Below are 112,651 nucleotides of genomic sequence, written 5' to 3' on the forward strand. Positions count from 1 at the left end.
CAGGCGCTTGGAAATGTCGCCGGTTACGAGATCGAGGGTGATATGTTGATCCTCAGGGATGCCAGCGGCGCAACGGTCATGCGGCTGACGCGGGGCTGATCTGGATCAAGGACGCATCGCGTGTGCGGTATGTATTTCGGGCGCAACGCAACTCAGAGGACGCATCAGTCATGCTTCGCCTTGCTTTCATCCTGCATCTTTTCATCGGGTCCACCCTTGCCGGGGTTGGTGTCATCGCCGTACTGGTCGCCGGCACGAGCGCGCCGTTGCTGATCCTGACAGTGGCCGCGATCGGGTTTGTGCTGGCGTTCCCGGTCACCTGGATGGTTGCGCGCAGGCTTTATGAAGCGTGATCCAGCCAGGCCTGCACCGAGGCGATGAATTCATGCGGCTTTTCCGCATGAAGCCAGTGTCCCGCGCCGGTGATTTTGGCAAAACGTGCCTTGGGAAACAGGGCGCGGATCGTGGGGCGGTGATCGGGCAGGACATAGTCCGAGGTTGAGCCGGACAGAAACAGGGTTGGGCCGTCATAGGTTGCGTTCAGCCGGGGAAAGGCCAGGATTTTCGGCATCTCGCGTTCCAGCGTATCCAGGTTCAGGCGCCAGCGTTTTTCGGTCAGGTCAAGCGACTGGGTGAAAAAGCTGCGCAATGCCGGATCCTCCACCGTTTGGGCGAGTTGATCCATCGCCTCAGAGCGTTTGGACACGCGCGACAGATCTACGCGGCGCATCGACTGGATATGCTGGCTTTGGTCATGCGCGTAATCCACCGGTGCGATATCGGCCACGATCAGGCGATTGACCAGCTCGGGCCGTGTCAGGGCCAGAACCATGGCTGCCTTGCCCCCCATCGAATGGCCCAGCACATCCATCGGTTTGCCCTGCGCGGCGATCACCTCGGCCAGATCGGCGGCCATGTCTTCGTAGGAATGGCTGTCGAACCATGGGCTGTGGCCGTGATTGCGCTGGTCCACGGAAATCACCCGACGGCTGAGGCCGAGGCGTTTGCCGATGGCGCTCCAGTTGCGGCCCGAGCCATAAAGCCCGTGCACGATCATCAGGTCGGGGGCATCGCCGGGCGTGCCGTATTCGATAAGGTTCAACATGGCGCCGTGATAGCCCGGTCGGCGCGCCAGTTCCAGAGTGGTTGAGCCGCGTGCGCGACAGGTCTAGGGTGCCGCCATGATCGACCCCGCCGATATCGACCGCAAGATTGCCCAGTTGTTGATGCTGGCGCGCGACCACTATGGTGTGCGCGCCAAGTCATTGGATGGGGCGATGCGCAAGATCGGGCGGCGGGTGCCGTCGCATATCCATGCCCAGGCGCAGATTCTTGTGGATGCGGCGCAGATGGCGGGTCATCCCAAGTTGATGTTGCAGGCAGACGCCGCGCGCGTTCAGGCCGCGTTCGAGGCGGTTCGGGCGCAGTTCGCGGCCGAAGACCGGGCAGACCGGCGCAAGGGCGCGATCCTGGGCACGTTGGGGGCGCTGAGTTTCAACCTGATTGTGCTTGTGGTGCTGCTGATCCTGTTTTTGCGCTGGCAGGGCTTTGTATAGGGCGCCACCGCGCAGAACTTCGGCCCGTCCGGCAGATGTTTTCGGCAAAGCCGATCGCCGCCATCATGCGGTTGATCCGGTTGTTTTCCTGACGCGGTTTCGCCGGACACGTGGGCAGGCTCACGAAGTGAGCCACGCCCAACGCTTTGGGGCGCAGCTTGCTGCGGACGCAACGCGGCGGGAGCGCCCGGCAAATCGCAAACGCCGCCCCCGGGGGATCGGGGGCGGCTGTCAAGACCGCGCCATTTGCGCGGATCAGAGGTTCGGGTAAAGCGGGAAGCGGGCGCAGAGATCGGCGACCTTGGCCTTGACGGCCTGTTCGACGGCCCCGTTGCCGTCTTCGCCATTTGCCGCCAGCCCGTCGACCACTTCGACGATCATGTCGGCGATCTGGCGGAACTCTGCCGCGCCAAAGCCGCGCGTGGTGCCCGCCGGGGTGCCCAGGCGGATGCCGGATGTCACCATCGGCTTTTCCGGGTCAAACGGGATGCCGTTCTTGTTGCAGGTGATATGGGCGCGGCCCAGTGCCTTTTCGGTGGCATTGCCCTTGACGCCCTTGGGACGCAGATCCACCAGCATCACATGGGTGTCGGTGCCGCCGGTGACAATATCCAGACCGCCCTTCATCAACTGGTCGGCCAATGCCACGGCATTGGCGCGCACCTGTTTCTGATAGTCCTTGAATTCGGGTCGCAGAGCCTCGCCAAAGGCCACCGCCTTGGCGGCGATCACATGCATCAGCGGGCCGCCTTGCAGGCCGGGGAAGATGGCCGAGTTCACCTTTTTGGCGATGGCCTCGTCATTGGTGAGGATCATGCCGCCGCGCGGGCCGCGCAATGTCTTGTGGGTGGTGGTGGTGGCCACATCGGCATAAGGGAAGGGCGAGGGGTGCTCGCCCGCCGCCACGAGGCCGGCAAAATGGGCCATGTCGACCATCAGGTAGGCGCCAACCGCGTCGGCAATCTCGCGGAACCTGGCAAAATCGATCTGGCGGGGAATGGCCGAGCCACCGGCAATGATCAGTTTGGGCTGATGCTCCATGGCCAGCGCGGCCACTTCGTCATAGTCGATCAGATTGTCCTGCTTGCGCACGCCGTACTGGATGGCATTGAACCACTTGCCCGACTGGTTGGGCGCGGCGCCGTGGGTCAGGTGCCCGCCCGAGGCGAGGTTCATGCCCAGAATGGTGTCGCCGGGCTGGATCAGCGCCATGAAGGCGCCCTGGTTGGCCTGGCTGCCCGAATTCGGCTGAACATTGGCGAAGTCGCAGCCAAACAACTCCCTGGCGCGGTCGATGGCCAGTTGTTCGGCCACGTCCACATACTGGCAGCCGCCGTAATAGCGGCGTCCGGGATAGCCTTCGGCGTATTTGTTGGTCATCACCGAACCCTGCGCTTCCATCACGGCGGCGGATACGATGTTTTCGGAAGCGATCAGTTCGATCTCGTCGCGCTGACGGCCCAGTTCCCTGGTGATCGAGCTGAACAATTCGGGATCGCGGCTGGAAAGCGCCTCGGTGAAAAAGCCGGTGTCGCGCGTTTCGGTCATGGGGGTGCTCCGGTGCAGGTGGTGACGTTGGCGCAGTTCGTAGCGGAAAGCACATGCGGTTAAAAGGTCTCAAAGCGACGCAAATGCTTGTCACTGCGCCCTTGATGGTGCAGGTCATAAACATATGCCCCGATCGGAAACCTGTGTCGGGGCCGGGAAACCCGACGCGAGGCTGCCATGCCACAGAGAATCGCCTTTCTCGCCAGCGACGCCCCCGTGGCGCAAACCGCCCGCGCGGCCCTGGTCGGGCGCTATGGGAATTGCGATGTGGACAAGGCCGAGGTGATCGTGGCGCTGGGCGGCGACGGGTTCATGTTGCAGACAATGCACGCGACACAGGCGCTGGACGTGCCGGTTTATGGCATGAACCGGGGCACGGTCGGGTTCCTGATGAACCGATACAGCGAAGGCGATTTGCCCGATCGGCTGGCCGCGGCGGAGGAAGAGGTGCTGAACCCGCTGGCCATGCGCGCGACCTGCGTTGACGGCTCGGTGCATGAGGCGCTGGCGATCAACGAGGTGTCGCTGCTGCGGGCCGGGCCGCAGGCGGCAAAGTTGCGGGTGACGGTGGATGGCCGGTTGCGCATGGAAGAACTGGTCTGCGACGGCGCGTTGGTCTGTACCCCGGCGGGATCGACCGCCTATAACTACTCGGCGCATGGCCCGATCCTGCCGATCGGCTCGGATGTGCTGGCGCTGACCGCGATCGCGCCGTTTCGACCGCGCCGCTGGCGGGGCGCGCTGGTGCCGAAATCCGCGGTGGTGCGGTTCGAGATCCTGAACCCCGAAAAACGCCCCGTGATGGCCGAAGCAGACAGCCGCGCGGTGCGAAATGTGCGTTCCGTGGAAATCCGTTCGGAAATGGCGGTGCAGCATCATATCCTGTTTGACCCGGGTCATGGGCTGGAAGAGCGGCTGATCCGCGAACAGTTCGTCTAGCCGCCCGCCGTCAGTCGAGCGTGAACAGTTCGACGCGTTCGGCAACCCCGCGTAGCCGGTACTGGCCCAGCGAAACCAGCGCAGGGCGCCTGTCGAGATGCGGGCGTGCGACGTGGGCGGAGATCACCACGGGCTGATCCACCTGGGCGCACATGCCCGACAGGCGCGCGGTCGTGTTCACGGCGGGGCCGATCACGGTGAAATCAAGCCGGTTGCGCCCGCCGATATTGCCATAGGCCACTTCCCCTGCATGAAGCGCCATCGTGGCATCTGTGATCGGCAGCTTTTCGGACAGGCGCCTGGCGTTCACTTCGGCCATACCGGCACGCAGGGCCTCGACCGTGTCCAGCGCGGCGCTGCCGGCCTCGGCTTCGTCATCGTCGGTGAACACTGCCAGCAGTCCGTCGCCGATGAACTTCAGAACGTTGCCGCCGCGTTCCTCGATCCGCTCTACCACCATGCCGTAATAGTCGTTCAGCATATTGATCAGCGCATCGCTTTCCAGGGTTTCCGAGAGTCGGGTAAAGCCCGCGAGGTCGAACATCAGGATCACCGCGCCAATCCGTTCGGTGGTGCCACGCAGGATCTCGCCGCGCAAAACGCGGCGGCTGGCATCGTCGCCGAGATAGGCGCCCAGAAGGTCGCGCGCCATGCGGTAGTTCGCGTTGGACTTCAGCGCCAGACCAAGCACGGGAAGGATGGTGCGCAGGTCGTCGATATCGGTTTCTGAAAACCCGCCGGGGTGATCCGTTGTCCATGAGGCCAGCACCCCCACCGCGCTGGCCAGCGGGTCGGTCACGTCGCCGGGGCGGTTGCGCGTCTGGTCGGTGAAGCTGAGCTGCTGGGCGAAATACTCGGTCGCCCCCTGCGCCAGCATTTCCTCGAACATCGGGAATTCAAAGGGGCGCAATGCGGGCGAGATCGGGCGGCGCAGTTCGTCGGCGTCGCCCTCGACCAAAGCCTTGAGCGGGCTGTCGTCCCAGCCGGTGGTGACATCGAGATCACGGACATACTGTTCGTGCAGGAAACCGCCCTTGCGCTTCCAGCGATAGGCGACCCCGCCGACCGTTGGGTGCTGGGCGCGCATCGAAAGGTTGGCTCGCAGGATCGGAAGGCCCGCCGCAATCAGGCGTTCGCAGAAGTCTTCGGTCAGCGTATCAAACGTGGTGCCGATCACCCCGTGGTGGGTGATCCACTCGCAGATCTCGCGAATCTGATGCTTGCGACGGGGCGGTGTCATGCCGCCCCGTACAAGGCGTTTGTGTCAATCCCTGGCATAGCCAATTGTTTGCAGTGCTTCCTTGATTTCGTCAAGGATTGCCGGATCGTCGATTGTGGCCGGCATCTTGTACGGCGTGCAATCTGCGATATTCACCATGGTCCCGCGCAAGATCTTGCCCGACCGTGTCTTGGGCAGGCGGTCCACCACCACGGCCAGCTTGAACGCCGCCACCGGGCCGATCTTTTCGCGCACCAGTTTGACAACCTCTTTCACCACGTCGCCATGATCCCGATCGACCCCGGCATTCAGGCACAGGAACCCCAACGGCATCTGGCCTTTGAGCTGATCGGTCACGCCGATCACGGCGCATTCCGCCACCTCGGGATGGCTGGCGAGAACCTCTTCCATCGCGCCGGTCGACAGGCGGTGCCCGGCGACATTGATCACGTCGTCGGTGCGCGCCATGATGTAGACATAGCCGTCTTCGTCCATCATGCCCGCGTCGCCGGTTTCGTAATAGCCGGGAAAAGTGTTGAGGTAGGATTTCTTGAATCGCTCTTCGGCGTTCCAAAGGTTGGGCAGCGTGCCGGGCGGCAGCGGCAGTTTCACGGCAATGGCACCCAGCGTTCCGGGCTCAACCGGGTGTCCGGCGTCGTCCAGAATGGTCACCTCATACCCCGGCATCGGGACCGTCGGGGACCCAAGCTTGGTGGGCAGTTCCTCGATCCCAAGCGGATTCGCGGCGATGGCCCAGCCGGTTTCGGTTTGCCACCAGTGATCAACCACCGGCACCTTGAGCTGGTCCTGCGCCCAGACGATGGTATCCGGGTCCGCGCGTTCCCCGGCAAGATACACCTGCTTGAGACAGGAAAGATCATATTTTCCGACATATTCACCGGTCGGATCCTCGCGCTTTACCGCGCGGAACGCGGTCGGGGCGGTAAAGAACGACTTGACGTTATGCTCGGAAATCACCCGCCAGAAAGTGCCCGCATCCGGCGTGCCGACAGGTTTGCCCTCGAACACGATGGTGGTGTTGCCATGGATCAGCGGACCGTAACAGATATAGGAGTGGCCCACGACCCAGCCCACGTCGGACGCGGCCCAGAACACGTCGCCCGGATCGACATTGTAGATATTCTTCATGGTCCAGTTCAGCGCCACAAGCTGCCCGGCGGTGTGCCGGATCACGCCCTTGGGCTGGCCCGTGGTGCCCGACGTATAAAGGATATAGGCCGGGTGGTTGCCCTCGACCGGTACGCATTCGGCCGGCTCCACACCATACTGGAACCCATGCCAGTTGTAATCGCGCCCCTCGATCAGCTTGGCAACTTCCTGTTCGCGCTGGAAAATGACGGTGAAATCCGGCTTGTGATCGGCCAGGTCGATAGCCCCGTCCAGCAGCGGTTTGTAATGCACCACGCGGCCCGGCTCCAATCCGCAGGAGGCGGCGATGATCGCCTTGGGCCTGGCATCATTGATACGCACGGCCAGCTCGTTGGCGGCAAATCCCCCGAACACGACCGAATGAATGGCGCCCAGACGGGCACAGGCCAGCATAGCTTCCAATGCCTCGGGGATCATCGGCATGTAGATGATGACGCGGTCGCCCTTTTCCACACCCTTGGCGCGCAGCGCACCGGCCAGGTTGGCGACACGGTTGCGCAGTTCGACAAAAGAGATTTCGCGCTTGGTATGGGTAATGGGCGAGTCATAGATGATGGCGGTCTGTTCGCCGCGCCCGGCCTCGACATGACGATCCACCGCGTTCCAGCAGGTGTTGACCCTGGCATCCGCAAACCATTCAAACAGGTTGCCGCCCTTGTCAAACAGCGCCTTGCTGGGCGGCTTGTCCCAGTCGATCGCCTGCGCTGCCTGCATCCAGAACCCTTCGGGGTCGTTCTTCCAGCTTTGGTAAACGTCTTGATAGCCCATGGCATTCTCCTCCGAACTCGTTGCAAATGTGTTACGCAAGCCAACGGCTTTGCGGCAAGATACTTTGGCGACGCCGCGTCAGATTACCGCAAAATATTTGCAGGAAAAGCGGATAATAGCTTGCAAATTTTTGCAAACATGGCGATATTCGCGATTTTCTTGGGTGTGACGCGAGTTTTTGCAAAACTGCAAATTTTCCGTGTGCAAAACTTGCAGCTCAGAGGCCGCGGGATTCGCCGCCCCTTCATTTTGCCGAAAATACTCCGGGGGGTGTGGGGGGCTGGCCCCCCACTGCGACCTAGCCGTAATGCGCCACAGGCGTTCCGGCGATTGCCGCCACGTTCAGCAAGCCGCGTGCGGTGATGGACGGGCTGACGATATGGGCCTTGTTGCCCATCCCCATCAGGATCGGTCCCACCTCAAGCCCGTCCGAGCGCATCTTGAGGATATTGCGCACGCCCGAGGCCGCATCGGCATGGGCGAAGATCAGGCAGTTGGCCTCGCCCTTGAGGCGCGAACGCGGGAAGATGCGCGCGCAAAGATCCGGGTCCAGCGCGGTGTCGACATTCATCTCCCCCTCGTAGACGAAATCGCATCCCCTCTGGTTGAGCAGGGCAATCGCCTCGCGCAGGCGTTTGCCCGAGCCTTCACGATGGTTGCCGAATTGCGATTGCGAGCACAGCGCGATCCTGGGTTCCAGGCCGAAGCGCCGGATATGGCGCGCCGCGCCTTCGGTGATCCGCGCGATCTGGTCGGGGGTCGGGAGTTCCAGAACCTGGGTGTCGGCAACGAACAGCGGCCCGTCTTCCAGGATCATCAGCGACAAGGCACCATGCGGGCTGCGCCCGTCGCGGCCCAGCACCTGCGTGACATAATTCAGGTGCCAGCGGTATTCGCCAAATGTGCCACAGATCAGCGCGTCGGCATCGCCGCGCTGCACGGCCACCGCGCCAATCGCGGTGGTGTTGGTGCGCATCACGGCGCGCGCGATGTCGGGTGTCACGCCGTCCCGCTCCATCAACTCGTGATAGGTGGTCCAGTAGTCGCGATAGCGCGGGTCGTTTTCCGGGTTCACGATCTCGAAATCCCGCCCGGGCCGGACCGACAATCCGTGGCGCTCGCAGCGCACCTCGATCACCTCGGGGCGACCGATCAGGATCGGGGTCTCGGTGGTTTCTTCCAGCACGGCCTGCGCGGCGCGCAGCACGCGCTCATCTTCGCCCTCGGCAAAGACGACACGGCGGCTCGAGGCGCGGGCGGTTTCGAACAGCGGGCGCATCAACAGCGCCGACTTGAATACGGACTGGTTCAATTTCTGCTTGTAGGCGGTCAGATCGTCGATGGGGCGCGTGGCCACGCCGCTGTCCATCGCGGCCTGGGCCACGGCGGCCGACACCACACCCACAAGACGCGGATCGAACGGTTTCGGGATCAGGTAGTCGCGCCCGAAATTCAGCTGTTCGCCCTTGTAGGCGGCCGCCGCCTCTGCCGATGTGGTGGCGCGCGCCAGTTCCGCGATGCCGGACACACAGGCGATGGCCATGTCGTCATTGATCTCGGTCGCGCCCACGTCCAGCGCGCCCCGGAAGATGAACGGAAAGCACAGCACATTGTTGACTTGGTTGGGAAAGTCGCTGCGCCCGGTGGCCATGATCGCATCCGGTTTTACCGCGCGCACCGCATCGGGCATGATTTCCGGCGTGGGATTGGCCAGGGCAAAGATGATCGGGGTGTCGCTCATCCGGGCCGCCATTTCAGGCTTGAGCACGCCGGGGCCGGACAGGCCCAGGAACATATCTGCGCCGCCGATCACGTCATCCAGCGTGCGTAGCCCGGTATCCTGAGCGAATTCGGCCTTTTGCGGGTTCATGTCCTCGGTACGGCCCTTGTAGACCAGACCGTGAATGTCGCACAGCCAGACGTTTTCACGCCGGACGCCCAGTTTCAGAAGCATGTTGAGGCAAGCGATGCCCGCCGCACCGCCCCCCGTGGACACGATCTTGATGTCTTCAAAGGATTTTCCGGCCACGCGCAGCGCGTTGGTGGCCGCCGCGCCCACCACGATGGCGGTGCCGTGCTGATCGTCGTGGAACACGGGGATGCTCATGCGCTCGCGGCACAGTTTTTCCACGATGAAGCAATCCGGCGCCTTGATGTCTTCGAGGTTGATCGCGCCAAAGGTCGGCCCCATGGCGCAAACGATATCGGCCAGCTTTTCGGGGTCGGGTTCGTCCAGTTCTATATCGAAACAGTCGATATTGGCGAATTTCTTGAACAGAACCGCCTTGCCTTCCATCACCGGCTTGGAGGCCAGCGCACCAATATTGCCAAGGCCCAGCACCGCCGATCCGTTGGACACCACCGCGACAAGGTTCTGGCGCGCGGTATACAGCGCGGCATTGGCCGGGTCGTCCTTGATCTCTAGGCAGGCTTCGGCCACGCCGGGCGAATAGGCGCGCGACAGGTCGCGGCCATTGGCCAGCGGCTTGGTCGCGCGCACCTCCAGCTTGCCCGGTTTGGGATTGGCGTGATAGAAAAGCGCCGCCTGGCGCAGGGTTTCGTTGCTGTTGTCGGACATGTCAGGACTCGATTTCCAAATTTGGTTTAGCCTTAAACTAGTTTTCGCGCCGGGAAAATGGGCAATCCTGACGCAACGGCATCCTCTTGCAAATCATCCATGGGCGCTCCACAGTTTCCCGATAGCGAGGGAAGACATATGCCGGAAGCTCGGGCCGAGATACGCCTGCCGACACGGGAATTGCGCATCGATGTCCCGTACTACACCAAAACGCCGGGAATGCGCATGGATAAGATATGTCCGGTTGGCGCCCCGTTGATCATGGTGGCGTTTGGTCCAACCGGCGCGATCCGCGTTGCGCGGGGTATGGCGCCCCGTTATGGCGAACCCGAATGGCCGTGGACAGCTTGCCCGGTGCAATCAAACCTTCCGTGGAGGAAACATGAGTCTGGAAAAAGCCGCCTTTGGTGTGCGTGAAAACGCTTATGCGCCCTATTCCCAATTCAAGGTGGGCGCGGCGATCCGCGCGGCCAATGGTACCGTATTCGCGGGCTGCAATGTCGAGAATATCGCCTATCCCGAAGGCACCTGTGCCGAGGCCGGGGCGATTGCCGCCATGGTCGCGGCGGGCGAGACGCGCCTGACCGAAGTGTTCGTGGTGGCCGACAGCCCGGTGCCCGTGACGCCATGCGGCGGGTGCCGGCAGAAGCTGGCCGAGTTCGGGGCGGGCGATGTGCCGGTGACGCTGTGCAATCTTGACGGGGTGCGGCAGGAAATGACATTGGCCGACCTTTTGCCGGGCGCCTTTGGCAAGGATCATCTGGCCGAGGGCCACGGGGATCGCGACTGAGATGGATGCGCGCGCGATCATAGCAAAGCTGCGCCGGGGCGATGCGCCCGGGCGCGAGGAACTGACGTGGTTTGCCCAGGGGTTGGCCGATGGCGTGGTGAGCGATGCCCAGGCCGGGGCCTTTGCCATGGGCGTGTGCCTGCGCGGGCTGGGAGACGAAGGGCGTGTGGCGCTGACGCTGGCGATGCGCGACAGTGGCGATACGCTGACGTGGGATTTGCCGGGACCGGTATTGGACAAGCATTCCACCGGCGGCGTGGGCGATTGCGTGTCGCTGGTGCTTGCGCCCGCGCTGGCGGCCTGTGGGGCATATGTGCCGATGATCTCGGGGCGCGGGTTGGGCCATACCGGGGGCACGCTGGACAAGATGGAGGCAATCCCCGGGCTGTCGACCGGGCTGAGCGAAGACCGGTTTGCCGGGGTTGTGCGGGAAACCGGGTGCGCGATTGTCAGCGCAACGGCGGAAATCGCGCCGGCGGACAAGCGGCTTTACGCGGTGCGCGACGTGACGGGGACGGTGGAAAGCCTGGATCTGATCACCGCCTCGATCCTGTCCAAGAAACTGGCGGCTGGTCTGGAAGGTCTGGTGCTGGATGTGAAATGCGGCTCGGGCGCGTTCATGAAATCGGTGGACGACGCACGCGGGCTGGCGGGGGCGCTGGTGGAGACCGCAAACCTGGCCGGGTGCCGGACCAGCGCGGTGATTTCGGACATGAACCAGCCTTTGGCGGCGTCGCTGGGCAATGCGCTGGAAGTGGCCGAGGTGATGGACGTGCTGTGCAACGGGGCTGGCGGGCCGCTGGCGGAATTGTCGGTGTCGTTGGGGGGTGTTCTGCTGGCCGATGCAGGGCTGGCGGATGATCTGGATGACGGTATCGCGCGGATGCTGGCCGCCCTGACGGACGGGCACGCGGCAGAGCGGTTTGGCCAGATGGTGGCGGCCATGGGCGGACCAGTGCAATTCACTGAAAACTGGCAGCGGTTCCTGCCCGAGGCGATTGTGATCCGTGAGGTGCCTGCGCCCCGGTCGGGCTTTGTGACGGCAATCGATGGCGAGGCGCTGGGCCTGGCCGTGGTGGCGCTGGGCGGCGGGCGGCAGGTGGAAAGCGACGTGGTGGATCCGGCGGTGGGCTTTTCCGAAGTGGTGCGGCTGGGACAGCATGTCGAAAAGGGGCAGCCATTGCTGCGCCTTCATGCGGCGCGCGAGGACAGCGCCCAGGCTGCGGCCAGAGCGGCGCAGGCGGCGATCACGATTGGCGGCACGGCGCCTGCATTGCCGCCGCTCATTCACGAGAGGATACGCTGATGGCGCGCGCCTTTTTGGTTGTGATGGATTCGGCGGGATGTGGCGGTGCGCCGGATGCCGATCGGTTTTTCAACGGCGACCTGCCCGATACCGGAGCCAATACGCTGGGCCACATCGCGCAGGCCTGCGCCGCGGGGCAGGCCGAAGAGGGCCGCAGCGGCGCGTTGCGCCTGCCGCATATGGACGCGTTGGGGCTGGGCGCGGCGATCCGGCTGTCCTCGGGCGATGACACGCCGGGGCTGGAGGCGAAGGCGACCGGGCTGTGGGGCGCGGCGACCGAGCAGTCCAACGGCAAGGACACGCCGTCCGGTCATTGGGAGCTGGCGGGGGTGCCGGTGCCGTGGGACTGGACCTATTTTCCCAAGGCCGAGCCGTGTTTCCCGCCCGATCTTGTGGACCGGGTGTGCGCGATTGCCGGAACCGACGGTATTCTGGGAAATTGTCATGCGTCGGGAACGCTGATCATCGAGGAACTGGCCGAGGCGCATATCCGCACCGGGCGGCCAATCTGTTACACCTCGGTTGACAGCGTGTTCCAGATCGCCGCGCATGAAGACCATTTCGGGCTGGAGCGGCTTTTGCATTTGTGTCGCGAACTGGCGCCGGTACTGCACGAAATGCGTATTGGCCGGGTGATCGCGCGCCCGTTTGTGGGTGACGGCGAAACCGGGTATCTGCGCACTCCCAACCGCAAGGATTTTGCCATTGCGCCGCCTGAAAAGGTGCTGACCAACTGGGTGCAGGCGGGTGGTGGCGCGGTGCATGGCGTGGGAAAGATCGGCGATATCTTCTCGATGTCGGGCATTGACGACTGCGTCAAGGGCAGCGATGCCGACCTGATGGCGCATCTGCACGGTTTGGGGAAAACAGCAGGAGATGGCAGCCTGACCTTCGCCAATTTCGTCGAGTTCGACAGCGTCTATGGCCACCGCCGCGACGTGTCGGGCTATGCGCGCGCGCTGGAGTGGTTCGATACGGAAATCGGCAGGTTCATGGGCGAAATGCGCGCCGATGATCTGTTGATCCTGACGGCGGATCATGGCAATGACCCGACCTGGAGCGGCACCGATCATACGCGCGAACGGGTGCCTGTTCTGTGTGCCGGAGTTGGAACGGGGCAGGCGGGGATTGTCGATTTTGTCGATGTCGCGGCCAGCGTGGCCACCCATCTTGGGCTGACCCCGCCGCGCGGAAGGAGCTTTCTGTGAGCGTTTCGGACCTGCCCAAGGTCGAATTGCACCTGCATTTCGAGGGCGCCGCCCCCCCTGAATTCATTCGCCAACTGGCGTTTGAGAAAAAGATTGATCTGAGCCGGATTTTCGCGCCTGACGGCAGCTATGCGTTCGAAAACTTCGTGCATTTCCTGCAAGTCTACGAGGCCGCGACCAGCGTGTTGCAGACGCCCGAGGATTTCGCGCGCCTGACCCGCGCGGTGCTGGAGGAAAGTGCGACGAATGGCGTGGTTTATACCGAAACCTTTCTGAGCCCTGATTTCTGTGGTGGCGGCGAAGTGGCGGCGTGGCGCGAATACCTGCACGCCATCCGCGAAACCGCCGACCGGGCCGAGGCGGATCTGGGGATCGTCATGCGCGGCATCGTCACGCCGGTGCGCCATTTCGGCCCGCAACAGGCCCGGCGCACGGCGCTGTGTGCGGCGGAAACGGCGGGCGACTGGATCGTGGGCCTTGGCATGGGCGGTGATGAGGGCAAGGGCAAACAGGGCGATTTTGCCTATGCGTTTGACATGGCGCGCGAGGCGGGGCTGCGCCTGACGACCCATGCGGGCGAGTTTGGCGGGCCCGACAGCGTGCGCGACGCGATCCGCGATCTGCGCGTTGAACGGATCGGCCATGGTGTGCGCGCCATCGAAGATCCGGCGCTGGTCGAGGAGCTGGCGGCGCGCAAGATCACGCTGGAGGTGTGCCCCGGATCAAATGTGGTGCTGGGCCTGTACCCGGATATGCCCAGCCATCCGATCGCCCGGCTGCGCGATGCCGGTGTGCCGGTCACGGTGTCCACCGACGATCCACCGTTTTTCCACACCACGATGCGGCGTGAGTATGACATGCTGGCCGCGGCGTTCGGCTGGGAAGAGGATGATTTTCTGGCGCTGAACCAGACGGCTCTGGCGGCGGCATTCTGTGACGAGGATACCCGCGCGCGGGTCAAGACAAAACTGGAGAAAACCTGATGGATCACCTGACCGTCGTCGATCACCCGCTGGTACAGCACAAGCTGACATTGATGCGGCGCAAGGAAACCTCGACGGGCGAGTTTCGCCGGCTGCTGCGCGAGATCAGCCAGCTTCTGGCCTATGAGGTGACGCGCGAATTGCCCATGACCACGCGGCGGATCGAAACGCCGATGCAGGAGATGGACGCGCCCGTGCTGGACGGGCGCAAGCTGGCGCTGGTGTCGATCCTGCGCGCCGGGAACGGGTTGCTGGACGGGATGCTGGAACTGGTGCCTTCGGCGCGCGTGGGGTTTGTGGGTCTGTATCGCGACGAGGAGACACTCAAGCCGGTGCAGTATTATTTCAAGGCGCCGTCCGAGCTGAATGAACGGCTGGTGATCGCTGTTGACCCGATGCTGGCCACGGGCAATTCTTCGGCGGCCGCCATCGATCTTTTGAAGGCGCAGGGCGCCACCGACATCCGCTTTCTGTGCCTGCTGGCCGCGCCCGAAGGTGTGGCGCGCATGAAGGAGGCGCACCCGGACGTTCCCATCGTGACCGCGTCCCTGGATGAACGCCTGAACGAGAAAGGCTATATCCTGCCGGGGCTTGGCGATGCGGGCGACCGTATGTTCGGGACGAAATAGACGATTTTGTGGCAACTCTGCGGTTTACTCAAATAGGTTTGTACGTCTAGACTACCCCTACATCTTGTGGGGGCAAAATGAGAGTGACCAGAGTAATCGCGATCGGTGTGATCGCGGCGTCTTTGGGGTTGGGCGTGGTGCACGCCCAGTCCCTTAGTGCAATGGATTCTCCGGCGGAATTCCCGCCGTCGGATTACAAGGGCAAGCAATATGTCGACAGCCGGGGCTGTGTGTATATTCGCGCCGGAATCGATGGCAACACCACCTGGGTGCCGCGCGTGTCCCGTGACCGCAAGGTGATCTGCGGGTTCAAGCCGACCTTTGACGAGCCCGTGGCGGGAACGGTCAAGCCTCCCAAGCTGGACAGGAATGTGGTGACGATCGCGCCGGCCGCCACGCCGACCGAGTCGCCTGCGATCTTTGGCACGAGCAAGCCGAAAACCGCGGCGCCGGCCGCCACGGCCACGGCTGCCAAGCCGAAGGCGGCGCAACCGGCCCCCAAGACAGTGGCAAAGACCACTCCCAAGCCGAAAACAGCGACAGCCACCACCACGGCGGTGGTCGCGACCAAGCCAAAGACCGCAACGGGGCGCACGACGACATCCAGCGGTCAGCCGCTCTATACCACGCCCGTCGCCGTGCCTCCGACCGCCACGACGACGCCGAAACCAGCCGCGACGACAACCACGACCGCGCCACGCCGCACGACGACGCAACCGGCCCGTGCCGCCGGAAGCCTGTCGCCCTGTCGGGGCGGTGCCAGCACCTATAAGGGGATGAAAGTGCGCTGTGGTCCGCAAAGCGAAAGCCCGGTTACGCCCGGTTCGGGCAACCCGACGGCCGCATCGCCAAAGATGCAGTTTGACCGGCAAAGCTCGTTGCGGCGGGGAACGCCGGGGCAGATCGTGCGTGAAGGCGAGGTCAGCCCGGACACTCGTGTCTTGCCGCGTCATGTGTATGAAACGAACCTTGCCACCCTGGTCAAGACCGATGTCCCCGAGGGGTATCGCCGGGTTTTTGACGATGGCCGTCTGAATCCGCGCCGCGCCGAGATGACCTTTGCCGGAAAGGCCCAGTCTGACCAGATATGGACCCGCAAGACACCGCGCCGGCTTATCCAGCGCAAAGTGGGTGATACGGTGGTGGTGTCGTCCAAATCGTCATCCTGGGCGGCGCCGTACGAACCCGAGCCCGAGCCCGCGCCAGTTGTGTCCTCGCGATCGGGTGCGGCCGAAAAAACGTTGCGGTTGAGCGGCACGCCATATGTTCAGGTCGGCACTTATGCCGACAGCGACACGGCGCAGGCGGTGGCCAGGCAGGTGCGTGAGCTGGGCCTGCCGGTGCGGATTGGCAAGTATCAACGAGGTCAGGACGTGCGGCGTATCGTGCTGGCCGGGCCGTTCAGCGGCACGACAAGCGCCGAGGCCGCGCTGGACAAGGCGCAAGGCGCGGGATTTGCCGGAGCGTTCCTGCGATAGCCGGGTTGGTCAGCTGTCGCAAATCCCCTGAAGCGCAACCCAGTCGCCATCCCCGAGCACCGGTTTGGGGGTGGTCGTGAACGGATCGGCCTCGATCAGGGCGAGCGTGGTTTCGCCCGAGGCATCCAGCGCATAGGCATAAGGGCTGATGCGCAGTTTGGCGGTTTCGAAGGCAAGGATCAGCGCCTCGTCATCCGGGCGCTGCCGGTCGGTCAGGATCAGGTCTTCGGCATGGGCGCGCAGGATGTCTTGGCTGAGGTCGCCGGTGGTGAGCAGGCGAAAACTGGCTGAAATTCCGGCCGCTTGGAGCAATTCGCCGAGGGCATCGCCTGCGCGCAACCGCTCGGCAACGACAAAGCCGGCGGTTACGTCCGGCTCTTCGAAGTCTTCGATCGTGGCGCGATTGAGCAGGACGATCCCGCCGGGCAGGGCCGCCGCGCCCTGCACACCGCCGGGAACAACCACGAGGCGGCGTACGCCCAGCCGCCGTTCCAGCTTGCGCAGCGCCGGGCGGGCGAGAAACCCGTCGCATGGCGCTCCGGTGAGCCTTAGACTTTGGGCGAGCAACGCATCGCCGATATCCTGGCGCTTGGCCTGGGGCACCACCGAGAGCGCGTGGTTTCGCAGCGCGCCGGGCAACCAGAACAGGGCCAGCGCGGCAATCGCCAGCGCTGTCGCCCCGGCGATGGCCCAGCGCAACCGTCCGGGTTTGGGTTTGCTCCGTGCCACGGCGGCGCAGAGTTTTTCGATTGCCTGGATCATGTCGGCTTCGTCTGCGCCGATCTCCAGCGTTTCGCCGGGGTCGCCATCTGGAAAATAGATGGCCGGGCGGGTTCCGGGGTTTTGCCGGCGTACGGCGGGCAGGGACCAGTGGGCCAAGGCCCGGTCCTGCATGTCGGTGATGACCAGTGTGGCATCGCCGATCGACACGATCACGTCGCGGCGTTGTTCGTTCGGTGCGGGCCGCCAGAGGGCGGTTGCCTCGAGCCGTTGGTATTTCTGGAGTGCCGTGGTCATTGGGGGCTGCTCTGCCTCTGATTTGGGCACAGAGTACACGGGGACGGCGCGTTGGGCAACGCGCCGCGAAAGGGGGCCAGCCCCCTCCTGGCCCTTTGGGCCAGTTCACCCCCGGGATATTTCCGGCCAAAAGAAGTGCGGGGGCCGGACCTAGGGTCAGGACCCATTAATCCTGCGCCACTGGTTTAACAGATTTGCTGTCTGACTACGTACAATGCCGCAGGAATAGTGGTTCTATTTCAAGGCATTGAAAGGACGTCAGGCGGCAAATCCGTCAAATCCGTAGGACGCCAAATCCACTTCATCCCAGCGGCTTGGCACGCTTGGAAATAGAGCCACTATGTCCGGCGCGCGCCAAACCCCCGATATTTCGTGGATTTGGCGCCAGTGGTGCAGGATTAATGGGTCCTGACCCTAGAGGGATCTGGCCAGTTTGCGCAGTGCGAATTTCTGGATTTTGCCAGTCGATGTTTTAGGCAATTCCTGGAAAACCACCTGTTTCGGGGTCTTGAACCCGGCAAGGCCTTGGCGTGCGAAGGCGATGATTTCGGCCTCGTCGGCCGTGGCGCCGTCAAGCAGTTCGACGAAGGCGCACGGCACCTCGCCCCATTTTTCATCGGGTCTGGCGACCACGGCGGCAAGATTGACGGCCGGGTGGTGCATCAGCACGCCTTCCACCTCGACCGAGGATATGTTTTCGCCACCCGAGATGATGATGTCCTTGGCACGGTCTGTGATCTGGACATAGGTGTCGGGGTGCTGGATGGCGATGTCGCCCGAGTGGAAATAGCCGCCCTTGAAGGCTTCGGCGGTGGCGTCGGGATTCTTCAGGTAGCCTTTCATCACGCCATTGCCACGGATCATGATTTCCCCCTGGGTTTCGCCGTCCATCGGGATCCGGGCCATGGTTTCATCCATGACGGTGACATGTTCGTTGAAGGGCATGGCCACGCCCTGACGTGCCTTGATCGCGGCGCGTTCGCTGCCTTGCAGGCCGTCCCAGCGGGCGTGATCCCAGAGGCATTCGGTGGCGGGGCCGTAGACCTCGGTCAGGCCGTAGACCTGTGTGACGTTGAACCCCATCGGTTCGATCCTGGCCAGCGTGGCCGGGGCGGGGGGGGCGCCGGCGGTGAAGACTTGGACCGTGTGGTCAAAGGCGCGGCGTTCGCGTTCGGGCGCGTTGACCAGCATGTTGAGCACGATCGGGGCGCCGCCGAAATGGGTGACACCTCCGTCGGCGATGGCGTTGAAGATGTTGGGGGCGGTGATGTCGCGGCAGCACACGAGCGTGCCGCCGATCATGGGCATCATCCAGGTGTGGCACCAGCCGTTGCAGTGAAACAGCGGCACGATGGTGAGGTAGACCGGGTGCAGCACCATGCGCCAGCTGAGCACCTGGCCCATGGCGTTGAGATAGGCGCCGCGATGATGGTAGACCACGCCCTTGGGATGTCCCGTGGTGCCCGAGGTATAGTTCAGCGCAATGCTTTCCCATTCATCCTCGGGCAGGATCCAGGCAAATGTTGCATCGGCCCCGGCCAGCAGGGTTTCATATTCGGTGTGACGCCCGGTTGCGGGATGGCCGTGCGCCGGGTCGGCGACTTCGATGATCGCGGGAGCGGTCCCTTCCATCGTTTCGCAGGCCGCTTTGGCCAGGGGCAGGAATTCGGTATCGACAAGCAGCACCTTTGCCTCGGCGTGATCAAGAATGTAGGCCACGGTGTGCACGTCCAGCCGGGTATTGATGCTGTTGAGCACGGCGCCGCAGGCGGGTACGCCGAAATGCGCCTCGGCGGCGGCGGGGATGTTGGGCAGCAGGGTTGAGACCACATCGCCGGGTTGCACCCCGATCGCGGCCAGCGCCGAGGCCAGCCGGGTGACGCGGTCGTGGTATTCGCGATAGGTTTTGCGATGCGGGCCATGGGCCACGGCAAGGTGATCGGGAAAGACATCGCGCGCGCGGTTCAACCCGGACAGCGGTGTCAGCGGTACGTAATTGGCGGCGCATTTGCCCAGCCCGGTTTCATCTTTCATCCAGCCCATCCGACCCTCCCTTGATTCTTCTGGTACATGTCGGTTTTACGACAGACGATATGGCGGGCGGTAGCGCGTATTATTCCCCGGGGGGACAGCATGACCACATCGCAGCAGGATCATCCGATGGCGGCGGCGCTTTTGATGTTGGGCGCAATGGCGTTGATCGGGCTGATTGACAATTTCATAGCACGGATCGCCGAAAGCATCGGGCTTTGGCAATTCGTGATGCTGCGTTCGGCGCTGATGGCGCCATTCCTTGTGGTGATGGCGCGGATTGGGCTGGGGCGGTTGCGCCCTTTGCGCTGGCGCCGGGTGCTGGCGCGGGGCGTGATGCTGTCGGTATCGATGTTCCTGTATTTCGGGGCGCTGGGGCTGATGCCGATCGCCGAGGCGCTGGCCGGGCTTTTCACGTCTCCGATTTTTGTATTGTTGATCAATGCGTTGATCCAGCGGGAAAGGATCGGACCCCGGCGTATCCTGGCGGTGGCGGTGGGGTTTGTCGGTATTGTGCTGGTGTTGCAGCCCGGCGCGCGCGGAGTCAGCCTGGTGATGCTGATGCCGGTGGCCGCGGGGTTCTTCTATGCGATCAGCTCGATTGCGACGCGCAGCTGGTGCGCCGGGGAAAGCGCTTTGTCGCTATTGGGGGCGAACATGCTGTTGCTTGGGGGGCTGTCCGGGCTGGTGCAACTGGGGATTGGTGTGCTGGGGTCTGAGAACGGGACATATCTGGCGCGCGGCTGGGTTTGGCCGGTCTGGGATGTGGCGCCGTGGCTGCTGGTGCAGGCGGTGGGATCTTTGGCCGGCGTTTACGGCATCATTCGGGCCTATCAGCTTGACGTGCCGTCGAATGTTGCGGTGTTCGAATACTCGGCCCTGATCTGGGCGCCGCTGTTCGGTTTTTTGTTGTTTGGTCAGGGTGTTGGCCCCTGGCAGATCCTGGGGGTCGCGCTGATTGCATTGGCTGGAGTGATCATTGCGTTGCGCTCGCGCCCGTCTCGGAAAGCGCGATCCGGGCTCGCGCGGTGAGGCCCGCCGGGGCGATGCCGCAAAACCACCCAATTCGCGGCTAACTTGTTTCGAAGTTTACACACCTAATGAGAACGGCGGAATTGACCGCCTTTCAGTTGAGGTTTGCGATGTTTGGGGCCAAGCGTGGATCAGGGCGCCGGGATATGGTGGCGCGGCGGCGTCAAAGCCTGGATGATCCGGTGATGACCGGTGCGGGATGCGGCCTGATCGAGGGCACGCTGGTGGCCGGGCGCGCGGGCTGGGTGCCGGTAGAGACGCTGGCGCCGGGCGATGAGGTGCTGACCTTTGACAACGGTTTCCAGCCCCTGACGGCGTTGATCCGCGATGACGCATGGTGTGAGGACATGCTGTTGCCCCGGGTTCTGTGGCCGCTGGTTGTTCCGGCGGGAACGCTGGACAATCGCGAACCGTTTTGGGTGCTGCCCCATCAAGGCGTGCTGATCGAATGCGAGGACGTGACGGACGCGCATGGCGATCCTTATGCCGTCGCGCCCGGCGCGGCGCTGGAGGCGTTGCCGGGTGTCGTGCGCCAGCAACCGGGCGGCAGCGCGGCGGCATTGTTGCCGGTTTTCGCTGGGGACGAGATGGTGTTTGTCAATCATGGTGCGTTGTTGTTCTGCCCAAGCCACTGGGGCTTGCGGGAAGGCATCCTGCCACGCAATGGCGGGGCGACCAGCTATCGGATGCTGACCGTGGGCGCGGCCAGTGCATTGATAGAGGAGATGCTGGCGGACCCGGACGACAGCGCCGTTGCCTGACGAGGCGCGCCAGAAACGAAAACGCCCGGCTGCCAAGGCAACCGGGCGCATCATGTGGCGTGGTGCGCAGGGTTACGCGGCTTCAGCCCTGGGGCCGAAGCGGCCATAGAAACTCTGGCCCTTTTCGGCCATTTCGCGCAGCAGCGGCGGGCAGGCAAACCGTTCGCCAAACCTGGCGGCCAGTTCGTCGCAACGCTCGGCGGCCCAGGGTGCGCCGACGATGTCGAGCCAGCTGAACGGGCCACCCGACCACGGCATGAAGCCCCAGCCAAGGATCGCGCCCACGTCGCCTTCGCGGATGTCTTCCAGAACACCGGCCTCCAGCGCACGCACGGCTTCCAGCACCTGGGCAAAGATCAGGCGATGCTGCACTTCGGTTAGTTCGGGCTGATCGTCCAGCAACGGGAACTTGTCGTTGAAGCCCTTCCAGTATCCCAGGCGCTTGCCGGTCTCGTCATAGTCAAAGAACCCGGCCTTGGCCTTGCGGCCAAAGCGGCCCTCGTCGACCATCCAGAAGGTCACGTCATCGGCGATGGATTTCGGATAGGCATCGCCCATCGCGGCCATGGTTGCCTTGGCGATCTTGGCGCCGAGGTCCAGCGAGGTTTCATCGACCAGCTGGATCGGCCCCACCGGGAAGCCCAGAAGCTGTGCAGCGTGATCCAGCAGCGGGCGCGCCACGCCTTCACCGGCCATCATCACACCTTCGTTTATGTAGGGGATGATGCAGCGGTTGGCATAGAAGAAGCGTTCGTCATTGACGACAATCGGGGTTTTCCTGATCTGGCGCACATAGTCCAGCGCCTTGGCCACGGCGCGCGGGCCGGTTTCCTTACCTTTGATGATCTCAACCAGCGCCATCTTCTCGACCGGCGAGAAGAAGTGGATACCGATGAACTGATCCTTGCGCACGCTCGCCTCGGCCAGACCGGTGATTGGCAGGGTCGAGGTGTTGGAGGCAAAGATCGCATCCTCGGGGATGATCGCCTCGACCTTCCTGGTCATCTCGGCCTTGACGCCCGGATCTTCGAACACGGCTTCGATGATCAGGTCCACGTCCGACAGAGCGGTCAGATCCGTGGTGGCGTTGATTTTCGCCAGCATCGCGTCTTTCTGCTCGGGCGTTGCCTTCTTGCGCTTGATACCCTTGTCCATGAAGCTTTCGGAATAGGCCTTGCCCCGGTCAGCGGCGTCCTGCGTGGTGTCGATCAGGACAACATCCATGCCCGCCCTGGCCGACACCAGCGCAATGCCCGCGCCCATCATGCCAGCACCCAGAACGCCAACCTTTCTGACGGTCTGGTCCGGTACGTCGGGACGGTTGGCACCTTTTTCCAGCGCCTCCTTGTTGATGAACAGGGACTGGATCATCGCCGAGGAGGACGGGTTCATCAGAACGTTGACGAACCAGCGCGCCTCGATCTTCAGCGCCGTATCAAACGGCACCATGGCGCCTTCGTACACGGCGCTCAGCAGGGCCTTGGCGGCGGGGTAAACCCCCCATGTGTTGCCGTTGACCATGGCCGAGGCGCCCACGAAGGTCATGAAACCGGCGGGGTGATAGGGTTCGCCGCCGGGCATTTTATAGCCCTTGGCATCCCACGGCTTGACCAGATCGGCGTCTTTTGCGTTCAGCACCCAGTCTCGCGCGGCGGCAACCGGATCGTCCACCACTTCGTCGATGATGCCGGCGGCCTTGGCTTTCCCGGGATCGACCATCTTGCCCTGCAACAGGAAGGGCGAGGCAGCCATGGCGCCCATCTTGCGCACGAAACGGGTGGTGCCGCCCATGCCCGGGAAGATGCCGACCATGATTTCGGGCAGGCCGATCTTGGCCTTGGGGTTGTCGGCACAGAAAATGCGGTGGCAGGCCAGCGGCAGTTCCAGGCCGATGCCAAGCGCGGTGCCGGGCAGGGCGGCGGCAATCGGCTTGCCGCCCTTGTTGGTCTTGGGATCCATACCCGCGCGTTCGATCTTGCGCAGGAAGGTGTGGCCCTGCATCGTGAAGTCGAACAGCGCCTTCGCGGGCTCGTCACCGGCGTTTTCGCGGATCGTGCCCAGCACGTTCAGGTCCATGCCACCGGCGAAGGTATCCTTGCCGCTGGTGATCACGGCGCCCTTGATGGCGTCATTGGCCAGCACTTCGTCGATGCAGGCTTCCAGTTCGCCAAAGGCTTCCTGGCGCAGGACGTTCATCGACTTGTCAGCCACGTCCCAGGTGATGATGGCAACGCCGTCGTCGCCCACGTTCATTGTGAAATCGGTCATGTTCTCTGTCTCCCTGAAGGATGCAATTCTGTCAGGCCGCAAGGCCATGTATTAGGTCAGGCCGTCTTTCCAGAAACCGGCGGTGATCGGGTTGATGATGGCGGCATAGCGAAACCCTTGCGGTGCAACCCGCAACACCAGAGTCTGGCGCTGGGGGTCAACCGGATGGGCATCCAGTGTGATACGATGCACATCCACCGTCGCCACAAGCAGATCGGGACCGGGGCGGATCACGTCGATCACTTCCTGGTACCAGACCGGACCCGCCGCACCGTCCGAAAGACGGTTCAGCGTTTCCAGATGCGTGCGCAGCTGGTCGGCATCTTGCAGCACCTTGGTCCTGTCGCCGTAGATCAGGGAGACCGGGAAATCGTAATAGGTCTCCATCTGCGCAAAGTCGCCTCGCGCTCCGGTTCGCCGCGCGGTGTCGAGAAACGCCCGCACCTGCGCCACGACAGGCCCGATCTGATCACGTGTTTCCGGCATCTCCTGGCCCTCCGGTCTGGCTTAGACGCGTTCGATGATGGTGGCGGCCCCCATTCCAGAGGCGATACAAAGCGTCGCCAGGCCCACTTCCTTGTCCGAGCGTTCCAGCTCGTCCAGAAGGGTGCCGATGATGATCGCGCCCGTGGCCCCCAGCGGGTGGCCCATGGCGATAGAACCACCGTTGACGTTGACGAGTTCGGGGTCCACGTCGAACGCCTGTTGAAAACGCAACACGACCGAGGCGAAGGCTTCGTTGACCTCGAACAGGTCAATGTCGCCAATGGTCATGCCGCTATCGGCCAGGATCTTCTGCGTGGCCGGAACCGGACCGGTCAGCATGATCGTGGGATCGGTGCCGATCTTGCAGGTCTGGCGAATGCGGGCGCGCGGTTTCAGGCCGTATTTCTTGCCGAATTCCGCGTTGCCGACCAGCACACCCGCGGACCCGTCCACGATGCCCGAGGAGTTGCCGGCGTGGTGGATGTGATTGATCTCTTCCAGATGCGGATATTTCATCAGCGCGATCTTGTCGAAACCGGGCATGACCTTGCCCATATCCTCGAACGAGGCCTTGAGGCTGCCGAGGCTTTGCATATCGGTGCCGGGGCGCATGTATTCGTCGTGCGCCAGGACAGGCAGGCCGTTGATGTCCCGCACGGTGATGATTGACCTTGCAAAACGGTTGTCATCCCAGGCTGCCTTGGCACGGCGCTGGGATTCCACCGCCAGCGCATCGGCCTGATCACGGGTGAATCCGTATTCGGTGGCGATGATGTCCGCCGAGATGCCTTGCGGGACAAAATAGCTGTCCATGGCCACCGACGGGTCAACCGCGACCGCCGCGCCGTCCGAGCCCATGGGCACGCGGCCCATCATTTCCACGCCACCGGCGATATAGGCATCGCCCGCGCCGCCCTTGACCTGGTTCGCGGCCAGGTTCACCGCTTCCATTCCGCTTGCACAGAACCGGTTGATCGCCAGCCCCGGAATCGATTCATCCAGATCGGAGGCCATCACGGCAGTGCGCGCAAGGCAGCCACCCTGTTCCTTGACCTGGGTTACATTTCCCCAGATCACGTCCTCGACAGCATGGCCGTCAAGCCCGTTGCGTTCTTTCAGCGCGTTCAGCACATTGGCCGACAGGCGCACCGATGTGACTTCGTGCAGGGCGCCATCCTTGCGGCCTTTGCCGCGCGGGGTGCGCACGGCGTCATAGATATATGCTTCGGTCATTTGCATCTCCTTGATCAGGCGCGGTCCGCTGGGGAGCCGGGCATCAGGTCATAGGGGTGTTTCCACCCCGGCGTTTCTTGAATGTTGGTCAGCCAACGGTCGATATTGGGCCAGTCGGCGCGATTGAACCCGAAGGGTTCGTCATAGAACAGATATCCGCAGCAGGTCAGGTCGGCGTTGGTCATGCCATCGCCCACGATCCAGTCACGTCCCTGAAGATGCTTGTCCAGAATTGCATATGCGCCCTTCAGTCGTCCGAGATTGAACGCGATAACCTCTTGGGGCTGCTTGTCCTCGGGAAGGAAATTCATCAGGAACCGCGTCATACCGGCCATGGAGCTGAGTTTGTGGTTATCCCACAATTGCCAGCGCAGAATTTCGCGCGCCTCGGCCTTGTCCTTGCCGCCGAACCTGCCGGATTTTTCGGACACGTAACCCTGGATGATCGCCGATTGCGTCAAGGTGATGTTGCCATCGACAAGCACCGGGGCCTCGCCCATTTCGTTGACGGTTTCGCGGTATTCCGGGCTGCGGGTCTGGCCGGCGAAGAAATCGACCTTGACCGGCGTCCAGTCCAGTCCGCTGAGTTCAAGCGCCAATGCGGCCTTGTATGAATGGCCGGATTCCCCAAAGCAGTAGAGTTTGATCGTCATCGTTGCCTCCCTGTGGCTGATGTCGGAGCGGGGGTTTCACACCCCCGCACCCCCGTGGAGTATTTTTGGCAAAATGAAGCCATTTAGCCTTTACGCCCCATTAAGGTTGATGTGCTTCCATCTCCTGTACGGTACAGGCTGGAGAGCCGATGGCCGCGCAAGGTGAAGCTCTGCCGTCCCGCCCTGTATCCACTTGGAAACCGGGCCGGATGGCAGAGTGGACCTGTCTCTTCATTTTGCCGGAAATACTCTCGCCGAAGGCATCCAGCTCTCTCGCAAGGCGCGTCCAGTTGCGATGAATGGCTGCCTGTGATTTCAATCACCGTTTCCGTTCCTCGAGTTCCGAGTTGAAGCGGCGCAGCCGATTCCCGAGCTTTTCCGTGTCTGTCACTCCGTCGAAATTCTCGAACAGAAAAGAGAGAGCCTCGCCTTCGTCGAGACCTGCCGCCGACGCAAATTTGCGCAATCCGCGATAACCGTCCTCGGTCATGGCGATCTGAAAGCGTCGGGTCAGGCGGAAACGTTTGGGCATCGGTCCTCCGGTAACGGTATCCGGGAAGGCGGGGCACACCCCGCCACCCCCTTTAGAATGCGTTGGCCTCCAGAGCCATCACTGTGTCCGCGCCCGTCTGGATGCGCGCCAGGTGCATGGCCGTCGCCGGAAGGCGGCGGGCCATGTAATAGCGCCCGGTTGCCAGCTTGGTCTCGTAGAACGCGGCGTCAGAGGTGCCATTGTCAAGCGCGGACGTGGCGGCCCGGGCCATCTGCGCCCACATCAGGCCCAGGCAGACATGCCCGAACAGATGCATGAAGTCATACGAGCCAGACAGCGCGTTATTGGGGTTCTTCATCCCGTTTTGCATGAAATACATACCCGCTGCCTGAAGATCCTTGGAGGCGGTTTTCAGTGGTTCGACGAAGTCTTTCAGCGCCTCGTTGTCACCATTTTCCTTGCAGAATGTCTTGACCACATCGAAAAAGGCCATGACGTGCTTGCCGCCATCCTGAGCCAGCTTGCGGCCTACGAGGTCGAGCGCCTGGACGCCATTCGCGCCTTCGTAGATCATCGCGATGCGGGCGTCGCGGGTGAACTGGCTCATGCCGTGTTCTTCGATATAGCCGTGGCCGCCATAGACCTGCTGGGCCTGAACGGTCATGTCATAGCCTTCGTCGGTCAGAAAGCCCTTGATGACCGGGGTCATCAGCGAGATCAGCCCGTCGGCATCCTTGTCGCCCTTGCGATGGGCGGCGTCGATCAGCGTTGCCCCCCAAAGGATAAAGGCGCGTGCGCCTTCGGCAAAGCTCTTCTGGTCCATCAGGGAACGACGGATATCGGGATGCACGATCAAAGGATCGGCTGGCCCGTCCGGGTTTTCGGTGCCGGTTACGGCGCGGCCTTGCAGGCGGTCCCTGGCATAGGCGGCGGCGTTCTGATACGCGACTTCGGCGGCCGCCAGCCCCTGCATTCCCACGCCGATACGCGCTTCGTTCATCATGGTGAACATGGCGCGCATGCCTTTGTGTTCTTCACCCAGAAGATAGCCTTCGGCCTCGTCATAGTTCAGCACGCAGGTCGAGTTGCCGTGGATGCCCATCTTTTTCTCGATATTGCCCACCGATACGCCGTTGCGCGCGCCGATATTGCCATCGTCATCCACCTTGAACTTGGGCACGATGAACAGCGACACCCCCTTGATGCCCTCGGGGCCGCCGGGGATCTTGGCGAGCACCAGATGGACGATATTGTCGGCCATGTCGTGATCGCCCGCCGAGATAAAGATCTTCTGGCCGGAAACCTTGTAGGTGCCGTTGGCCTGCGGCTCGGCCTTGGTGCGCATCAGCCCCAGATCCGTGCCGCAATGCGGTTCGGTCAGGTTCATGGTGCCGGTCCACTCGCAGGACACCATCTTCGGCAGCCATTTGTTTTTCTGGTCTTCGGTTCCGTGCGCCAGGATGGCCGACGCGGCGCCGTGGGTCAGACCCTGGTACATGGTGAAGGCCTGGTTGGCCGAAGAGAACATCTCGCCCACGGCGGTGCCGAGTACATAGGGCATGTTCTGACCGCCATATTCTTCGGGCATGTCCAGCCCCGTCCAGCCGCCGTCCTTGACTTGCTCGAATGCCTCTTTGAAGCCGGTCGGCGTGTAGACGACACCGTTTTCCAGGCGGCAGCCTTCGCGATCGCCGATTTCGTTCAGCGGGGCCAGGACTTCGCCGGTCAGCTTGCCGGCCTCTTCCAGTACGGCATTGGTGAAATCGGCTTCCAGTTCATCATATCCGGGAATATCGGATCCCGAAATGTTCAGCACGTCGTGCAACACGAACTGCATGTCCTTGACGGGGGCGGTATAGGTGGGCATCAGGTCTCTTCCCTTGACTTGGTCTGAATTACTCGGCGGCTTTTTTCTCGTCGGTCAGCGAGGTGAGAATCTTTTCTCCCCATTTGAGTTGTTCGCGCAGATCGTCGATCGCCTCGTTCAACTCGTCCCGCTGTTCCTCCATGTCTTGCAGGCGCTGCTGGGCCACCTCGTAGGTGCGTTGCAGCTGGGTCGCTTGCTGGTCTCCCATGTCGTAGAGATCGAGAAGCTGGCGGATCTCTTCGAGCGAGAAACCGAACCGTTTGCCGCGCAGGATCAGCTTGAGCCGGGCGCGGTCGCGTTTCGTGAACAGCCGTTTCTGGCCCTCTCGAACCGGGAACAGAAGTTCCTTGGATTCGTAAAACCGCAGCGTGCGTGGCGTCACATCATAGGTGTCGCACATCTCGCGGATGGTCAGCATTGTGTCGCTCATCGTCGTGTCCTCGATCTCGTCTGTTGAAAGACAAATTGGGAGATGCCCCGAGGGTTACAATAGTGCTTGACGTTGACGTAAGTAAGACGTTGCGTCACTTTCCGGGCGGATCCCAAGGCAGCGGATCATCGCCGATTTTCGGCCGGGATACCGCCCCAGGCCCTTGAAAACCGGGGCGTATCGCAAAAGCGGCACGGCCGGGGGCATGTCCCGGGTGCAGGATCAAAGTTTCGTGACGCTGCGTATTTTTTCGTCAGCCGCGGTTCAGCTGGTGCCCGAAAGCACGCTGACGGTTTCGTCGCGCAGCTTTTTCAATTCGGCCATGGCCTCGTCAAGTTGGGTGCGCTGTTCGACCAGTTCGGCATATTGCCGGTCCGCCATTTCGACAAAGGCGCGCATCTGGGCCTCGGTGCCTTCGTTCTCGTAGATCAAAAGCCATTGGCGGATGTCTTCCAGCTTGATCCCGAATTTGCGTCCGCGCATGACCAGCGTCATGCGCGCCACTTCGCGCGGGCCGAAATACCTGGATCTGCCTTCGCGGTCAGGTTGCAGGAGTTCGATATATTCGTAGTAACGCAACGTCCTGGGCGTGACATCGAATCGCGCGCACATTTCCTTGAAAGACAGGCGAGTGTCGGACATCTGGCAGTTCTCCCTTGTCCTGAAAACTTATGTCGCATCCGCAGCAAGGGCAACCGCCCCCTTGCCCCCGAGACAATTTGGCGATCATAAATACCGTTGAACCATAGCGGAGCGGAACATGACCCCCGACAAGTCCCGGATTGCGGAGCAATTCATCAATGCGATTCCGCACTGCAAGGCGCTGAACATGAAGCTGACGCATATCGGTGACGGTGTGGCGGAGATGAAGTTGCCCTATGATCTGCGCATCGTCGGCGATCCGGAAACCGGCGTTGTGCATGGCGGCGCCGTGTCGGCGCTGATGGACACGTGTTGTGGCGCGGCGGCGATGAGCCACCCGTCTTCCCCTTCGGGCACCGCCACGATCGATCTGCGCATCGATTATATGCGCGCGGCCACACCCGGCCAAGCCATTCGCACCCGTGCCGAGTGTTATCACATCACGCGCAGCGTCGCTTTCGTGCGGGCCACCGCGCTGGACGACGATACCAACGCGCCGGTGGCCACGGCCACAGGGGCCTTTACGGTGGAGGGGTTGTGATGGCGCGCAAACGTCCCGAGCCCGTGCAGGTTGTCAAACAGCGGCGCGATGCCGCGTTGAATGCGCTGGTGCATGGCGTGCCCTACATTCAGTTCCTGGGGATCGACTTCGAAAGGCGCGGGGACGAGTTGACCGCGACATTGCCCTTTGACAACAAACTGATCGGAAACCCCATCCTGCCCGCCATCCACGGGGGTGTCACGGCGGGGTTTCTGGAAACGACGGCCGTGATCGGGCTGGCATGGTCGGTGCTGTGGGACGATATCGAGACCGGACGTGTCGACTCGGAAGAGTTGGCTGTCGGGTATCTGCCGCGTTTGCCCAAAACCATTGATTTCACGGTGGACTACCTGCGATCGGGATTGCCGCGCGATGCCTATGCGCGCGCGCGGGTGAACCGGTCGGGGCGGCGCTATGCGTCGGTGCATGTCGAGGCCTGGCAGGATCAGCGCGCCGTGCTGTTTGCCCAGGCGACGGGCCATTTCCTGATGCCCCGGCGCGACGACGGCGCGGATGGCTGAGGTCAGCGCCGTCACGCATCGCCGCGTGTTGGGCAATGCGTTGCCGATTGTTCTGTCCAATGCCACCGTGCCGATTCTGGGCGCGGTGGATACCGGGGTTGTCGGCCAGTTGGGCGAGGCCGCGCCGATAGGTGCCGTGGGTATCGGCGCGATCATCCTGTCCGCGCTTTACTGGATCTTCGGTTTTCTGCGCATGGGCACGACCGGGATGACCAGCCAGGCGCATGGCGCGGGGCTCAGAGGCGAGGTCGCGGCGCTTCTGGTGCGCGCACTGATAGTGGGATTGGCCGCCGGCATTGTGGTCATCGCGCTTCAGGCGGTGTTGTTTCGCGGTGCGTTCCTTTTGTCCCCGGCAAGCGCCGAAGTCGAGGGGATGGCGCGTGACTACCTGGCCGTTCGGGTCTGGTCCGCCCCTGCCGCTATCGGGCTGTATGGCCTGACCGGCTGGTTGATCGCGCTGGAGCGGGCCCGCGCGGTTCTGGTGGTGCAGGTCTGGATGAACGGGCTCAATATCCTGCTGGACCTGTGGTTCGTTCTGGGGCTGGGCTGGGGCGTGGAGGGCGTGGCCCTGGCCACATTCCTTGCGGAATGGAGCGGGTTTGCGCTGGCCTTGTGGTTGTGCCGCGGCGCGTTTGCACAGCCCGCCTGGCGGGACTGGCCGCGCATGTTCGACAAGCGGCGGCTGAAGCGAATGGCCGCTGTCAACGGCGATATCCTGCTGCGTTCTTTGATGTTGCAGGCCATTTTCGTGTCGTTTCTGTTCCTGGGGGCGGATTTTGGCGATGTTGCGCTGGCCGCAAACCAGGTGCTGTTGCAGTTCCTGCATATCACCGCCTATGCGCTGGACGGGTTTGCCTTTGCGGTCGAGGCGCTTGTCGGGCAGGCGCTGGGCGCGCGCGACCGGGCCGGATTGCGGCGTGCGGCGGTGCTGTCCAGCCTTTGGTCGCTGGCGTGTGTTGTAATCCTGTCGCTGGGATTTGCGCTGGCGGGCGGGGCGATCATTGATCTGATGACCACGGCGCCGGACGTGCGCCTTTCGGCGCGCGATTACCTGCCCTATATGGTTGCCGCGCCGGTGTTGGGGGTGGCCAGCTGGATGCTGGACGGGATTTTCATCGGGGCCACACAGAGCCGCGAGATGCGCAACATGATGGGCCTGTCGCTTCTGGTGTATGTGGTGGCGGTGGCTGTCCTGGTGCCTGTATTTGGCAATCACGGGCTTTGGGCGGCGTTGCTGATCAGTTTTGTCGCGCGTGGGGTGACGCTTGGCTGGCGCTATCCCCGTCTGGAGGCGCTGGCGGACAGGGCGTGAGGGGGCGCTGCCCCCGCCGCCTGCGGCGACTCCCCCGGGATATTTGGGGCCAAAAGAAGAGAGGGCGGGGGTCAGAGGATTTCGAGCACCGCGTCCGGGGGGCGTCCGATCGCGGCCTTGCCATTGGCCAGGACGATCGGGCGTTCGATCAGGATCGGGTTGTCGACCATTGCCGCAAGCAGGGTGGCCTCGTCATCGGATAGGGAGAGCCCAAGTTCGCGAAAGCGCGCGTCCTTGGGGCGCATCATCCGGATCAGCGGAACACTCAACAGGGCCTGAACTTTCTTGATCTCGTCCGCGCGGGGCGCGTCTTCGAGGTACTTGCGGATTGTCACCGCGCCTTTTTCCTGAAGCAGGGCGAGGGTTTGGCGGGACTTTGAGCAGCGCGGATTGTGCCAGATGGTGATCAAAGCCAGTCATCCCTTTTGCTGCCCACGGCCTGGGACACGTTTGCGAACCCGTCTTGCGCCAGCAGGCGATCCAGACCGGTGAGGATGTCGGTGGCCAGAGACAGGCCGCCATAGACAAGCGCCGTGTAAAGCTGCACAGCCGTTGCCCCGGCGCAGATCTTGGCATAGGCGTCCTCGGCGGAGCCGATCCCGCCAACGCCGATCAGGGGCAGGCGGGTTTCGGTCAGCTGGCTCATCCGGGCCAGCACCCTGGTTGACCTGGCAAAGAGCGGTTTGCCCGACAATCCGCCGGGCTCGTCCCGGTGCGGGCTGGCCAGCCCTTCGCGTGAAAGGGTGGTGTTGGTGGCGATGAGTCCATCGATGCCGGTTTCCAGCGCCACTTCGGCAATGTCGCCCAGTTCGGTATCGGTGAGATCGGGGGCGATTTTCAGAAAGACCGGGATTGGTTTGGCCAATGTGTTGCGCGTGTCCATCACCCCGTTGAGCAGAGCTGTCAGGGCCGATTTTCCCTGTAAGTCCCGCAGTTTTTCAGTGTTTGGTGAACTGACGTTGACCGTGGCGAAATCCAGCGAGGCGCCACAATGGGCCAGCACACGAGCAAAATCGGCGGCCCGGTCCGTGCTGTCCTTGTTGGCGCCGAGGTTCAGGCCGATCACCGCGTGGGGGGGGCGGTTTGCAAGGCGCGCGCCGATTGTCTCCATACCGTCATTGTTGAACCCGAACCGGTTGATTGCCGCGCCGTCCTGGCTCAGCCGGAACAGGCGCGGCCTGGGGTTGCCGGGCTGGGGACGCGGCGTGGCGGCGCCTGTTTCGAGGAAGCCGAAACCGGCGCGCGACAAGCCCTTGAGCGCGGTGGCGTTCTTGTCAAAGCCGGCGGCCAGGCCAACCGGGTTGGGCAGGGCGATCCCGGCCAGCGTGGTTTTGAGGCGCGCTGAGGTGATCGTGCCGGGCGCGGGGGCCAGCCCCAATTGCAGGGCCCGGATTGCCAGGCCATGCGCGGTCTCCGGATCGAGGTTGCGCAGGGCCTTCATGCCAAGGGTTTCGAGCGCCCTCATATGCCCAGCCCTGCCGGGAAGCGATGCACGCCGTCAATCAGCGGCAGGGGCTGTGCCCACTGGACGTCGGACAGGCGCAACTCTCTGTAAAGGTGCGGGAACAGCGCGCCGCCCCGCGACGGCTCCCATTTGAGCGCATCGCCCAGGGGCGCGTCGTCAAGGCCCAGCAGGAACAGATCGTCCTGGCCCGCGAAATGCCTGGCGGCGGTTTCGGCCACCTGCCCGGCGGTCGAAAGATGCACATACCCATCGGTCACATCTATCGGAGCGCCTTCGATGCGCCCCTCGGCGCGCAAAGTGGCCCATTCATGCGCCTGTAATATTTTAAAAACAGTCATAAAAGTGAAATGCATCGCGGGCGGTGCGAGGTCAAGCGGCTTAGGCTTTGACAGCCGGCCACTTTGAGGGGCACCATTTCGCAATAATAAATCAACAGAGAGGGGATTCTCATGAAAGCTCGTTTGATGACGGGTGCAGCGGCCCTGGCCGTTTCGGCGGGTATGGCTGCGGCCGACTATTCGCTGACCATTCTGCACACCAATGATTTTCACGCCCGGTTCGAACCGATTTCCAAATACGATTCGGGATGCGGAGAAGAGGACAACGCCGAGGGCAAGTGTTTCGGGGGGTCCGCTCGCCTGATGACAGCCGTGACCGAGGCGCGGGCGCGCAACGAGAACACGATTCTCGTTGATGGTGGCGACCAGTTCCAGGGCACGCTGTTTTACACCTATTACAAGGGTAAGCTGGCTGCGGAAATGATGAACAAGTTGGGCTATGACGCGATGACCGTGGGCAACCACGAATTCGACGACGGCCCCGAGGTTCTGCGCGGCTTCACGGACGCGCTGAAATTTCCGGTGCTGATGTCAAACGCGGATGTCAGCGGCGAGGGCTTGCTGAGCGATGCGATCCAAAAATCCACGGTGATCGAGAAGGGCGGCGAGAAGATCGGCCTGATCGGTCTGACGCCGCAGGATACCGATGAGCTGGCCAGCCCCGGCCCCAACGTGATCTTCACTGATCCGGTGGATGCGGTGCAGGGCGAGGTGGACAAGCTGACCGCGATGGGCGTGAACAAGATCATCGTGATCAGCCATTCAGGCTATGGTGTGGATCAGCGCGTTGCGGCGGAAACCACCGGAGTTGACGTGATCGTCGGCGGCCACTCCAACACCTTGTTGTCCAACACATCGGATCGCGCCGTCGGGCCTTATCCCACAATGGTGAACAGCACCGCGATTGTTTCGGCTTATGCCTATGGGAAATTCCTGGGCGAGCTGAACGTGACGTTCAATGACGCGGGTGACATTATCGAGGCGAAAGGCGAGCCGATCATCATGGACGGTGCGGTGGCCGAAGATGCCGACACCAAGGCGCGCGTCATGGAAGCCGCAGTGCCGCTGGAAGAAATCCGCAAGCGTGTCGTGGCCCAGACCTCCGAGGCCATCGACGGAGAGCGCGATTCGTGCCGGGCGCGGGAATGCGCCATGGGGTCTTTGATTGCTGATGCGATGCTGGACCGGGTCAAGGATCAGGGTATCCAGATCGCGCTTCAGAATGGCGGCGGAATCCGCGCCTCGATCGATGCGGGCGATGTGACCATGGGCGAAGTATTGACGGTGCTGCCGTTCCAGAACACGCTGTCCACCTTTCAGGTCACGGGGGCCACGATTGTCGAGGCGCTGGAAAACGGCGTCAGCCAGCATGAAGAGGGCGCCGGGCGATTCCCGCAGGTGGCAGGCATGTCCTTTGCCTTTGATGTCAGCCAGCCCGCTGGCAGCCGGATCAGCGACGTGATGGTGGGCGGTGCCCCCATCGTGATGGACAAGGTCTATGGCGTGGTGTCCAACAACTATGTGCGTAATGGCGGCGACGGGTACAAGATGCTTCGCGATGCGATGAACGCGTATGATTTTGGGCCTGATCTGGCCGAGGTCACGGCGGAATTCCTTGCCTCCAAGGGGGCGTTTCAGCCCTATACCGATGGGCGCATCGTCGCAAAGTGAGCGGATTGCTCTCGAAAACCGGGGCGGCTGTCAGAGAGGCGGCCGCCCTTGTTCCTGCGCGAGTTCCGGCCAGAGGGCCGGGTCCAGCGCGGAGACAAGTGGCGCCATGAGTGCGGGATGGGCGCGCCATTTGCCCAATGAGCGATCGTGCACCGGTTCGCGGACCTGTTTGATCGAAGCGGTACTGACAGCACCTTTTGTCTTGTCGGGTGCGGCCATGTCGGCCACCCAGTCCAGCCCGCAGGCCAGGGCAAGCTTTTGGCTGCTGCCCACCGGATCGGTGACAAGATCGCGGTAGGAAATGGTCAGGATGTCGCCGGGAAAGCGGCTGTGCCACAGGGCCATGTAACGGCGGTAGAGGTTGGCGGCATGGGCGATCCAGTCCATGCGCGACGTATAGCGCGTCATGTCCCCCTGAAGATGCACCTGCCACATGGAAAACGCCACTTCGCGCGGGTCGCGATCGATATTGATGAATACGGCGTGTGGGAATGCGAGGCGCAGATAGCCCATGTACATGTAATTGCCCGGCATCTTGTCGACAAATGCCGAAATTGTTTCGGGAAGGTCCGGCACGTCCCTGCCGTAGGCCAGGGCGATTTGCGCGGGGGTCAATGTGGCGCCACCGAGTATGGCGGCCATGGCGTTTTCGATCGCCCCAAGCTCGCCCAGGCCCTGCACCGCCGGATGGGCCGCGAGCATTCTTTCCACCAGCGTGGTGCCGGAGCGCGGCAGCCCCATGACGATGACCGGGCGTTTGTCCGGTGTTTTCTGCGCGGGCGGCGCGGGCGCATTTTCCGGGAACTGCGCCGCGATGGCCGCAAGCTGTGCCTCGGCGGCGGGCGGATCGTAGGGGGCGGCGCGCGCGCGCAGCGCGTTGGCACGCTCGAACGCCGCAAGCGCGGGTTCGGTGGCACCCGCCTGAAGGTGCAGACGCCCCAGCGCGTTCCGGATCAGCGCCACGGTCGCGGCTTCGCGCCGGTGAAGGCGTGCGGCGGCCTCCAGCCCGGCGATCACGTCCGCCGCCGCGCCGTCCTCGATCTCGGCCAGGCCCAGCAGGGCCGCGACGGTATCGGGCGCCTGATCGAGGATGGCGCGGTATTCGGCCCGTGCCGCCGTCAACTGGCCGGTGCGCGCCAGCATGGCGGCAAGATTCTGGCGCGCCTCGATGTTGCCGGGGGCCAGTTCGGTGGCCTTGCGAAAACTGCTCAGCGCGTCGTCGTGCCGGTGCAGTTCGTTCTGCGCGGCGCCGATATTGAGCAGGTGCTGCGGGTTTGCCGATTCGGCCCGGAAGGCGGTGCGAAAATCCTCCAGCGCCGCCGCAAAGCGGTGCTGTTCGAACTGCGCCAGTCCACGCAAGGCGCGGGCAGGCACATGCGACGGCTGTTGCGACAGCGCCTTGTCGGCGGCGGCGATCGCGTCTTCGGGACGCGACAGTTGCAACAGACAACCCGCGTGAAGATGGTGCAGTTCCGCCGAACCGGGGCTGGCCGCCAGCCATTTTTCCAGCGCGGCGCAAGCCTTTGCGGGCTTGCCAAGGGCCAGAAGCGCGGCAACCAGGTAGCGTTTGATATCCTCGTCATCCGGGGCCAGGCGTAATGCGCGGGCCAGTTGGCTGGCCGCTTCGGCGCTTTGACCACTGTCGTGAAGCGCGATGCCGTAAAGCTTGGCGATGTCCGGGTGCCCGGGATTCTTGCGGGCCAGCACCCGCGCCGGTTTCACCGCCGCCCTGGCCTGTCCGGCGCGCAGCTTGTCCACGATATTGGCGATCTGGTCCTGCATGTGACGTGCCTTGTTGCTGTGGCCCTGAATAGGTGGATGCGGGAGGGCTGCCAAGATGTCATGGGCAAATTGCATGTCGCAGCCGGCAAAACCAGCTAATGTGCTTTTCATGTGCGGTCGCTTTGCCATTACCCTGCCCAATGACGCCATGGCGCGGCTTTTCACCGCCGCGCCCGCCAATGATCTGCCCGACGGGCCGAATTACAACGTGTGCCCGACCACGCGAATCCATGTTGTTGCCGGGTCCGAAGGCGGGCGGCGGCTGGTGGGGATGCGCTGGGGGTTTGTGCCGCGCTGGTACACGTCGATGAGCGACGGCCCGTTGCTGATCAATGCCCGCGCGGAAACAATCGCACAAAAGCCTGCCTTTCGCGAGGCCTGCCGGGAACGGCGCTGCCTGATCCCGGTCAGCGGGTTCTACGAATGGACCAGGGACAGCAGCGGCGTGCGCTGGCCGTGGTATATCAAGGGGCCCGATACCCTGGCGCTGGCGGGGGTGTGGCAAAACTGGGGCCGGGGTGGGGAAAGCGTGGAAAGCTGCGCCATCGTCACCACGGCGGCCAACGCCGCCATGTCGCCTATCCATCACCGAATGCCCGTGGTTGTGGATCGCGCGGATTGGGGGCTGTGGCTGGGCGAGGAGGGGCACGGCGCGGCGCGCCTCATGCGGGCGCCCGACGAGGGGCTTTTGCGCTTTCATCCGGTGGATCGGGCGGTGAATTCCAACCGCGCCTCCGGCCCGGATCTGATTGCCCCGGTCAGCCGCGACAATCCGGAACCGTCGCAATAGACGCGCGGGATTTTCAAGAAAACCGGAATAATGCTTCAGCCCGTGACGCCACGCTTTGTGGTTGGCCCGGGCGCACGGACGCGGTTTGATGGGGCAACCCGAAGGAAAGGTGCCGCCCATGTCCACGCCCCCGTATTATGTTCCCCAGGGTGGGTTGCCGCCGCAAACGCAGCTTTTGACGGACCGGGCCATGTTCACCGAGGCCTATGCCGTGATCCCGCGCGGAACGATGAGCGATATCGTGACATCCAACCTGCCCTTGTGGGAGGGCACGCGGGCCTGGGTTCTGGCCCGGCCGCTCAGCGGTTTTGCCGAGACATTTTCGCATTACATCACCGAAGTGGCGCCCGGCGGGGGCAGCGACCGGCCAGAGCCGGACCCCCAGGCGCAGGGCGTCTTGTTCGTGGTGGAAGGGCAATGCGACCTGACCATCGCAGGCGTGGATCACAGGATGGGCGCGGGCGGCTATGCCTATCTGCCCGCCGCGTGTGACTGGCAGTTGCGCAACCGATCGGATGCGCCGGTGCGCTTTCACTGGGTGCGCAAAGCATATGAGGCCGTCCCGGGAATCGACGCGCCTGAGCCTTTTGTGACCAACGAAAACGACGTTGCCGCCCAGGCAATGCCGGGGACGGATGGCAAATGGGCCACCGCCAGGTTTGTCGATCCGGACGACATGCGCCACGACATGCATGTCAATATCGTGAATTTCGAGCCGGGCGCAGTGATCCCCTTTGCCGAGACCCATGTGATGGAACACGGGCTATACGTGCTGGAGGGCAAGGCGGTGTACCGGCTCAATCAGGATTGGGTCGAGGTCGAAGCCGGTGATTACATGTGGCTGCGTGCCTTTTGCCCGCAAGCCTGTTACGCTGGGGGGCCGGGGCGGTTCCGCTATCTGCTGTACAAGGATGTCAACCGCCACATGAAACTGCGCTGAGCCCCGCGCGGTCAGGCCGGGGCGCCCTGTGCCCGGCTCAGAGCTCCGGCGGCGTCGCGGACTAGCGCGCCAACCGTTTCCACGCGCGCAGGTGTCAGGCGCGTTGTCGGGCCGGAAACCGAGATCCCGGCCACGGCCTCGCCATGCAGGTTCAGAACCGGCGCCGCCAGACATCGCATTCCAAGGGTACGTTCCTCGTTGTCATGGGCAAAGCCGCGGGCGCGGCTTTGTGCCAGGTCGGACAGCATCGTATCGACATCGATGATGGTGTTGGCGGTGAAACGTTCGGGCGCGCGCGCCATCAGGCGGGCCACACGTTCGTTCGGAGCCACGCAAAGCAACGCCTTGCCAATCCCTGAGCTGTGCAGCGGTGACAGGGTGCCGGGGGCAAAGAAGGCGCGGATGGTTTCGTGGGTTTCGACCTGGCTGAGAAACAACACCTGATCGCCGCGCTCGATACCAAGATTGGCGGTTTCGCCGGTTTTCTCCATGAGCATCCGCATGATCGGTCTTGCGCGTTCGACCACGCTGGAGCGGCGCAGGAAGGCCGACCCAATACGGAACGCAGCGGGGCCGACATGCCATGTCTGATCGGCCGGATCTGTTTCGACAATGCCTCTCAGGCCCAGCGTGGTGAGCACGCGATAGATTGTCGCCGGACTTTGATCCAGGCCGGACGCTATCTCTGACAAGGTCTGGCCGCCCTGCGATGCCAGCGCCTCAAGAACATCCAGCGCCCGGTCAAGGGCCTGAATGCGGGTTTTGTCGCTTGAATCGTGAAACCCCTTGGGGCGGCCGCGTTGGCGGATCGGGTGGCTCATTGGTGCATCCGGGCATGAAATGAAACTGTTGCACAACTATTTTGAAAAACAGTTTTGATCAATGAAAAATACTAACTTTTTGATAAAGAACAGAAAACTTACATTTTTTGCACAGAAAAATGCTTTTTCAAAAAAATTGAGCCCAGGAATTCCCCACCCTATGGTGCCTTGGAACCATGCCATGGAGGGCGTCTCATGAGTTTTCAGAACCCGGTTTTCATCCCCGGCCCGACCAACATGCCCGAGTCCCTGCGCCGTGCCGTCGACATGCCGACGCTGGACCATCGCTCGTCGTTGTTTGCCGAGATGCTGCACCCGGCGCGGGCCGGTGTGAAGCAGGTGCTCAAGAGCCTGGACGCCGAAGTGTTCCTGTTCCCGTCTACCGGCACCGGCGGTTGGGAGATTGCGTTGACCAATACGCTGTCGCCCGGCGATACGGTGCTGGCGGCGCGCAACGGCATGTTCAGCCATCGCTGGATCGACATGTGCCAGCGCCACGGGCTGAACGTGGAGATTGTTGAAACGGAATGGGGGCAGCGTATCCCCGCCGGGCGGTTCGAAGAGATACTGACCGCGGATCGCACCCATCGGATCAGGGCGGTTCTGGCCACCCATAACGAGACCGCCACAGGCGTGAAATCCGATATAGCGGCGGTGCGCGGCGCGATGGACGCCGCCGGGCATCCGGCGTTGCTGTTCGTGGACGGGGTCAGCTCGATCGCGTCGATGGATTTCCGCATGGATGAATGGGGCGTGGATATTGCCGTGACCGGATCGCAAAAGGGGTTCATGCTGCCTGCCGGTCTGGCCATTGTCGGATTTTCGCCCAGGGCCATGGCGGCTGTCGACACGGCGCGATTGCCGCGCACGTTTTTTGACATTCGCGACATGGGCCGCAGCTATGCGGCGAACGGCTATCCCTATACGCCCGCCGTGGGATTGCTGAACGGCCTGCGCCAAAGCTGTGACATGCTGTTGGGCGAAGGGCTGGACAATGTCTTTGCCCGCCACCGCCGGATTGCCGATGGGGTGCGGGCCGCTGTCAAGGCCTGGGGGCTGGAGTTGTGCGCCGCGTCGCCGGATCTGTATTCGGACAGCGTCAGCGCCATTCGCACGCCGGACGGGTTCAATGCGACCAGCATTGTGACCCATGCCGCCGACACCTATGGCGTTGCCTTTGGCGTCGGGCTGGGCGAGGTGGCGGGCAAGGTGTTCCGTATCGGCCATCTGGGGATGCTGACCGATGTGCTGGCCCTGTCGGGCATCGCCACTGCCGAGATGTGCATGGCCGATCTGGGGCTGGATATCCGGCTGGGGTCTGGGGTTGCGGCGGCGCAGGAGGTCTATCGCGCCAGCGCGCCCGCCCTGAAGGATGCTGCGTGATGAAGGATATGACCATGGCCTTGCCGACCTATGACGACGTGCTGAAAGCGCGGGACCGCATCGCGCCACACGTCCGGCGCACGCCGGTGATGACTTCGGATTACCTGAATGACCTGACCGGGGCGCAGTTGTTCTTCAAGTGCGAGAACTTTCAGGAAGCGGGCGCATTCAAGGTGCGCGGGGCCTCGAACGCGGTGTTCGGTCTGGACGACGTGCAGGCACGCAGCGGCGTGTGCACCCATTCCTCGGGCAACCACGCGCTGTCGCTGAGCTATGCCGCCGGGCGGCGGGGTATTCCGTGCAACGTGGTGATGCCGCGCACCGCGCCCCAGGCCAAGAAGGACGCGGTGCGCCGCTATGGCGGCACGATCACCGAATGCGAGCCCTCCACCAGTTCACGCGAGGCGGTGTTTGCGCAGGTGCAGGCTGCGACGGGGGGGGATTTTGTACACCCTTACAACGATCCGCGCGTGATTGCTGGGCAGGGCACATGCTCGGCGGAGATGATGGAACAGACCGACGGGCTTGACGCCGTAATTGCGCCGATTGGCGGCGGCGGCATGATTTCGGGCACCTGTCTGACGCTCTCGACCCTGGCGCCGGAGGTGGTGGTCTATGCGGCGGAGCCGGAGCAGGCCGACGATGCCTGTCGCAGCTTCAGGGCCGGGCATATCATCGCCGACGACGCGCCGGTGACGATTGCCGATGGGCTGAAGGTGCCCTTGAAGGAAAACACCTGGCATTTCGTGTCCACCCATGTGCGCGACATCTTCACCGCCTCTGAGGAAGAGATTGTCGAGGCGATGAAGATCACATGGAAATATCTGCGGGTGGTGATGGAACCGTCCAGCGCGGTGCCGCTGGCGACCATCCTCAAGAACCGCGAGGTGTTCGCGGGCAAGCGCGTAGGCGTGATTGTCACCGGAGGCAATGTCGATCTGGATCACCTGCCCTGGATGGCGGGCTGACGCCAGGCTGACCCAAAAGGATCAAGGAAATGAAAGATATGACCAATCTGGACCAATTCGACGTGGGTTTCGACATTCCGGCCAAGCCGGGCATGGCCGAGGCCGATATACAGACCCCGGCGCTGGTGCTGGACCTGGATGCGCTGGAGCGTAACATCAGGAAGATGGGGGATTACGCCAAGGCGCATGGGATGCGCCATCGCGTGCATGGCAAGATGCACAAATCCGTGGATGTCGCCAAATTGCAGGAACGCCTGGGCGGCGCGGTGGGGGTGTGCTGTCAGAAGGTGAGCGAAGCGGAAGTTTTTGCACGTGGCGGGATCAGGGACATTCTGGTCAGCAATCAGGTGCGCGATCCGGCCAAGCTGGACCGGCTGGCGCGGATGCCCGGGCTGGGTGCGCGGGTGATTGTCTGTGTGGATGATATCGACAACGTCGCCGAATTGTCGGCGGCGGCAACCAGGCACGGCACCATGCTGGAATGCCTGGTCGAGATCGACTGTGGCGCGGGGCGTTGCGGGGTGACGACCGCGGCAGAGGTGGTGGCGATCGCCGGCGCCATAGGGCCTGCCGGGGGGCTGAAATTCACCGGCATCCAGGCCTATCAGGGCGCGATGCAGCATCTTGACAGATATGACGACCGCAAGGCGAAGCTGGATATCGCGATTGCGCAGGTCAAAGAGGCTGTGGACGCGTTGAAGGCAGAGGGGATCGGATGCGATCTGGTTTCCGGCGGCGGCACGGGATCCTATTATTTCGAAAGCAATTCAGGAGTTTACAACGAGCTGCAATGTGGCTCCTACGCCTTTATGGACGCCGATTACGGCCGCATTCTGGACAAGGATGGCAATCGCATCGACCGGGGAGAATGGGAAAACGCGTTCTTCATTCTGACCCAGGTGATGAGCCACGCGAAGGCGGACAAGGCCATCGTGGATGCCGGGCTGAAGGCGCAATCGGTGGATAGCGGGTTGCCGGTGATTTTCGGGCGCGCTGATGTCGAATATGTCAAATGTTCGGATGAACATGGCGTGGTGGCCGATCCGGGCGGGGCTTTGAAGGTGGGCGACAAGCTGCGGCTGGTGCCGGGGCACTGTGATCCGACCGCGAATGTGCATGACTGGTATGTCGGGGTTCGCAACGGCGTTGTGGAATGTGTCTGGCCGGTCTCGGCCCGCGGGCGGGCATATTGAGGATCGGATCGCAAGCGATCCGACCGGGCGGGGGTTTCACCCCCGCACCCCCAGGATATTTTCAGCCAAAAGAAGGAACGGATCATGTGGATTGTGCCGGAGCGTGAGGTCGCGGCGTTGGTGACGCGCAAGGCGGCGTTTGACGCCGTGGAGCAGGTGTTCGCGGCCATGGCAGCGGGAGAGGCGCGCAATTTTCCGGTGGTGCGCGAGGCCCTTGGCCATGAGGAGGCGCTGTATGGTTTCAAGGGCGGGTTTGACGGTGTCGGGGGGGCGCTTGGGCTGAAGGCGGGGGGATACTGGCCTCACAACATGGCGCGGCGCAGGGTGATCAACCACCAGTCGACCGTGTTTCTTTTCGATCCTGATACCGGACGGGTGCGGGCGATGGTGGGGGGAAACCTTTTGACCGCGTTGCGCACGGCGGCGGCGTCGGCCGTGTCGATCGCGCATCTGGCGCGCGGGGACGCCCGGGTTCTGGGGATGGTTGGTGCGGGGCATCAATCGGTGTTTCAGTTGCGCGCGGCGTTGGAACAGCGGGATTTTGACAGGGTGATCGGCTGGAACCTGCATCCCGGGAACCTGAAGCGCCTGGAAGTGGTGGCGCGCGAAAAAGGCGTGCCATTTGAAGCGGTTGCGCTTGAGGGGATGCGCGCGGCGGATGTAATCATCACGATCACGTCGAGTTTTGATGCGATCCTGACCCGTGATCATGTCAGCCCTGGTACGCATATCGCGGCCATGGGGACGGACACGAAGGGCAAACAGGAGCTAAGCGCGGACCTGGTGGGGGCGGCGTCTGTGTTTACGGACGAGGTGGCGCAATCGGTGTCCATCGGCGAGGCGCAGCACGCGGTTGCCTTGGGGGAACTGGAGGCCGGGAATATTGTCGAGCTGGGGGCGGTGATCAACGGGACCCATCCGGGGCGGGGGGCGGCCGAGGAGATCACGCTGTTTGATGGCACCGGTGTGGGGTTGCAGGATCTGGCCGTGGCGGGCGCGGTGGTGGCGCGCGCGATCGAAGCCGGGGTCGCGACCGAAGTGGATATCTGAGGCTTTTCAGGCTGGTGTTTCGTGGCCAAACCCGTTCAATTGGCGCAAGTATGGCGGGGGGATGACCATGTCAGATCGCACAATCCGGGTCTTCATCAACGGGTTCGGCCGAATTGGGCGCACCTTGTTGCGGATCCTGGCTCGGGGGCAGCATCCCGGTATCGAGATTGTCGGGATCAATGATATCGAGCCTTTGGAAACCTGTGCCTATCTCTTTGAATACGATAGCGTTTTCGGTGCCTATTCGGGGCAGGTGGCGGTGGCCGACGGGCGGTTGGTGATCGATGGGAGGCCGATTGCGTTCCATGATGCGCATGATCTGACGGCGCTGGATCTGGGATCGGTGGATGTGGTGCTGGAATGCACTGGCATGGCTGGTACACGGGCAATGGCCGAACGCGGGCTGTCGGCGGGGGCGCGCTCGGTCCTGATTTCGGGGCCGTCGGAGGAGGCCGATGTCACGCTGGTGATGGGGGCGAATGCGCATCTGCTGGCGGATCAGCGCATCGTGTCGAATGCCTCCTGCACGACCAACGCGCTGGCGCCGCTGTTGCGGGTGCTGGATGCGGAATACGGCCTGACCAGCGGTCATATGACGACGGTGCATTGCTATACCGGCAGCCAGCCGACGGTTGACAAGCCGCGCGGCGATTTGGCGCGCAGCCGGGCGGCGGCGCTGTCGATGGTGCCCACGACGACTTCGGCGCAGCGGCTGATAGACCGGGTTCTGCCACATCTGGCCGGGCGGGTCGAGGCGCGCGCCATTCGTGTGCCCACCGCCAGTGTTTCGGCAATTGATCTGACAATTCAGACAGTTAGGCCAACGGAGCGCGAGGTTGTGAATGCCGTTTTGCGGGCCGAGGCGGCGCGCGGCGCGCTGATCGGGTGGACCGAGACGCCGCTGGTGTCCACCGACCTTCGAGCGCGGCCTGAATCGCTGATCATAAGCGGGCGCGAGACCTCGGTTTCGGTTGGGGGGTTGTTACGGGTCTTCGGGTGGTACGATAATGAATGGGGCTTTTCCAACCGCATGTTGGACATGGCGACGTTAATGGGGCGGCGGAACGCCGTTTGAGGGGACATCGGAGAACAAGATGACGGAACAAAAAGAGGCGCAGGAAACTGCGCGCAAGGCGGCGCTGGATTATCACGAATTTCCCAAGCCCGGGAAGCTGGAGATTCGCGCCACCAAACCGATGACCACCGGGCGCGATCTGAGCCGCGCCTACAGCCCCGGCGTGGCCGAAGCCTGCCTTGAGATCGAGAAAAACCCCGCGGATGCGGCGCGTTACACGTCCAAGGGCAATCTGGTGGCGGTGATTTCCAACGGCACCGCCGTTCTGGGCCTTGGCAATATCGGCGCGCAGGCCAGCAAGCCGGTGATGGAAGGCAAGGCCGTGCTGTTCAAGAAATTCGCCGGCATCGACTGTTTCGATATCGAGGTGAACGAGCCCGATCCCGAAAAGCTGGCCGATCTGGTTTGCCGGCTGGAGCCGACATTCGGCGCCGTGAACCTTGAAGACATCAAGGCACCCGACTGTTTCCTTGTAGAGCGTATTTGTAAAGAACGGATGAATATCCCGGTCTTTCACGATGACCAGCATGGCACCGCCATCGTGGCGGCCGCGGCGGCCTATAACGCCTTGATCGTGGCCGATAAACAGGTGGACCGGATCAAGGTTGTGGCGCTGGGCGCGGGGGCGGCGGGGATCGCCTGTCTCAAGATGCTGATGACGATGGGGGTGCGGCACGAAAACATCCTGATGCTGGACAGCAAGGGCGTGGTGCACAAGCAGCGCAACGACCTGACGCCGGAGAAGGCCGAATTCGCGCAGGACACCGACAAGCGCACCACGATGGAGGCAATGGCGGGGGCAGACCTGTTCCTGGGGGTGTCCGGGCCGGGGCTGTTGACGCGGGAGATGGTTGCGCAGATGGCGGAGGACCCGATCATCTTTGCCCTGGCCAATCCCACGCCGGAAATCATGCCCGAAGAGGCCCGCGCGGCGGCGCCGGGGGCCCTGATCGCGACAGGGCGCAGCGACTATCCCAACCAGGTCAACAACGTGCTGTGTTTCCCGTTCATCTTTCGTGGCGCGCTGGATGTGGGCGCGACCGAGATCAACGACGAGATGAAGCTGGCCTGTGTCGAGGCGATTGCCTCGCTGGCGCGGGAAACGACCAGCGCCGAAGTGGGGGTGGCCTATCGCGGCGAAGAGCTGTCTTTTGGGCCCAACTATCTGATTCCCAAGCCGTTTGACCCTCGTTTGCTGCCAACGATCGCGGTGGCGGTGGCCAGGGCGGCGATGGAGAGCGGCGTGGCAACGCGCGAGTTGGATCTGTTCGAATATGAGGACAGGTTGCAGGCCCAGGTGTTCCGTTCGTCGATGATCATGCGCCCTGTCTTCGAGGCGGCCAGCCGCACAAGGCGGCGGATCATCTTTGCAGAGGGCGAGGATGAACGGGTTCTGCGTACCGCGCAGGCGATGATCGAGGAAACCGTGGATACGCCGGTTCTGATCGGGCGGCCGGAGGTTGTGGAGCATCGCCTGAAGCGGACAGGGCTGAAGATCAAGCCCGGCGTGGATTTCGATCTGGTAAACCCGGAGCAGGACGAGCGGTTCCGGGATTACTGGACCCATTACCATGTCAAGATGCGGCGGCGCGGCGTGACGCCGGAATCGGCCAAGACAATCCTGCGCACCAACACCACCGCGATTGCGGCGATTGCCGTGGATCGCGGGGACGCCGACAGCATGATCTGTGGCACGTTTGGCGAGTATCGCTGGCACCTGCGTTACGTGACAGAAGTGCTTGCAAACAAGGAGTTGCATCCGATTGCGTCCTTGTCGCTGATCCTGCTGGACAAGGGGGCGCTGTTCCTGGCCGACACACATATCCATATCGAGCCGACCTCGGAACAGGTGGCCGAAACCGTGATTGCGGCGGCGCGGCATGTGCGCCGGTTCGGGGTGGATCCCAAGATCGCCCTGTGCTCGGGCAGCCAGTTCGGCAACCTTGACAGCCATTCGGGACGCGTGATGCGCGGCGCGTTGGAATTGCTGGACCTGAACGAACTGGAATTCGAGTATGAAGGCGAGATGCACACCGATGCGGCGCTGGACCCGGACCTGCGTGACCGGCTGTTCCCGGACGGGCGCCTGACGGGCAAGGCCAATGTGCTGGTCTATTCCAATACGGATGCGGCGGGCGCGACGCGCAACGTGTTGAAATCGGTGGCGGACGGGCTGGAAGTGGGGCCGATCCTGATGGGGATGGGCAACCGGGCGCATATCGTGACGCCATCGATCACGGTGCGTGGATTGCTGAACACGGCCGCGCTGGCGGGGACGGATGTGTCGTCTTACGGCTGAGCGCGGCGAATCGGGGTTAACGTGTTGACAGGGCTGAGAAAGGCCCTGTCGGCGGCGCGTCGGTATCACGTCGGTATTGCGTGGGTGCCGGCCTGTCGAAAACCCGTGGTCAAGGCTGCGTGCGGTGCTGTTACCGGATGGACATCCGATATGTGAAAAAGACCGTGCCTGACATGCGATTCGTGCTAGCCTGCACGGGCAGCAAGGGAGAGTGGCATGACAGTGGATGTTAACGCGGCCCGGGACATGGCCCGCGCCTATACGGCGGCGTGGAATTCGGGCGATCCGGAAAACGTGGCGGGATTTTTTGCCGAGGATGGTGAAATCATCATCAATCGCGGCGATCCGTGGACCGGACGGTCAAGGATCGGCGAAATGGCGGCGGGATTTTTTGCCGACGTGCCGGATCTGAGCCTGACATGCGATGACTTCCGCCTGTCGGGCACCCATGCGGTTTTTGTCTGGACATTCACCGGACACGACGCGGGCACCAAAAATCCGCTGAATGTGCGCGGCTGGGAAGAATGGGACCTGGGCGAGGATCTGAAAGTGCGGGAATCGCGCGGATGGTTTGATGCCGAAGAGTATGCGCGGCAGGTCGAAGGCGGCTGAGGCACACGGAATGCAATCTGCATTCCGGCCCTGAAAAGCGGGCTTTTCAGAGCTGTTTCCCGTGTCGGGAAACTCCGGCCACTCAGAGCGGCCAGAAGACCAGGATGGCGGGAACCGAGACCGCCACAACGATCAGTTCCAGCGGCAGGCCCATGCGCCAGTAATCCGCGAAACGGTAGCCGCCGGGGCCCAGGATCAGGGTGTTGTTCTTGTGTCCGATGGGCGTAAGGAAGGCACAGCTTGCGGCCACGGCCACGACCATCAGGAAGGGATCGGGCGAGACATTCAGCGTTTGTGCCATCTGGATGCCCACCGGGGCGGCCACGATGGTGGTGGCGGTATTGTTGAGCAGGTCCGAAAGTGTCATGGTCACGATCATCAGCACCGTCAGCACGGCCCAGGCGGGAAATCCCTGGGTCAGCGAGACCAGACTGCCCGCGATCAGGGCGGTGCCGCCCGAGCTTTCCAGTGCGGTGCCAAGCGGGATCATCGACCCCAGCAACACCACCACCGGCCATTCGATCTGGTTGTAGATTTCCGAGATCGGCATGATCCTGGTGAGCACATAGCCGATGGCAACAAGGCCAAGCGCCACAGGCAGATAGATCAGTTCCAGCGAGGCGGCGATCACGGCGGCCAGAAACAGGCCGATGGCCAGCCATGTCTTGGAATTTGCGGTCACGACAAGGCCCCGGTCGGCCAGCGGCAGGCAGCCCAGCCAATCGGTGATGTCGGCTCCCCGCCCTTTGGGGACCAGAACAAGCAGGATATCGCCGGGCAGCACAACTGTCTTGCGGATCTGGCTGCGCACGCGCTGACCCTGACGGGAAATGCCCATCAGCACCGCGCCTTGCCGCCAGGCGAGCCCCAGCGCCTGTGCCGTCTTGCCGGCGATGCGGGCGGTTTCGGGCACGACGATTTCGATCACGTCCAGCCCGTCGCCCGCGGCCTTGAGCCGCTCTTCACGTTTTTCGTCGGAGAAGTTCAGCGCCAGGGCGGCGCGGAATTCGTCCAGCGCGTCGGGCGCGGCTTCGAGCACCAGCGCGTCGCCGTCGCGCAGGATATTGTTGCGGCCCGAGCCGTAGACGCGTTTGCCGCCGCGCAACAGGCCAAGGATGGCGACATCGCTTTCCTCGGCCTGGGGATCCAGTTCGCCCAGGCGCTGGCCGATCAGCTTGCTGTCGGCCGGGATGGTCAGTTCCGCGATATATTGCCCAAGGTCGGATACCTTCCTGCCCGCATCCTCGCGTTCGGGGATCAGGCGCCAGCCGATCAGCGCCACGAAGGCGAGGCCGGCAATTGCGGTCAGCCCGCCGACCGGGGCGAAATCGAACATGCGGAACGGGGCGCCCAGCGTATCCTCGCGGATCGCGGCGATGATGATGTTGGGGGGCGTGCCGATGGCGGTGATCATGCCGCCCAGGATGGTGGCAAAGGAAAGGGGCATCAGCGAGCGTGCCGGGCTGCGTCCGGCCTTGCGCGCGGTCTGGATATCAACCGGCATCAGCAGGGCCAGCGCGGCGACGTTGTTCATGAAGGCTGACAGCACGGCGCCGATACTTCCCATCAGCGCGATATGGCCGCCCAGACCACGGGCGCTGTCCACCAGCGTGCGGGTGATCAGGAGCACCGCGCCCGACCGCACCAGCCCGGCCGAGACCACCAGCACCAGCGCCACGATGATCGTGGCCGGGTGGCCAAAGCCGGAAAACGCGTCCTTGGTGGGCACCACGCCCAGCACCACGCCGGTCATCAGGGCGGCGAAGGCCACGAGATCATAGCGGAATTTGCCCCAGAGCAGCATCACGAAGACGCCGCCGAAGAGGCTGAACAGGATAATCTGGTCGATGGTCATGTGCGCGCCCCGGTTTTGGTTGATCCAACCGCAGGCGCAAACGGAAAGCAAGCCGCTTGCGGGTTGTGGCCTGACTGCCGTATAGAAGCGCCGACATCACGGACACGTGCAGGAATAACCGGAGGCGAAACATGGCCGGCCATAGTAAATGGGCGAATATTCAGCATCGCAAGGGGCGCCAGGACGCCGCGCGCAGCAAGCTGTTTTCGAAACTGTCGAAAGAGATCACCGTTGCAGCCAAGATGGGCGATCCCGACCCGGACAAGAACCCGCGGCTGCGCCTGGCGGTCAAGGAGGCCAAGACGCAATCGGTCCCCAAGGACGTGATCGAGCGCGCGATCAAGAAATCGACCGCCGGGGAAGGCGACGAATACGAGGAAATCCGCTATGAGGGCTATGGCCCCAATGGCGTGGCGGTGATTGTCGAGGCGATGACCGACAACCGCAACCGCACGGCTTCGACGGTGCGGTCGACCTTTTCCAAGAACGGCGGCAACCTGGGCGAGACCGGCTCGGTCGGGTTCATGTTCGAGCGCAAGGGCGAAGTGACCTATCCGGTGGAAGCCGGCGATGCGGACGCGATTTTCGAGGCGGCGATCGAGGCGGGCGCCGAGGATGTGGAAAGCAGCGAGGATGGCCATGTCATCTGGTGCGCGGATACGGATCTGAACGACGTATCCAACGCGCTGGAGGCGGCGCTGGGCGAGAGCGATTCGACCAAGCTGGTGTGGCGGCCGACCACCACGACCGAGATGGACCTGGACGGTATGCAGAAGCTGATGAAGCTGATCGACGCGCTGGAGGATGATGACGATGTGCAGCGCGTGACCACGAATTTCGAGGCCAGCGACGCGGTCATGGAACAGCTCTGAGGCGGTGCATCCGTTGGCAATGAGAGGGCGCGTCCGGGGGGCGCGCCCTTTTTCATGCGCCGCTGGGCTGGGTGGACAGTTTTCGGGCGCGCTGTTTGTCCAGCGGCAGGCCGAGGAACAGAAAGCCGGCCAGGGGGGAGCGCAGGATCAGGTTTTGCAGCAGAATTGGCCCGCCCATGCCGAACACGATCCCCACACCGACAATGCCAAGCAGGGGGATGGGTTCGCCCAGGGCGTGCCAGACCTGTGTCGCGAAGGCGGAGAAGAACACGTGGAACAGGTAGATCGCAAAGGAATATCTGCCGATGCGCGCCAGAAGGTTTGACGACGGGCGCAGCATGATCAGGCCGAAAATGGCGGAGAAGCCAAGGTAGATGGCGATCAGGCGGCGCGGCAGATCGGACAGGAGCAGGCTGCCGTCGGCGATGCGCCAGCCGATCACCAGCCCGACAATCAGCAGCGCCGCGCCCACGGGGCGGGCCTGCGGATGGGTGCGCAGACGCCGGCGCAGCGCCGGGGTCTGGTTGAGCAGATAGCCCGACATGAAGAACGGCAGAAGAAAGGCGGCGTTGGCGATCGAGAACCAGTTGACCAGCGGCAGCGGAAACAGCGCCAGCCCCCACCACAGGATGCCCAGAACGCCCAGCCCCATGGCCAGTTGCCTGTGGCCCGCGCCACCGGTCAGGCAGGCGAGCAGGGCAAAGGCCGACATGATCAGGAACGTGGCCTGAAGGAACCAGAAATGCGCATAGGAGGTGATCAGGATCATGCCCCAGGGCGTGGTTTCGTTGCCCACGCCCGAGCGTGCCAGCCAGAACAGCGTGCCCACTGTGGCCATCGGGATCAGCAGGCGGCGCGCTTTTTTGCGGACCACGGTGCGCGCGTCGGGCAGCAATCCCGTCACCTGGGCGAACACCATACCGGACACGAAGCTGAAGATCGGCATCCGCATGTCCTGGGTCGTGTGGCTGATCACGCTGACGATGTTGTCATAGGGCAGTTCCAGCCCCTGTTCGGGCGAAATGCCCACGACATGGTGCAGCACCAGCACGAAACATACGATCGCGCGGATGGTGTCGATTTCGGTGCGCATGGCGGCGGTCGTGGCTATGGCTGTGGTCATCGGGGCGCTCCGGCGCGGTCAGGGAGGTTTGCGGATGGTCTGATTGAAGAGGGTTAACCACGCAGGCGGGCGATTTACGGGCCGATCAGTGCCGATTTTGTGGCCGCGCGCACGGCGCGGGTGAGGGGGGCAAGGGCCGGGGCCAGCAGGCGCGAGGTTTGCCAGAAAAGCGCCACGTCGCGGGCGGCGTCGGGCAGCAGCGGCACCAGCCGCCCGGCGGCGATATGATCGCGTACCAGCGGTTCGGGATTCATGCCCCAGCCCAGTCCCAGCAGACAGGCCCGGACAAAGCCCTGCGACGAGGGCAGCCGGTGGCTGGGCGGGGTGGGTGCCTGACCCAGATGCGTCATCATCCAGTGATGTTGCAACCGGTCCTTGGCGTCGAAATGCAGCATCGGCGCGCGGGCGATGGCGGTGGCGGTCACGCCGTTCCCAAACCAGCGCGCCACATAGGCCGGGCTGGCGGTGGCCAGATAGCGCAGCGCCCCAAGCGGCGTGCTGTCGCAACCCGCCACCGGAGTTTCGTGGGCGGTGACGGCGGCCCCGACCTCGCCCCGGCGCAGCCAGTCGGCCGAAAAATCCTGATCATCGACAACAAGGTCAAACAGCAGGTCCGGCTGGGTGGCGGCGGCGGAAAGGAACCACGTGGCAAGGCTGTCGGCAGTCACGGCGATACGCAGCCGCGCGGGGCGGGGGGCTTCGCTGCCCAGATCGCGGGCCAGGGCCTGTTCCAGCAGCCCGACCTGATCCAGATGCGCCACCAGCCGCCGCCCGGTTTCGGTGCCGGTGCAGGGCTGGCCGCGCCGCACCAGCGGCGTGCCGACCCGCTCTTCCAGCGCCTTGATGCGCTGCGAGATCGCAGATTGCGTGACCCCCAGCGCGGCGGCGGCGGAGTCAAAGCTGCCGCTGCGCAGAATGGCGGCCAGGGCAGAGAGCTGGGCGTGGTCGAAGTGCATTAGCAAATCTAATCCGAGGTCAGGTTTCTTCATTTGTGTAAATCCATTGGTGTCTCTAGACAAGCCGCAAGGCAGAACGATGGAGAGGGCAGATGTTGGAGGCAGGGCTTGCGGGATTCGCGCTTGGGTTCTCGTTGATCATGGCGATCGGGGCGCAAAATGCCTTTGTGCTGCGGCAGGGGCTGCGCGGGGAGTATGTGCTGCCGCTGGTGCTGACCTGCGCGGTTTCGGATGCGGTGCTGATCACCGCCGGGGTGGCCGGGTTCGGCGCGCTGGTGGCGGCCAATCCATGGGCGCTGGGGTTCGTGCGCTGGGGCGGGGCGGCATTTCTGTTCGTGTATGGCGCGATGAATTTCCGGGCCGCCGTGCAGGGCGGCGGCAGGCTGGAAGACAAGGGCCGCACCGCCGGGAGCCTGCGCGGTGCGCTGACCACATGTTTGTTGCTGACCTGGGCCAATCCGCATGTCTATCTGGATACGGTTGTGCTGCTGGGCGGGATATCGGCGCAATATGAACAGGCCTGGGCCTTTGGCGTGGGGGCGGCGCTGAGCAGTTTTGCGTTCTTCTTCACGCTGGGCTTTGGCGCGCGGCTGTTGCGCCCGGTTTTCACAAGCGCGCGGGCGTGGCGGGGGCTGGACGTGGTGGTGGGCGTCACCATGTGGGCCATCGCGGCAAAGCTGATCTTTGGCACATAAGCCCGGGACAGACCCCGCATGCCGGGCCGCCCCGACAGGCGCCTGTGCGCCTTGGGCGTGGCGCCGGGATGGTTAACCTGTTCGCTATCTCGACACCGGTTGGCAAACATGGTCATGTGCACCCATGACGACAGACTCTCAGCAAAAGCCGGTCGCGGGCGTGTTCTGGATGTTGGTCACGGGCCTGTGTTTCGTGGCCGTGACCGCGCTGGTCAAGCTGGTGGGCACGCGGGTGCCTGCCGCCGAGGCGGCGTTTCTGCGCTATGCGCTGGGGCTGGTGTTCCTGTTGCCGATGATCCGCCCGATCCTGCGCGCCCGGCTGACCCGGCGCCAGCTGGGCCTGTTCGGCCTGCGCGGGCTATTGCATACGGGGGCGGTGATCCTGTGGTTCTTTGCCATGGCGCGCATCCCGCTGGCCGAGGTCACGGCGATGAATTACCTGTCGCCGGTCTATGTGACGCTGGGCGCGGCGCTGTTTCTGGGGGAAAAGCTGGCATTGCGGCGCATCCTGGCGGTGGCGATGGCGCTGGTGGGCGCGCTGATCATATTGCGCCCCGGATTTCGCGCGCTGGATCCGGGCCATGTGGCGATGTTGTTCACCGCGTTCCTGTTCGCGGGCGGCTATCTGGTGGCCAAGATACTGAGCGACGAAGTCAGCCCGGCGACGGTGGTGGGGATGCTGTCGATCACGGTGACGATCGGGCTGGCCCCGGCGGCCTGGGCGGTGTGGGTGACACCCGGCTGGTACGATCTGGCGATCCTGTTCGGCGTCGCCTGTTTCGCCACGGCGGGGCATTACGCGATGACGCTGGCCTTTGCCGCCGCGCCGGTGACGGTGACGCAGCCGGTCAGCTTTCTGCAATTGATCTGGGCGGTGCTGCTGGGCTGGGTGGCGTTCAGCGAGGCGCCCGATATCTGGGTGATCCTGGGCGGGCTGGTGATCATCGGCGCGATCAGTTTCATCACCTGGCGCGAGGCGGTGCTGAAGCGGCGCCAGATCACGCCCCTTGTGGGACAGACCAAGCTGTGAGCTTTGCGCTTTGCCGGCGGCGATGCGCGCGCTAGGCTGATCTCGTCAAGGGAGGAAAGACATGCGGCTGGCAGTATTGATTTTCGCGATTGCAATGGGATCTGGCGGCATGGCGCGGGCCGGGCTGGAGCTGTGCAATTCCAGCGGTTTCAGCCAAAGCGTTGCGGTGGGTTACAAGGACGGCGAAGACTGGGTGTCCAGAGGTTGGTGGAACCTGGACCCGGGCGAATGCAAGGAGCCGGTCAAGGGCGATCTGAAACAGCGCTATTACTATATCTTTGCCAGCGCCAGGGGGCGCGCGTTTACCCCAGAGAAGAAATACACGTTCTGCACGCAATCCGCCGCCTTCACGATCACCGGGGACACGGCGTGCAAGTCGCGCGGCTATGACATCAACAGCTTTGCACGTATCGACACGGGCAAGACCGCGAAACAGTTTTCGGTGTCGGTGGGGGCGGGCTATTTCACGCAGACCGCGCCGCCGCCCAAACCGCCGCATGTGGAAATGCAGGAGATCGCCGCCGGCATGTTGCCGATACGCCAGAATGCGCGCCCCGGACAGCTGGGCGAGCCGTTTTCGCAGACCGGCATCTTTCAGGGCTGCGAGCAGGGCGAAGAGGGGGCCTGGTGCGCCGTACATAGCGACGGATGGAAGTTCTATGCCTATTACGGTGGCGGCACGCCGGACTGGATGCTGGACAAGCTGGAGTTTTTGCCGGTGGGCACGCCGGTCGGGATTTCGGGTGACATGATCTATTTCGGGGATATCACGGTTGAGGTGGCGCTGCGCGAAGTGACGCATTTTCCCGGGCTGGACCCGTGGCAGGCGCAGCGCATCGCCATGCAGGGGATGTGGCGCAGCGCGGATGATCCCAGTTCCGAGATTTATATCGAAGGGGCGGAGTTGCAGGAGATTTACGGCGGGGAATGGATGAGCCGCCTGTTCTTGCAGATCGCACCGCGTTGCGAGGACGCGCCGGATGTCGGGCCGGTGCTGATCCAGACCGACCCGGAAAGCCGGGACAGCTATTGCTACCTGATCGAGGATGTCTCGGACGATCGGCTGGAGCTGATCTATTTTGGCAATCCCGATCCGCTGGTCTATCGCCGCTAGGGTTCTGTCCTTAGCCCTGGCTGTTGGAGCGCAGCAACAGCGCGGCCACTTCGCGCGCCTCGGCGCGGGCGCGGGCCGGTTGCAGCGGCGCGGCGGCCTGCGCGGCCTCCAGCCAGACCCCATCCATGTAGGATTGCAGGGCCACGCGCACGGTTTCGCGGCGCGCGGGGCTCAGGAGCGCGCCCAGTTCGGCGCGAAAATGCGACGTGACGCGCGCGCGGTTGATCTGATGCAGCCGCGCCAGCGTGGGCACATAGGGCGCGCTGCTCCAGAACTGGACCCAGACCGAACATTGTTCGATCGTGTATAACCGGTCGGAGAAATTGGCATCCAGCACGGCGTTCAGCCGGTCGAGCGGTGTCTGGGCGGTGGCGTAACGTTCCAGCATGGCCTGTTTCAAAAGCGTCATGAGGTGGCGCATCGTGGCCTCCATCAGCTTTTCCTTGGAGCCGAAATAATAGTTGATCGAGGCCGCCGAGGCCCCGGCCAGAGATGCGATTTCCGCCATGGTGACAACGGCATAGCCGCGTTGATGCACCGCCGAAACAGTGGCGTCGATCAGTTCGCGATGGCGGATATCCCGGATACGTGTACGGCCCATTGGCGCACTTTGGCCGGATGCGTGCGGGGGTGCAATATTCATGTTCAAATAAAAAATGAAATGGTCATTCAAAAAATTGAAATCCGGTGCTAGGCTCGCCGGATCGCCGGGGGAATCCCCCGTCCCATTTCCGCAGGAGCGCACCCCATGCAATTGCAACCCACCGCCAGCCATTTCATCGACGGCGCCTATGTCGAGGATACCGAAGGCGCCCCGATCGACATCATTTACCCGGCGACCGGCCAGGTGATCGGGCGGGTTCATGCCGCCACGCCCGCCATCGTGGATCGGGCGCTGGCCAGTGCCGAGGCGGCGCAGCGGGACTGGGCCAGGAGGACGGGGCGCGAGCGGGGGCGTATCCTGACCCGCGCGGCGGCGATCATCCGCGAACGCAATCACGAATTGTCAGTGCTGGAAACCCACGACACCGGCAAACCCTTGCAGGAGACATTGGCCGTGGATGCCACCAGCGCGGCGGATGCGCTGGAGTATTTCGGCGGGCTGGCCGCCAGCCTGACGGGCGAGCATATCGCGTTGGGCGAAGACTGGGTCTACACGGTCCGCGAACCGCTGGGCGTGTGCGTGGGCATCGGCGCGTGGAACTATCCCACGCAGATCGCCGCCTGGAAGGGCGCCCCGGCGCTGGCCTGTGGCAATGCGATGGTGTTCAAACCGTCGGAAACCACGCCGATCTGTGCGCTGAAACTGGCGGAAATCCTGGTTGAGGCGGGCTTGCCCAAAGGTGTGTACAACGTGGTGCAGGGCATGGGCGAGGTGGGCGCCGCGCTGGTGGGGGATCCGCGTGTCGCCAAAGTGTCGCTGACCGGATCGGTGCCGACCGGGCGTAAGGTATACGCGGCGGCGGCGGCGCAGATGAAGCATGTCACGATGGAGCTGGGGGGCAAATCGCCGCTGATCATCTTTGACGACGCGGATCTGGACAATGCCGTGGGCGGCGCGATCAACGGCAATTTCTATTCCTCGGGGCAGGTCTGTTCCAACGGCACGCGGGTGTTCGTGCAGAAGGGCATCAAGGAGGCGTTCCTGGCGCGGCTGGCCGAACGGCTGGGCGACGCGGTGATCGGCGATCCGCTGGACGAGGCCACCAGCTTTGGCCCGATGGTGAGCGCGGCGCAGATGAATATCGTGCTGGGCTATGTTGACAAGGGCAAGGCGGAAGGCGCGCGGCTGATCTGTGGCGGGCAACGGCTGGCGCGCGACGGGTTTTATGTTGCGCCCACGGTGTTCGCCGATGTGAGCGACGACATGACGATCGCGCGCGAAGAGATCTTTGGCCCGGTGATGTCGGTGCTGGATTTCGAGGACGAGGCCGAGGCGGTGGCGCGTGCCAACGCGACGGAGTTCGGCCTGTCGGCGGGGGTGTTTACCCGCGACCTGAGCCGGGCGCACCGGGTGATCGGGCAGATGCAGGCGGGAAGCTGTTTCATCAATTCCTACAATGACGCCCCGGTCGAGGCGCCCTTTGGCGGGGTGAAGGCCAGCGGTGTGGGCCGCGAGAATTCCAAGGAGGCCATCCAGCATTACAGCCAGGTGAAATCGGTCTATGTGCGCATGGGCGACGTGGAGGCCCCGTTTTGAGCGCGCGCATCGCCCTTTTGCCACGCGCCCACCCGCCCACCCCGCCCGCCAAAAGGGCGATGGTTTGGGAGCGCGGATAATGCAGGCGGATTATGTGATTGTCGGGGCGGGCAGCGCGGGCTGTGCGCTGGCCTATCGGCTGAGCGAGGCCGGCAAATCGGTTCTGGTGATCGAGCATGGCGGCAGCGATGCCGGGCCGCTGATCCAGATGCCGGCGGCGCTGAGCTATCCGATGAACATGTCGATGTATGACTGGGGCTATCGCACCGCGCCCGAGCCGCATCTTGGCGGGCGGCGGCTGGCCTGTCCGCGCGGCAAGGTGATCGGGGGGTCAAGCTCGATCAACGGGATGGTTTATGTGCGCGGCCATGCCGGGGATTATGACCATTGGGCGGAAAGCGGCGCGACCGGCTGGGGCTATGCCGATGTGCTGCCCTATTTCAAGCGCATGGAAAGCTGGCATGGCGGCGATAATGCCGACGGGTTTCGCGGCACGGACGGGCCGCTGCATGTCACGCGCGGACCGCGCGACAACCCGCTGCACACCGCGTTTGTCGAATCGGGGCGGCAGGCGGGCTATCCGGTGACAGAGGATTACAACGGGCGCCGGCAAGAGGGTTTCGGCGCCATGGAGATGACCGTGTGGAAGGGGCGGCGCTGGTCGGCGGCCAATGCCTATCTGAAACCGGCGCTGAAGCGCGAGAACTGCGATCTGGTCCGCGGGCTGGCCCGGCGCGTGGTGATCGAGGACGGCCGTGCCATAGGGGTGGAAATCGAGCGCGGCGGCAAGGTGCAGGTGATCGGTGCGCGCGCCGAAGTGATCCTGGCGGCCAGTTCGCTGAACTCGCCCAAGCTGTTGATGCTGTCTGGGATCGGACCGGCGGCGCATCTGGCCGAACACGGTATCGACGTGCTGGCCGACCGCCCCGGCGTGGGGCAGAACCTTCAGGATCACCTGGAGCTGTATATCCAGATGGCCAGCAAACAGCCGATCACGCTGTTCAAGTATTGGAACCTGTTCGGCAAGGCGCTGATCGGCGCGCAATGGCTGTTTGCCAAGACCGGGCTGGGGGCGTCCAACCAGTTTGAAAGCGCGGCATTCATTCGCTCGAAGCCGGGGGTGCGCTATCCGGATATCCAGTACCATTTCCTGCCTATCGCGGTGCGTTATGACGGGCAGGCCGCGGCCGAAGGGCACGGGTTCCAGGCGCATGTCGGCCCGATGCGCTCGGCGTCGCGCGGGGCGGTTTCGTTGCAATCGGGCGATCCGAAAGCCGCGCCGCATATCCTGTTCAACTATATGAGCGCAGCCGAGGATTGGGAGGATTTCCGCACCTGCATCCGCCTGACCCGCGAGATCTTTGCTCAGGACGCGTTTGCGCCCTTCGTCAAACACGAGATTCAGCCCGGCGTCGCGTTGCAATCGGATGACGATCTGGACGGGTTCATCCGCGAGCACGTGGAAAGCGCCTATCACCCCTGCGGCACCTGCCGGATGGGGCGGGCGGACGATCCGCACGCGGTGGTGGATCCCGAATGCCGCGTGATCGGCGTGGACGCGCTGCGCGTGGCCGACAGCTCGATCTTTCCGCGCATCACCAATGGCAATCTGAACGGTCCGTCGATCATGACCGGCGAAAAGGCCGCCGACCACATCCTGGGCCGCCGCCTGGCCGCATCGAACGAGACCCCCTGGTTTGCGCCGGGCTGGCAGGCGGAACAGCGCTGAAAAATGCGATTTCGCGCGCCGGTTTGATCCCTGTCAAGGCGGGGCGCGTTTTGCTGTCTGTAGGCTCTGTCCGACACGACGATAAAGGAGCGCACGACATGTCCCACACCCCCCATGAGCTGGCCGAAGAATTCCCCGAATTTGTCGAGAAAATGAGCGCGCTCAAGGTGAATGATGCGCATTTCGCCAAGCTGTTCGACGACTATCACGAATTGAACCGCAAGGTGCATCGTGCCGAAACCAACGTGGAACCGCGCGAGGAATTGTCCGAGGTGGATCTGCGCAAGCGGCGCGGCGCGCTGAAAGACGAGATCTACGCCTATCTCAAGGCGAACTGATCGACAAAGCGCCACAGGCGCGGCAAGGTGTCAGAGCGCCACAGATCGGTGTGACCGGCGCCCTGGACGCCAAGAAATTGCTTTTCTTCCGAACGGGCAGCGGCCAATACCCGCTGCCCCATTTCATAGGGAATCAGATCGTCCTGGGTGCCGTGCATGACCAGCAAGGGCAGAGTCAGGGCGGCGGCGCGGCGCAGGCTGGGCCACTGGTTGTCCAGCGACAGCGCGATCTCTTTGGTGCCCGGATAATGGTACTCGGCCAGATCGGCGATCGAGGTAAACGGCGCCTCCAGAACCAGTGCGGAAAAGCGCTGCGGCGCCGTGGCCACCAGCGCGATGCCCAAGGCGGCGCCAAGGCTTTCCCCATAGACTATGACAGGGGCCTCCATCCGGGCCAGCAGCGGCCAGAGCGCCACGGCATCGCCGATCAGGGCAGGCTCGACCGGTGTTCCGCCGCTGCCCGAGGAGCCGCGATAGGCGGGGGCGACCACCCCGTAGCCACGCGCCAGAAAGCGCCGGAATCGGCCGGCCCGCGCGGCAAGATTGCCGGCATTGCCATGAAAATACAGGATGACCGGCTGCCCGGGCCGGGGCGGCGCCGTCCAGACAATCAGGGTTTCGCCGTCCCGCTCAAGACGCTGTTCCACCACCCCGTCCAGCCCGGCCTCGGCGGGGGACTGGCGGGCCGGGTCAAACGGGTAGATGACCATCCGTTCGGCCACCCCGGACAAGGCGATCATTCCATAGGCGGTGACCACGACAATCGTAAGCAGCTTGAACAGAAGGCGCATCTTCTTTTGGCTCCAAATATCCCCGCCGGAGGCCTGAAATCTGTCTTACTCCACCTCATAGGGTAGCACGCCGCGGGTGTTCTGATTGATCGTCAAGCGGCGTTCCAGAGGCGGTACCGAGCGTTGATGACAATGGGTGCGCTCGCAAATCCGGCAAGAAATGCCTATCGGTTCAAAGGCTTGCGGGTTTGAAATGTCCATGTGATCGGCATAGACCAGCGCATCGGCATGGCGGATTTCGCAGCCCAGCGCAATCGCGTAGCGCCGCACCGGGGCACCAAAATGCCCGCCCGATTTGGACACGTCCCGCGCCAGCGAGATATAGCGCACACCATCAGGTGTTTCGGCCAGCTGACGCAGGAAACGGCCCGGGGTTTCAAAAGCGCGGTGTACGTTCCACAGGGGGCAGGCGCCGCCAAAGCGGGCGAATTGCAGGCGCGTGGCCGAATGGCGCTTGGTGATGGTTCCGGCCTGGTCGACACGCACGAAAAAGAACGGGATGCCCTTGGCGCCGGGGCGCTGCATGGTCGAAAGGCGGTGGGCAACCTGTTCGACCGAGGCGCCAAAGCGGTTGGCCAGCAGTTCCAGATCGTGGCGGGTTTCGCGCGCCGCCTGAAGAAAGCCGGTATAGGGCATCAGCGCCGCGCCGGCGAAATAGTTGGCCAGCCCGATCTTGGCAATGGCGCGGGCGGCTTCGGTCTGGAAGCGGGCAAGATCGAGCGTGGCCTCCAGCAACTTGTCGCTTTGCATCAGCGCCACCTGCAACAGCAACTGGAAGGTTTGCGTTTCCGGCTGGGCGTAGCGCGAGATTTGCAGGCGCGCCGCATCTGGATCGAACAGACGCTGGTCTTCGATATCGGTGAATTCCACCGTGATGCCCCGCGCCCGCAACGCCGCGAGGGCGGTTGCGCGGATGCCGCCCTGGTCGGGCGCGGGCGCGGCGAAATGTTCGGCGGCCCGGTCGACGGCGTCTATGTAGTTGTCACAATAGTGAAAAAAGTCGCGCACCTCGTCCCAGGGGCTGGCCTGCATCTGCACGTCCTGCCGCCCCAGCGCCTCGTCCAGCGAGGCCAGCCGTTCATGGGTCTGGCGATAGGCGCGGTGCAGTTCCAGAAAGGCGCGGGCCAGTGCGGGCGCGTTGGACGCGGTCAGGCGCAAGTCGGCCAGCGGGGCGGAGGCTTCGGCCAGGACCGGGTCGGCCAGGGCCTCGCGCATATCCGACACAAGCCGCTCGCTGTCGCCGGTGGACAGCTCGGTCACGTCCAGGCCAAATTCCTGTGCCAAAGCCAGGACCACGGTGGTCGACACCGGACGGTTGTTGTTTTCCATCTGGTTGAGATAGGGCAGCGACACGCCGAGCTTCTGGGCAAAATCCTTTTGGGTCAGCGCAAGCCGGGTGCGGATCTCGCGCAGTTTGGCACCGGCATAGAGTTTCTGGGTGGGCAAGGGGGCCTCCGGCACTGGGGTTGCGTAGCTGCAAAGATAGCTTTGCAAAGCCGCGGGGGCCAGTGGGGATTTCCGGGGGGGCTCGTCGGCCCTGCGGGCCTGCCTCGCGCCTCTCAGAGGCCAAGCCGGTTTTCGCGGTGAATCACCAGGAGGATCACGACGACGCCGCCCAGCGAGGTGGCCAGCATCAGCCACAAGAGCGGGAACGGGCCGGAGCCGGGGCCGAGCAGCGCGCCCGCCAGCGCCGACAGCCCGGCGCCGCCGCCGATCATCATCGCCCCGGACAGGCCCGAGGCGGTGCCGGCCAGATGCGGGCGCACCGACAGCGCGCCGGCGGTGGCATTGGGGATGGTCAGGCCGTTTCCGACCCCGACAAGCGACAGCAGGCCAAAGAAGGTTTCCGCCGAGCCGACCCCCAGCGGGAACATCAGCAGCGACAGCGCCACGCCGCTGGCCGCAACGCTACAGCCCGCCATCACCATCGGGTTGATGCCAAAGCGCACGGAATACCGCCCGGACAGGAAATTGCCCAGAAAATAGCCCACGGCGGGCGCGCCGAAATACAGGCCCATCTTGCTGGGACTCATCCCGAAAATCTCGGTCGCGACAAACGGGGCGCCGCCCAGATAGGCAAAGAACGCGCCCGAACTGAGGGCGCAGGCCATGGAATAGCCCCAAAAGCGCGGGCTGCGCAGGAGTTCGGGATATTCGTGGAACTGGCGGCCCAGGGACAGGCCGCTGGACTGTTTGGTTTCGCCCAGATCCGCCCAGGCCATCACAAGGATCACAAGGCCCGCCGCGAACAGTACCCAGAAGCTGGCCTGCCAGCCAAAGATCTGGTCCAGCGCGCCGCCCAGTACCGGCCCGAGCATCGGCACCACGGTCATGCCCATGGTCACATAGCCGATCATCGAGGCGGCCTGGTCGGCGGGCACCATGTCACGCACCACGGCGCGGCTGAGCACCATCGCCACGACCACCGCGGCCTGCATCATGCGAAAGGTCAGGAACAGGGCGGCGTTGGGCGCGAGGATACAGCCCAGCGTGGCCACGAGGAAAATCGCCATCCCGCCCAGGATCACCGGGCGGCGCCCCAGCTTGTCCGAGATCGGACCGATCAGCACCTGCAAGACCGCGTTCACCGCCAGGTAGACCGCTACCGAAAGCTGCATCACGGCGTAGTCGGTTTCGAAATACGCGGCCATGCTGGGCAGGCTGGGCAGAAAGATGTTCATGCTCAGGGCCGAAACCCCGGCCAGCAGGATCAGCGTGAAGATGTTTGGTGGTGTTGTGCGGTCGAGAAATCGACTGCCCGTACGTGATTTCATGAAACAGAGGTAGGGCGGGGGCGCGAAATTGTCCACGGGCGGGATGGTTGATTTGTGTAGTATTTGCAGTTTTTCAATATACACATTCCAATTTTTCCAAAGTTTGCAAATTTGCCGAAATTGGCTTTGTTGTTACGCAATGCTTGGCTATGTTGGCGCTCAAACCATAGGGGACCAGCCATGAAAGATATCCTCCAGCAACTGGAAGAGCGCCGGGATGTGGCCCGGCTGGGCGGCGGGCAGCGCCGGATCGACAGCCAGCACGCCAAGGGCAAGCTGACCGCGCGCGAGCGGATCGAACTGCTTGTGGACGAGGACTCGTTTGAAGAGTTCGACATGTTCAAAACCCATCGCTGCACCGATTTCGGGATGGAAAGGGACAAGCCCGCGGGCGATGGCGTGATCACCGGCTGGGGCACGATCAATGGCCGCATGGTGTATGTGTTCAGCCAGGATTTCACCGTGTTCGGGGGATCGCTTTCGGAAACCCATGCCGAGAAGATCTGCAAGATCATGGATATGGCGGTGCAGAACGGCGCGCCGGTGATCGGGATCAACGATTCGGGGGGCGCGCGCATTCAGGAGGGCGTGGCCAGCCTTGCGGGTTATGCCGAGGTGTTCCAGCGCAATATCATGGCGTCCGGTGTCGTGCCGCAGATCAGCGTGATCATGGGCCCATGCGCCGGTGGCGCGGTGTACAGCCCGGCGATGACCGACTTTATCTTCATGGTCAAGGACACGTCCTATATGTTCGTGACCGGCCCGGATGTAGTGAAGACCGTCACCAACGAGGTGGTGACGGCCGAGGAGCTGGGCGGCGCATCGACCCATACGAAAAAGTCGAGCGTGGCCGACGGGGCGTTTGAAAACGATGTCGAGGCGCTGGCCGAAGTGCGCCGCCTGGTCGATTTCCTGCCGCTCAACAACCGCGAAAAGCCGCCAGTGCGTCCGTTCTTTGACGAGCCGGGGCGCATCGAAGACTCGCTCGATACGTTGGTGCCCGAGAACGCCAACACCCCATATGACATGAAGGAACTGATCGTGAAGATCGCCGACGAGGGCGATTTCTACGAGATTCAGGAAGATTTCGCCAAGAACATCATCACCGGCTTCGTGCGTCTGGAGGGGCAGACCGTGGGTGTGGTGGCCAACCAGCCGATGGTGCTGGCGGGGTGTCTGGATATCGACAGCTCTCGCAAGGCGGCGCGGTTCGTGCGGTTCTGCGACGCGTTCGAAATCCCGATCCTGACGCTGGTGGATGTGCCGGGCTTCCTGCCGGGAACCAGCCAGGAATATGGCGGGGTGATCAAGCATGGTGCGAAACTGCTTTTTGCCTATGGCGAGGCGACTGTGCCGAAAGTGACGGTGATCACGCGCAAGGCCTATGGGGGCGCCTATGACGTGATGGCGTCCAAACATCTGCGCGGCGATTTCAACTATGCCTGGCCCACGGCGGAGATCGCCGTGATGGGCGCCAAGGGGGCGACCGAGATCATTCACCGCGCCGATCTGGGCGATGCCGAAAAGATCGCGCAGCATACGGCCGATTACGAGGATCGCTTTGCCAACCCGTTCGTGGCCGCCGAGCGCGGGTTCATCGACGAGGTGATTCAGCCGCGCGGCACGCGCAAGCGGGTGGCCCGGGCCTTTGCCAGCTTGCGCAACAAGCAAGTCAAGAACCCGTGGAAGAAGCACGACAACATTCCGTTGTGATCGCAAAGGGGCGGGCGGGGTTTGGCCCCGCCTTATGCAAAGGCCGAAAGGAACGTGACCCGATGACCCGGCTTTGGAAAAACCAGTCCTTTATGCTGTCGCAGGCCGAAGGCCCGCGCGTTGCGGGCGCGGGACATATCGGGATCATCGGCGCCGACGGGGCCCCGACGCCTGACGCGGGCGTGCCGGCATGAGCCGGGGGCGCTGGCATATCCGGAACGACGGGGACACCCTGACGCTGGCGCGGCGCAATCGCGCGCGGCTGGATGTGGCGGCGCGCACCGACTTGCCCGATGCGGGACGGCTGCGGATCGCGCATCAGGTGCGCCAGGACATGTGGCGCGCGCTTCAGCATCTGCGCGGGTTTTCCCCCGTGGTGCGGGTGCGGCGCGAGGCCGGCCGGTTGCTTGTCACCGCCGGGGGCGAGATCAGCGGACCGGTGGCGCGCGCCCATATCGAGGAGATCATCCGCGATGTGCTGGAATGCCCGGGACGCCGGGCGCGCTGGCTGCGATATGCGCGCCACACCGGAGAGGCGTCGTGATGCGCTGGTTTCTGGCTGCCATGACATTTGCCGCGATCGGAGGGCCCATCGGGGCCGCGGCCACGACCGGGGTGCAGGAGGAAGCCCCGGCCGTGCCCTCCGGCAATGACATCTACTTGCAGGAAATCCTGCTGGAGACACGTGACGACAATTCGCGCGTGGCCCGGTTCCGCTATGTCATGCCGCTGATCCGGCAGGGTGTGGAGTTTGGCGAGATCGAGGCGGATTTCTTTCACCTTTGCATTGGCGTGGCGGTGCCGTATCTGGCCGTCGAGGGTGAAGAGGTGGATCAGGTGATCATCTCGATGGCCGACCGTGACACCGAATTCGGCGTGATCAACACGCTGGCCACGCAATTTTTCGAGGCTTTTTCGGTGCAGGACGGCACCTGTATCTGGGAGGGTTTCTGATGATACCACTATATCTTGCGCGCGCGACTCGGGGTGCCGCCGCGACTGCGGCATTGCGGCCACAACACATTAGCTTGGCGCCCTATTCGTATCTTTTTGCACGGGATTCCGCTATTCTCCGGTCACGTCGTGGTGACACGAACGTGGGGCAGGCAGGGTTGAACGGCCCTGTTTCGAATGAAAACAAGAACTGGAGAAACGGATGTCAAAGAGCATCAAAGCAGTGCTGGCACTTGGCCTTGTGGCCTTTGTCGCGGCCTGTGCGGATACCGCGCCGGTCGAGGAATATGTCGTGGTCGATCCCGAGCCCATCTCGGAAGAGCCGACCTACACCGGCAAGTACAAGTAAACCTGGCGATACGCTTTTCGGGCAGGCCTGCGGGCCTGTCCGCCACGATGCCTGCCACGAGTCCCGTCACCATGCCGGGAGGATGAACGGCGGGGGCCACGTTCCCATGATCCGGGGGCGCGCGGCATGATCAAGCATCGCGGCTTTCCTGGCCGGCTGACCGGGACGGATTTCCAATTCACCATTCGCAGGGCCAATCCCAAAGGTGTCACGCCGATCACGCGGCGCGAACGCTTCAAGGATCGCCGCCCCGCCGACCGGCGCGCCGACGCGGCCTTTATGGCCGCGCTGTGGACGCATTTCGGCGATCAGCCGTTTGAGCGGGGCAATCTGGACGCCGGGCGTCTGAGCTGGCTGTTCGGGCGCGAGGTGATCGCCGCCGAAGACCCGTTCGATCCCGAGAGCTATGAGGCGCTTCTGGTCATTGATGCGGACGTGGCGCGGGTGTCCTTTCCCGAGGCATTTGAAGAGGATTGGGCATGAACTTGCCGATGCGGCCAGCGATTGGGCAAGATGCGGCCTACAGCGGGGAAAACGCTGTCAGGGCAGTTGTTTCGCCGCGCCGCCGTGCCAATATAGCGGATATGGAGACAGGGCTTGTTCGGGTCCGCTCCTGTAACTGTGTATTCCGTTACCCTTCCCCTAACGGGCGGTCCTGTCCTGTCCCTTCAGGATCGCCCGGTTTTTCCGTTCAGAGTGATCCGGGTACACGGCAACGCAGATTGCGGGCCGGTTCGGTTGCCACGCTGGCCTTTGACGCGGCGCGGTGCGGGTTTTCCCGGACAATACGCCCTGCCTGTCAGCGACAGAACAAGGATGGAGACACGCTATGTATCGCCTTTTCGACAAACGCCTCCCGCGGCTGCTTGGCATCGTTGCGCTTGGCGGTGTTGCGGCCTGTGGATCGACCACGGGAGAGCAGGCCCTTATCGGGGCCGGCGTTGGCACCGCGACAGCCGCGGTTGTCAACGGCAACCTGGCCGCAGGCGCCCTTGTGGGGGGCGCGGCCAATGTCATCTATTGCCGGGAAAACCCCGGCAAATGTAACTGATCCGGTTGTCCCGTCCGCGCCCGCGCGGGCGGACCAACAGACGAGAGCCGCCCGCCCCGATCCGGGGCGGGGGGCTTTTTTATTGCCATAACGGCCCCGGCATCGGGCCAAGACCAAGAAGGGACATGACATGTTCGACAAGATCCTGATCGCCAACCGGGGCGAGATTGCCTGCCGCGTGATCAAGACCGCCCGCAAGATGGGCATCAAGACCGTGGCGATCTATTCGGATGCGGACAAGCAGGCGCTGCATGTGAAGATGGCGGATGAGGCGGTGCATATCGGCCCGCCCCCGGCCAACCAGTCTTATATCGTGATCGACAAGGTGATGGACGCGATCCGCCAGACCGGTGCGCAGGCCGTGCATCCGGGCTATGGGTTCCTGTCGGAGAATTCAAAATTCGCCGAGGCGCTGGAGGCCGAGGGCGTTGCGTTTGTCGGCCCGCCGGTGGGGGCGATCGAGGCGATGGGCGACAAGATCACCTCCAAGAAGATCGCGCAGGAGGCCAACGTGTCGACGGTGCCCGGCTATATGGGCCTGATCGAGAATGCGGACGAGGCGGTGAAGATCTCTAACCAGATCGGCTATCCGGTGATGATCAAGGCGTCTGCCGGGGGCGGCGGCAAGGGAATGCGGATCGCCTGGAATGACGAAGAGGCGCGGGAAGGCTTTCAATCGTCGAAGAACGAAGCGGCGAACAGCTTTGGCGATGATCGGATTTTCATCGAGAAATTCGTGACCCAGCCGCGCCATATCGAAATTCAGGTTCTGTGCGACGCGCATGGCAACGGCATTTATCTGAACGAGCGGGAATGTTCGATCCAACGCCGCAACCAGAAGGTTGTGGAAGAGGCGCCCAGCCCGTTCCTGGACGAGGCCACCCGCAAGGCGATGGGCGAACAGTCGGTCGCGCTGGCCAGGGCGGTGGGCTATGCCAGTGCCGGGACGGTGGAATTCATCGTCGATGGCGACAAGAATTTCTATTTCCTGGAGATGAACACCCGTTTGCAGGTGGAACATCCCGTGACCGAGCTGATCACCGGGGTGGACCTGGTGGAGCAGATGATCCGGGTCGCAAGCGGCGAGAAGCTGTCGATCACGCAGGACGATGTGCAGCTGAACGGCTGGGCGATCGAGAACCGGCTTTATGCCGAAGATCCCTATCGCGGGTTCCTGCCGTCGATCGGCCGCCTGACCCGGTATCGCCCGCCTGCCGAGCTGGCCGGTGGTCTGTTGCACGAGAACGGCAAGTGGCAGGGCGATGCCCCGGCCGGTGACGGCATTGCGGTGCGCAACGACACCGGCGTTTACGAGGGCGGCGAGATCAGCATGTATTACGATCCGATGATCGCCAAGCTGTGCACCTGGGCGCCGACACGGGGCGCGGCAATCGAAGCGATGCGCAATGCGCTGGACGGGTTCGAGGTGGAGGGGATCGGGCACAATCTGCCGTTCCTGAGCGCGGTCATGGATCATGCGAAATTCATCAGCGGCGACATGACCACGGCCTTTATCGAAGAGGAATACCCGGACGGGTTCCAGGGGGTCGAGCTGGCCAGCGAAACGCTGCGCAGGATCGCGGCGGCGACGGCGGCGATGCATCGCGTGGCCGAGATCCGGCGCACGCGGGTTTCGGGCCGGATGGACAATCACGAGCGCCGCGTGGGAACGAATTGGGTGGTCACGCTTCAGGGCGAAGAGTTCCCGCTGAAGGTGAAGGCGGACAAGAAGGGATCGACCATCAAGTTTGCCGATGGCGGCAAGCTGCGCGTGACCTCGGACTGGACGCCGGGGGATCAGCTGGCCAGGGTGAAGGTGGGCGATGACCTTCTGGTGCTGAAGGTTGGCAAGATCCCGGGCGGGTTCCGCATCCGCAGCCGGGGCGCGGATCTGAAAGTGCATGTGCGCACCCCGCGCCAGACCGAGCTGGCCAGGCTGATGCCCGAGAAGGTGGCGCCGGACACGTCCAGGCTGTTGTTGTGCCCGATGCCGGGACTGATCGTGAAGGTCAACGTGGAAGTGGGCCAGGAAGTGCAGGAAGGCCAGGCGCTGTGCACGGTCGAGGCGATGAAGATGGAGAACATCCTGCGCGCCGAGAGGACCGGCACCGTGTCCAGGATCAACGCCGGAGCGGGCGACAGCCTGGCGGTGGACGACGTGATCATGGAGTTCGAATAGGGTGGATCGGGCGCGGCCATATTGCAGGGCGGAGCGCGGGCACATGTCCGCGCCACACCTTGTGGGCCGCGCCTATCGCCCGTGGCTGTCGCGGATTTCCTGTTGGCGCAGGGGCATCTTGTCGATGCTGGCCGAGATGGTGCGCACGTCCCAGGGGAAGGGTTTGCGCAGATACGGATTGCCGTCCTTGCCGATCAGCACCAGCATGAAGCCGCGCGGGCGCAGTTCCTGGCGCAGGGCCGATCGGGCGGCCGGGTTGGTATCCGTCAGCACCACCACGTCGCGTTCCGCCAGTTCGTCGGGCAGGGCGCGCAGCAGATCCATCTGCTGGGCAAAGCGCGGGTCGCGGTCGGTATCGGCAAAGATCACCAGCGGACGCTTGATCCACTGGAATTCTTCCAGCGTGGCGGTTTCGCCGCTGCGGAACAGCGCGTCGGCGCCGGATTGGGCATCGTTTTCGGCCGCGACAACGGGCGCGGAAATGGTGGCCAGAAATAGTGAAAGAACAAGGGTCAAGCGGTGGGTCATCTTCTCTCCTGTTGGGCCCAATATATGTGGCCGGGCCGGTATTGCGACAGGCAAATGCAAAAGCCACGGGAAATTTATGCCGCCAAGCGCGGGACTTGTGATGCCGCCGGCGCCCCTGGGCGCGGCGGCGTGAGACACTGACGAGGAACTGGACATGAGCGACACCAAGAAATGGGCCGAACTGGCCGCCAAGGAACTGCGTGGGCGGCCGCTGGAAGATCTGACCTGGAAGACGCTGGAAGGCATTGATGTCAAGCCGCTTTATACCGAGGAAGACACGCAGGGGTTGAGCCATATGGGCAGCCTGCCGGGATTCGGCCCGTTCACGCGCGGCCCCAAGGCAACAATGTATGCCGGGCGCCCCTGGACGATCCGGCAATATGCCGGGTTTTCGACCGCCGAGGAGTCCAATGCCTTTTACCGGCGCAACCTGGCCGCCGGTCAGCAGGGCGTATCGGTGGCCTTTGATCTGGCCACGCATCGCGGCTATGACAGCGACCATCCGCGCGTGGTGGGCGATGTGGGCAAGGCGGGCGTGGCGATCGACAGTGTCGAGGACATGAAGATCCTGTTCGACGGCATCCCGCTGGACAAGGTCAGCGTGTCGATGACGATGAATGGCGCGGTGATCCCGATCCTGGCCAGTTTCATCGTGGCGGGCGAAGAACAGGGCCATGACAAGGCGCTGCTGGCGGGCACCATTCAGAATGACATTCTCAAGGAATTCATGGTGCGCAACACGTATATCTATCCGCCCGAGCCGTCGATGCGGATCATTTCGGACATCATCGAATACACCAGCAACGAGATGCCCAAATTCAACTCGATCAGCATCTCGGGCTATCACATGCAGGAGGCGGGCGCGAACCTTGTGCAGGAGCTGGCCTACACGCTGGCGGACGGGCGGGAATATGTGCGCGCGGCGATGAATGCGGGCATGGATGTTGACAAGTTCGCCGGGCGGCTGAGCTTTTTCTTTGCGATCGGCATGAATTTCTTCATGGAGGCGGCCAAGCTGCGCGCGGCGCGGTTCCTGTGGCACCGGATCATGACCGAGTTCGGCGCCCGGTCGGAGCGTTCCAAGATGCTGCGCACCCATTGCCAGACATCGGGCGTGAGTTTGCAGGAGCAGGATCCCTATAACAACGTCATCCGCACCGCTTATGAGGCGATGTCGGCGGTGTTGGGCGGCACCCAGTCGCTGCACACCAATGCGCTGGACGAGGCGATTGCGCTGCCCACGGATTTCTCGGCCCGGATCGCGCGCAACACGCAGCTTGTCTTGCAGGAGGAGACCGGTGTGACCAATGTGGTGGATCCGCTGGCCGGGTCCTATTACGTGGAGGCGCTGACCGACGAGCTGATCCAGAAGGCCTGGGCGCTGATGGAAGAGGTCGAGGAGATGGGCGGCATGACCAGGGCGGTGGCCTCGGGGATGCCGAAGCTGCGTATCGAGGAAAGCGCGGCGATGCGCCAGGCGATGATCGACAAGGGCGACGAGGTGATCGTCGGGGTCAACAAGTATCGCAAGGACAAGGAAGACCCGATCGACATTCTGGACGTGGACAATGTGGCGGTGCGCGAGAGTCAGATCGCGCGGCTGGAAAAGATCCGGGCAGAGCGGGACGGCGACGCCTGCGAGGCGGCGCTGAGCGCGTTGACGCGGGTTGCCCGGGAGGGCGGCAACCTTTTGGCGGCGGCTGTGGAAGCGGCGCGGGCGCGGGCATCTGTTGGGGAAATCAGCATGGCGATGGAAAAGGAATTCGGGCGGCATCGCGCCGAGGTCAAGACTTTGGCCGGGGTGTATGGGGCGGCTTATGAAGGCGACGAGGGCTTTGCGGCGATCCAGAAATCGGTGGAGGATTTCGCCGCCGACGAGGGGCGGCGGCCGCGGATGCTGGTGGTCAAGATGGGGCAGGACGGTCATGACCGGGGCGCCAAGGTGATCGCCACGGCCTTTGCCGATATCGGGTTCGACGTGGATGTCGGTCCGCTGTTCCAGACGCCGGACGAGGCGGCGCAGGACGCGGTGGACAATGACGTGCATGTGGTGGGGATTTCCAGCCAGGCGGCGGGTCACAAGACACTGGCGCCGCAGTTGATCGAGGCGCTGAAGGCCAGGGATGCCGGGGATATCCTGGTGATCTGTGGCGGGGTGATCCCGCAGCAGGATTACGAATTTCTGAAAAAGGCCGGGGTCAAGGCGATCTTTGGGCCGGGCACCAATATTCCGGCGGCGGCGCAGGATATTCTGCGTCTGATCCGCGAAGCGCGCGGGTAAGGCAGGCGGGGGGCCAGCCCCCCGCACCCCCCGGAGTATTTTCGGAACAATGAAGGGTGGGGCCGGCTCGGAAGCTGTGCCGCGCCGGGCGGGACATTCGCGTTGCCTTTGGGCTTTGGTGGTTCGGGGATCTGAGGGCTGCGCCCGGCCTGAAAAAGGCCGGGGCGCATGGTTCAGAGCATGAGCTGGTAGGTGGCGGGCATGTAGCGGTATCCGCCGTCACGCGATTCGACATAGCCGACGCCGGGCCAGGGCATGTGGTAGCCCACGAAGGGCAGGTTGTCGGCGGTCATCATGTCGAGCATCATGCGCCGTGTGGCGGCGGCGGCGGCCTTGTCCATGTCGAATTTCACCTGCCAGTCGGGATAGGCCAGCGACCAGACATAGTGGTTGGCGAAATCGGCGGCGATGACCAGTTGTTTGCCGTCGCTTTCCAGCATGTAGGCCATGTGGCCCGGCGTGTGGCCGAAGGCCGCGATCGCGGTGATGCCCGAGGCGACCGAGGCGCCGGGGGCGATCATGTCAAAGCGGTCGGCATTGGGGCGGACCTTGCTTTCGAACGCCTTGTTGGCGCCCGACGCGTCCCAGGCGTTGAATTCGGTGGTTCCGGTGACATGGCGGGCATTGGCGAAGGTGACGCCGGCCTCGTCGGCGACGCCGCCGATATGATCGCCGTGCATGTGGGTGATCACGACCACGTCGATCTGATCGGGGCTGTAGCCGGCGGCGGCCAGAGCCGAGGTGATGCCGTCGGGATTGAGGCCGGTGTCGAACAGCACCAGTTCGTTGCCGGTGTTCACGACCGTTGGGGTGAAGAAGAACTGCGCCTTGTCAGAGGGAATATTGGCGGCGCTGGACGCGGTGTCGAATTCGGACTGGGACACGTTCTGGCCGAAGATGGCGTGCGGGCCGTCGACGGTGCGGGTGCCGGCCAGCAGGGTGGTGACTTCGAACCCGCCCAGTTTCATGCGGTTGAAGCGGGTGGTGGCGACGCCCATCATTTCCGCCTTGGCAAAGGCCGGGCGGGCGACGGTGGCGGCAAGCGGCAAGGCGGCGGCGCCGGCGAGCATGTGGCGGCGGGTGATGGCAGGTTTTTTCAGCATGGGTGTCTCCGAATGCGATTGAGGCGAATATCGTTATTTTTGCAACATAGGTAATATACATGATATTTTCTCAAATTGGCCACCCATCACGCGGGTGTGATGAAAAACCGGCGGGATCGGCGGGAACAAGCCGGTGGCGGGGCGGGGGAAACCAGCGGCGGGGCGCGCGGAGAGTGGACAAGCCGCGTGCTTTGTGGAAAGGGAGGCGGCAACAGGAGACCGACATGATCACCACCCGTTTCGCCCCGTCGCCCACCGGATATATCCATGTGGGCAACCTGCGCACCGCGCTGATGAATTACCTGATTGCCCGCAAGGCCGGCGGCACATTCATCCTGCGGATCGATGATACCGACCCTGACCGCAGCAAGCAGGAATATGTTGATGCGATCCAGCAGGATCTGGAGTGGCTGGGCCTGACCTGGGACCGGATCGAGAAACAGTCGGACCGGCTGGCGCGCTATGAAGAGGCGGCGCAAAACCTGCGCGACATGGGGCGGTTCTATGAATGTTTCGAGACACCGACCGAGCTTGACCTGAAGCGCAAGAAACAGCTGAACATGGGCAAGCCGCCGGTGTATGACCGCAGTGCGCTGGCGCTGAGTGATGCGGACAAGGACAGGTTGCGCGCCGAGCGTGGCAACGGGCATTGGCGTTTCAGGCTGGATCACGAGCGGATCGAGTGGGAAGACGGCATTCTGGGGCATCGCTCGATCGATGCGGCAAGCGTGTCGGACCCGGTGCTGATCCGGGGCGACGGGCAGTTTCTGTATACGCTGGCCTCGGTGTGCGACGACATCGATTATGGCATCACGGATGTGGTGCGCGGCGCGGATCATGTGACCAACACGGCCACGCAGATCCAGATCATTGCGGCGCTGGGCGGGGCGGTGCCGCGGTTTGCGCATCATTCGCTTCTGACCGGGCCGCAGGGCGAGGCGTTGTCCAAGCGGCTGGGCACGCTGGCGCTGCGCGATCTGCGTGAGGCGGGCGTGGAGCCGATGGCGCTTTTGAGCCTGATGGCGCGGCTGGGGTCATCCGACCCGGTGGAGCTGTGTACCAGTCTGGACGAGATCGCGGACGGGTTCGAGATCGGGCATTTCGGCGCCGCGCCGACCAAGTTCGATGTGGACGACCTGTATCCGCTGACGGCCAGGCTGTTGCATGATCTGCCGCTTGCGGCGGTGGCCGAAGATGTGCGTGCGGCGGGGGTGCCGGATGCTCTGGCACAGCGGTTCTGGGACGTGACGCGCGAGAATATCACCACGCGCAGGGATCTGGCCGCCTGGTGGACGCTGTTCGCGCAAGGCGCCGAGCCGGAGATCGCCGAGGAAGACCGCGCGTTTGTCGCCGAGGCGATGAGGCTGTTGCCCGAAGGCCCGTTTGACGACGAGACATGGGGCACGTGGACGGCCGAGGTGAAAGCCGCGACCGGGCGCAAGGGGCGGGGGCTGTTCATGCCGCTGCGCAAGGCGCTGACCGGGCAGAGCCACGGTCCGGACATGTCGGCGCTGATGCCGCTGTTGCAGGTGATCAGGGCGCGCGGCTGAGGCGGCAGCCCCGGACCGGTGCGAAAAAGGCGTGACTTGAACGGCCCGTTGACCGACCCTGCCCGAAAAGAGAGGCGCAATGGCGGATACGTTTGATCGTTTGGCGGAGTGGCTGCAACGGGCGGCGCTGTACGACATTGGTCTGGATGATCTGGTGGAAGAAACCTGCCGGCGTCTGGTTGATGGCGGTGTGCCGGTGACGCGCATATCCATAGGCTGCTTGTTGCTGCATCCGGTGCTGGCGATGCTGGATGCGACCTGGGACATGGAAAGCGGGCGCTCCTCGTGGAACACGCTGCGCCGCGCGGACATGGATGAAACGGTGCACGGGCGCGGGCCTTTCGGGGAAATCAATCCGTTTGCCCGTCAGCGCCTGAAGGAATTGCGGCATCTGGCGGGGCCGCAACTGGCCGATGAACTGACCGACTTCGCATCCTTGCGCCAGGACCTGACCGACCCGGACGTGGCGGCGAAATACCCTTTGTTCCAGCGGCTGGCGGACAAGGGGACCACCGATTACGTGGTGTTTGCGGTGCCGTTCGGCAACCGTTGGTTCGAGTTCGACAGCGGAATGGAGGCAACGACAGGCGCCACGGTTTCGCTGACAACCAATCGCAGATCGGGGTTTCAGGACCACGAGATTGCCGGGTTCCGGGGTATCCTTGTGCCATTCATGGTTGCCGCGCGCGCGGCAACCGAACGGTTTTTCGTGACCGAGCTGACCGAGACCTATCTGGGGCGGATCTCGGCGCAGGCGGTTCTGAGCGGGCAGATCGCGCGCGGCGATGTGCGCCGGATCGATTGTGCCCTGCTTTACAGCGACATGCGCGAATCGACACTGGTCAGTCAGCAGATGGCGCCCGAAGACTATCTGGCCACGGTGAACCGCTATTTCGAATGCGTCGCGGGGGCGGTACTGGATCATGGCGGTGAAGTGCTGAAGTTCATGGGCGACGGATTGCTGGCGATCTTCCCGTTCGACAACCGCCGCCGGTTTCCCGAGGACATGTGCGCGGCGGCGCTGTCGGCGGCGCGCGAGGCGTTTCACCGGCGTGCGGACCTGCCGGAAGACGCGCAGATGGCGTTTGGTGTGGGGCTGCATGTGGGCGAGGCGGTTTACGGCAATGTCGGCACCGAGAAGCGGCTGGATTTCACGGTGACGGGGGCGTCCGTGGCGTTGGCGGGCCGGGTCGAGAGCATGACGAAGACGCTGGATGCGCCGCTATTGGCAACTGCGGATTTCGCCGCGATGGTAGCGCCCCGCGAGGGGCGCGACATGGGGCGGCATGCGCTGCGCGGATTTGACGACGAGGTGGGAATCGTGGCCTTCGATCCGCTGGGCTGAACCGGGTCGCGCGGGATCAGGCGCGCGGCGGGGCGGTTGGCGCTGGATCGCGCTGGCCGACGAACACGGTGGCGCCAAGGGCATCGAGATGGGCGTTGACCAGTGCCAGCGCGGTTGGCGAGACCGGCCGGTGGCGCGGATACCGTGGCGCGGCGCGATCGTTCAGCACCGGGGCGGACCAGCCTGCGGTGGTGGCAAAGAACCGCGCCACGCCGTGGGCGCCGAATTCGCGCAGATAGCCCTGCACCACCACGTCGATATAGCTGAGCAGCACGGGATGTTCGACATTGGGCGCGCCGTGTTTGCCATGGGGCACGGTATAGACCGCCACATCCAGCTGTTCGGGCGCGCTGTGCGTAACGGCATGGCTGGCGGCGACGCGGTCATAGGCGTGTTCGCGTGCGTCCAGCGCCGTCCAGTCTCCGCCGGGCACCGGGGCGATCAGCCCGTCGATCTCGCAGGTGGCATCGGGGACCACTGTCAGATAGGCCACCGGACGCAGGGTGGTGTGCCGCCACGCGCGCCGCCAGCCCGCGAGCCGGGCAGGTTGCGCATCGCCATACTGGTGCGTATCGCGGTTCACCAGACTGCCATAGCCAAAGAAACAGGGGGCTTTCACGCGTTCTTGGCCGTCATGCTCTTGATCCATGTCAAGTCCGTTTTCATCACCATGCGTCATAAAGACCGTCATCCGACACAACGGTGGGGGACGTGCGGGTGCGCATCACCAAGAGAACCAATATCGCGATCCGGTTGCTGATGTTCTGCACCGCCCACCAGGGTCGTCTGGTTACGAAACACGAAATCGCCGCGCGCTGCAATGCTTCGGAAAACCACCTGGCGCAGGTCATCAACCAACTGGCGCAGCTGGGCGTGATCCACACCCAGCGCGGGCGCAATGGCGGGCTGGAGCTGGCGCGTCCGCCCGAAGAGATCAGAATTGGCGAGATATTCCGCATTCTGGAGGCGCCGGTTCCGTTGACCGAGTGCTTTGCCGATGTGGACAATACCTGCCCGCTGACCGATGCCTGCCGGTTGCGCTTTGCGTTGCAGGATGCGGCGGAGGCGTTTTATCTGCGGCTGGACGACGTGACGCTGGACGCGCTGGTGTGCAACAATACCGCGCTGCTGGCGATCCTGGCGCCAGAGCCCTGCCATAGCTGACGCAGGCTGCGTTTTGCCGCTTGTCAGCGGGATTTCGGCACACTACGGTATGCGCAACAGATGACTCGGGAGAACCGGATGTGAACCGGTGCCGAAGGAGCAACCGCCCCGGAAACTCTCAGGCCGCAGGGACCGCGTTATCTGAACAGACTCTGGAGAGAGGCGCGTGGGCGCCCGCCGAAGGGATAACGATCTCAGGCGAAAGGACAGAGGGGGCATCGCACGCGCAGGTCTTGCGCGGATTTGGGATGCCGGATGTGACCAGACCCATGGACGCGCCGGAAGAGGACGGGGGCGAAAGCCATGGGAGAACTGAAGCGCACACCGCTTTATGATCTGCATGTCGAACAGGGCGCCAGGATGGTGCCCTTTGCCGGCTACGAGATGCCGGTGCAATACGGGATGGGCGTGATGAAGGAGCATCTGCACACCCGCGCCGCCGCCGGGCTGTTCGATGTCAGCCATATGGGGCAGGTGATCCTGCGCGGCGGAAGCCACGCGGAAGTGGCGCTGGCCTTTGAAAAAATGGTGCCGATGGATGTGCTGGGCCTGGGCGAAGGTCGTCAGCGTTATGGGCTGTTCACCAATGCCGCCGGGGGGATCGAGGACGATCTGATGTTCGCAAACCGGGGCGATCATCTGTTCGTGGTGGTCAACGCGGCCTGCAAGGACGGCGATATCGCCCGGATGCGCAGCGCGCTGGAGCCCAATGTCAGCGTGACCGAGATCACCGACCGCGCGCTGATCGCGCTTCAGGGACCGGCAGCCGAGGCCGCGCTGGCGCGGCTGAGCGGTGCGGTGGCGGACATGGCGTTCATGGATGTGGCGACGGTGGAGTTGAACGGGACCGAATGCTGGGTGTCGCGTTCGGGCTATACCGGCGAGGACGGGTACGAGATTTCGGTTCCCGCCGCCGCCGCAGAGGCGCTGTGCCGGGTGTTGTTGGATATGGAGGAGGTCGAGGCCATCGGGCTGGGCGCGCGCGACAGCCTGCGGCTGGAGGCTGGGCTGTGCCTGTATGGCAATGACATCAGCGCGGGCACATCGCCTGTGGAAGCCGGTCTGAACTGGGCGATCCAGAAGGTGCGCCGCGCGGGCGGCGATCGCGCCGGGGGCTTTCCGGGAGCGGAGCGGATTTTCGGAGACATGGCCGAGGGCGTGGCACGCAAGCGTGTGGGGCTGGCGCCGCAGGGGCGGGCGCCGATGCGCGCCGGGACGGTGCTTTATGCCGGGGCAGAGGGTGGCGATCCGATTGGCGAGGTCACGTCGGGCGGCTTTGGCCCGACGCTGGAAGCGCCGGTCGCCATGGGCTATGTCGGAAGCGCGCAAGCCGCCGTGGGTACAGAGATTTTCGGGGAGGTGCGGGGCAAGCGGTTGCCCCTGACAGTGGCGAAGATGCCGCTTGTGCCGGCCCGGTTCAAACGCTGATCAACAGGAGAGCATTGATGAAATACACCGAAGAACATGAATGGCTGCGCGTCGAGGGGGATGTGGTGGTTGTGGGCATCACCGAACATGCCAGCGAACAGCTGGGCGACGTGGTGTTCATCGAACTGCCCGAGCCGGGCACCGAAGTGACGAAGGATGAAGAGGTCTGCGTGATCGAGAGCGTCAAGGCCGCCAGCGATATTCTGGCCCCGCTGGATGGCGAGATCGTCGAGGTGAACGAACCGCTGGTGGACGCGCCGGGCAAGGTGAATGACGATCCGCTGGGCGATGCGTGGTTCTTCAAGATCAAGGCCGCCGACCTGAGCCAGATGGACGATTACATGGATGAAGCCGAATACAAGGATTTCATCGGCTAGGCTGGGCGTTGGCCCGGACCTGTGCCGGGGCGCCGAGAGTCACACCCCCCGGAGACGCGGCCCGATGGCGGCCCTCCGGGGGGAGTATTTGGGGCAAAATGAAGCCCTTTCCTGTGCCAGATGCGTGCGGATGCGCGCGCCTGTGGCCTTTGTTCAATACGTGCACGGAGAGCTTTGATGTCCTTCACGCCAACCGACTATTTGCCTTATGATTTCGCCAATCGGCGCCACATTGGCCCCTCGCCCGAGGAAATGGCCGAGATGTTGAAGGTGGTGGGCGCGCCCGATCTGGACGCGCTGATCGACGATACGGTCCCTGCGAGCATTCGCCAGAAAGAGCCGCTGGATTTCGGCAGGCCCATGTCGGAACGCGAATTGCTGCATCATATGCGGGTGACGGCGGGCAAGAACAAGGTGTTCACCTCGCTGATCGGGCAGGGCTATCACGGCACGGTGACGCCGCCCGCGATCCAGCGCAATATTCTGGAAAACCCGGCCTGGTACACGGCCTATACGCCCTATCAGCCCGAGATTTCGCAGGGCCGGCTTGAGGCGTTGCTGAATTTTCAGACGATGATTTCCGACCTGACCGGGCTGGAGATCGCCAACGCGTCGCTGCTGGACGAGGCGACCGCCTGCGCCGAGGCGATGACCATGGCGCAGCGGGTGTCGAAATCCAGGGCGATGGCGTTTTTCGTGGATCGTGATTGTCATCCGCAGAATATCGCCGTGGTGAAAACCCGCGCCGCGCCGCTGGGCATCGAGGTGATCGTGGGCAACCCCGACAAGATGGAGCCAGAAAAGGTGTTCGGTGCGCTGTTCCAGTATCCGGGCACCTATGGCCATGTGCGCGATTTTACCGATCAGATCGCGGCGCTGCATGAGCACAAGGCGATCGGCATTGTGGCAGCCGATCCGCTGTCGCTGACCCTGCTGAAGGAGCCGGGCGCAATGGGGGCGGATATTGCCGTGGGATCGACCCAGCGGTTTGGCGTGCCGGTAGGCTATGGCGGGCCGCACGCGGCCTATATGGCGACCAAGGATGCCTATAAGCGCGCCATGCCGGGCCGTATCATCGGCGTGTCGATCGACAGCCACGGCAACCGGGCCTATCGCCTGTCATTGCAGACGCGCGAGCAGCATATCCGTCGCGAGAAGGCCAATTCCAACGTCTGCACGGCGCAGGCGCTGTTGGCGGTGATGGCATCGATGTATGCGGTGTTTCACGGGCCCAAGGGGCTGAAGGCGATTGCACAGCGTATTCACCGCAAGACCGTGCGGCTTGCGCGTGGGTTGGAAGAGGCCGGGTTCAGGGTGGATCCGCAGGCGTTTTTCGACACGATCACGGTGGATGTGGGGCCGTTGCAGGCGGCGGTTCTGAAATCGGCCCGCGACGAACAGATCAATCTGCGCGCGGTGGGGGAAACGCGGGTCGGTATCACGCTGGACGAGGCAACCCGTCCCGAGGTGATCGAAAAGGTCTGGCGGGCCTTTGGTGTCGAGCGCAGGGACGACGATTATACGCCGACCTATCGCGTGCCCGAGAACATGCACCGGCAAAGCGCGTATCTGACCCATCCTATTTTTCACATGAACCGGGCCGAGACCGAGATGATGCGCTACATGCGCCGTCTGGCGGATCGCGATCTGGCGCTGGACCGGGCGATGATTCCGTTGGGCTCGTGCACGATGAAGCTTAATTCGGCGGCCGAGATGATGCCGCTGAGCTGGCCGGAATATGCCTATCTGCACCCGTTCGCACCGCTGGATCAGGCCGAGGGCTATGCCGAGATGATTGCGGACCTGTCGGACAAGCTGTGCCGGATCACCGGGTATGACGCGATTTCCATGCAGCCCAATTCGGGCGCGCAGGGGGAATATGCGGGGCTGTTGACCATTGCCGCTTATCACAAGGCGCGCGGGCAGGGGCATCGCAACATTTGCCTCATTCCGATGAGCGCGCATGGCACCAATCCGGCCAGCGCCATGATGGTGGGCTGGAAGGTGGTGCCGGTGAAATCGGCGGAAAACGGCGATATCGATCTGGATGATTTCCGCGAAAAGGCTGAGAAACATTCGGAAAATCTTGCCGGCTGCATGATCACCTACCCGTCCACGCATGGCGTGTTTGAGGAAACGGTGATGGATGTCTGCGCGATCACACATGACCATGGCGGGCAGGTCTATATCGACGGCGCCAACATGAACGCCATGGTGGGATTGTCGCGTCCCGGCGATCTGGGTGGGGACGTGAGCCACCTGAATCTGCACAAGACCTTTGCCATTCCGCACGGCGGAGGCGGACCCGGCATGGGGCCGATCGGGGTAAAGGCGCATCTGACAGCGCATCTGCCGGGCCACCCTGAAACCGGGGACGCGCAAGGGCCGGTTTCGGCGGCGCCATATGGCTCGGCCTCGATCCTGACGATCAGCTGGGCCTATTGCCTGATGATGGGCGGCGCCGGGCTGACACAGGCGACGCGGGTGGCGATCCTGAACGCCAACTACATCGCCAAACGCCTGGAAGGTGCGTTCGATGTGCTTTATCGCGGGCCGACGGGCCGGGTGGCGCATGAATGCATCATCGACACGCGCCCGTTTGCAGACAGTGCGGGGGTGACGGTGGACGATATTGCCAAGCGCCTGATGGATGCCGGGTTCCATGCGCCGACCATGAGCTGGCCGGTTGCCGGAACACTGATGATCGAGCCGACCGAAAGCGAGACCAAGGCCGAGCTGGACCGCTTTGTCGATGCGATGCTGTCGATCCGCGAGGAAATCCGCGAGATCGAAGAAGGACGCATGGATGTGGAAAACAATCCGCTGAAGAACGCGCCCCACACGATGGAAGACCTTGTGCGCGAATGGGACAGGCCCTACAGCCGCGAACAGGGGTGTTTTCCGCCCGGCGCGTTCCGGGTCGACAAGTACTGGCCGCCGGTGAACCGGGTGGACAATGCCTGGGGCGACCGCAACCTTGTCTGTATCTGCCCTCCAATGGAGGACTACGCCGACGCGGCGGAATAGGGGGGCCAGCCCCCCACATTGAAAATTGAAATTTTCAATGCTCCCCCCGGGATATTTGGGGCCAAAAGAAGTATGGGTGCTCCCTGTCTTCTTTTGGCTTCAAATATCCCGGGGAGTCCCGGCTTGCCGGGACGGGGCAGCGCCCCTTTCAGGCTCAGCTGTGCTGAGCCTGGCCCAACATCTGGCAGCCGCCTTCGGGCGGCGAAGATGGCGGGAGCGCTTTAGTCGCGGGCGCGAAGAACGCGGGCAGGCCGCGCGGCGAGGGCAGGGAGCGCAAAGAAAAGCCCGGCCAGCAGGTTGGCCAGGAGCCCGGCAGCGACGACAGTCAGGGCGTTGGGCCAGATCAGTTCGAAGTCGCTTTCCATCACGAAGGTCATCACGGCCCATGCGCCGGTTGCGCCCACAGCCAGGGCCACCAGTCCCGCCGCGCCGCCCAGCAGAGCGGCTCGGGCGGCAAGACTTGTCAGGATCTGGCGGCGTTGGGCGCCCAGGGTCTTGAGCACGGCGGCCTCATACGTGCGCCCCTGTTGTCCGGCGGCGGCCGCGCCGATGATCACCAGCAACCCTGTCAGCAGGATCGCCGTGGCGCCGTAGGTGGTGGCGTTGGCCAACTGTGCCACCAGCCCCGAGACACGCCCTACCGCTTCGCGCACGTGGATGGCGGTGATGTTGGGCAGGGTGCCGGAGAGGTCTCTTAGGATTGCAGCCTCGGCGGATTGCTCGGCATAGACAGTGGCGATGAAGCTGTGAGGCGCTCCGGCCAGCGCGCCGGGGTTCATGGCGATGACAAAGCCCATGCCGGCAGTTGAGAAATCCACCTCGCGAAAGCTGGTCACGGTGGCGGTGATGTCGCGGCCCAGCACGTTGACCGTCATTTCATCGCCCAGTTTGATGCCCATTTCCTGCGCCTCCTCGGCGGCAAAGCTGATCTGGGGCGGGCCATTGTAATCCTCGGGCCACCAACTGCCGGCGGTCAGTCTGGTATTGGCCGGCAGGCCGGCGGAATAGGTCACGCCCCGGTCGCCGTGAAGCACCCAGTGGTCTCCGGCCACGTCCCGCGCCGGTCGCCCGTTGATCCGGGTGATGATGCCGCGCAGCATGGGCGCGGTTTCGACCTTGGAGACCGCGGTATCCGTGTCCAGCCGGGCGCGAAAATCCGGCATCTGGTCCTGTTGGATGTCGACGAAGAAGAAGCTGGGGGCGACATCCGGCAGGTCCCGCGCGATGGCGTTGCGCAGGTTGCCGTCGACCTGTCCAACCGTGGCCAGTACCGCCAGGCCCAGGCCCAGGGAGAGCACAACCGGTGTGGTGGCCTCGCGCGAGTGGGCCACGGCGGTGAGTGCCCAGCGCAGGGCCGGTCCGGGGCGAATCTTGCGCGACAGGCCCCGCACCAGCGCGCGCAGGCCGATTGCGGCAAGTGACAGGAAACCCATCGCGGCCACGACGCCGCCCGCGAACCAGAGCGTCAGCATTGCCGAGCCCGAAAGCCAGGAGGCCAGTCCCACGAGCAGCACCAGCAGCCCGCCCACCGCCGCGAGGTAGCGTGGCGCGGGCAACAGGGCGGCGCGCGCGCCTAGTGCGTCGCGGAACAGCGCGGTGGGGCGCACCTCCTCGATCCGCGCCAGCGGCCAGAGGGTGAAGATGGCCGCTGTCAGGGCGCCGTAAAGCGCGGCCTCGATCAGCGGCAGCGGGTAAAGCGTAAAGACCGCCGGAAAGGGCAGAGCCGACAGGATCAGCGGCGCAAGCAGGATCGGGGCCAGCGCGCCAATCAGCAGGCCAAGCGCGATGCCCAAGCCGGCGACCATGCCGATTTGCAGGAAATAGGTAAGAAAGATCGTGCCGCGTGTCGCGCCCAGGCTGCGCAGGGTGGCGATGACCTCGGTCTTGCGGGCAAGATAGGCGCGGATCGCGGTTGACACGCCCACGCCACCCACTGCCAGCCCGGCCAGCCCGACCAGGATCAGGAAGGCGCCGAACCGCTCGACAAAGCGCGCCAGCCCCGGCGCACCGTTGCGGCTGTCGCGCCAGCGCAGGCCGGTGCTTTCGAACCGCGCGCGCGCCGCCGCAGAGAGCGCGGCCAGGTCCGCGCCTTCGGCCAGATCCAGCCGGTAATGGGCGCTGAACAGCGTGCCCGGCGCCAGCAGGCCGGAATTTTCCAACCCTGCCAGGGTGACAATCGAGCGCGGCGCGAGACCGAAGCCGCCGGAACTGTCCGGTTCGCGCAGCAGGCGGGCCATGAAGACAAACTCTTGCTGGCCGAATTTGAACCGGTCGCCCGGCGCAAGGCCAAGCCGGTCTGCCAGCAGGCCCTGCATCACGGCGCCGGGCAGGCCGTTCTGCCCGGCCATGGCGCGGGCCAGCGGCATCGACGGATCCAGCGCGACGCTGCCCAGCAGGGGATAGGCGCCGTCAATGGCCTTGACCTGTGTCAGCGCGCGGTCCGCCTCCGCGCCGCTGCCGACCACGGCCATTGAGCGGAAATCGATGATTTCCGACATGGCCAGCGCGGTGTCGGCCATAAAGGCGCGTTCATCGGCGTTGGCGCGGCGATAGGTAAAGCTCATTTCCGCATCACCGCCAAGAAGGGCGGCGCCCTCGGCGGCAAGACCGGCCTCGATCGCGGCCCGGACCGAGCCGATGGCGGCGATGGTGGCCACGCCCAGCGCGAGACAGGTCAGAAACACACCAAAGCCGCGCAATCCGCCCCGGATTTCGCGACGCGCAAGGCGGGCGGCCTGGGCCAGGCTCATGCCGCGGCGTCCGTTTGCGGGGCAATGCGCCCGTCGCGCAGGCGGATCACGCGCGAACAGCGCCGGGCCAGCGCGTTGGAATGGGTGACAAGCACCAGCGTGGTGCCGCGTTTGGCGTGCAGGTCGAACAGCAGGTCCATGATGATTTCGCCCGTGGCCTGATCCAGGTTGCCGGTGGGTTCGTCGGCCAGCAGGATCTGCGGCGAGGGGGCAGAGGCGCGGGCCAGTGCCACGCGCTGCTGTTCGCCGCCCGAAAGCTGGTTGGGATAATGATCGGCGCGGTGGTCCAGGCCCACGGCTTCAAGCTCGGCGCGCGCGCGCGCCATTGCATCGCGGTGCCCGGCCAGTTCCAGCGGCGTGGCGACGTTTTCCAGCGCGGTCATGGTGGGGATCAGGTGAAAGTTCTGGAAAACGATCCCCATCGAACTGCGCCGGAACCGCGCCAGCGCGTCTTCGGACAGGTCTGTCAGTTTCTGTCCCAGTGCCGAAACCTCGCCCCCCGTGGCGCGTTCCAGCCCGCCCATCAGCATCAGCAACGACGACTTGCCCGAACCGGAGGGGCCGACAAGGGCCAGGGTCTCGCCTTTGTGAACGTCCAGTGTCACGCCATGCAGGATTTCGACCCGCCCGGCATTGCTATCGAGCGCCAAAGCGGCATCTTGGAGGGAGATAATGGTTGTCATGAAGGAGGCTGCCTGTTGCCGGGGGTTTCAGAACTATATGGGCACGTGAAAAGGATGGGCAAGGCGCTGGTGCTGGTGATCTGTCTTGCCGGTCCGGCCTGGGCCGCGCCGGTGGCGTTGGTGGCGCTGGGCGACAGCCTGACCCACGGGTACGGATTGCCGCCCGAAGACGGGTTTGTGCCGCGGTTGCAGGCCTGGCTGACGGCGAAGGGCGCGGACGTGGCGGTGCAGAATGCGGGCGTGTCGGGCGACACGACCCAGGGCGGGCTGGCGCGGGTGGGCTGGACGCTGAGCGGCGGTGCCGAGGCGATGATCGTGGCGCTGGGCGGCAATGACGTGCTGCGCGGGATCGATCCGGCGGTCAGCAGGGCCAACCTGGCCGGGATCATCGAGGCAGCGCAGGCCGAGGGGGTGCGGGTGTTGCTGGTGGGCATGACGGCTCCGCTGAACTATGGTGCCGAATACAAGGCCGCGTTCGACGACATGTATGGTGACCTGTCCAGGGAATACGGAGTGGCGCTGGCCCCGGATTTCTTTGCCGGCCTGCGCGACGTGCCGCCCGAGGAGATGGGCAGCGTGATGCAGGGCGACGGGCTGCATCCCAATGCCGACGGCGTTTTGCGCATTGTCGAGGCGCTGGGTCCGTATGTGCTTGACCTGATCGCACGGACGGACTGAGCCGCGCCGCCGGGCGCGCAAGGATCTGGCAACAAAAAGGGGGCGGGGCCATTGTGGCCACCGCCCCGCATTCTAGCCGGACGCGCGGATTACAGCGCGGCCAGATCCACGGCGCTTTCGCGGCCGTCACGGCCGGCTTGCAGCTCGTAGCTGACTTTCTGGTTGTCGGCGAGGCCGGTGAGGCCCGAACGCTCGACTGCCGAGATGTGAACGAAAATGTCCTTGCCGCCGTCATCGGGGGCAATGAACCCATAACCTTTGGTGGTGTTGAACCATTTTACGGTGCCAGTGGCCATAACCGTAGTCTCCTGATTGTTGCTGTCCGCAACATGCGACAGCCTGGCCGTGTCACTTGTTCGAATGACTGAGCCGAAAAGGAGCAGATGGTCGAAGGTAGTAACTCGCGCCGTCAATCTGGCAATTGTTTCCACCGTTTTCAAGCCGGGAGTGCGCAGGATTTACGCTTTCCCGCCGAAAACGGGCTGTGATTTTCGGCAGGTCGCAGGGAGTTTGCATCTTGGAAATTTTACCAGTTGATAAAAAAATGAACCTGTGACAGCCTGATTGCATAGCCAACAAGGTGTGTGGGGAGGTCATATGTCCAAAACACCGTATAGCGAAGGTATCCAGGCCGGACGATTGAGCCCGGCGGAACTTGCCGAGAATTTCGGGGATCTGCATCCCCGGCTTGACGATCACGAGGCATTGGTGGCGGCGGACCGCTGCTATTTCTGCCATGACGCGCCGTGCATGACGGCCTGTCCGACCGATATCGACATCCCGCTGTTCATCCGCCAGATCGCCACGGGCACGCCCGAAGCGGCCGCGAAAACGATTCTGAGCCAGAACATCCTGGGCGGTATGTGCGCCCGAGTGTGCCCCACGGAAACCCTTTGTGAAGAGGTTTGTGTGCGCGAGGTGGCCGAGGGCAAGCCGGTGATCATCGGTCAGTTGCAGCGCTACGCCACTGACAGGCTGATGGCGGCGGGGGACCATCCCTTTGAGCGTGCCGCGCCAACGGGCAAGACAGTTGCCGTTGTCGGGGCCGGGCCGGCCGGGCTGGCCTGTGCGCATCGTCTGGCGATGCACGGGCATGACGTGACGGTATATGATGCCCGCGCAAAGGCCGGTGGCCTGAACGAATACGGGATTGCGGCCTACAAGGCGGTCGATGGCTTTGCCCGGGCCGAGGTGGACTGGCTGCTGAAGATCGGTGGCATCACGGTCGAGACCGGCCGCAAGCTGGGCGACGGGCTGACGCTGGACGGGCTGAAGGCCGATTTCGACGCGGTGTTCCTTGGCGTCGGGCTTGGCGGCGTGAACGCGCTGCGGCTGGAGGGCGAGGACAGGGACGGCGTGCTGGATGCGGTGGATTTCATCGCCGACCTGCGTCAGGCCGACGATCTGGCGGCGCTGGGTGTTGGGCGCGACGTGGTGGTGATCGGCGGCGGCATGACGGCCATCGACGCCGCGGTGCAGGCGAAACTTCTGGGCGCGCTGAACGTGACGCTGGCCTATCGCCGGGGCCGCGACCGGATGAACGCGAGCCGGTTCGAACAGGATCTGGCGACATCGAAAGGAGTGCGGATCATCACCAACGCGTCGCCCGTGGCGATCCACGGCAACGGCGCGGTGCGCGAGATCGAGTTCGCGTATTCCGACGACGATCTGAACCCCACGGGCCAGTCCGTGCGCATCCCCGCCGATCAGGTGCTGAAGGCCATCGGGCAGTCGCTGCAAGGCGATGGGCTGCCCGAGCTGGAAGGGGGCAAGATCAAGGTGTCGGACACGGGGCGCACATCGGTCGCAGGTGTCTGGGCCGGGGGCGATTGTGCCCTGGGCGGCGATGACCTGACGGTGACGGCGGTGGCCGAAGGGCGCGACGCCGCCGAAGACATTCACGCCACGTTGACGGCGTAAGGGAGGCAATCAGTATGGCTGATCTGACAAGTGATTTCATCGGGATCAAATCCCCCAATCCGTTCTGGCTGGCCTCGGCGCCACCCACGGACAAGGAATACAACGTGCGCCGCGCCTTCGAAGCGGGCTGGGGCGGGGTTGTCTGGAAGACGCTGGGCGAGGCGGGCCCGCCCGTTGTCAACGTCAACGGGCCGCGTTACGGCGCGATCCACGGGGCCGACCGTCGGCTGTTGGGGCTGAACAATATCGAATTGATTACCGACCGCCCGCTGGAGGTGAATCTGGAGGAAATGGCGCGGGTCAAGCGCGACTATCCGGACCATGCGCTGATCGCCTCTGTCATGGTGCCTTGCGAGGAAAAGGCCTGGAAGGACATCCTGCCGGTGATCGCGGAAACCGGCTGTGACGGGTTCGAGCTGAACTTTGGCTGCCCGCATGGCATGGCCGAGCGCGGCATGGGTTCGGCCGTGGGGCAGGTGCCGGAATATATCGAAATGGTGACGCGCTGGGCCAAGGAGGCGACGCCGCTGCCGGTGATCGTCAAGCTGACGCCCAACATCACCAACATCCTTTACCCCGCGACAGCGGCGTTCAATGGCGGCGCGGATGCGGTGAGCCTGATCAACACGATCAACTCGATCACCAACGTCAATCTGGACGCGATGTGCCCCGAGCCGATGATTGATGGCAAGGGCACCCATGGCGGCTATTGCGGCCCGGCGGTCAAGCCGATCGCGATGAACATGGTGGCCGAGATCGCGCGCAACCCGGAAACCGCGACCCTGCCGATCAGCGGCATCGGCGGCATCACCACATGGCGCGATGCGGCCGAGTTCATGGCGCTGGGCGCGGGCAATGTGCAGGTGTGCACGGCGGCGATGACCTATGGGTTCAAGATCGTGCAGGAGATGATTTCCGGCCTCAGCCAGTGGATGGACGAGAAGGGCTATGAAAGCACCGCCGATTTTGTCGGCATGGCGACGCCCAATGTGACCGACTGGCAGTACCTCAACCTCAACCACATAACCAAGGCCGAGATCAACCAGGACGATTGTATCAAATGCGGGCGCTGTTATGCGGCCTGCGAGGATACCAGCCATCAGGCCATCGCGATGTCAGAGGATCGTGTGTTCACGGTCAAGGATGACGAATGCGTGGCCTGCAACCTGTGTGTGAATGTGTGCCCGGTGGACGGTTGTATCACCATGCGCACGCTGGCGCCGGGCGAGATGGACGAGCGCACCGGCCAACCCGTATCGGGCGACTATGGCAACTGGCTTGCCCATCCCAACAACCCGTCGGTCACGGCGGCGGAGTAGCGACGAGACCAATGGCAGACGCGTATTGTCGCGGCTGTCAGGAGAAGGCCCGCCGGTGTCCTCCCGCGGCGGGCCTCTTTTTTGGCTTGTGGGTCTGCGCCGTGTGCTCAGGCGGCCCCGGCTGGGTCGTCCGCCGCACTCTCGGCCGTGGCCTTGCGCACAGGGCTGCCCGCGCGCGACAGAACCAGGTAGCCGACGATCGCCGAAACGATCGAGCCGGTCAGCACGCCCACGCGCACATCGTTCATCAGCGCCGGGTCGCCAAAGCTGAGCCCGCCGATGAAGAGCGACATGGTAAAGCCGATCCCGGCCAGGCAGGCGACGCCGTAGATCTGCAACCAGGTCACGCCCTCGGGCAGGCGCGCGGCGCCCAGTTTCACAATCGCCCAAGTGGTGGCGAAAACGCCCACCTGCTTGCCCAGAATCAGACCCAGCGCGATACCCATCGGCACCGGCTTGAGCAGGTCGGCGGGGGACATGCCATCCAGCACCACACCGGCATTGGCAAAGGCAAAGAGCGGCACGATCACGAAGCTGACATAGGGCGCAAGCCCATGTTCCAGCGCATGGAGCGGCGAGCCGCCTTTCTTGTCGTGGATCGGGATCAGGAAGGCGGTGACAACACCGGCCAGCGTTGCGTGCACGCCCGATTTCAGCACCAATACCCACATCACCACGCCCAGCATCAGTGCCGGGGCCACGCGGTGCGACCGGCGTCCGTGCAGCCATATCAGCGCGGCCAGGGGTACCAGCGCCATGAGCAGGTAGTTGACCTTGAGCTCGGCCGTATAGAACAGGGCGATCACAAGGATCGCGCCCAGGTCGTCCAGAATTGCCAGCGTCAGCAGAAACACCTTGAGCGCGATGGGCGCGCGGCTGCCCACCAGCGCCAGAATCCCCAGCGCAAAGGCAATGTCGGTGGCCGCCGGAATGGCCCATCCGCTGATGGTTTCGGGGTTGCCCCAGTTGATGGTGGCATAGACGATGGCGGGCAGCGCCATGCCGCCTACGGCGGCCGCGCCGGGCAGGATCACGTCACGCGGATTGCGCAGACGGCCTTCGACCATTTCGTATTTCAGTTCCAGACCGATCAGGAAGAAAAAGATCGCCATCAACCCGTCGTTGATCCACAGGATCAGCGGTTTTTCCAGACCGTTGCCGTTGACCTTGACGGTCAGGACGCTGTCAAGAAAGGCGTTATAGCCTCCTGACAGGCCGGTATTGGCCACGATCAGCGCAAGCGCCGCCGAGACCATAAGGGCGACACCGCCCGCCGCTTCGTGCTTAAAAAGCTTTTCAATTGCGCGCAAAACCATTTTTCTTCCCTGTAGAATATTCTGCTTCGTCACATGGGGCGGAATTCCGCCTGATCAATACCAAGAACTGGGGACTTAGCGTGAAACTGGATCATATTGCCGTTGCTGGCGAAAACTTGCACGACGCGGTGGCGCATGTCGAGGACGCTTTGGGGGTGGAAATGCGCCCCGGCGGGGTGCACAGCCATTTCGGCACCCATAACCGGCTGCTTGGGCTGGCGGACGGGCTGTATCTGGAGGCGATTGCGATTGACCCGGACGCGCCGGAACTGGCCTGGCCGCGCTGGTTCGATCTGGACCGGTTCAGCGGAGCGCCCCGGCTGCACAACTGGATCTGCCGGGTTGACGATCTGGATGATGCCCTGGCCGGGCTGGATGTGGATGCGGGGCAGCCGGTGTCGCTGGCGCGTGGCGATCTGCGCTGGCGCATGGCGGTGCCGGGATCGGGGGTGTTGCCGTTTGACAATGCCTTTCCGGCGCTGATCCAGTGGGACGTGACGCTGACGCCGGGGGACATGCTGACGGCATCGGGCTGTGCCCTGCGGCGGCTGGAGATTTCCCACCCGGAGGCCGGGGCGCTGGCCCGAGCCGTGGGGCTGAACGATCCGCGCGTGGCGATCACGCCGGGCGCGCCGGGCATGGAGGCCAGTTTCGATACGCCCCACGGGGTGCGGGTTCTGTCGTGAAGATCAGGGAGGCACGGGGCGGGGATGCCGGGGCCATTGCGCGGATCTGGAACCGCGAGATTCGCGAGGGCGTGAGCACGTTCAACAGTGTGGAAAAGGACGAGGCCGCGATTGCCGCGCTGATGGCGGCGCGGCCGACGGCGCTGCTGGTGGCCGAAGCGGAGGGCGCGGTGCTGGGCTTTGCCACATGGGATCAGTTTCGCGCCGGTGTGGGCTATCGCCGCACGTTCGAGCACACGATTCACCTGGACCAGACCATACGCGGGCGTGGCGCGGGGCGGGCGCTGATGGGGGCTGTCGAGGCCGGTGCAAGGCGCGAGGGCGCGCATGTGCTGGTGGCGGGGATCGCCGGGGAAAACGCGGCCGGCGTCGCATTTCATGCGCGCATGGGGTTTGCCCATGTCGGTCGGATGCCGCAGGTGGGGCGCAAGTTCGGCCGCTGGATGGATTTGATCCTGATGCAAAAAATGCTGTGATGCGGCGCTGACATCTGAAATTGCCGGGGGTATGGTCGGGCCATGTCGATCTGGACCCGCATATCCGACGCGCTGAGCGCGCTGACCAGTGGCGAGAGCCTTTCCACGGTATTTGAACGGCTGAGCGCGCCGCCGGAACGGTCGGTGGCGTTCACCATCGCCGTGATCGCGCTGGGCGCGAAGATGGCCAAGGCCGACGGGCTGGTGACGCGCGACGAGGTGACGGCGTTTCGCGAGGTGTTCCAGATCGCGCGCGAAGACGAGGGCCAGGCGGCGCGGGTGTTCAACCTGGCGCGCCAGGACGTGGCCGGGTTCGAGGAATATGCGCATCGGCTGCGGGGGCTGTTCGGGGCCTCCAATCGCGGGTTCTGCGACCTGATGGAAGGGCTGTTCCACATTGCGGTGGCGGATGGCGAATACCACCCGGCCGAGGACGACTTTCTGGCGCGCGTGGCCGAAATTCTGGGAATGCCCGAGCCGGAATTCCAGGCGATGCGGGCGCGGTTTGTGCCCAATGCCGAGCCGGACCCATACAGCGTGCTGGGGGTGTCGCCGGATATGCCGGTGGCCGAGATTCGCAAGGCCTGGCGTCAGCTTGTGCGCGAAACCCATCCCGACAGCATGATGGCGCGCGGCGTGCCCGAAGAGGCGATCCGCCTGGCCGAGAAGCGGATGATCGACATCAACCGCGCCTGGGACAAGATCAACGAGGCCGCGTAATGCGCATCGCCACCTATAACGTGGAGTGGTTCAACAACCTGTTTGACGCGCGCGACCGGCTGTTGGCCGATGATGGCTGGTCGGGGCGGCAGGACGTCACCCGCGCCGGGCAGATCGAGGCGCTGGGCATCGTGTTCACGGCGATGGACGCGGATGCGATCATGATCATCGAGGCGCCGGATCAGAACGGGCGGCGCGACGCGGTGGCGGCGCTGGAAGATTTCGCCCGTGCCTTCGATCTGCGTACGCGCCGGGCGGTGATGGGGTTCATGAACGACACCCAGCAGGAAATCGCGTTGCTTTACGATCCCGATCGCCTGAGTGCGGTGCATGATCCGCGCGGCGCGGAGACCGGCAAGAAGGGGGCGGAGGGCGCGCCGCGCTTTGACGGGGTGTTCCGGATCGATCTGGACATTGACGCAACCGAAGACCTTGTGCGCTTTTCCAAGCCACCGCTGGAATTGCAGGTGACAACGGCACAGGGCACAAAGCTGCGGATGATCGGTGCGCATCTGAAATCCAAGGCGCCGCATGGCGCGCGCACCCGCGATCAGGTGATGCGGCTGAGCATTGCCAACCGGCGCAAACAACTGGCCCAGGCGATCTGGCTGCGCGCCCGGATCGAGGCGCATCTGGCGCAGGGCGAGCCACTGATACTGTTGGGTGATCTGAACGACGGTCCCGGCCTTGACGAGTATGAAGACCTTTTCGGGCGGTCCTCGGTCGAGATTGTCATGGGCGACGAGGGGGATATGGGGCTGCTTGATCCCCACGCCCGGATGGCGCTGAAACGGCGGCTGGGGCCGGTGCCCACGTCAGCCCGGTTTTTCCTGCCCAAACAGGGGCGATATTTGCAGGCTTTGCTGGATTATGTGATGATTTCCGGCGATCTGCGCGCGCGCAACCCGCGCTGGCGGATCTGGCATCCGTTTGACGATCACGATTGCTGGAAAGTGCCCGAGCTGCGCGAGGCGTTGCTGACCGCGTCGGATCATTTCCCGGTGGTGTTGGATATCGACATTTGAAATGGCGGCTGGAGAGACCCATATCTTGCCCATGAAACCAAACATGATCCTGTTATGTGCGGCGCTGGCCGCGCCGGTGGCGGCGCAGGCGCAATCCGAAAGCGAAGGCGGGCAGGGGCGGAGCCTGATGGAAGAAGGCGCGCGGCTGTTCCTGAAGGGCCTGCAACAGCAGATGGAACCGGCGCTGGAAGAATTCGAGGGGTTTGCCCGCGAGATCGGGCCACAGATGCAATCGTTTTTCCTGGAGATGGGCCCGGCGTTCAAATCGCTGATGGACGAGGTGCAGGACTGGAGCGCCTATCACCCGCCCGAGATGCTGCCCAACGGTGATATCATCCTGCGGCGCAAGGTCGAGGAGGCGCCACTGGACAGCGCGCCGGACCTTAAGAACGAAACCGATCTGTAAGCGGGGGCGCGGGGCGTGGGGCTATCCGTTGCGACGCCCGATCGTGACGGTTGATGCCGCCCCCAGTGCGGCAACGAGCGACTGGAAACGGGCCTCGGCCACCTCGCCGAAAAGCGCCTCGGCGTTGGGGGGCAGAATAAGGTGCAGATCGCGTTTCTTGGGGTACCAGTCCAGCCGGCCCATATCGTCGGTGTTCTGCATCCAGAGCATGGCGCCAAAGCGCATGGCCTTGCCCAGTATCTCCGCCTGAAGCCGGGCCTTTTCGTCGATCATTTCGGACATGGCTTCGAATCCGGTGCCTTCGCGCTTGTTGCGATAGCGGTGCAGCAGGGCCAGGCCCAGAAAGACGCGTTCGGAATGTTTCAACCCGCCCAGGTTGGCGCGGGTGGCGTTGTCGAAACAGGTTTGCGCGCGGTAATCGGGATGGGCGCGCCAGCTGACATCGTGCAACAGGCAGGCGGCCTTGACCAGCCGCAGCCGGTCGGGGCCGGCATTGCGGAACAGCGGGTGCACGAAATCATAGAGCACCTTGCCAAAGCCGGGCAGGCGGGCGTCCTTGGCCTCGGCAAAGCGGCAGGCCTCGACCAGCGGATCGCGGGCGCGCAGGTTGTCGGGCATCTGTTCATATAGCAGCCCCTCGCGGATGCCATAGCTGGACACCGCGATGTCATGCGGCTTGAACCGGCGCACGACGCCCTTGAGCACCTCGATGGCCAGCGGCACCAGCTCCATCCGGCTGGACGAGATGCCGCAGCGGGCGCGCAGCTCTTCCAGATCGTTTTCGGCGATGAACCGGGCGGTGGCGCGGACCGATTTGCCGCTCATCCGGTATTCGTGCAGCACGTGCAGCGGGTAGGCGCGCCGCTCCATGTCGATGCGGGCAATGGCACGCCACGAGCCGCCGACAAGGAACAGGCGGTTCTGCTGGACCCCCATTTGTGTCTGCAACCGGTCCAGCGTGTCATTGATGAACGTCTTGCGGCCCTTCTTGCCGCCCTTGATGTCGCGCAGTTTTAACGGGCCAAGGGGCGACGTGACGCGGCGCCCGACCTCGCCGTCATTGATCTCGGCCAGTTCCATGGACGAGCCGCCGATATCGCAGACCAGCCCGTAAGAGCCGGGCCAGCCCAGCAGCACGCCCTGGGCGGACAGGCGCGCCTCTTCGGCGCCGTCGATCACATGGATCGTCACGCCGGTTTCGCGCAGCACCTCGGCGCAGAAATCCGGCCCGTCTTCGGCCTCGCGCACGGCGGCGGTGGCCACGGCGGACAGCCCGTCCAGCCCCATGCCCTCGGCCAGGCGCTGAAAGCGGCGGATGGCGGACAGGGCGCGGCGCCGCCCGAGCGGATTGAGCCGCCCGGTTTCGGACAGCCCGGCACCCAGGGCGCACATGATCTTTTCGTTGTAGAAATAGGCCGGGCTGCGGGCCGCGCCGTCAAACACCACAAGGCGCACCGAGTTCGACCCCACATCCACCACGCCGACACGCGACAGGGCGCGGGCCTCGGGATCGTTGAAAAGCGGGCGCCCGAAGGGCCCCCAATCCTGTGCGGGTTCGGAATTTCCGTCCATGTCATGCGCCCCGGGTCGTTTGGTGTTCAATGTGCGCCAGAGGCGGGGGGTGGGTCAATCTTCGGTATGGGTCAGTTTGGGCACATCCGACGCCCCGGCAGAGCCACGCCCCGACAGGGAAGGGTTTTCCATGAAGAACCTGTGGCAATTGAACGCAAATTCGCCCTCGGGCACCGGCGTGCGTTCAAAGCTGCCATCGGGCTTCATCACCCAGCTTTGCGCAACATCGGCCAGGTTGGCGGCCATGATCTGGCTGACGATCTGGGCCTTGACCGTGGCGTTGTTGATCTCGACCAGGGTTTCCACCCGGCGGTTGAGGTTGCGCCCCATCCAGTCGGCGGAGGAGATGAACACGCGCGCCTTCTTGTGCGGCAGCCCATAGCCGTTGCCGAAACAGACGATGCGGGAATGTTCCAGGAACCGGCCGACAATGGATTTCACGCGGATATTGTCCGACAGCCCCCGGATGCCGGGGCGGATGCCGCAGATACCACGGATCACCAGGTTGATTTTCACCCCGGCCTGGCTGGCGGCATAAAGCGCGTCAATCACCTCGGCATCGATCAGCGCGTTCATCTTGGCCCAGATTTCCGCCGGCTTGCCGGCGCGGGCGTGTTCGGCCTCGGCGGCGATCATTTCGATCAGGCGCGGTTTCAGCGAGATCGGCGAAATCGCCAGGTTGTCGAGCTTTTCCGGTTCGACATAGCCGGACAGATAGTTGAACACCTTGGTGGCGTCGCGGCCCAGATCCACATCGCAGGTGAAAAAGCTGAGATCGGTGTAAATCTTGGCGGTGATCGGGTGATAATTGCCGGTGCCGTAATGGGTATAGGTCACAAGCTGGTCGCCCTCGCGCCGCACCACGGTGGAAATCTTGGCATGGGTTTTCAGGTCGAGAAAGCCATAGACAACATGTGCCCCGGCACGCTCCAGGCGGCGGGACTGACGGATATTGGCGGCCTCGTCGAACCGCGCCTTGAGTTCCACCAGCGCGGTGACGGATTTGCCGTCTTCGGCGGCCTCGCACAATGCCTCGACAATCGGGGAATTCTTGGACGTACGGTACAGCGTCTGTTTGATGGCCACCACATTGGGATCGGTCGCGGCCTGTTTCAGGAAGCGCACCACCATGTCGAAGGTTTCGTAAGGGTGGTGCAGCAGCATGTCCTTCTGGCGGATGGCGGCGAACATGTCGCCGTCGAAATCCTGCACCCGTTCCGGTACGCGCGGGGTGAAGTTGGGCCAGAGCAGATCGGGGCGGTCTTCGAGCACCAGCTCCTTGAGATCGGCCAGCCCGATCATGCCGTCGATATCCACCACCTCGTCATCGGTGACGTGCAGCTCCTGCATGATCAGCGCCCGCAGCCTGGCCGGGGCATCGGTGGAGATCTTCATACGCACCACTTCGCCGCGCCGCCGCCGTTTCAGCGCCACCTCGAATTCGCGCACCAGGTCTTCGGCCTCGTCCTCGACCTCCAGATCGCTGTCGCGCAGCACACGAAAGGCGCAATGGCCCTTGGCCTTGTAGCCGGGGAACAGGCTTTCGAGATGCAGCAGCAACAGTTCTTCGAGCGGCAGGGCGCGCACGGTGCCGTCCTCGGCGGGCAGGAAGATGAACCGGTCGATCTGATGCGGGATCGGCAACAGCGCGTGCAGGGCGCGCTTGTCCCGGTTGCGCTCCAGTTGCAGCGCCAGCGAATAACCGGTGTTGGGGATGAAGGGGAACGGGTGCGCCGGATCGATCGCCAGGGGCGAGAGCACCGGGAAGACCCGGTTCAGGAACACCGATTCCAGGTGGGTCTTGTCAGTGTCGGTCAGCGACTTGTGATCGAGGATGAGAATGTTCTCGTCCTCCATCCTGGCGCGGAGCGCGATGAACATGCGCTGTTGGGCCTGAAGCAGGTTGCGGGCGTCTTCGTTGATCAGAACAAGCTGTTCGGCGGCGGTCAGCCCGTCCTGCGCCGGGGTGGTATTGCCCTCGCGCACCAGTTCGCGCAGCCCTGCGACGCGCACGGTGTAGAATTCGTCAAGGTTGGTGGCCGAAATCGACAGAAAGCGCAGCCGTTCCAGCAGCGGCACGCGCGGGTTTTCGGCCTCTTCCAGCACTCGCCAGTTGAAATTCAGCCAGCTGAGTTCGCGATTGTGGAACCGGCCCGGCCCGGTTGGATCGAAATCGGGCAGGTCGACAGGCGCGGGAAAGTCGGATTTCAGAAAGTCGGTCTGGGTCATGATACGGTCAATATGGGGATGGGATAACGGACAGGGTACACTAGGGGGGAATTGCAAGGAGGTCCAGCGGGTTGCACCGGTTTGCGCAGGTCTCAGCCGGTCCCGATCAGCTGCCGCGCCAGCGCCCGCGTGATCGGGCGTTTATCGCGCAGCGACTGCGCGTCCAGCGCCGCAACCAGCCGGGTGGCTTCGGCAAAAGAGCGGTCCATATGCCGGAGGAGATAGGGGATCGTGTCGGCAGAGGGCACCAGTTGGCGGTCGGCGAACTGTTTGGCCATGACCGCCATCAGCAGCATGTCGTCAGGCTGCTCCAGCGCGGCCACGGTGGTGCCTTGCAGTCGGCTGACCAGATCGGGAAGCGTCAGGCCCCAGCGACCGGGTTCGCCCGCGCCGGTGAACAGCAGGCCGTGGCCTTCGGCCAGCGTCAGGTTGTGCAGGTGAAACAGCGCGGTTTGTGCCGCCGGATTGCCGGCGATGGCGGGCACGTCCTCGACCGCGACAGGGCCGCGCGCGAGGCTGGGGATAGCTTCCCGGGTCAGGTCGGGCGCGGCGATGATCCGTGCGCCCGACAGCGCCGCCCAGACATGGACAAGGTGGGTCTTGCCCGCGCCGGTCGGGCCGGACAGGATCAGCTTGTTGCCAGCCCAGGCGGGCCAGCTTTCAACCATCCCCAGCGCCACGGCATTGGCCGGGCTGACGAAGAAATCATCACGCCCCAGGGCTGCCCGGGCGGGCAGATCGAAATGCAGTTGCTCGCTCATGGTGTCAGTCTTTGTCTTTTTGGGTGGCCGACAGGCCAAGGTAAAGCCGCGATCCCCGGTACTGGCCGATGAAAAAGCGTGTCAGGACGCCGATCGCGGCGGCGACGGGCACGGCGACCAGCATGCCGACAAATCCGAACAGCGCCGCGAACACCGACAAGGCCAGGATCAGCCAGACCGGGTGCAAACCCACGGAACTGCCCACCAGCTTGGGCGTCAGTACGTTGCCCTCGGCAACCTGGCCGATCACGAAAATGCCGCCGACCAGCCCGATCGACAGCCAGTCGCCCCAGAACTGGAACAGCGCCAGTCCAATGGCCAGCGCGCCGCCGATCAGCGCGCCAAGATAGGGAATGAAGGTGACTAGCCCGGCGATGAACCCGACCACCAGGCCAAATTGCAGCCCCACGATCATCAGGGCCACCGCGTAATAGGTGCCCAGGATCAGGCAGACCGTGCCCATGCCGCGCACGAACGAGGCCAGCGTGGCGTCGATTTCGCTGGCCAACTGACGGATCACCGGGGCGTGGTCCAGCGGCAGGAGCCGGTCGATCTCTGCCACCATATTGTCCCAGTCCAGAAGCAGGTAGAAGGCCACCACCGGCACGATCACCAGCAGCATGATCACGTTGATCACCGAAAGGGCGGAAACCAGCACGCCTTCGAGCAACTGGCCGCCGTTCTGCTGAACCGTCTGGGCCAGCGACATGAGCGACTTGTAGACCACGCTGTCGGGGGTTGAAACCGAGGGAAACTGTGTGGTGACAAAGGTTTGCAGATCGCGGAACAGTTGAGGGATGGTGTCGATCAGGGCCAGGGCCTGGTTGATCAGCGTCGGGACAACAGCGACCACGGCGACAATGAAGATCAGGATGCCGCAGATCGTGATCACCACTGTCGCGGCGGTCCGGCTGAGCCCCATGGTTTCCAGCCGGTCGGCCACCGGATCAAGAAAATAGGCAATCGCGCCGCCCAGAATGAAGGGCAGCATGATATTGCCCAGATACCAAAGCGCCACAAAAAACAGGACGGCGGCAAGTCCCCAGTATTTAAGCTGATCTCGGGCGGGCAGGGCCATGCGGGGTTCCTTGTTGGTCTGCCTCAGAGATTGACCAATCGGCGCGCAGTTTCAAGGGCGGGTTAGCGATTGGCGGGAATTGTGCCGCTGATCGCTCCGGTGATCGCGGGCACAAACAGGTCGAGCCCGGGCAGCGACGGGTGGTTGCCGTCGCTGAACAGAAGCCGGCCATCGCGGATGGTGTCACATTGCGCCGTGTCGCAGAAGATCGAGGCGGGATCGACGAGTGTCAGCGTGCCTTCGGGCAGGTCGGCGGCGGCAATGGCGCGTTCGAAAAGCGCGCGCATGGGGGTGCCCAGCGTGTCATAGATGGCGCGGTCATAGCCTGCCCGCTCCGGAAGATTACCGCCCCACCAAAGCCGGGTGGCGAAATGGCGCGGAATGTCGACATCCGGGCGCGGCACCGGCAGCACCAGCGTGATGCGCCGCCCCGGCGCAATGGCGCGCAACTGTCGGGCCAGCGCCTGGACAAAGCCCGCTTCGCGCCCGGCCCGGTCGCGCATATCCGGGCGGCCTTCGGGCACGGCAAAGAACCCGTCTTCGCCCCACCTTCCCAGCATGTCCGGCCCGGTTACGTCGAAAAGGTAGCTCTTCCAGGTGGCGAACAGAACGACATCGGTGATTTCGGGGTGGTCGGCCAGGTAGGTCAGAACCCGCGCATTGAAGACCGGGCACTGGCGGGCGCGGTTCTGGCCCGGGATGATCAGCCCCGGCACCGGCAGGCAGCTGGACAGGGTCAGCTGGCGCATGCCGCGCCCCTGTTCGGCCAGCGCCTTGCCCAGTGGCTCGGCCAGGCGCGCGCCGTGGCTGTCGCCCCAAAGCAGGACCGAGGGAGCGGGATCGGGGCCGAAGGTGCAGGAGCTGTCGGGGTCAAAGCCGGGCACCTGGGCACGCACATAGATGCAGCGCCGATAGCTGGGGCTGAAGGACTGGCGCATGTCCAGCACCGCCAGCACCTCGGACGGCATCCGGGCGGGATAGCCTTCGGTAATGCCGCCGCCGATGGCGATGGCCAGCGTGGTCAGCGCGCCCGCCAGCGCCAGGCGGGGCTTGAATTTCGGCAGCGGGCCGGGGCGGCGGAAGGGCTGTTCGACAAAGCGCCAGCTGAGTGTCGCCAGCGCCACCATCAGCGCCAGGACAAGGGCCAGCCCGGCCAGCGTATCGGGCCAGATATTGGCCGCCCTGGACAGGGTGATGACCGGCTGTTGCCACAGGTAGAGCGAATAGGAGATCAGCCCGATGAAGCGCATCGGCGGGTTGATCAGGGGCATTTGCAGCGCGCGCGGCGCCTGGGGCGCGGCCAGGATCAGGGCGGTGCCCAGCACGGCGGGCAAGGTCCAGATGCCCGGCCAGGGGGCCGCCGGGGGAACCAGCCACAGGCCCGTCAGGATCAGGATCAGCCCGGCGCCATAAAGCGGCGCGTGCAGGGCGCGCGGCAGCGGGCGGTTGCGTTCGGCCCAGGCGACGATCACCCCGGCCAGAAGCTCCCAGGCGCGGGTGTGCAACAGGTAGAACGCCTGCATCCGGTATTCGCCGCTGGTCAGCAGGGCGACTGCCAGGCTGAGCCCGATCAGGCCCAGCAGGACCGGCAGGATCAGCGCCGGACGCCATCGCCAAAGCAGCAACAGCAAAAGCGGGATAACAAGATAGAACTGCTCCTCGACCCCCAGCGACCAGGTATGAATCAGCGGATCCTGGCTGGCGTCGGGATTGAAATAGTCGATCCGGGTGAGAAACCAGACATTGGACAATGACAACAGCGCGGTGACGGCGGCGCCGCCCATATAACGATAGGTGTCCGGCATCAGCGTGACCCAGCCCAACCCCATCACCGCCAGAACCATGACAATCAGGGCGGGCAGGATACGGCGGGCACGGCGGGTATAGAATTTGCGAAAAGTGAACCGTTTGGCGGCCAGATCGTCAAGAATATTGCCGCCGATCAGGTAGCCGGAGATGACAAAGAACACATCCACCCCGGCATAGCCGCCCGACATCTGTTTCAGCCCGGCGTGGTAGAGCACGACGCCCAGGATGGCGATGGCGCGGAGTCCGTCGATATCGGTTCTGTACTGCCGTGCCATGAGTGTCGGGCGCCGTTTGCTGTTGGTGCGCAGCTTTTAGCACGGTGGCGCGGGTTGGCAACGGGGCGGGCTCACGTGGCTGTGAATGGCTTGTGGTGTTTCGTGATGTCGAATGGCGGATTTGAATGTCATACAATTGAGGTTCCGTGAGTCGAAGCCGGTGCGCCGGTTTCGTGGTGGTATGTGGTGCGGTCAATTTTCAGGCCGGTCATCGCCGCATATGGCGCTGCCGTCCCCATCCCCAGTGGGGCGGCAGCGCGCTTTGTCCGGGCGTGGTGGTTTCGCGGACAATTGCTGCTCTTGTGCGTGCGCGTGCAAAGCCATAAACGAACGGGCAACACCGACCCGTCCTTTGAGGAGCCCCCATGCGTCTGTCCCGCTATTTCCTGCCCGTGCTCAAGGAAACCCCGGCCGAGGCCCAGATCGTCAGCCACCGCTACATGCTGCGCGCCGGCATGATCAAACAAGCCAGCGCCGGGATCTATTCCTGGCTGCCGCTGGGCTTCAAGGTGCTGCGCAAGCTGGAAAACATCGTGCACGAAGAGCAGGTGCGCGCGGGTCATATCCCGATGCTGATGCCGACACTGCAATCGGCGGATCTGTGGCGCGAGAGCGGGCGGTATGACGGCTATGGCGAGGAAATGCTGAGGATGCAGGACCGGCACGGGCGCGACATGCTGTTTTCGCCCACCGCCGAGGAGATGTTTACCGATGTGTTCCGCAGCCATGTGAAGAGCTACAAGGATCTGCCTCTGACGCTGTATCAGATCCAGTGGAAATTCCGCGACGAGATCCGCCCGCGCTTTGGCGTGATGCGGGGGCGCGAGTTCCTGATGAAGGACGGGTATAATTTCGACCAGAGCAAGGAAGACGCGCTGCACGCCTATAACCGCCATCTGGTAAGCTATCTGCGCACTTACGAGCGCATGGGGCTTCAGGCGATCCCGATGCGCGCGGATAGCGGGCCGATCGGCGGGGATTATACCCATGAATTCCTGGTGCTGGCAGAGACCGGCGAGAGCGAGGTGTTCTATGACAGCGAGATCACTGACCTGAAGTTTGGCGATCGCGAGATCGATTTTGACAGTGTGGAGCAGTGTCAGGCGGTGCTGGAAGAGTTCACCAGCCGCTATGCGCGCACCGATGAGACCCATGACGAGGCGGTGTTCAACGCGCTGCCCGAAGAGCGCCGCCGCGTGGCGCGGGGGATCGAGGTGGGGCAGATCTTCTATTTCGGAACGCAGTATTCCGAGGCGCTGGGCGCGACGGTGCAGACACCGGATGGTACCAGCGTGCCGGTACATATGGGCAGCCACGGGATCGGTGTGAGCCGCCTGCTGGGCGCGATCATCGAGGCCAGCCATGACGACAAGGGTATCATCTGGCCCGAGGGTGTGACGCCGTTCCATTGCGGGATCGTGAACCTGAAACAGGGCGACGAGGCGGCGGATGGCGCCTGTGAGGCGTTGTACGGATCGCTGACCGCATTGGGGCTGGAACCGCTTTATGATGATCGCAACGAGCGCGCGGGCGGCAAGTTTGCCACAATGGACCTGATCGGGCTGCCCTGGCGGATCACGGTGGGGCCGCGCGGGTTGAAGAACGGCGTGGTGGAGCTGACCTGCCGGCGCACCGGCGAGAGCGAGGAATTGCCGCCCGAACAGGCCGTCGCGAAGGTGGCCGAGATCTACGCCGGGATCTGATTGAGCGCCCGTTCCGGGCGCGCTGTTTTGCCGGCCCTGATGGGGCCGGGGGGCCTCCGGCGGGAGTATTTTTGGCAAAATGAAGTGCGGGGTGTGATGCTTGACCGTTGTCGGGCGCGCGCCTAGGGTCGCGCGCAACGAGAACCGGAGCAGACATGACGGCGCCTTTTGCCCCTTTTGAATGGATGATTGCCTGGCGGTATCTGCGCGCGCGGCGTGCCGAGGGCGGTGTGAGCGTGATGACCTGGATCAGCCTGATCGGGATCACGCTGGCGGTGTTTGCGCTGATAGCGACCTTGGCCGTAAGGAGCGGATTTCGTGCGGAATTTGTCGATACGATCCTGGGCGCCAATGCGCATGTCACGATCTACCAGACCGGCGTTGTGAATGAGGCCGGGCAGATCGACCGCACGATCGGTGATTTTGAGGCCATGGCCGCGCGGTTGCGGGCTGTTGCGGGGGTGACGCGGGCGGCACCGCTGATCAAGGGGCAGGTGATGGCCAACCTGCGCAACCGCAACGCCGGGGTGGAAGTGTTTGGACTCCGGGCGGAAAACCTGGCCGAGCTTCCCCGGATCGCTGACCCGGAAACCGGGCAGGGCGACATTGCGCGCTTTGATCAGGGGATCGCCATTGGCGCGGGTGTGGCGCGGGAACTGGGGGCCGTGGTGGGCGACCGGATCAAGCTGATCTCGCCCAATGGCGTGAAGACTGCCTTTGGCACGTCGCCGCGGGTCAATGCCTATGAGGTGGTTTATATCTTTTCCGCCGGTCGGTACGACATTGACCGCACGCGGGTGTATCTGCCTTTTGCCGAGGCGCAGAACTTCTTTGCCCGGGACGGGGTGGCCGACGAAATTGAAGTGATGGTTGAAGCGCCCGAGGCGGTGGCGGCAATGACCGGAGCGCTGATGCGGGCGGCGGGCGAGCGGGCGCTGGTCTGGACGTGGCAGGATGCTTCGGGTGGTTTCCTGCGGGCGCTGGAGGTGGAAGACAACGTGATGTTCATCATCCTGTCCATCCTGGTGCTGATCGCGGCGATGAATATCGTGTCTGGCCTGATAATGTTGGTAAAGAACAAGGGGCGTGACATCGGAATCCTGCGAACCATGGGGCTGACCGAAGGATCTGTTCTAAGAATATTCTTTATTTGCGGCGCATTCACGGGGCTTCTTGGCACATTTTTTGGGGTGGTTTTGGGAAGCCTTTTCGCGATCTATATTGATCCGGTGTTCGGATTTGTAAACATGATGATGGGTGGCGGAACCTGGGACCCGGCCATTCGGGGGATATACCAACTTCCGGCCAGGCTTGAACCGGGGGATGTTCTGAGTGCGGTTTTCCTGTCTCTGGGGTTGAGTTTCGTGGTGACGATCTTTCCCGCGCGGCGGGCGGCACGGATGAACCCGGTGGAGGCGTTGCGGTATGAGTGAGGCCGTGTTGAAGCTGAGCGGGATTACCAAGCGCTATAACAAGGGGTTGCCGGGCGAAGTGCAGGTGTTGCGCGGGGTTGATCTGGCCCTGCGCCCGGGCGAGATGGTGGCGCTGGTAGCGCCTTCCGGGGCGGGAAAATCCACCCTGCTGCATATTGCCGGATTGCTGGACCGCCCCGATCAGGGGGATGTGGAAATCGGGGGTGAGTTGCTGAGCGCGCGGTCTGACCGCAAGCGCACGGTGGCTCGGCGGCGCGATGTGGGATTTGTTTATCAATTCCACCACTTGTTGCCCGAATTTGATGCGGTGGAAAACGTGGTTCTGCCACAGTTGGCCAATGGGGTTGCGCGTGATTTGGCCCAGGTGCGGGCGATGGATCTGCTGCGGCAGGTGGGTGTGGCGGAGCGGGCCAAGCACCGCCCGGCGGCGCTGTCGGGCGGGGAGCAGCAGCGGGTGGCGTTTTGCCGGGCCCTGGCCAACGCGCCCCGCGTTTTGCTGGCGGACGAGCCGACGGGAAATCTTGATCCCGGCACGTCCGAGCAGGTGTTTGCCACGCTTGAGGAGTTGGTGCGCGACAGCGGTCTTGCGGCGCTGATCGCGACACATAACATGGATCTGGCCGCCCGGATGGATCGGATTTTGCGGTTGCAGGACGGGGTTCTACAGGCGGATTAAGCCTGTTGCGTCAGCCAGACCCCGGCGGCCATCAATCCGATGCCTCCCGCGCGGGCGAGCGAGAGCGGCGAGACCTGCGCGCCGAACAGGCCGAAATGGTCGATCGCCGCGGCGGATATCAACTGGCCCAGCAACACAAAGAACACGGCATTGCCGACGCCGAATTTTGGCGCGACCCAGGTGATGGAAAGCACGTAGAACGCCACCAGGGCGCCGGCCAGAAACAGGTGCCGGGGCGCGGCGGCGGCGGCGGCGATGCGCGGCAGGTGGCCGCTGATCCCGGCGACGATCAGGGCGCAGGTCAGGGCGACGACAAACAGAATGACCCCGGCCGCCAGCGGCGAGGCGATGCGCTGGCCCAGCGCGGCGTTGAGCGCGGCCAGCAGCGGGATGCCGATCCCGGCGGCAAGCATGGTCAGGGCGTAGGCAGCGGTTGAAGGCATGGTGCTAAACTCTTGTCAGGAAGGTAGAAAAAATGTGGCTGTCGCGGTGGCCACGGGTTTGTCCGAAGGCAGGGCCGTCAGAGTGGCGCGGGCAAAGATCAGCGCCTTGCCTGCGCGCAGAATCTCGGCGTCACAGCGGATCAGGTCGCCGGTGCCCGGGCGCAGGAAGACGGTGTCCAGATTGGTGGTGGCCACCGGTGCCGGGGCGCCCAGATGCCCCATTGCGGCAAATACCATGGCGGTGTCGGCCATGGCGGCCAGGGCCTGGCCCGACACGATGCCGCCGATCCGTACCAGATCCGGGGTGATTGGCATGGTCAGGGTTGCGCCCCTGGGGGATATGTCGGTTATGGTGAGGTCAAGCGCCCGAACCCAGGGGGCAAAGGCGCGGTTGAGCACGGTTTGGGCATCTGCCGGGGTCATGGGCGCTCCTGTTGCTGTGGTCGGGGCGAGAATGGCGCGCGCGGGCGGGCTTGTCACGTACCATGATCGGGATCAAGGCAAAGGCCGTGGCGGGCTGTCAGGCTGAAAGGGGACGCAGCAAGGAGAAGGCGGGTATGAGGACGCGGGCTTGGGGCGTGTTGGCGGTGATGATCGCACCGCTTGTCGTGGCGGGCTGCCAGATTTCCGAACAGCAAGGACGCCGGACATATCAAGCGAATTGTGTTCAGTGTCATGGGGTTACGGGGCTTGGCGACGGGCCGTTCGCGGACAAGCTGCTCAAACCGCCATCCGATCTGACGGTGTTGGCGCGCAACAATGGCGGCGCGTTTCCGGGGCAGTATGTGACCGATATTATTGATGGGCACACGCGGTCCGAGGCGTTTAGCGGTGCGATGCCGGAATTTGCGCAAACCCTGGGCGGGGAAGAATTGCAGCTGGGGCCGCTGGTGGATTACCTGGCGAGCCTTCAGCGTTGACCAAGGAGGGTCTTGAACCATGAGAAAGTTGATTTGTGCGTTTTTTATCATGGGGTTGGGCGGAGCCAGTCTTGCCGCTGACGCCGAGGAAGGAGGCGAGATCTACAGGGAAAACTGTGCCACCTGCCATGGTCTGGACCTGGACGGGAAGGGGCCGATGGCGGGGGTGATGGTGATCAAGCCGGCGGATCTGACGACGCTGAGTGCGCGCAATGACGGTAAGTTCCCGCTGGTGCGGGTGATAAAGCGGATTGACGGGCGTGATCCGCTGGTCAGCCATGGCAGCCCGATGCCGGTATATGGCGACTTTTTCGAAGGACGGGACGTTGCGATGAAGACCGATGCGGGCCAGCCGATCATGACCTCGAAACCGGTGGCGGCGCTTGTGGCCTATATCGAGAGCGTGCAGAAATGAGACTGGCCGCCGTGGCGTTGACAGGTGGTCTGGTGCTGGTGGGTTGTGTTGAGGCGGAGATGCCGGAGGCGCCGGAAGGGGCTGAAATATATGCGGAAAACTGCGCGTTGTGCCATGGGGCGAGCGGCCGGGGCGACGGCGCGATCGCGCCGGGATTGCGCCCGGGGCCGGCGGATCTGACGGTGATCGCGCGCAACAGTGGCGGGGTGTTTCCCGTGGCGGAGGTGCTGAGCCAGATCGACGGGTATCAGCGCGATCCGGTGGCCGGGGTGGACATGCCCGAGTTTGGTGCCTTGCTGGAGGGCGAACTGGTGCCGGTGGCCACGGGGGATGGCGTGTTCACGCCCACGCCGCGCCGGTTGGCGGCGCTGTTGGCCTATCTGGAGGCGATTCAGCGCTAGGTGGGGCGAATCACGGTTAATGCCTTGATTTTCCGCGACAACGGCGATCGGCAGACCATCGGTATTGCGTCGGTATTGCGGCGGTGCCGTGATCGCGATGGCACGGGATTAAGGCACCGGGCGCGGCGGGCACCGTTTTCTTACCAAGAAAACGGGCCGGAATTCGGCGCGAATTCCGGTTTGGCGGCTGGAACGATCCGGGGCAGGGTTACGGGGCAGGGGACGCATTAGGGCTGAGGTGCATATGCCGGACATCTATTCGCTGTATTATTGGCCGATCCCGTTTCGGGGCCATTTCATCCGCATGATCCTGGCGCATGTCGGGGCGCGATGGGACGAACAGGATTTTGCGGGTATGAGCGCGTTCAAGGATCGCGCGGTGTCCGAATTGCCGTATCCGTTCATGGCGCCGCCGGTGGTGCACGATCATGGTGCCGACCGATGGCTTTGCCAGTTGCCGGCAATCGTGATGTATCTGGGGCGCAAACATGGGCTGAGCCGGGATCCGGACAGCGAATTGCGGCTGATCTGCGATGCGTCCGATATCCTGTTGGAGATCACCCGCGGCCATGGGGCACAGATGTGGGACCGGGCGGCCTGGGCCGTATTTCGCGATGAGCGCCTGGTGCGCTGGATGATGCTGCATGAACGTCTGGTGGGGGATGAGGATTTGGACCGGGGCGACGGGGTGACGCTGGCGGGGCTTGTGCTGAGCGGCTTGTGGCATACGATGGTGCGCGCGTTGCCCGAATTGCGCCCTGTGCTGGAAGGACAGGCGCCGCGTGTGGCGGCGCTGGCGGATCGGGTGGCGGCGACGCCGCGGATTGCGCGGATGCTGGCCACGTGGGATGACGGCGGATGGCGGTATTGTGCCGGTGAGATCGAGCAATCGGTCCTGGACATGTTGAGAGAGGATGAGCGCGGGTGAGCATTTTTGACGAAGACCTGTTCCTGAAGGGGCTGGAGCAGCGCAAGGGCACGCTGGGGGCGGCCTATGTGGAAAAGAACCTGTCGGGGGCCGATGCGTTTTCCCGCCCGTTCCAGGAGGCGATGACCGCCTGGTGCTGGGGATTTGGCTGGGGCGATGAGGTGATCGAGCCCAAGACGCGGTCGATGATGAACCTGGCGATGCTGGGGGCGTTGGGCAAGATGCACGAGTGGGAGATCCACTGTAACGGGGCGCTCAACAACGGGGTCAGCGCCGAGGAGATCCGCGCCATCGTGCATGTGGTGGCGATCTATTGCGGGGTGCCGCAGGGGCTGGAGTGTTTTCGGGTTGCGCGCAAGGTTCTGACCGAACGCGGCGAATTGTAGGGCGGGCGGAATTTCCCAAATTCCGGCCAAAATTCTTCGAAGAATTTTGCCGCCTGTGGTGCATGTCGCGCCAGTGCGGTATCGCAGGCGCGGTTTTCAAGGGAAGTGCCGTGATGATGTCCTCGCCTGTTCAGTTGAGTCGTGACCTTGTGCTGATCGGGGGCGGTCATGCCCATGCGCTGGTATTGCGCATGTGGGGGATGCGGCCCTTGCCGGGGGTGCGGCTGACGCTGATCAACCCGGGGCCGACCGCGCCGTATTCGGGCATGTTGCCGGGCCATATCGCCGGACATTACGCGCGCGACGAACTGGATATCGATCTGGTGCGGTTGGCGCGGTTTGCCGGGGCGCGGCTGATCATGGCGCCGGCCGAGGCGATCGATCCGGTGGCGCGCACCGTCAGCGTGCAGGGGCGGGGCGAGATCGGCTATGACGTGGCCTCGATCGATGTCGGCATTCATGCCGAAATGCCGGGCATTGCCGGGTTTGGCGCGCATGGCATTGGCGCCAAGCCGCTGGATATCTATGCCGACCGCTGGGCGATGTTCCTGTCAGAGGCCGAGGCCGGGCGTGTCCCGCCCGAGGTGGCGGTGATTGGCGGTGGCGTGGCGGGCTGTGAGCTGGCGTTGGCGATGGCCCATGCATTGCGGACACGGGTGGGCGCGGCGCGGGTGAGCGTGATCGAGGCGGGCCCGCGTTTGACCGGGCGCACGCGTGCTGCCGAGCGGCATCTGCGCCGGGCCATGGCGGGGCTGGATGTGGCGGCGCGGACCGGTTCCGGGGTGGCGCGGGTGACTGCGGAGGCGGTGGTGCTGGCGGATGGCAGCGAGGTGCCCAGCCGGTTCACGGTGGGCGCGGCGGGCGCCTTTGCACATGGGTGGCTGGCCGGATGTGATCTGCCGCTGACCGAGGACGGGTTCGTGCGGGTGCGTGACAGTTTGCAGGTCGAGGGGTATGACGATCTGTTCGCGGTGGGCGATTGTGCCCATCTGGGAGGCAGCCCGCGCCCCAAGGCGGGGGTGTTCGCGGTGCGCAGCGGGCCGGTATTGTACGCCAACCTTCGCGCGGTGCTGAGCGGCGGGCGGGTGCGCGCCTTTCGGCCTCAGAAGGATTATCTGAAGCTGATTTCGCTGGGCGGCAAGGGGGCGGTGGCCGAGAAATGGGGACATGCGGTGGCCGGGCGGGTGCTGTGGCGCTGGAAGGACCGGATTGACCGCAAGTTCATGGACAGGTTCCGGGAATTGCCGGCGATGGCGACCGGGGTGGCCCCGCGCGTGGTGGCGTTGGGGGCGGTGCCGCAGAGGCCTTTGTGCGGGGGGTGTGGCGCGAAGGTGGGGCCGGGCACGCTGGCCGCGGCGCTGGCGGATGTGACGCGGCCGGGGCGGGTGGATGTGCTTTCGGGCCCGGGCGACGATGCGGCGGTGATGCGGGTGGGGGGCGCTGTTCAGGTGGTGACGACGGATCACCTGCGTGGCTTTACCGAGGATTTCGGACTGATGGCGCGGATTGCGGCTGTACATGCGCTGGGCGATGTCTGGGCGATGGGCGCGGCGCCGCAGGGGGCGCTTTTGTCGGTGACGCTGCCACGGATGGACGCGGCGATGCAGGCGCGCAGCCTGGCCGAGATCCTGCGCGAGGCGGGGGCGGTGCTGAACGCGGCGGGGGCGGAGATCGTGGGCGGGCATACGACGATGGGCAGCGAGATGACCATCGGGCTGACCTTGACCGGGCTGGTGGAGGGGGCGCCGCTGACCGTGGGCGGTGCGCGGCCCGGCGATGTGCTGATCCTGACGCGGCCCATCGGATCGGGCACGGTTCTGGCGGCAGAGATGCAGGGCAAGGCGCGCGGTGCGGATGTGGCGGCGGTGCTGGCCGAGATGGCGCGCCCGCAGGGGGACGCGGCGAAGGTGTTGCGCGCGGCCCGCGCGTTGACGGATGTGACCGGGTTCGGGCTGGCCGGGCATCTGATGGCGATTTGCCGGGCGTCGGGCGTGGCGGCGGAACTGGATGTGGCGGCGGTGCCGGTATATGCCGGGGCGCTGGATCTGGCCGAGGCGGGGCATCGGTCGACCATCTGGGAGGAGAATGCCGCACGCGCGCCGGTCCCTGGCGCGACCGGCGCGCGGGGCCTATTGCTGCACGATCCGCAGACGGCGGGGGGCTTGCTGGCGGCGGTGGACGAGGCCGGGGCGGGGGCGATGCTGGAGGCGTTGCAGGCGGCCGGGCATCGTGCGGCGGCGATCGGGCGGATTGTTGCGGGTGTGCCGGGGATCAGTGTGTTGCGATGATGCGGGCGGCGGTGGCGGCGAGCGTGGAGTCGGAGAGGTCGGGCAGGTCGAGGACACGGGCATCGGGCGCGTGGGCGCGGCTGATGCGGGCATAGCGCGGATCGTAATGGGTTGCGATCAGCCCCGCGGCCAGGTTCCGTAAATCGCCCGCCTGCGCCAGCGCGCGCCATGCCGAGACCTGATCATGGCCGTGATAGCGCGTCAGTTTCTGCAAGGTGTCATCCAGCCGGTCCGGATCCCGGATCATGTCGGGATAGGCGGTCAGCAGGTGATCCGCGCGGGCCGCGAGCGGCGCGGTCAGCCGCAGATTGGGCGCGCCGATCATGGCTTTCCACAGGGATGGCGGGATGATCAGGCGCCCGATCCTGGAACTTTCGGCCTCGACAAAGACCGGGCGGGAGGGATCGAGCCGGGCAAGATCCATGGCGAGGCGGCTTTCAAAGGCTTTCTGGCTGGGTTGGTCGGTGCCCAACGGGCCAAAAAGCGACCCGCGATGATTGGCCATGGCTTCGAGATCGAGGGTTTGCGCGCCCTGCGCGGCGAGATGGCCCAGAAGGCGGGTCTTGGCGGTTCCGGTGCCGCCGTCGATCACCACGACGGGGCCGGGCATGGGGGCGTCATAAAGGGCGGCGGCGACAAGGCGGCGATAGCTTTGGTAGCCCCCGGCAATGGTGTCGGCGCGCCAGCCGATCTGTTTGAGGATGATCGCAACCGATCCCGAACGCTGGCCGCCGCGCCAGCAATAGACCAGCGGGCGCCAGCCGCCGGGGCGGTTTGCCAGCGGGCCTTCGAGATGGGCCGCGACATTGCGTGAAACCAGCGCGGCGCCGATCTTGCGCGCCTTGAACGGGTCGTCCTGGACGTAGATCGTGCCGACGCGGGCGCGTTCTTCGTTGGACAGCGCGGGCAGGCTGATGGCGCCGGGGATATGATCGGTCGCGTATTCGGCCGGCGAGCGGACATCGATGATCTCGTCAAAGGAG

106 protein-coding genes and 1 riboswitch (2 of these 107 running past the window's edge) are annotated in these 112,651 nt (G+C 63.9%); of the genes, 64 read left to right on the forward strand and 42 right to left on the reverse strand.

Annotation, left to right across the window (positions count from 1 at the left end):
- Window positions 1-99: the 3' portion of an META domain-containing protein gene (locus I3253_RS03285; RefSeq protein WP_197916218.1), read on the forward strand. 642 nt of this gene lie to the left of the window's left edge; only the last 99 of its 741 coding nucleotides appear in the window; its start codon lies off the left edge, out of view; its stop codon occupies window positions 97-99.
- A gap of 71 nt (window positions 100-170) precedes the next feature.
- Window positions 171-353, forward strand: a complete 183-nt coding sequence (locus tag I3253_RS03290) for a CTP synthetase (protein ID WP_197916219.1) — start codon at window positions 171-173, stop codon at window positions 351-353.
- On the opposite strand, the gene I3253_RS03295 is transcribed toward I3253_RS03290, so the two are convergent.
- Complete coding sequence (locus I3253_RS03295; protein WP_197916220.1) at window positions 341-1,105, reverse strand: alpha/beta fold hydrolase; 765 nt, start codon at window positions 1,103-1,105, stop codon at window positions 341-343. The genes I3253_RS03290 and I3253_RS03295 overlap by 13 nt on opposite strands.
- 76 nt (window positions 1,106-1,181) lie before the next feature.
- Between I3253_RS03295 and I3253_RS03300 the strand changes: the two genes are divergently transcribed.
- A complete protein-coding gene (locus I3253_RS03300) occupies window positions 1,182-1,556 on the forward strand; it encodes a hypothetical protein (RefSeq protein ID WP_197916221.1) in 375 nt (124 codons plus the stop codon).
- 255 nt (window positions 1,557-1,811) lie between these two features.
- On the opposite strand, the gene glyA is transcribed toward I3253_RS03300, so the two are convergent.
- Entirely contained in the window at window positions 1,812-3,104 is a 1,293-nt protein-coding gene (glyA, locus tag I3253_RS03305) for a serine hydroxymethyltransferase (RefSeq protein ID WP_197916222.1), read from the reverse strand.
- A gap of 177 nt (window positions 3,105-3,281) precedes the next feature.
- Between glyA and I3253_RS03310 the strand changes: the two genes are divergently transcribed.
- A complete protein-coding gene (locus I3253_RS03310; protein WP_197916223.1) occupies window positions 3,282-4,043 on the forward strand; it encodes an NAD kinase in 762 nt (253 codons plus the stop codon).
- A gap of 10 nt (window positions 4,044-4,053) precedes the next feature.
- Here the strand turns inward: I3253_RS03310 and I3253_RS03315 are convergent, their stop codons facing one another.
- The 3 genes from I3253_RS03315 to I3253_RS03325 all read right to left on the reverse strand — a co-directional run bounded on the left by I3253_RS03315 (window position 4,054) and on the right by I3253_RS03325 (window position 9,778).
- Entirely contained in the window at window positions 4,054-5,283 is a 1,230-nt protein-coding gene (locus I3253_RS03315) for an adenylate/guanylate cyclase domain-containing protein (protein ID WP_197916224.1), read from the reverse strand.
- Between the two features lie 24 nt (window positions 5,284-5,307).
- Window positions 5,308-7,200, reverse strand: a complete 1,893-nt coding sequence (gene prpE, locus I3253_RS03320) for a propionate-CoA ligase PrpE (protein WP_197916225.1) — start codon at window positions 7,198-7,200, stop codon at window positions 5,308-5,310.
- Window positions 7,201-7,498: 298 nt separating this feature from the next.
- Window positions 7,499-9,778, reverse strand: coding sequence for an NADP-dependent malic enzyme (locus tag I3253_RS03325; protein ID WP_197916226.1), 2,280 nt, complete (start codon window positions 9,776-9,778; stop codon window positions 7,499-7,501).
- Between the two features lie 382 nt (window positions 9,779-10,160).
- On the opposite strand from I3253_RS03325, the gene I3253_RS03330 reads away from it, so the two are divergent.
- The 6 genes from I3253_RS03330 to I3253_RS20685 all read left to right on the forward strand — a co-directional run bounded on the left by I3253_RS03330 (window position 10,161) and on the right by I3253_RS20685 (window position 16,172).
- Window positions 10,161-10,568 (forward strand): cytidine deaminase, encoded by a 408-nt coding sequence (locus I3253_RS03330; protein WP_197916227.1) that lies wholly within the window; start codon window positions 10,161-10,163, stop codon window positions 10,566-10,568.
- 1 nt (window position 10,569) lies between these two features.
- Window positions 10,570-11,874, forward strand: a complete 1,305-nt coding sequence (locus I3253_RS03335; RefSeq protein WP_197916228.1) for a thymidine phosphorylase — start codon at window positions 10,570-10,572, stop codon at window positions 11,872-11,874.
- Entirely contained in the window at window positions 11,874-13,082 is a 1,209-nt protein-coding gene (locus I3253_RS03340; RefSeq protein WP_197916229.1) for a phosphopentomutase, read from the forward strand. The genes I3253_RS03335 and I3253_RS03340 overlap by 1 nt, the downstream gene beginning before the upstream one ends.
- Window positions 13,079-14,065, forward strand: coding sequence for an adenosine deaminase (locus I3253_RS03345; protein ID WP_197916230.1), 987 nt, complete (start codon window positions 13,079-13,081; stop codon window positions 14,063-14,065). Before I3253_RS03340 ends, I3253_RS03345 begins: the two co-directional genes overlap by 4 nt.
- Complete coding sequence (upp, locus tag I3253_RS03350) at window positions 14,062-14,694, forward strand: uracil phosphoribosyltransferase (protein WP_197916582.1); 633 nt, start codon at window positions 14,062-14,064, stop codon at window positions 14,692-14,694. Before I3253_RS03345 ends, upp begins: the two co-directional genes overlap by 4 nt.
- Window positions 14,695-14,771: 77 nt before the next feature.
- Window positions 14,772-16,172 carry an SPOR domain-containing protein gene (locus I3253_RS20685; protein WP_197922524.1) on the forward strand — a complete coding sequence of 467 codons (1,401 nt, stop codon included), beginning with the start codon at window positions 14,772-14,774 and terminating at the stop codon, window positions 16,170-16,172.
- Between the two features lie 9 nt (window positions 16,173-16,181).
- Here the strand turns inward: I3253_RS20685 and I3253_RS03360 are convergent, their stop codons facing one another.
- Complete coding sequence (locus I3253_RS03360; protein ID WP_197916232.1) at window positions 16,182-17,189, reverse strand: hypothetical protein; 1,008 nt, start codon at window positions 17,187-17,189, stop codon at window positions 16,182-16,184.
- 414 nt (window positions 17,190-17,603) lie between these two features.
- Window positions 17,604-19,232: an AMP-binding protein gene (locus tag I3253_RS03365; protein ID WP_197916233.1), complete on the reverse strand. Its 1,629-nt coding sequence runs from the start codon at window positions 19,230-19,232 to the stop codon at window positions 17,604-17,606.
- A gap of 90 nt (window positions 19,233-19,322) precedes the next feature.
- Between I3253_RS03365 and I3253_RS03370 the strand changes: the two genes are divergently transcribed.
- Together I3253_RS03370 and I3253_RS03375 are read left to right on the forward strand one after the other, a co-directional pair.
- The gene (locus I3253_RS03370) at window positions 19,323-20,252 is read left to right on the forward strand and encodes a DMT family transporter (RefSeq protein WP_197916234.1); all 930 of its coding nucleotides are present in this window, start codon (window positions 19,323-19,325) and stop codon (window positions 20,250-20,252) included.
- Window positions 20,253-20,362: 110 nt separating this feature from the next.
- The gene (locus I3253_RS03375) at window positions 20,363-21,013 is read left to right on the forward strand and encodes a Hint domain-containing protein (RefSeq protein WP_197922526.1); all 651 of its coding nucleotides are present in this window, start codon (window positions 20,363-20,365) and stop codon (window positions 21,011-21,013) included.
- 72 nt (window positions 21,014-21,085) lie between these two features.
- Here I3253_RS03375 and I3253_RS03380 read toward each other — a convergent pair whose 3' ends face one another.
- The 8 genes from I3253_RS03380 to I3253_RS03415 form a co-directional block, all read right to left on the reverse strand.
- Entirely contained in the window at window positions 21,086-23,281 is a 2,196-nt protein-coding gene (locus tag I3253_RS03380; RefSeq protein WP_197916236.1) for a 3-hydroxyacyl-CoA dehydrogenase NAD-binding domain-containing protein, read from the reverse strand.
- Window positions 23,282-23,332: 51 nt separating this feature from the next.
- Window positions 23,333-23,767: a hypothetical protein gene (locus tag I3253_RS03385; RefSeq protein WP_197916237.1), complete on the reverse strand. Its 435-nt coding sequence runs from the start codon at window positions 23,765-23,767 to the stop codon at window positions 23,333-23,335.
- A 21-nt stretch (window positions 23,768-23,788) separates the two neighbouring features.
- On the reverse strand, window positions 23,789-25,000 hold the full coding sequence (locus I3253_RS03390; protein WP_197916238.1) for an acetyl-CoA C-acetyltransferase: 1,212 nt from the start codon (window positions 24,998-25,000) through the stop codon (window positions 23,789-23,791).
- A gap of 14 nt (window positions 25,001-25,014) precedes the next feature.
- Entirely contained in the window at window positions 25,015-25,653 is a 639-nt protein-coding gene (locus I3253_RS03395; RefSeq protein WP_197916239.1) for a glutathione S-transferase family protein, read from the reverse strand.
- Window positions 25,654-25,972: 319 nt separating this feature from the next.
- The gene (locus I3253_RS03400) at window positions 25,973-26,185 is read right to left on the reverse strand and encodes a hypothetical protein (protein WP_197916240.1); all 213 of its coding nucleotides are present in this window, start codon (window positions 26,183-26,185) and stop codon (window positions 25,973-25,975) included.
- Window positions 26,186-26,237: 52 nt separating this feature from the next.
- On the reverse strand, window positions 26,238-28,013 hold the full coding sequence (locus tag I3253_RS03405; protein ID WP_197916241.1) for an acyl-CoA dehydrogenase C-terminal domain-containing protein: 1,776 nt from the start codon (window positions 28,011-28,013) through the stop codon (window positions 26,238-26,240).
- Between the two features lie 28 nt (window positions 28,014-28,041).
- Window positions 28,042-28,443, reverse strand: a complete 402-nt coding sequence (locus I3253_RS03410) for a MerR family transcriptional regulator (RefSeq protein WP_197916242.1) — start codon at window positions 28,441-28,443, stop codon at window positions 28,042-28,044.
- Between the two features lie 264 nt (window positions 28,444-28,707).
- Window positions 28,708-29,085, reverse strand: coding sequence for a MerR family transcriptional regulator (locus I3253_RS03415; protein WP_197916243.1), 378 nt, complete (start codon window positions 29,083-29,085; stop codon window positions 28,708-28,710).
- Between the two features lie 118 nt (window positions 29,086-29,203).
- On the opposite strand from I3253_RS03415, the gene I3253_RS03420 reads away from it, so the two are divergent.
- The 3 genes from I3253_RS03420 to I3253_RS03430 are packed head-to-tail and all read left to right on the forward strand — an operon-like array spanning window position 29,204 to window position 31,459.
- The gene (locus tag I3253_RS03420; protein WP_197916244.1) at window positions 29,204-29,626 is read left to right on the forward strand and encodes a PaaI family thioesterase; all 423 of its coding nucleotides are present in this window, start codon (window positions 29,204-29,206) and stop codon (window positions 29,624-29,626) included.
- A complete protein-coding gene (locus tag I3253_RS03425; RefSeq protein ID WP_197916245.1) occupies window positions 29,626-30,147 on the forward strand; it encodes a PaaI family thioesterase in 522 nt (173 codons plus the stop codon). The genes I3253_RS03420 and I3253_RS03425 overlap by 1 nt, the downstream gene beginning before the upstream one ends.
- Complete coding sequence (locus I3253_RS03430) at window positions 30,140-31,459, forward strand: MATE family efflux transporter (protein ID WP_197916246.1); 1,320 nt, start codon at window positions 30,140-30,142, stop codon at window positions 31,457-31,459. The genes I3253_RS03425 and I3253_RS03430 overlap by 8 nt, the downstream gene beginning before the upstream one ends.
- A gap of 71 nt (window positions 31,460-31,530) precedes the next feature.
- Here I3253_RS03430 and arsC read toward each other — a convergent pair whose 3' ends face one another.
- From arsC to I3253_RS03445, 3 genes are read right to left on the reverse strand one after another with little or no spacing between them, the layout of a single operon-like run.
- Window positions 31,531-31,869 carry an arsenate reductase (glutaredoxin) gene (gene arsC / locus I3253_RS03435; RefSeq protein ID WP_197916247.1) on the reverse strand — a complete coding sequence of 113 codons (339 nt, stop codon included), beginning with the start codon at window positions 31,867-31,869 and terminating at the stop codon, window positions 31,531-31,533.
- Window positions 31,866-32,924 carry a quinone-dependent dihydroorotate dehydrogenase gene (locus I3253_RS03440; protein ID WP_197916248.1) on the reverse strand — a complete coding sequence of 353 codons (1,059 nt, stop codon included), beginning with the start codon at window positions 32,922-32,924 and terminating at the stop codon, window positions 31,866-31,868. Before I3253_RS03440 ends, arsC begins: the two co-directional genes overlap by 4 nt.
- Complete coding sequence (locus I3253_RS03445) at window positions 32,921-33,262, reverse strand: DUF952 domain-containing protein (protein ID WP_197916249.1); 342 nt, start codon at window positions 33,260-33,262, stop codon at window positions 32,921-32,923. The genes I3253_RS03440 and I3253_RS03445 overlap by 4 nt, the downstream gene beginning before the upstream one ends.
- Before the next feature lie 111 nt (window positions 33,263-33,373).
- Here I3253_RS03445 and I3253_RS03450 point away from each other — a divergent pair, with 111 nt between their 5' ends.
- Window positions 33,374-34,933 (forward strand): bifunctional metallophosphatase/5'-nucleotidase, encoded by a 1,560-nt coding sequence (locus tag I3253_RS03450; RefSeq protein WP_197916250.1) that lies wholly within the window; start codon window positions 33,374-33,376, stop codon window positions 34,931-34,933.
- 30 nt (window positions 34,934-34,963) lie between these two features.
- Here I3253_RS03450 and I3253_RS03455 read toward each other — a convergent pair whose 3' ends face one another.
- On the reverse strand, window positions 34,964-36,715 hold the full coding sequence (locus tag I3253_RS03455) for a tetratricopeptide repeat-containing sulfotransferase family protein (protein WP_197916251.1): 1,752 nt from the start codon (window positions 36,713-36,715) through the stop codon (window positions 34,964-34,966).
- A 109-nt stretch (window positions 36,716-36,824) separates the two neighbouring features.
- Between I3253_RS03455 and I3253_RS03460 the strand changes: the two genes are divergently transcribed.
- Window positions 36,825-37,505 carry an SOS response-associated peptidase gene (locus I3253_RS03460; RefSeq protein ID WP_197916583.1) on the forward strand — a complete coding sequence of 227 codons (681 nt, stop codon included), beginning with the start codon at window positions 36,825-36,827 and terminating at the stop codon, window positions 37,503-37,505.
- Between the two features lie 118 nt (window positions 37,506-37,623).
- Window positions 37,624-38,445: a bifunctional allantoicase/(S)-ureidoglycine aminohydrolase gene (locus I3253_RS03465; protein WP_197916252.1), complete on the forward strand. Its 822-nt coding sequence runs from the start codon at window positions 37,624-37,626 to the stop codon at window positions 38,443-38,445.
- 11 nt (window positions 38,446-38,456) lie between these two features.
- Here the strand turns inward: I3253_RS03465 and bhcR are convergent, their stop codons facing one another.
- Window positions 38,457-39,266: an HTH-type transcriptional regulator BhcR gene (bhcR, locus tag I3253_RS03470; protein ID WP_197916253.1), complete on the reverse strand. Its 810-nt coding sequence runs from the start codon at window positions 39,264-39,266 to the stop codon at window positions 38,457-38,459.
- Window positions 39,267-39,461: 195 nt separating this feature from the next.
- On the opposite strand from bhcR, the gene bhcA reads away from it, so the two are divergent.
- The 7 genes from bhcA (at window position 39,462) to I3253_RS03505 (ending at window position 47,846) form a co-directional block, all read left to right on the forward strand.
- The gene (gene bhcA / locus I3253_RS03475; RefSeq protein WP_197916254.1) at window positions 39,462-40,649 is read left to right on the forward strand and encodes an L-aspartate--glyoxylate aminotransferase BhcA; all 1,188 of its coding nucleotides are present in this window, start codon (window positions 39,462-39,464) and stop codon (window positions 40,647-40,649) included.
- Entirely contained in the window at window positions 40,649-41,617 is a 969-nt protein-coding gene (gene bhcB / locus I3253_RS03480) for a beta-hydroxyaspartate dehydratase BhcB (protein ID WP_197916255.1), read from the forward strand. The genes bhcA and bhcB overlap by 1 nt, the downstream gene beginning before the upstream one ends.
- A gap of 29 nt (window positions 41,618-41,646) precedes the next feature.
- Window positions 41,647-42,810, forward strand: coding sequence for a 3-hydroxy-D-aspartate aldolase BhcC (bhcC, locus tag I3253_RS03485; RefSeq protein WP_197916256.1), 1,164 nt, complete (start codon window positions 41,647-41,649; stop codon window positions 42,808-42,810).
- Window positions 42,811-42,894: 84 nt separating this feature from the next.
- The gene (gene bhcD, locus I3253_RS03490) at window positions 42,895-43,860 is read left to right on the forward strand and encodes an iminosuccinate reductase BhcD (protein WP_197916257.1); all 966 of its coding nucleotides are present in this window, start codon (window positions 42,895-42,897) and stop codon (window positions 43,858-43,860) included.
- Window positions 43,861-43,927: 67 nt separating this feature from the next.
- A complete protein-coding gene (locus I3253_RS03495; protein WP_197916258.1) occupies window positions 43,928-44,935 on the forward strand; it encodes a type I glyceraldehyde-3-phosphate dehydrogenase in 1,008 nt (335 codons plus the stop codon).
- A gap of 19 nt (window positions 44,936-44,954) precedes the next feature.
- Window positions 44,955-47,234 carry an NADP-dependent malic enzyme gene (locus I3253_RS03500; RefSeq protein ID WP_197916259.1) on the forward strand — a complete coding sequence of 760 codons (2,280 nt, stop codon included), beginning with the start codon at window positions 44,955-44,957 and terminating at the stop codon, window positions 47,232-47,234.
- 216 nt (window positions 47,235-47,450) lie between these two features.
- Window positions 47,451-47,846, forward strand: a complete 396-nt coding sequence (locus I3253_RS03505) for a nuclear transport factor 2 family protein (RefSeq protein WP_197916260.1) — start codon at window positions 47,451-47,453, stop codon at window positions 47,844-47,846.
- An 82-nt stretch (window positions 47,847-47,928) separates the two neighbouring features.
- Here I3253_RS03505 and I3253_RS03510 read toward each other — a convergent pair whose 3' ends face one another.
- On the reverse strand, window positions 47,929-49,701 hold the full coding sequence (locus I3253_RS03510) for an SLC13 family permease (RefSeq protein WP_197916261.1): 1,773 nt from the start codon (window positions 49,699-49,701) through the stop codon (window positions 47,929-47,931).
- Window positions 49,702-49,832: 131 nt separating this feature from the next.
- Here I3253_RS03510 and I3253_RS03515 point away from each other — a divergent pair, with 131 nt between their 5' ends.
- Entirely contained in the window at window positions 49,833-50,573 is a 741-nt protein-coding gene (locus tag I3253_RS03515; protein WP_197916262.1) for a YebC/PmpR family DNA-binding transcriptional regulator, read from the forward strand.
- Between the two features lie 52 nt (window positions 50,574-50,625).
- On the opposite strand, the gene I3253_RS03520 is transcribed toward I3253_RS03515, so the two are convergent.
- Window positions 50,626-51,696, reverse strand: coding sequence for an acyltransferase family protein (locus I3253_RS03520; protein ID WP_197916263.1), 1,071 nt, complete (start codon window positions 51,694-51,696; stop codon window positions 50,626-50,628).
- Between the two features lie 74 nt (window positions 51,697-51,770).
- Window positions 51,771-52,652 carry a LysR family transcriptional regulator ArgP gene (locus I3253_RS03525; RefSeq protein ID WP_197916264.1) on the reverse strand — a complete coding sequence of 294 codons (882 nt, stop codon included), beginning with the start codon at window positions 52,650-52,652 and terminating at the stop codon, window positions 51,771-51,773.
- Between the two features lie 92 nt (window positions 52,653-52,744).
- Here I3253_RS03525 and I3253_RS03530 point away from each other — a divergent pair, with 92 nt between their 5' ends.
- The 3 genes from I3253_RS03530 (at window position 52,745) to I3253_RS03540 (ending at window position 55,491) form a co-directional block, all read left to right on the forward strand.
- On the forward strand, window positions 52,745-53,347 hold the full coding sequence (locus I3253_RS03530) for a LysE/ArgO family amino acid transporter (RefSeq protein WP_197916265.1): 603 nt from the start codon (window positions 52,745-52,747) through the stop codon (window positions 53,345-53,347).
- A 124-nt stretch (window positions 53,348-53,471) separates the two neighbouring features.
- On the forward strand, window positions 53,472-54,377 hold the full coding sequence (locus tag I3253_RS03535) for a DMT family transporter (RefSeq protein ID WP_197916266.1): 906 nt from the start codon (window positions 53,472-53,474) through the stop codon (window positions 54,375-54,377).
- Window positions 54,378-54,438: 61 nt separating this feature from the next.
- Entirely contained in the window at window positions 54,439-55,491 is a 1,053-nt protein-coding gene (locus tag I3253_RS03540) for a DUF1036 domain-containing protein (RefSeq protein WP_197916267.1), read from the forward strand.
- A gap of 10 nt (window positions 55,492-55,501) precedes the next feature.
- Here the strand turns inward: I3253_RS03540 and betI are convergent, their stop codons facing one another.
- The gene (gene betI, locus I3253_RS03545) at window positions 55,502-56,092 is read right to left on the reverse strand and encodes a choline-binding transcriptional repressor BetI (RefSeq protein ID WP_197916268.1); all 591 of its coding nucleotides are present in this window, start codon (window positions 56,090-56,092) and stop codon (window positions 55,502-55,504) included.
- Window positions 56,093-56,239: 147 nt separating this feature from the next.
- On the opposite strand from betI, the gene betB reads away from it, so the two are divergent.
- From betB to I3253_RS03560, 3 genes are all read left to right on the forward strand, one after another.
- A complete protein-coding gene (gene betB / locus I3253_RS03550) occupies window positions 56,240-57,691 on the forward strand; it encodes a betaine-aldehyde dehydrogenase (RefSeq protein ID WP_197916269.1) in 1,452 nt (483 codons plus the stop codon).
- A gap of 79 nt (window positions 57,692-57,770) precedes the next feature.
- Window positions 57,771-59,420, forward strand: coding sequence for a choline dehydrogenase (gene betA, locus I3253_RS03555; protein WP_197916270.1), 1,650 nt, complete (start codon window positions 57,771-57,773; stop codon window positions 59,418-59,420).
- Between the two features lie 98 nt (window positions 59,421-59,518).
- Window positions 59,519-59,758 carry a YdcH family protein gene (locus I3253_RS03560; RefSeq protein ID WP_197916271.1) on the forward strand — a complete coding sequence of 80 codons (240 nt, stop codon included), beginning with the start codon at window positions 59,519-59,521 and terminating at the stop codon, window positions 59,756-59,758.
- On the opposite strand, the gene I3253_RS03565 is transcribed toward I3253_RS03560, so the two are convergent.
- The 3 genes from I3253_RS03565 to I3253_RS03575 all read right to left on the reverse strand — a co-directional run bounded on the left by I3253_RS03565 (window position 59,740) and on the right by I3253_RS03575 (window position 63,323).
- Window positions 59,740-60,549, reverse strand: a complete 810-nt coding sequence (locus I3253_RS03565; protein ID WP_197916272.1) for an alpha/beta hydrolase — start codon at window positions 60,547-60,549, stop codon at window positions 59,740-59,742. The two genes, I3253_RS03560 and I3253_RS03565, sit on opposite strands and share 19 nt — an antisense overlap.
- A gap of 45 nt (window positions 60,550-60,594) precedes the next feature.
- A complete protein-coding gene (locus I3253_RS03570; protein WP_197916273.1) occupies window positions 60,595-61,995 on the reverse strand; it encodes a helix-turn-helix domain-containing protein in 1,401 nt (466 codons plus the stop codon).
- Window positions 61,996-62,108: 113 nt separating this feature from the next.
- On the reverse strand, window positions 62,109-63,323 hold the full coding sequence (locus I3253_RS03575) for a multidrug effflux MFS transporter (RefSeq protein WP_197916274.1): 1,215 nt from the start codon (window positions 63,321-63,323) through the stop codon (window positions 62,109-62,111).
- Window positions 63,324-63,503: 180 nt separating this feature from the next.
- On the opposite strand from I3253_RS03575, the gene I3253_RS03580 reads away from it, so the two are divergent.
- The 8 genes from I3253_RS03580 to I3253_RS03610 all read left to right on the forward strand — a co-directional run bounded on the left by I3253_RS03580 (window position 63,504) and on the right by I3253_RS03610 (window position 69,569).
- Complete coding sequence (locus tag I3253_RS03580; protein WP_197916275.1) at window positions 63,504-65,036, forward strand: acyl-CoA carboxylase subunit beta; 1,533 nt, start codon at window positions 63,504-63,506, stop codon at window positions 65,034-65,036.
- Between the two features lie 62 nt (window positions 65,037-65,098).
- Window positions 65,099-65,230, forward strand: a complete 132-nt coding sequence (locus I3253_RS20570) for a hypothetical protein (protein ID WP_269647833.1) — start codon at window positions 65,099-65,101, stop codon at window positions 65,228-65,230.
- The gene (locus I3253_RS03585; protein ID WP_197916276.1) at window positions 65,227-65,580 is read left to right on the forward strand and encodes a hypothetical protein; all 354 of its coding nucleotides are present in this window, start codon (window positions 65,227-65,229) and stop codon (window positions 65,578-65,580) included. The genes I3253_RS20570 and I3253_RS03585 overlap by 4 nt, the downstream gene beginning before the upstream one ends.
- Window positions 65,580-65,990, forward strand: a complete 411-nt coding sequence (locus tag I3253_RS03590) for a DUF6497 family protein (protein WP_197916277.1) — start codon at window positions 65,580-65,582, stop codon at window positions 65,988-65,990. The genes I3253_RS03585 and I3253_RS03590 overlap by 1 nt, the downstream gene beginning before the upstream one ends.
- Window positions 65,991-66,192: 202 nt before the next feature.
- Window positions 66,193-66,339, forward strand: a complete 147-nt coding sequence (locus I3253_RS03595) for a hypothetical protein (RefSeq protein ID WP_197916278.1) — start codon at window positions 66,193-66,195, stop codon at window positions 66,337-66,339.
- A gap of 126 nt (window positions 66,340-66,465) precedes the next feature.
- On the forward strand, window positions 66,466-66,822 hold the full coding sequence (locus tag I3253_RS03600; RefSeq protein WP_197916279.1) for a hypothetical protein: 357 nt from the start codon (window positions 66,466-66,468) through the stop codon (window positions 66,820-66,822).
- A gap of 346 nt (window positions 66,823-67,168) precedes the next feature.
- A complete protein-coding gene (locus I3253_RS03605) occupies window positions 67,169-67,390 on the forward strand; it encodes a hypothetical protein (RefSeq protein ID WP_197916280.1) in 222 nt (73 codons plus the stop codon).
- Window positions 67,391-67,520: 130 nt separating this feature from the next.
- Window positions 67,521-69,569 (forward strand): acetyl-CoA carboxylase biotin carboxylase subunit, encoded by a 2,049-nt coding sequence (locus I3253_RS03610; protein WP_197916281.1) that lies wholly within the window; start codon window positions 67,521-67,523, stop codon window positions 69,567-69,569.
- A 72-nt stretch (window positions 69,570-69,641) separates the two neighbouring features.
- On the opposite strand, the gene I3253_RS03615 is transcribed toward I3253_RS03610, so the two are convergent.
- A complete protein-coding gene (locus tag I3253_RS03615; RefSeq protein WP_197916282.1) occupies window positions 69,642-70,097 on the reverse strand; it encodes a DUF4174 domain-containing protein in 456 nt (151 codons plus the stop codon).
- Window positions 70,098-70,251: 154 nt separating this feature from the next.
- Between I3253_RS03615 and scpA the strand changes: the two genes are divergently transcribed.
- Window positions 70,252-72,378 carry a methylmalonyl-CoA mutase gene (gene scpA, locus I3253_RS03620; RefSeq protein ID WP_197916283.1) on the forward strand — a complete coding sequence of 709 codons (2,127 nt, stop codon included), beginning with the start codon at window positions 70,252-70,254 and terminating at the stop codon, window positions 72,376-72,378.
- 173 nt (window positions 72,379-72,551) lie between these two features.
- Here the strand turns inward: scpA and I3253_RS03625 are convergent, their stop codons facing one another.
- Window positions 72,552-73,481 (reverse strand): MBL fold metallo-hydrolase, encoded by a 930-nt coding sequence (locus I3253_RS03625; RefSeq protein ID WP_197916284.1) that lies wholly within the window; start codon window positions 73,479-73,481, stop codon window positions 72,552-72,554.
- Between the two features lie 224 nt (window positions 73,482-73,705).
- Between I3253_RS03625 and gltX the strand changes: the two genes are divergently transcribed.
- On the forward strand, window positions 73,706-75,031 hold the full coding sequence (gene gltX / locus I3253_RS03630; RefSeq protein WP_197916285.1) for a glutamate--tRNA ligase: 1,326 nt from the start codon (window positions 73,706-73,708) through the stop codon (window positions 75,029-75,031).
- Window positions 75,032-75,110: 79 nt separating this feature from the next.
- Window positions 75,111-76,376 carry an adenylate/guanylate cyclase domain-containing protein gene (locus I3253_RS03635; protein WP_197916286.1) on the forward strand — a complete coding sequence of 422 codons (1,266 nt, stop codon included), beginning with the start codon at window positions 75,111-75,113 and terminating at the stop codon, window positions 76,374-76,376.
- A 16-nt stretch (window positions 76,377-76,392) separates the two neighbouring features.
- On the opposite strand, the gene I3253_RS03640 is transcribed toward I3253_RS03635, so the two are convergent.
- On the reverse strand, window positions 76,393-77,025 hold the full coding sequence (locus I3253_RS03640; RefSeq protein WP_197916584.1) for a gamma-glutamylcyclotransferase family protein: 633 nt from the start codon (window positions 77,023-77,025) through the stop codon (window positions 76,393-76,395).
- Between the two features lie 68 nt (window positions 77,026-77,093).
- On the opposite strand from I3253_RS03640, the gene I3253_RS03645 reads away from it, so the two are divergent.
- The 4 genes from I3253_RS03645 (at window position 77,094) to gcvP (ending at window position 82,372) form a co-directional block, all read left to right on the forward strand.
- The gene (locus I3253_RS03645) at window positions 77,094-77,540 is read left to right on the forward strand and encodes an RrF2 family transcriptional regulator (protein ID WP_197916287.1); all 447 of its coding nucleotides are present in this window, start codon (window positions 77,094-77,096) and stop codon (window positions 77,538-77,540) included.
- A 56-nt stretch (window positions 77,541-77,596) separates the two neighbouring features.
- A riboswitch (glycine riboswitch) is annotated at window positions 77,597-77,685 on the forward strand.
- Between the two features lie 158 nt (window positions 77,686-77,843).
- On the forward strand, window positions 77,844-78,968 hold the full coding sequence (gene gcvT, locus I3253_RS03650; protein WP_197916288.1) for a glycine cleavage system aminomethyltransferase GcvT: 1,125 nt from the start codon (window positions 77,844-77,846) through the stop codon (window positions 78,966-78,968).
- A 17-nt stretch (window positions 78,969-78,985) separates the two neighbouring features.
- Entirely contained in the window at window positions 78,986-79,345 is a 360-nt protein-coding gene (gcvH, locus tag I3253_RS03655; RefSeq protein ID WP_197916289.1) for a glycine cleavage system protein GcvH, read from the forward strand.
- 177 nt (window positions 79,346-79,522) lie between these two features.
- A complete protein-coding gene (gene gcvP, locus I3253_RS03660; RefSeq protein ID WP_197916290.1) occupies window positions 79,523-82,372 on the forward strand; it encodes an aminomethyl-transferring glycine dehydrogenase in 2,850 nt (949 codons plus the stop codon).
- Between the two features lie 221 nt (window positions 82,373-82,593).
- Here the strand turns inward: gcvP and I3253_RS03665 are convergent, their stop codons facing one another.
- On the reverse strand, window positions 82,594-85,122 hold the full coding sequence (locus I3253_RS03665; RefSeq protein WP_197916291.1) for an ABC transporter permease: 2,529 nt from the start codon (window positions 85,120-85,122) through the stop codon (window positions 82,594-82,596).
- Window positions 85,119-85,805 carry an ABC transporter ATP-binding protein gene (locus tag I3253_RS03670; protein WP_197916292.1) on the reverse strand — a complete coding sequence of 229 codons (687 nt, stop codon included), beginning with the start codon at window positions 85,803-85,805 and terminating at the stop codon, window positions 85,119-85,121. Before I3253_RS03670 ends, I3253_RS03665 begins: the two co-directional genes overlap by 4 nt.
- Window positions 85,806-85,859: 54 nt before the next feature.
- On the opposite strand from I3253_RS03670, the gene I3253_RS03675 reads away from it, so the two are divergent.
- A complete protein-coding gene (locus I3253_RS03675; RefSeq protein ID WP_197916585.1) occupies window positions 85,860-86,483 on the forward strand; it encodes an arylesterase in 624 nt (207 codons plus the stop codon).
- Window positions 86,484-86,572: 89 nt separating this feature from the next.
- On the opposite strand, the gene I3253_RS03680 is transcribed toward I3253_RS03675, so the two are convergent.
- Window positions 86,573-86,779 carry a cold-shock protein gene (locus I3253_RS03680; RefSeq protein ID WP_197916293.1) on the reverse strand — a complete coding sequence of 69 codons (207 nt, stop codon included), beginning with the start codon at window positions 86,777-86,779 and terminating at the stop codon, window positions 86,573-86,575.
- 301 nt (window positions 86,780-87,080) lie between these two features.
- Here I3253_RS03680 and I3253_RS03685 point away from each other — a divergent pair, with 301 nt between their 5' ends.
- Together I3253_RS03685 and preA are read left to right on the forward strand one after the other, a co-directional pair.
- On the forward strand, window positions 87,081-88,403 hold the full coding sequence (locus I3253_RS03685) for an NAD(P)-dependent oxidoreductase (protein WP_197916294.1): 1,323 nt from the start codon (window positions 87,081-87,083) through the stop codon (window positions 88,401-88,403).
- A gap of 14 nt (window positions 88,404-88,417) precedes the next feature.
- A complete protein-coding gene (preA, locus tag I3253_RS03690; protein ID WP_197916295.1) occupies window positions 88,418-89,722 on the forward strand; it encodes an NAD-dependent dihydropyrimidine dehydrogenase subunit PreA in 1,305 nt (434 codons plus the stop codon).
- A 107-nt stretch (window positions 89,723-89,829) separates the two neighbouring features.
- Here the strand turns inward: preA and nhaA are convergent, their stop codons facing one another.
- Complete coding sequence (nhaA, locus tag I3253_RS03695; protein ID WP_197916296.1) at window positions 89,830-91,038, reverse strand: Na+/H+ antiporter NhaA; 1,209 nt, start codon at window positions 91,036-91,038, stop codon at window positions 89,830-89,832.
- Window positions 91,039-91,118: 80 nt separating this feature from the next.
- On the opposite strand from nhaA, the gene I3253_RS03700 reads away from it, so the two are divergent.
- Genes I3253_RS03700 through I3253_RS03720 form a run of 5 tightly spaced genes read left to right on the forward strand, consistent with a single transcriptional unit; the run spans window position 91,119 to window position 94,351 of the window.
- Window positions 91,119-91,724: a VOC family protein gene (locus tag I3253_RS03700; protein ID WP_197916297.1), complete on the forward strand. Its 606-nt coding sequence runs from the start codon at window positions 91,119-91,121 to the stop codon at window positions 91,722-91,724.
- A complete protein-coding gene (locus I3253_RS03705) occupies window positions 91,721-92,200 on the forward strand; it encodes a GNAT family N-acetyltransferase (protein WP_197916298.1) in 480 nt (159 codons plus the stop codon). Before I3253_RS03700 ends, I3253_RS03705 begins: the two co-directional genes overlap by 4 nt.
- 42 nt (window positions 92,201-92,242) lie before the next feature.
- Window positions 92,243-92,920, forward strand: a complete 678-nt coding sequence (locus I3253_RS03710) for a molecular chaperone DjiA (RefSeq protein WP_197916299.1) — start codon at window positions 92,243-92,245, stop codon at window positions 92,918-92,920.
- The gene (locus I3253_RS03715) at window positions 92,920-93,945 is read left to right on the forward strand and encodes an endonuclease/exonuclease/phosphatase family protein (RefSeq protein ID WP_197916300.1); all 1,026 of its coding nucleotides are present in this window, start codon (window positions 92,920-92,922) and stop codon (window positions 93,943-93,945) included. Before I3253_RS03710 ends, I3253_RS03715 begins: the two co-directional genes overlap by 1 nt.
- A 31-nt stretch (window positions 93,946-93,976) precedes the next feature.
- Window positions 93,977-94,351, forward strand: coding sequence for a hypothetical protein (locus I3253_RS03720; protein WP_197916586.1), 375 nt, complete (start codon window positions 93,977-93,979; stop codon window positions 94,349-94,351).
- Window positions 94,352-94,372: 21 nt separating this feature from the next.
- Here the strand turns inward: I3253_RS03720 and I3253_RS03725 are convergent, their stop codons facing one another.
- The 5 genes from I3253_RS03725 to I3253_RS03745 all read right to left on the reverse strand — a co-directional run bounded on the left by I3253_RS03725 (window position 94,373) and on the right by I3253_RS03745 (window position 102,075).
- Window positions 94,373-95,923 carry a Ppx/GppA family phosphatase gene (locus I3253_RS03725; protein ID WP_197916301.1) on the reverse strand — a complete coding sequence of 517 codons (1,551 nt, stop codon included), beginning with the start codon at window positions 95,921-95,923 and terminating at the stop codon, window positions 94,373-94,375.
- A 54-nt stretch (window positions 95,924-95,977) separates the two neighbouring features.
- Window positions 95,978-98,152: an RNA degradosome polyphosphate kinase gene (locus I3253_RS03730; protein ID WP_197916302.1), complete on the reverse strand. Its 2,175-nt coding sequence runs from the start codon at window positions 98,150-98,152 to the stop codon at window positions 95,978-95,980.
- Between the two features lie 92 nt (window positions 98,153-98,244).
- Window positions 98,245-98,913, reverse strand: a complete 669-nt coding sequence (locus I3253_RS03735; RefSeq protein ID WP_197916303.1) for an HdaA/DnaA family protein — start codon at window positions 98,911-98,913, stop codon at window positions 98,245-98,247.
- 4 nt (window positions 98,914-98,917) lie between these two features.
- Entirely contained in the window at window positions 98,918-99,991 is a 1,074-nt protein-coding gene (locus I3253_RS03740) for an AI-2E family transporter (protein ID WP_197916304.1), read from the reverse strand.
- Window positions 99,992-100,053: 62 nt separating this feature from the next.
- Entirely contained in the window at window positions 100,054-102,075 is a 2,022-nt protein-coding gene (locus I3253_RS03745) for an acyltransferase family protein (protein WP_197916305.1), read from the reverse strand.
- Between the two features lie 365 nt (window positions 102,076-102,440).
- Between I3253_RS03745 and proS the strand changes: the two genes are divergently transcribed.
- The 3 genes from proS (at window position 102,441) to I3253_RS03760 (ending at window position 105,887) form a co-directional block, all read left to right on the forward strand.
- On the forward strand, window positions 102,441-103,778 hold the full coding sequence (proS, locus tag I3253_RS03750; RefSeq protein ID WP_197916306.1) for a proline--tRNA ligase: 1,338 nt from the start codon (window positions 102,441-102,443) through the stop codon (window positions 103,776-103,778).
- 155 nt (window positions 103,779-103,933) lie between these two features.
- A complete protein-coding gene (locus I3253_RS03755; protein WP_232237151.1) occupies window positions 103,934-105,211 on the forward strand; it encodes a lipoprotein-releasing ABC transporter permease subunit in 1,278 nt (425 codons plus the stop codon).
- Window positions 105,204-105,887, forward strand: a complete 684-nt coding sequence (locus I3253_RS03760) for an ABC transporter ATP-binding protein (protein WP_197916307.1) — start codon at window positions 105,204-105,206, stop codon at window positions 105,885-105,887. The genes I3253_RS03755 and I3253_RS03760 overlap by 8 nt, the downstream gene beginning before the upstream one ends.
- On the opposite strand, the gene I3253_RS03765 is transcribed toward I3253_RS03760, so the two are convergent.
- Together I3253_RS03765 and I3253_RS03770 are read right to left on the reverse strand one after the other, a co-directional pair.
- Window positions 105,884-106,330, reverse strand: coding sequence for a DMT family transporter (locus tag I3253_RS03765; RefSeq protein WP_197916308.1), 447 nt, complete (start codon window positions 106,328-106,330; stop codon window positions 105,884-105,886). The two genes, I3253_RS03760 and I3253_RS03765, sit on opposite strands and share 4 nt — an antisense overlap.
- Window positions 106,331-106,345: 15 nt before the next feature.
- On the reverse strand, window positions 106,346-106,753 hold the full coding sequence (locus I3253_RS03770) for a PaaI family thioesterase (RefSeq protein WP_197916309.1): 408 nt from the start codon (window positions 106,751-106,753) through the stop codon (window positions 106,346-106,348).
- Window positions 106,754-106,887: 134 nt separating this feature from the next.
- On the opposite strand from I3253_RS03770, the gene I3253_RS03775 reads away from it, so the two are divergent.
- The 6 genes from I3253_RS03775 to selD all read left to right on the forward strand — a co-directional run bounded on the left by I3253_RS03775 (window position 106,888) and on the right by selD (window position 111,668).
- A complete protein-coding gene (locus I3253_RS03775; RefSeq protein WP_197922602.1) occupies window positions 106,888-107,250 on the forward strand; it encodes a c-type cytochrome in 363 nt (120 codons plus the stop codon).
- A 19-nt stretch (window positions 107,251-107,269) separates the two neighbouring features.
- On the forward strand, window positions 107,270-107,665 hold the full coding sequence (locus I3253_RS03780; RefSeq protein WP_197916310.1) for a c-type cytochrome: 396 nt from the start codon (window positions 107,270-107,272) through the stop codon (window positions 107,663-107,665).
- The gene (locus I3253_RS03785; protein ID WP_197916311.1) at window positions 107,662-108,066 is read left to right on the forward strand and encodes a c-type cytochrome; all 405 of its coding nucleotides are present in this window, start codon (window positions 107,662-107,664) and stop codon (window positions 108,064-108,066) included. The genes I3253_RS03780 and I3253_RS03785 overlap by 4 nt, the downstream gene beginning before the upstream one ends.
- A 244-nt stretch (window positions 108,067-108,310) precedes the next feature.
- Window positions 108,311-108,994 (forward strand): glutathione S-transferase, encoded by a 684-nt coding sequence (locus tag I3253_RS03790; RefSeq protein ID WP_197916312.1) that lies wholly within the window; start codon window positions 108,311-108,313, stop codon window positions 108,992-108,994.
- Window positions 108,991-109,380 carry a carboxymuconolactone decarboxylase family protein gene (locus tag I3253_RS03795; RefSeq protein WP_197916313.1) on the forward strand — a complete coding sequence of 130 codons (390 nt, stop codon included), beginning with the start codon at window positions 108,991-108,993 and terminating at the stop codon, window positions 109,378-109,380. The genes I3253_RS03790 and I3253_RS03795 overlap by 4 nt, the downstream gene beginning before the upstream one ends.
- Window positions 109,381-109,493: 113 nt before the next feature.
- Window positions 109,494-111,668 (forward strand): selenide, water dikinase SelD, encoded by a 2,175-nt coding sequence (selD, locus tag I3253_RS03800; protein WP_197916314.1) that lies wholly within the window; start codon window positions 109,494-109,496, stop codon window positions 111,666-111,668.
- Here the strand turns inward: selD and mnmH are convergent.
- A protein-coding gene (gene mnmH / locus I3253_RS03805) for a tRNA 2-selenouridine(34) synthase MnmH (RefSeq protein ID WP_197916315.1) crosses the window boundary here: on the reverse strand, window positions 111,652-112,651 show its 3' portion. The gene runs 41 nt beyond the window's last position; 1,000 of the gene's 1,041 nt are visible here — the last part of the coding sequence; the start codon falls outside the window, past its right edge; it ends in the stop codon at window positions 111,652-111,654. The two genes, selD and mnmH, sit on opposite strands and share 17 nt — an antisense overlap.

This window comes from Thiosulfatihalobacter marinus, assembly GCF_016019955.1.
Classification (GTDB): domain Bacteria; phylum Pseudomonadota; class Alphaproteobacteria; order Rhodobacterales; family Rhodobacteraceae; genus Shimia; species Shimia marinus_A.

Excerpts from the sequence above, each read along its gene's own strand:
- I3253_RS03290 (WP_197916219.1), top strand. The coding sequence starts at position 171 with ATGCTTCGCCTTGCTTTCATCCTGCATCTTTTCATCGGGTCCACCCTT.
- I3253_RS03295 (WP_197916220.1), bottom strand. The coding sequence starts at position 1,105 with ATGTTGAACCTTATCGAATACGGCACGCCCGGCGATGCCCCCGACCTG.
- I3253_RS03300 (WP_197916221.1), top strand. The coding sequence starts at position 1,182 with ATGATCGACCCCGCCGATATCGACCGCAAGATTGCCCAGTTGTTGATG.
- glyA (WP_197916222.1), bottom strand. The coding sequence starts at position 3,104 with ATGACCGAAACGCGCGACACCGGCTTTTTCACCGAGGCGCTTTCCAGC.
- I3253_RS03310 (WP_197916223.1), top strand. The coding sequence starts at position 3,282 with ATGCCACAGAGAATCGCCTTTCTCGCCAGCGACGCCCCCGTGGCGCAA.
- I3253_RS03315 (WP_197916224.1), bottom strand. The coding sequence starts at position 5,283 with ATGACACCGCCCCGTCGCAAGCATCAGATTCGCGAGATCTGCGAGTGG.
- prpE (WP_197916225.1), bottom strand. The coding sequence starts at position 7,200 with ATGGGCTATCAAGACGTTTACCAAAGCTGGAAGAACGACCCCGAAGGG.
- I3253_RS03325 (WP_197916226.1), bottom strand. The coding sequence starts at position 9,778 with ATGTCCGACAACAGCAACGAAACCCTGCGCCAGGCGGCGCTTTTCTAT.
- I3253_RS03330 (WP_197916227.1), top strand. The coding sequence starts at position 10,161 with ATGAGTCTGGAAAAAGCCGCCTTTGGTGTGCGTGAAAACGCTTATGCG.
- I3253_RS03335 (WP_197916228.1), top strand. The coding sequence starts at position 10,570 with ATGGATGCGCGCGCGATCATAGCAAAGCTGCGCCGGGGCGATGCGCCC.
- I3253_RS03340 (WP_197916229.1), top strand. The coding sequence starts at position 11,874 with ATGGCGCGCGCCTTTTTGGTTGTGATGGATTCGGCGGGATGTGGCGGT.
- I3253_RS20685 (WP_197922524.1), top strand. The coding sequence starts at position 14,772 with ATGAGAGTGACCAGAGTAATCGCGATCGGTGTGATCGCGGCGTCTTTG.
- I3253_RS03360 (WP_197916232.1), bottom strand. The coding sequence starts at position 17,189 with ATGACCACGGCACTCCAGAAATACCAACGGCTCGAGGCAACCGCCCTC.
- I3253_RS03365 (WP_197916233.1), bottom strand. The coding sequence starts at position 19,232 with ATGGGCTGGATGAAAGATGAAACCGGGCTGGGCAAATGCGCCGCCAAT.
- I3253_RS03370 (WP_197916234.1), top strand. The coding sequence starts at position 19,323 with ATGACCACATCGCAGCAGGATCATCCGATGGCGGCGGCGCTTTTGATG.
- I3253_RS03375 (WP_197922526.1), top strand. The coding sequence starts at position 20,363 with ATGTTTGGGGCCAAGCGTGGATCAGGGCGCCGGGATATGGTGGCGCGG.
- I3253_RS03380 (WP_197916236.1), bottom strand. The coding sequence starts at position 23,281 with ATGACCGATTTCACAATGAACGTGGGCGACGACGGCGTTGCCATCATC.
- I3253_RS03385 (WP_197916237.1), bottom strand. The coding sequence starts at position 23,767 with ATGCCGGAAACACGTGATCAGATCGGGCCTGTCGTGGCGCAGGTGCGG.
- I3253_RS03390 (WP_197916238.1), bottom strand. The coding sequence starts at position 25,000 with ATGACCGAAGCATATATCTATGACGCCGTGCGCACCCCGCGCGGCAAA.
- I3253_RS03395 (WP_197916239.1), bottom strand. The coding sequence starts at position 25,653 with ATGACGATCAAACTCTACTGCTTTGGGGAATCCGGCCATTCATACAAG.
- I3253_RS03400 (WP_197916240.1), bottom strand. The coding sequence starts at position 26,185 with ATGCCCAAACGTTTCCGCCTGACCCGACGCTTTCAGATCGCCATGACC.
- I3253_RS03405 (WP_197916241.1), bottom strand. The coding sequence starts at position 28,013 with ATGCCCACCTATACCGCCCCCGTCAAGGACATGCAGTTCGTGTTGCAC.
- I3253_RS03410 (WP_197916242.1), bottom strand. The coding sequence starts at position 28,443 with ATGAGCGACACAATGCTGACCATCCGCGAGATGTGCGACACCTATGAT.
- I3253_RS03415 (WP_197916243.1), bottom strand. The coding sequence starts at position 29,085 with ATGTCCGACACTCGCCTGTCTTTCAAGGAAATGTGCGCGCGATTCGAT.
- I3253_RS03420 (WP_197916244.1), top strand. The coding sequence starts at position 29,204 with ATGACCCCCGACAAGTCCCGGATTGCGGAGCAATTCATCAATGCGATT.
- I3253_RS03425 (WP_197916245.1), top strand. The coding sequence starts at position 29,626 with ATGGCGCGCAAACGTCCCGAGCCCGTGCAGGTTGTCAAACAGCGGCGC.
- I3253_RS03430 (WP_197916246.1), top strand. The coding sequence starts at position 30,140 with ATGGCTGAGGTCAGCGCCGTCACGCATCGCCGCGTGTTGGGCAATGCG.
- I3253_RS03440 (WP_197916248.1), bottom strand. The coding sequence starts at position 32,924 with ATGAGGGCGCTCGAAACCCTTGGCATGAAGGCCCTGCGCAACCTCGAT.
- I3253_RS03445 (WP_197916249.1), bottom strand. The coding sequence starts at position 33,262 with ATGACTGTTTTTAAAATATTACAGGCGCATGAATGGGCCACTTTGCGC.
- I3253_RS03450 (WP_197916250.1), top strand. The coding sequence starts at position 33,374 with ATGAAAGCTCGTTTGATGACGGGTGCAGCGGCCCTGGCCGTTTCGGCG.
- I3253_RS03455 (WP_197916251.1), bottom strand. The coding sequence starts at position 36,715 with ATGCAGGACCAGATCGCCAATATCGTGGACAAGCTGCGCGCCGGACAG.
- I3253_RS03460 (WP_197916583.1), top strand. The coding sequence starts at position 36,825 with ATGTGCGGTCGCTTTGCCATTACCCTGCCCAATGACGCCATGGCGCGG.
- I3253_RS03465 (WP_197916252.1), top strand. The coding sequence starts at position 37,624 with ATGTCCACGCCCCCGTATTATGTTCCCCAGGGTGGGTTGCCGCCGCAA.
- bhcR (WP_197916253.1), bottom strand. The coding sequence starts at position 39,266 with ATGAGCCACCCGATCCGCCAACGCGGCCGCCCCAAGGGGTTTCACGAT.
- bhcA (WP_197916254.1), top strand. The coding sequence starts at position 39,462 with ATGAGTTTTCAGAACCCGGTTTTCATCCCCGGCCCGACCAACATGCCC.
- bhcB (WP_197916255.1), top strand. The coding sequence starts at position 40,649 with ATGAAGGATATGACCATGGCCTTGCCGACCTATGACGACGTGCTGAAA.
- bhcC (WP_197916256.1), top strand. The coding sequence starts at position 41,647 with ATGAAAGATATGACCAATCTGGACCAATTCGACGTGGGTTTCGACATT.
- bhcD (WP_197916257.1), top strand. The coding sequence starts at position 42,895 with ATGTGGATTGTGCCGGAGCGTGAGGTCGCGGCGTTGGTGACGCGCAAG.
- I3253_RS03495 (WP_197916258.1), top strand. The coding sequence starts at position 43,928 with ATGTCAGATCGCACAATCCGGGTCTTCATCAACGGGTTCGGCCGAATT.
- I3253_RS03500 (WP_197916259.1), top strand. The coding sequence starts at position 44,955 with ATGACGGAACAAAAAGAGGCGCAGGAAACTGCGCGCAAGGCGGCGCTG.
- I3253_RS03505 (WP_197916260.1), top strand. The coding sequence starts at position 47,451 with ATGACAGTGGATGTTAACGCGGCCCGGGACATGGCCCGCGCCTATACG.
- I3253_RS03510 (WP_197916261.1), bottom strand. The coding sequence starts at position 49,701 with ATGACCATCGACCAGATTATCCTGTTCAGCCTCTTCGGCGGCGTCTTC.
- I3253_RS03515 (WP_197916262.1), top strand. The coding sequence starts at position 49,833 with ATGGCCGGCCATAGTAAATGGGCGAATATTCAGCATCGCAAGGGGCGC.
- I3253_RS03520 (WP_197916263.1), bottom strand. The coding sequence starts at position 51,696 with ATGACCACAGCCATAGCCACGACCGCCGCCATGCGCACCGAAATCGAC.
- I3253_RS03525 (WP_197916264.1), bottom strand. The coding sequence starts at position 52,652 with ATGCACTTCGACCACGCCCAGCTCTCTGCCCTGGCCGCCATTCTGCGC.
- I3253_RS03530 (WP_197916265.1), top strand. The coding sequence starts at position 52,745 with ATGTTGGAGGCAGGGCTTGCGGGATTCGCGCTTGGGTTCTCGTTGATC.
- I3253_RS03535 (WP_197916266.1), top strand. The coding sequence starts at position 53,472 with ATGACGACAGACTCTCAGCAAAAGCCGGTCGCGGGCGTGTTCTGGATG.
- I3253_RS03540 (WP_197916267.1), top strand. The coding sequence starts at position 54,439 with ATGCGGCTGGCAGTATTGATTTTCGCGATTGCAATGGGATCTGGCGGC.
- betI (WP_197916268.1), bottom strand. The coding sequence starts at position 56,092 with ATGGGCCGTACACGTATCCGGGATATCCGCCATCGCGAACTGATCGAC.
- betB (WP_197916269.1), top strand. The coding sequence starts at position 56,240 with ATGCAATTGCAACCCACCGCCAGCCATTTCATCGACGGCGCCTATGTC.
- betA (WP_197916270.1), top strand. The coding sequence starts at position 57,771 with ATGCAGGCGGATTATGTGATTGTCGGGGCGGGCAGCGCGGGCTGTGCG.
- I3253_RS03560 (WP_197916271.1), top strand. The coding sequence starts at position 59,519 with ATGTCCCACACCCCCCATGAGCTGGCCGAAGAATTCCCCGAATTTGTC.
- I3253_RS03565 (WP_197916272.1), bottom strand. The coding sequence starts at position 60,549 with ATGCGCCTTCTGTTCAAGCTGCTTACGATTGTCGTGGTCACCGCCTAT.
- I3253_RS03575 (WP_197916274.1), bottom strand. The coding sequence starts at position 63,323 with ATGAAATCACGTACGGGCAGTCGATTTCTCGACCGCACAACACCACCA.
- I3253_RS03580 (WP_197916275.1), top strand. The coding sequence starts at position 63,504 with ATGAAAGATATCCTCCAGCAACTGGAAGAGCGCCGGGATGTGGCCCGG.
- I3253_RS20570 (WP_269647833.1), top strand. The coding sequence starts at position 65,099 with ATGACCCGGCTTTGGAAAAACCAGTCCTTTATGCTGTCGCAGGCCGAA.
- I3253_RS03585 (WP_197916276.1), top strand. The coding sequence starts at position 65,227 with ATGAGCCGGGGGCGCTGGCATATCCGGAACGACGGGGACACCCTGACG.
- I3253_RS03590 (WP_197916277.1), top strand. The coding sequence starts at position 65,580 with ATGCGCTGGTTTCTGGCTGCCATGACATTTGCCGCGATCGGAGGGCCC.
- I3253_RS03595 (WP_197916278.1), top strand. The coding sequence starts at position 66,193 with ATGTCAAAGAGCATCAAAGCAGTGCTGGCACTTGGCCTTGTGGCCTTT.
- I3253_RS03600 (WP_197916279.1), top strand. The coding sequence starts at position 66,466 with ATGATCAAGCATCGCGGCTTTCCTGGCCGGCTGACCGGGACGGATTTC.
- I3253_RS03605 (WP_197916280.1), top strand. The coding sequence starts at position 67,169 with ATGTATCGCCTTTTCGACAAACGCCTCCCGCGGCTGCTTGGCATCGTT.
- I3253_RS03610 (WP_197916281.1), top strand. The coding sequence starts at position 67,521 with ATGTTCGACAAGATCCTGATCGCCAACCGGGGCGAGATTGCCTGCCGC.
- I3253_RS03615 (WP_197916282.1), bottom strand. The coding sequence starts at position 70,097 with ATGACCCACCGCTTGACCCTTGTTCTTTCACTATTTCTGGCCACCATT.
- scpA (WP_197916283.1), top strand. The coding sequence starts at position 70,252 with ATGAGCGACACCAAGAAATGGGCCGAACTGGCCGCCAAGGAACTGCGT.
- I3253_RS03625 (WP_197916284.1), bottom strand. The coding sequence starts at position 73,481 with ATGCTGAAAAAACCTGCCATCACCCGCCGCCACATGCTCGCCGGCGCC.
- gltX (WP_197916285.1), top strand. The coding sequence starts at position 73,706 with ATGATCACCACCCGTTTCGCCCCGTCGCCCACCGGATATATCCATGTG.
- I3253_RS03635 (WP_197916286.1), top strand. The coding sequence starts at position 75,111 with ATGGCGGATACGTTTGATCGTTTGGCGGAGTGGCTGCAACGGGCGGCG.
- I3253_RS03640 (WP_197916584.1), bottom strand. The coding sequence starts at position 77,025 with ATGGATCAAGAGCATGACGGCCAAGAACGCGTGAAAGCCCCCTGTTTC.
- gcvT (WP_197916288.1), top strand. The coding sequence starts at position 77,844 with ATGGGAGAACTGAAGCGCACACCGCTTTATGATCTGCATGTCGAACAG.
- gcvH (WP_197916289.1), top strand. The coding sequence starts at position 78,986 with ATGAAATACACCGAAGAACATGAATGGCTGCGCGTCGAGGGGGATGTG.
- gcvP (WP_197916290.1), top strand. The coding sequence starts at position 79,523 with ATGTCCTTCACGCCAACCGACTATTTGCCTTATGATTTCGCCAATCGG.
- I3253_RS03665 (WP_197916291.1), bottom strand. The coding sequence starts at position 85,122 with ATGAGCCTGGCCCAGGCCGCCCGCCTTGCGCGTCGCGAAATCCGGGGC.
- I3253_RS03670 (WP_197916292.1), bottom strand. The coding sequence starts at position 85,805 with ATGACAACCATTATCTCCCTCCAAGATGCCGCTTTGGCGCTCGATAGC.
- I3253_RS03675 (WP_197916585.1), top strand. The coding sequence starts at position 85,860 with ATGGGCAAGGCGCTGGTGCTGGTGATCTGTCTTGCCGGTCCGGCCTGG.
- I3253_RS03680 (WP_197916293.1), bottom strand. The coding sequence starts at position 86,779 with ATGGCCACTGGCACCGTAAAATGGTTCAACACCACCAAAGGTTATGGG.
- I3253_RS03685 (WP_197916294.1), top strand. The coding sequence starts at position 87,081 with ATGTCCAAAACACCGTATAGCGAAGGTATCCAGGCCGGACGATTGAGC.
- preA (WP_197916295.1), top strand. The coding sequence starts at position 88,418 with ATGGCTGATCTGACAAGTGATTTCATCGGGATCAAATCCCCCAATCCG.
- nhaA (WP_197916296.1), bottom strand. The coding sequence starts at position 91,038 with ATGGTTTTGCGCGCAATTGAAAAGCTTTTTAAGCACGAAGCGGCGGGC.
- I3253_RS03710 (WP_197916299.1), top strand. The coding sequence starts at position 92,243 with ATGTCGATCTGGACCCGCATATCCGACGCGCTGAGCGCGCTGACCAGT.
- I3253_RS03715 (WP_197916300.1), top strand. The coding sequence starts at position 92,920 with ATGCGCATCGCCACCTATAACGTGGAGTGGTTCAACAACCTGTTTGAC.
- I3253_RS03720 (WP_197916586.1), top strand. The coding sequence starts at position 93,977 with ATGAAACCAAACATGATCCTGTTATGTGCGGCGCTGGCCGCGCCGGTG.
- I3253_RS03725 (WP_197916301.1), bottom strand. The coding sequence starts at position 95,923 with ATGGACGGAAATTCCGAACCCGCACAGGATTGGGGGCCCTTCGGGCGC.
- I3253_RS03730 (WP_197916302.1), bottom strand. The coding sequence starts at position 98,152 with ATGACCCAGACCGACTTTCTGAAATCCGACTTTCCCGCGCCTGTCGAC.
- I3253_RS03735 (WP_197916303.1), bottom strand. The coding sequence starts at position 98,913 with ATGAGCGAGCAACTGCATTTCGATCTGCCCGCCCGGGCAGCCCTGGGG.
- I3253_RS03740 (WP_197916304.1), bottom strand. The coding sequence starts at position 99,991 with ATGGCCCTGCCCGCCCGAGATCAGCTTAAATACTGGGGACTTGCCGCC.
- I3253_RS03745 (WP_197916305.1), bottom strand. The coding sequence starts at position 102,075 with ATGGCACGGCAGTACAGAACCGATATCGACGGACTCCGCGCCATCGCC.
- proS (WP_197916306.1), top strand. The coding sequence starts at position 102,441 with ATGCGTCTGTCCCGCTATTTCCTGCCCGTGCTCAAGGAAACCCCGGCC.
- I3253_RS03755 (WP_232237151.1), top strand. The coding sequence starts at position 103,934 with ATGACGGCGCCTTTTGCCCCTTTTGAATGGATGATTGCCTGGCGGTAT.
- I3253_RS03760 (WP_197916307.1), top strand. The coding sequence starts at position 105,204 with ATGAGTGAGGCCGTGTTGAAGCTGAGCGGGATTACCAAGCGCTATAAC.
- I3253_RS03765 (WP_197916308.1), bottom strand. The coding sequence starts at position 106,330 with ATGCCTTCAACCGCTGCCTACGCCCTGACCATGCTTGCCGCCGGGATC.
- I3253_RS03770 (WP_197916309.1), bottom strand. The coding sequence starts at position 106,753 with ATGACCCCGGCAGATGCCCAAACCGTGCTCAACCGCGCCTTTGCCCCC.
- I3253_RS03775 (WP_197922602.1), top strand. The coding sequence starts at position 106,888 with ATGAGGACGCGGGCTTGGGGCGTGTTGGCGGTGATGATCGCACCGCTT.
- I3253_RS03780 (WP_197916310.1), top strand. The coding sequence starts at position 107,270 with ATGAGAAAGTTGATTTGTGCGTTTTTTATCATGGGGTTGGGCGGAGCC.
- I3253_RS03785 (WP_197916311.1), top strand. The coding sequence starts at position 107,662 with ATGAGACTGGCCGCCGTGGCGTTGACAGGTGGTCTGGTGCTGGTGGGT.
- I3253_RS03790 (WP_197916312.1), top strand. The coding sequence starts at position 108,311 with ATGCCGGACATCTATTCGCTGTATTATTGGCCGATCCCGTTTCGGGGC.
- selD (WP_197916314.1), top strand. The coding sequence starts at position 109,494 with ATGATGTCCTCGCCTGTTCAGTTGAGTCGTGACCTTGTGCTGATCGGG.